The sequence below is a fragment of the Brevibacillus schisleri genome, from assembly GCF_055685845.1.
In genome coordinates this window covers 3,919,856-4,035,198 of sequence record NZ_JBVNDM010000001.1, presented here as the reverse complement: position 1 = coordinate 4,035,198, position 115,343 = coordinate 3,919,856, and the positions used below count along the sequence as shown (strand labels likewise).

114 protein-coding genes (2 of these 114 running past the window's edge) are annotated in these 115,343 nt (G+C 46.6%); 109 read left to right on the top strand and 5 right to left on the bottom strand.

Features of this window, described 5'->3' with window-relative positions; translation table 11 throughout:
• The 103 genes from dprA to ACUUHJ_RS18375 all read left to right on the top strand — a co-directional run.
• Nucleotides 1–87, top strand: partial view of a DNA-processing protein DprA gene (gene dprA, locus ACUUHJ_RS18885; RefSeq protein WP_472299614.1) — the end only. It extends 1,032 nt beyond the left edge of the window; only the last 87 of its 1,119 coding nucleotides appear in the window; its start codon lies beyond the left edge, outside the window; the stop codon is at nt 85–87.
• A 106-nt stretch (nt 88–193) separates the two neighbouring features.
• On the top strand, nt 194–2,272 hold the full coding sequence (topA, locus tag ACUUHJ_RS18880) for a type I DNA topoisomerase (protein WP_289673459.1): 2,079 nt from the start codon (nt 194–196) through the stop codon (nt 2,270–2,272).
• Between the two features lie 39 nt (nt 2,273–2,311).
• Nucleotides 2,312–3,625 carry an FADH(2)-oxidizing methylenetetrahydrofolate--tRNA-(uracil(54)-C(5))-methyltransferase TrmFO gene (gene trmFO / locus ACUUHJ_RS18875; protein WP_289673457.1) on the top strand — a complete coding sequence of 438 codons (1,314 nt, stop codon included), beginning with the start codon at nt 2,312–2,314 and terminating at the stop codon, nt 3,623–3,625.
• A 61-nt stretch (nt 3,626–3,686) separates the two neighbouring features.
• Complete coding sequence (xerC, locus tag ACUUHJ_RS18870; protein ID WP_172140486.1) at nt 3,687–4,631, top strand: tyrosine recombinase XerC; 945 nt, start codon at nt 3,687–3,689, stop codon at nt 4,629–4,631.
• Nucleotides 4,632–4,646: 15 nt separating this feature from the next.
• Nucleotides 4,647–5,189: an ATP-dependent protease subunit HslV gene (hslV, locus tag ACUUHJ_RS18865; RefSeq protein WP_015891764.1), complete on the top strand. Its 543-nt coding sequence runs from the start codon at nt 4,647–4,649 to the stop codon at nt 5,187–5,189.
• Nucleotides 5,190–5,209: 20 nt separating this feature from the next.
• Nucleotides 5,210–6,607 carry an ATP-dependent protease ATPase subunit HslU gene (hslU, locus tag ACUUHJ_RS18860; RefSeq protein WP_289673456.1) on the top strand — a complete coding sequence of 466 codons (1,398 nt, stop codon included), beginning with the start codon at nt 5,210–5,212 and terminating at the stop codon, nt 6,605–6,607.
• A gap of 40 nt (nt 6,608–6,647) precedes the next feature.
• The gene (gene codY / locus ACUUHJ_RS18855) at nt 6,648–7,427 is read left to right on the top strand and encodes a GTP-sensing pleiotropic transcriptional regulator CodY (RefSeq protein ID WP_016743316.1); all 780 of its coding nucleotides are present in this window, start codon (nt 6,648–6,650) and stop codon (nt 7,425–7,427) included.
• A gap of 372 nt (nt 7,428–7,799) precedes the next feature.
• On the top strand, nt 7,800–8,213 hold the full coding sequence (flgB, locus tag ACUUHJ_RS18850; RefSeq protein WP_289673455.1) for a flagellar basal body rod protein FlgB: 414 nt from the start codon (nt 7,800–7,802) through the stop codon (nt 8,211–8,213).
• 2 nt (nt 8,214–8,215) lie between these two features.
• Nucleotides 8,216–8,674, top strand: coding sequence for a flagellar basal body rod protein FlgC (gene flgC / locus ACUUHJ_RS18845; RefSeq protein ID WP_289673454.1), 459 nt, complete (start codon nt 8,216–8,218; stop codon nt 8,672–8,674).
• Nucleotides 8,675–8,692: 18 nt separating this feature from the next.
• On the top strand, nt 8,693–8,989 hold the full coding sequence (fliE, locus tag ACUUHJ_RS18840) for a flagellar hook-basal body complex protein FliE (RefSeq protein ID WP_472299613.1): 297 nt from the start codon (nt 8,693–8,695) through the stop codon (nt 8,987–8,989).
• 30 nt (nt 8,990–9,019) lie between these two features.
• On the top strand, nt 9,020–10,609 hold the full coding sequence (gene fliF / locus ACUUHJ_RS18835; RefSeq protein ID WP_289673452.1) for a flagellar basal-body MS-ring/collar protein FliF: 1,590 nt from the start codon (nt 9,020–9,022) through the stop codon (nt 10,607–10,609).
• Between the two features lie 12 nt (nt 10,610–10,621).
• Complete coding sequence (gene fliG / locus ACUUHJ_RS18830; protein ID WP_007719331.1) at nt 10,622–11,635, top strand: flagellar motor switch protein FliG; 1,014 nt, start codon at nt 10,622–10,624, stop codon at nt 11,633–11,635.
• Entirely contained in the window at nt 11,619–12,437 is an 819-nt protein-coding gene (gene fliH / locus ACUUHJ_RS18825; protein WP_289673451.1) for a flagellar assembly protein FliH, read from the top strand. Before fliG ends, fliH begins: the two co-directional genes overlap by 17 nt.
• Nucleotides 12,434–13,753, top strand: a complete 1,320-nt coding sequence (gene fliI / locus ACUUHJ_RS18820) for a flagellar protein export ATPase FliI (protein WP_016743320.1) — start codon at nt 12,434–12,436, stop codon at nt 13,751–13,753. The genes fliH and fliI overlap by 4 nt, the downstream gene beginning before the upstream one ends.
• A gap of 1 nt (nt 13,754) precedes the next feature.
• Entirely contained in the window at nt 13,755–14,201 is a 447-nt protein-coding gene (gene fliJ, locus ACUUHJ_RS18815) for a flagellar export protein FliJ (RefSeq protein ID WP_289673450.1), read from the top strand.
• Between the two features lie 12 nt (nt 14,202–14,213).
• On the top strand, nt 14,214–15,116 hold the full coding sequence (locus ACUUHJ_RS18810; protein ID WP_289673449.1) for a MotE family protein: 903 nt from the start codon (nt 14,214–14,216) through the stop codon (nt 15,114–15,116).
• A gap of 61 nt (nt 15,117–15,177) precedes the next feature.
• Nucleotides 15,178–16,401, top strand: coding sequence for a flagellar hook-length control protein FliK (locus ACUUHJ_RS18805; RefSeq protein WP_289673448.1), 1,224 nt, complete (start codon nt 15,178–15,180; stop codon nt 16,399–16,401).
• A gap of 23 nt (nt 16,402–16,424) precedes the next feature.
• Nucleotides 16,425–16,820 carry a TIGR02530 family flagellar biosynthesis protein gene (locus ACUUHJ_RS18800; protein ID WP_289673447.1) on the top strand — a complete coding sequence of 132 codons (396 nt, stop codon included), beginning with the start codon at nt 16,425–16,427 and terminating at the stop codon, nt 16,818–16,820.
• Between the two features lie 100 nt (nt 16,821–16,920).
• The gene (flgG, locus tag ACUUHJ_RS18795; protein WP_289673446.1) at nt 16,921–17,736 is read left to right on the top strand and encodes a flagellar basal body rod protein FlgG; all 816 of its coding nucleotides are present in this window, start codon (nt 16,921–16,923) and stop codon (nt 17,734–17,736) included.
• 69 nt (nt 17,737–17,805) lie between these two features.
• Nucleotides 17,806–18,027 carry a flagellar FlbD family protein gene (locus tag ACUUHJ_RS18790; protein ID WP_289673445.1) on the top strand — a complete coding sequence of 74 codons (222 nt, stop codon included), beginning with the start codon at nt 17,806–17,808 and terminating at the stop codon, nt 18,025–18,027.
• Nucleotides 18,028–18,042: 15 nt separating this feature from the next.
• A complete protein-coding gene (locus ACUUHJ_RS18785) occupies nt 18,043–18,498 on the top strand; it encodes a flagellar basal body-associated FliL family protein (RefSeq protein ID WP_289673444.1) in 456 nt (151 codons plus the stop codon).
• Between the two features lie 39 nt (nt 18,499–18,537).
• Nucleotides 18,538–19,533, top strand: a complete 996-nt coding sequence (gene fliM, locus ACUUHJ_RS18780) for a flagellar motor switch protein FliM (RefSeq protein WP_016743325.1) — start codon at nt 18,538–18,540, stop codon at nt 19,531–19,533.
• The gene (fliY, locus tag ACUUHJ_RS18775) at nt 19,526–20,866 is read left to right on the top strand and encodes a flagellar motor switch phosphatase FliY (RefSeq protein ID WP_289673443.1); all 1,341 of its coding nucleotides are present in this window, start codon (nt 19,526–19,528) and stop codon (nt 20,864–20,866) included. The genes fliM and fliY overlap by 8 nt, the downstream gene beginning before the upstream one ends.
• A 36-nt stretch (nt 20,867–20,902) precedes the next feature.
• Nucleotides 20,903–21,265, top strand: a complete 363-nt coding sequence (locus ACUUHJ_RS18770; RefSeq protein ID WP_007719294.1) for a response regulator — start codon at nt 20,903–20,905, stop codon at nt 21,263–21,265.
• A complete protein-coding gene (locus tag ACUUHJ_RS18765; RefSeq protein ID WP_289673442.1) occupies nt 21,265–21,945 on the top strand; it encodes a flagellar biosynthetic protein FliO in 681 nt (226 codons plus the stop codon). Before ACUUHJ_RS18770 ends, ACUUHJ_RS18765 begins: the two co-directional genes overlap by 1 nt.
• A complete protein-coding gene (gene fliP / locus ACUUHJ_RS18760) occupies nt 21,942–22,703 on the top strand; it encodes a flagellar type III secretion system pore protein FliP (protein ID WP_472299612.1) in 762 nt (253 codons plus the stop codon). The genes ACUUHJ_RS18765 and fliP overlap by 4 nt, the downstream gene beginning before the upstream one ends.
• A 30-nt stretch (nt 22,704–22,733) precedes the next feature.
• Nucleotides 22,734–23,003, top strand: a complete 270-nt coding sequence (gene fliQ, locus ACUUHJ_RS18755; protein WP_007719290.1) for a flagellar biosynthesis protein FliQ — start codon at nt 22,734–22,736, stop codon at nt 23,001–23,003.
• 3 nt (nt 23,004–23,006) lie between these two features.
• A complete protein-coding gene (fliR, locus tag ACUUHJ_RS18750) occupies nt 23,007–23,789 on the top strand; it encodes a flagellar biosynthetic protein FliR (protein WP_015891743.1) in 783 nt (260 codons plus the stop codon).
• Nucleotides 23,786–24,883, top strand: coding sequence for a flagellar biosynthesis protein FlhB (flhB, locus tag ACUUHJ_RS18745; protein WP_472299611.1), 1,098 nt, complete (start codon nt 23,786–23,788; stop codon nt 24,881–24,883). Before fliR ends, flhB begins: the two co-directional genes overlap by 4 nt.
• Before the next feature lie 18 nt (nt 24,884–24,901).
• The gene (gene flhA / locus ACUUHJ_RS18740) at nt 24,902–26,944 is read left to right on the top strand and encodes a flagellar biosynthesis protein FlhA (RefSeq protein WP_173624789.1); all 2,043 of its coding nucleotides are present in this window, start codon (nt 24,902–24,904) and stop codon (nt 26,942–26,944) included.
• The gene (gene flhF, locus ACUUHJ_RS18735) at nt 26,941–28,287 is read left to right on the top strand and encodes a flagellar biosynthesis protein FlhF (RefSeq protein WP_289673440.1); all 1,347 of its coding nucleotides are present in this window, start codon (nt 26,941–26,943) and stop codon (nt 28,285–28,287) included. The genes flhA and flhF overlap by 4 nt, the downstream gene beginning before the upstream one ends.
• 4 nt (nt 28,288–28,291) lie before the next feature.
• Nucleotides 28,292–29,155: a MinD/ParA family protein gene (locus ACUUHJ_RS18730; protein WP_015891739.1), complete on the top strand. Its 864-nt coding sequence runs from the start codon at nt 28,292–28,294 to the stop codon at nt 29,153–29,155.
• A gap of 31 nt (nt 29,156–29,186) precedes the next feature.
• Nucleotides 29,187–30,302 (top strand): protein-glutamate methylesterase/protein-glutamine glutaminase, encoded by a 1,116-nt coding sequence (locus tag ACUUHJ_RS18725; protein WP_472299610.1) that lies wholly within the window; start codon nt 29,187–29,189, stop codon nt 30,300–30,302.
• Nucleotides 30,303–30,323: 21 nt separating this feature from the next.
• Entirely contained in the window at nt 30,324–32,348 is a 2,025-nt protein-coding gene (locus tag ACUUHJ_RS18720; RefSeq protein WP_472299609.1) for a chemotaxis protein CheW, read from the top strand.
• Between the two features lie 16 nt (nt 32,349–32,364).
• The gene (locus tag ACUUHJ_RS18715; protein ID WP_015891736.1) at nt 32,365–32,841 is read left to right on the top strand and encodes a chemotaxis protein CheW; all 477 of its coding nucleotides are present in this window, start codon (nt 32,365–32,367) and stop codon (nt 32,839–32,841) included.
• Between the two features lie 5 nt (nt 32,842–32,846).
• Nucleotides 32,847–33,473: a chemotaxis protein CheC gene (locus ACUUHJ_RS18710; protein ID WP_015891735.1), complete on the top strand. Its 627-nt coding sequence runs from the start codon at nt 32,847–32,849 to the stop codon at nt 33,471–33,473.
• Complete coding sequence (locus ACUUHJ_RS18705) at nt 33,460–33,945, top strand: chemotaxis protein CheD (RefSeq protein ID WP_015891734.1); 486 nt, start codon at nt 33,460–33,462, stop codon at nt 33,943–33,945. The genes ACUUHJ_RS18710 and ACUUHJ_RS18705 overlap by 14 nt, the downstream gene beginning before the upstream one ends.
• Nucleotides 33,946–33,948: 3 nt before the next feature.
• Nucleotides 33,949–34,332 carry a hypothetical protein gene (locus ACUUHJ_RS18700; RefSeq protein ID WP_289673437.1) on the top strand — a complete coding sequence of 128 codons (384 nt, stop codon included), beginning with the start codon at nt 33,949–33,951 and terminating at the stop codon, nt 34,330–34,332.
• Between the two features lie 16 nt (nt 34,333–34,348).
• A complete protein-coding gene (locus ACUUHJ_RS18695; protein ID WP_173624780.1) occupies nt 34,349–35,137 on the top strand; it encodes a FliA/WhiG family RNA polymerase sigma factor in 789 nt (262 codons plus the stop codon).
• A gap of 31 nt (nt 35,138–35,168) precedes the next feature.
• The gene (locus ACUUHJ_RS18690; protein ID WP_289673436.1) at nt 35,169–36,587 is read left to right on the top strand and encodes a DUF342 domain-containing protein; all 1,419 of its coding nucleotides are present in this window, start codon (nt 35,169–35,171) and stop codon (nt 36,585–36,587) included.
• Between the two features lie 46 nt (nt 36,588–36,633).
• Entirely contained in the window at nt 36,634–36,972 is a 339-nt protein-coding gene (locus tag ACUUHJ_RS18685; RefSeq protein ID WP_015891730.1) for a hypothetical protein, read from the top strand.
• A gap of 32 nt (nt 36,973–37,004) precedes the next feature.
• The gene (locus ACUUHJ_RS18680; RefSeq protein WP_472299608.1) at nt 37,005–37,520 is read left to right on the top strand and encodes a DUF6115 domain-containing protein; all 516 of its coding nucleotides are present in this window, start codon (nt 37,005–37,007) and stop codon (nt 37,518–37,520) included.
• A complete protein-coding gene (locus ACUUHJ_RS18675) occupies nt 37,495–38,190 on the top strand; it encodes a DNA polymerase III subunit gamma/tau (protein ID WP_472299607.1) in 696 nt (231 codons plus the stop codon). Before ACUUHJ_RS18680 ends, ACUUHJ_RS18675 begins: the two co-directional genes overlap by 26 nt.
• Before the next feature lie 246 nt (nt 38,191–38,436).
• Complete coding sequence (rpsB, locus tag ACUUHJ_RS18670) at nt 38,437–39,147, top strand: 30S ribosomal protein S2 (protein WP_015891726.1); 711 nt, start codon at nt 38,437–38,439, stop codon at nt 39,145–39,147.
• Nucleotides 39,148–39,284: 137 nt separating this feature from the next.
• Complete coding sequence (gene tsf, locus ACUUHJ_RS18665) at nt 39,285–40,172, top strand: translation elongation factor Ts (protein ID WP_016743341.1); 888 nt, start codon at nt 39,285–39,287, stop codon at nt 40,170–40,172.
• A 160-nt stretch (nt 40,173–40,332) separates the two neighbouring features.
• On the top strand, nt 40,333–41,055 hold the full coding sequence (pyrH, locus tag ACUUHJ_RS18660) for a UMP kinase (RefSeq protein WP_007719254.1): 723 nt from the start codon (nt 40,333–40,335) through the stop codon (nt 41,053–41,055).
• A 2-nt stretch (nt 41,056–41,057) separates the two neighbouring features.
• Nucleotides 41,058–41,615, top strand: coding sequence for a ribosome recycling factor (gene frr, locus ACUUHJ_RS18655; protein WP_015891724.1), 558 nt, complete (start codon nt 41,058–41,060; stop codon nt 41,613–41,615).
• 66 nt (nt 41,616–41,681) lie between these two features.
• The gene (locus ACUUHJ_RS18650) at nt 41,682–42,452 is read left to right on the top strand and encodes an isoprenyl transferase (RefSeq protein ID WP_047067869.1); all 771 of its coding nucleotides are present in this window, start codon (nt 41,682–41,684) and stop codon (nt 42,450–42,452) included.
• Between the two features lie 17 nt (nt 42,453–42,469).
• Nucleotides 42,470–43,255 (top strand): phosphatidate cytidylyltransferase, encoded by a 786-nt coding sequence (locus ACUUHJ_RS18645; protein WP_472299606.1) that lies wholly within the window; start codon nt 42,470–42,472, stop codon nt 43,253–43,255.
• A gap of 40 nt (nt 43,256–43,295) precedes the next feature.
• Entirely contained in the window at nt 43,296–44,444 is a 1,149-nt protein-coding gene (locus tag ACUUHJ_RS18640; RefSeq protein ID WP_472299605.1) for a 1-deoxy-D-xylulose-5-phosphate reductoisomerase, read from the top strand.
• A gap of 43 nt (nt 44,445–44,487) precedes the next feature.
• The gene (gene rseP / locus ACUUHJ_RS18635; protein ID WP_472299604.1) at nt 44,488–45,753 is read left to right on the top strand and encodes an RIP metalloprotease RseP; all 1,266 of its coding nucleotides are present in this window, start codon (nt 44,488–44,490) and stop codon (nt 45,751–45,753) included.
• Nucleotides 45,754–45,808: 55 nt separating this feature from the next.
• A complete protein-coding gene (gene ispG / locus ACUUHJ_RS18630; RefSeq protein ID WP_015891719.1) occupies nt 45,809–46,891 on the top strand; it encodes a flavodoxin-dependent (E)-4-hydroxy-3-methylbut-2-enyl-diphosphate synthase in 1,083 nt (360 codons plus the stop codon).
• Between the two features lie 43 nt (nt 46,892–46,934).
• A complete protein-coding gene (locus ACUUHJ_RS18625; RefSeq protein ID WP_472301219.1) occupies nt 46,935–48,680 on the top strand; it encodes a proline--tRNA ligase in 1,746 nt (581 codons plus the stop codon).
• A gap of 116 nt (nt 48,681–48,796) precedes the next feature.
• On the top strand, nt 48,797–53,101 hold the full coding sequence (locus tag ACUUHJ_RS18620; protein WP_472299603.1) for a PolC-type DNA polymerase III: 4,305 nt from the start codon (nt 48,797–48,799) through the stop codon (nt 53,099–53,101).
• A gap of 167 nt (nt 53,102–53,268) precedes the next feature.
• Nucleotides 53,269–53,727 (top strand): ribosome maturation factor RimP, encoded by a 459-nt coding sequence (gene rimP, locus ACUUHJ_RS18615; RefSeq protein WP_015891716.1) that lies wholly within the window; start codon nt 53,269–53,271, stop codon nt 53,725–53,727.
• Between the two features lie 53 nt (nt 53,728–53,780).
• Nucleotides 53,781–54,872: a transcription termination factor NusA gene (nusA, locus tag ACUUHJ_RS18610; RefSeq protein ID WP_016743349.1), complete on the top strand. Its 1,092-nt coding sequence runs from the start codon at nt 53,781–53,783 to the stop codon at nt 54,870–54,872.
• Between the two features lie 2 nt (nt 54,873–54,874).
• Entirely contained in the window at nt 54,875–55,165 is a 291-nt protein-coding gene (gene rnpM / locus ACUUHJ_RS18605) for an RNase P modulator RnpM (RefSeq protein WP_015891714.1), read from the top strand.
• Nucleotides 55,162–55,461, top strand: a complete 300-nt coding sequence (locus tag ACUUHJ_RS18600; protein ID WP_289673430.1) for a YlxQ family RNA-binding protein — start codon at nt 55,162–55,164, stop codon at nt 55,459–55,461. The genes rnpM and ACUUHJ_RS18600 overlap by 4 nt, the downstream gene beginning before the upstream one ends.
• A gap of 21 nt (nt 55,462–55,482) precedes the next feature.
• Nucleotides 55,483–58,041 (top strand): translation initiation factor IF-2, encoded by a 2,559-nt coding sequence (infB, locus tag ACUUHJ_RS18595; protein WP_289673428.1) that lies wholly within the window; start codon nt 55,483–55,485, stop codon nt 58,039–58,041.
• On the top strand, nt 58,041–58,322 hold the full coding sequence (locus ACUUHJ_RS18590) for a DUF503 domain-containing protein (RefSeq protein ID WP_016743352.1): 282 nt from the start codon (nt 58,041–58,043) through the stop codon (nt 58,320–58,322). Before infB ends, ACUUHJ_RS18590 begins: the two co-directional genes overlap by 1 nt.
• Before the next feature lie 27 nt (nt 58,323–58,349).
• On the top strand, nt 58,350–58,715 hold the full coding sequence (rbfA, locus tag ACUUHJ_RS18585) for a 30S ribosome-binding factor RbfA (RefSeq protein WP_007719226.1): 366 nt from the start codon (nt 58,350–58,352) through the stop codon (nt 58,713–58,715).
• Nucleotides 58,705–59,700, top strand: a complete 996-nt coding sequence (locus ACUUHJ_RS18580) for a DHH family phosphoesterase (protein ID WP_289673427.1) — start codon at nt 58,705–58,707, stop codon at nt 59,698–59,700. Before rbfA ends, ACUUHJ_RS18580 begins: the two co-directional genes overlap by 11 nt.
• Nucleotides 59,693–60,619, top strand: coding sequence for a tRNA pseudouridine(55) synthase TruB (gene truB, locus ACUUHJ_RS18575; RefSeq protein ID WP_289673426.1), 927 nt, complete (start codon nt 59,693–59,695; stop codon nt 60,617–60,619). Before ACUUHJ_RS18580 ends, truB begins: the two co-directional genes overlap by 8 nt.
• A 3-nt stretch (nt 60,620–60,622) precedes the next feature.
• Nucleotides 60,623–61,564 (top strand): bifunctional riboflavin kinase/FAD synthetase, encoded by a 942-nt coding sequence (locus ACUUHJ_RS18570; RefSeq protein WP_472299602.1) that lies wholly within the window; start codon nt 60,623–60,625, stop codon nt 61,562–61,564.
• 133 nt (nt 61,565–61,697) lie between these two features.
• Entirely contained in the window at nt 61,698–61,967 is a 270-nt protein-coding gene (gene rpsO, locus ACUUHJ_RS18565; RefSeq protein WP_015891708.1) for a 30S ribosomal protein S15, read from the top strand.
• 266 nt (nt 61,968–62,233) lie between these two features.
• Entirely contained in the window at nt 62,234–64,381 is a 2,148-nt protein-coding gene (gene pnp, locus ACUUHJ_RS18560; protein ID WP_289673424.1) for a polyribonucleotide nucleotidyltransferase, read from the top strand.
• A gap of 159 nt (nt 64,382–64,540) precedes the next feature.
• The gene (locus ACUUHJ_RS18555; protein ID WP_472299601.1) at nt 64,541–65,518 is read left to right on the top strand and encodes a polysaccharide deacetylase family protein; all 978 of its coding nucleotides are present in this window, start codon (nt 64,541–64,543) and stop codon (nt 65,516–65,518) included.
• Nucleotides 65,519–65,630: 112 nt separating this feature from the next.
• The gene (locus ACUUHJ_RS18550) at nt 65,631–66,884 is read left to right on the top strand and encodes a M16 family metallopeptidase (protein ID WP_472299600.1); all 1,254 of its coding nucleotides are present in this window, start codon (nt 65,631–65,633) and stop codon (nt 66,882–66,884) included.
• A gap of 72 nt (nt 66,885–66,956) precedes the next feature.
• Nucleotides 66,957–67,217, top strand: coding sequence for a YlmC/YmxH family sporulation protein (locus ACUUHJ_RS18545; RefSeq protein ID WP_015891703.1), 261 nt, complete (start codon nt 66,957–66,959; stop codon nt 67,215–67,217).
• 137 nt (nt 67,218–67,354) lie between these two features.
• Nucleotides 67,355–68,257: a dipicolinate synthase subunit DpsA gene (gene dpsA / locus ACUUHJ_RS18540; RefSeq protein WP_289673421.1), complete on the top strand. Its 903-nt coding sequence runs from the start codon at nt 67,355–67,357 to the stop codon at nt 68,255–68,257.
• Complete coding sequence (locus ACUUHJ_RS18535) at nt 68,254–68,850, top strand: dipicolinate synthase subunit B (RefSeq protein WP_007719213.1); 597 nt, start codon at nt 68,254–68,256, stop codon at nt 68,848–68,850. Before dpsA ends, ACUUHJ_RS18535 begins: the two co-directional genes overlap by 4 nt.
• Before the next feature lie 57 nt (nt 68,851–68,907).
• Nucleotides 68,908–69,948 carry an aspartate-semialdehyde dehydrogenase gene (locus ACUUHJ_RS18530; protein ID WP_472299599.1) on the top strand — a complete coding sequence of 347 codons (1,041 nt, stop codon included), beginning with the start codon at nt 68,908–68,910 and terminating at the stop codon, nt 69,946–69,948.
• 11 nt (nt 69,949–69,959) lie between these two features.
• Nucleotides 69,960–71,186 (top strand): aspartate kinase, encoded by a 1,227-nt coding sequence (gene dapG / locus ACUUHJ_RS18525; protein ID WP_472299598.1) that lies wholly within the window; start codon nt 69,960–69,962, stop codon nt 71,184–71,186.
• Between the two features lie 56 nt (nt 71,187–71,242).
• A complete protein-coding gene (gene dapA / locus ACUUHJ_RS18520) occupies nt 71,243–72,109 on the top strand; it encodes a 4-hydroxy-tetrahydrodipicolinate synthase (protein WP_472299597.1) in 867 nt (288 codons plus the stop codon).
• Nucleotides 72,110–72,254: 145 nt separating this feature from the next.
• Nucleotides 72,255–73,931, top strand: coding sequence for a ribonuclease J (locus tag ACUUHJ_RS18515; protein WP_173605019.1), 1,677 nt, complete (start codon nt 72,255–72,257; stop codon nt 73,929–73,931).
• Between the two features lie 121 nt (nt 73,932–74,052).
• Nucleotides 74,053–74,877 (top strand): ClpP family protease, encoded by an 825-nt coding sequence (locus tag ACUUHJ_RS18510; RefSeq protein WP_472299596.1) that lies wholly within the window; start codon nt 74,053–74,055, stop codon nt 74,875–74,877.
• Nucleotides 74,874–75,104: a YlzJ-like family protein gene (locus ACUUHJ_RS18505; protein WP_173605020.1), complete on the top strand. Its 231-nt coding sequence runs from the start codon at nt 74,874–74,876 to the stop codon at nt 75,102–75,104. The genes ACUUHJ_RS18510 and ACUUHJ_RS18505 overlap by 4 nt, the downstream gene beginning before the upstream one ends.
• A gap of 109 nt (nt 75,105–75,213) precedes the next feature.
• Nucleotides 75,214–77,592, top strand: a complete 2,379-nt coding sequence (locus tag ACUUHJ_RS18500) for an FtsK/SpoIIIE family DNA translocase (protein ID WP_472299595.1) — start codon at nt 75,214–75,216, stop codon at nt 77,590–77,592.
• A 239-nt stretch (nt 77,593–77,831) separates the two neighbouring features.
• A complete protein-coding gene (locus ACUUHJ_RS18495) occupies nt 77,832–78,557 on the top strand; it encodes a GntR family transcriptional regulator (protein WP_472301218.1) in 726 nt (241 codons plus the stop codon).
• 57 nt (nt 78,558–78,614) lie between these two features.
• Nucleotides 78,615–79,661 carry a BMP family lipoprotein gene (locus tag ACUUHJ_RS18490; RefSeq protein ID WP_289673413.1) on the top strand — a complete coding sequence of 349 codons (1,047 nt, stop codon included), beginning with the start codon at nt 78,615–78,617 and terminating at the stop codon, nt 79,659–79,661.
• A 93-nt stretch (nt 79,662–79,754) separates the two neighbouring features.
• Nucleotides 79,755–81,296, top strand: coding sequence for an ABC transporter ATP-binding protein (locus tag ACUUHJ_RS18485; RefSeq protein ID WP_015891692.1), 1,542 nt, complete (start codon nt 79,755–79,757; stop codon nt 81,294–81,296).
• Nucleotides 81,289–82,362, top strand: coding sequence for an ABC transporter permease (locus tag ACUUHJ_RS18480; protein WP_015891691.1), 1,074 nt, complete (start codon nt 81,289–81,291; stop codon nt 82,360–82,362). Before ACUUHJ_RS18485 ends, ACUUHJ_RS18480 begins: the two co-directional genes overlap by 8 nt.
• The gene (locus ACUUHJ_RS18475; protein ID WP_289673412.1) at nt 82,362–83,321 is read left to right on the top strand and encodes an ABC transporter permease; all 960 of its coding nucleotides are present in this window, start codon (nt 82,362–82,364) and stop codon (nt 83,319–83,321) included. The genes ACUUHJ_RS18480 and ACUUHJ_RS18475 overlap by 1 nt, the downstream gene beginning before the upstream one ends.
• A gap of 128 nt (nt 83,322–83,449) precedes the next feature.
• On the top strand, nt 83,450–84,628 hold the full coding sequence (locus tag ACUUHJ_RS18470) for a stalk domain-containing protein (protein WP_472299594.1): 1,179 nt from the start codon (nt 83,450–83,452) through the stop codon (nt 84,626–84,628).
• Between the two features lie 53 nt (nt 84,629–84,681).
• Entirely contained in the window at nt 84,682–84,837 is a 156-nt protein-coding gene (locus tag ACUUHJ_RS18465; RefSeq protein ID WP_289673410.1) for a hypothetical protein, read from the top strand.
• A 212-nt stretch (nt 84,838–85,049) separates the two neighbouring features.
• Nucleotides 85,050–86,345, top strand: a complete 1,296-nt coding sequence (gene yfmF / locus ACUUHJ_RS18460; protein WP_472299593.1) for an EF-P 5-aminopentanol modification-associated protein YfmF — start codon at nt 85,050–85,052, stop codon at nt 86,343–86,345.
• A 1-nt stretch (nt 86,346) separates the two neighbouring features.
• The gene (gene yfmH, locus ACUUHJ_RS18455) at nt 86,347–87,639 is read left to right on the top strand and encodes an EF-P 5-aminopentanol modification-associated protein YfmH (protein ID WP_472299592.1); all 1,293 of its coding nucleotides are present in this window, start codon (nt 86,347–86,349) and stop codon (nt 87,637–87,639) included.
• 7 nt (nt 87,640–87,646) lie between these two features.
• Entirely contained in the window at nt 87,647–88,384 is a 738-nt protein-coding gene (gene ymfI, locus ACUUHJ_RS18450) for an elongation factor P 5-aminopentanone reductase (protein ID WP_087346722.1), read from the top strand.
• A 100-nt stretch (nt 88,385–88,484) separates the two neighbouring features.
• Entirely contained in the window at nt 88,485–88,754 is a 270-nt protein-coding gene (locus tag ACUUHJ_RS18445; protein ID WP_015891685.1) for a DUF3243 domain-containing protein, read from the top strand.
• 108 nt (nt 88,755–88,862) lie between these two features.
• The gene (locus tag ACUUHJ_RS18440; protein WP_016743377.1) at nt 88,863–89,642 is read left to right on the top strand and encodes a YmfK family protein; all 780 of its coding nucleotides are present in this window, start codon (nt 88,863–88,865) and stop codon (nt 89,640–89,642) included.
• Nucleotides 89,643–89,654: 12 nt separating this feature from the next.
• Nucleotides 89,655–90,554 (top strand): helix-turn-helix domain-containing protein, encoded by a 900-nt coding sequence (locus ACUUHJ_RS18435; RefSeq protein WP_015891683.1) that lies wholly within the window; start codon nt 89,655–89,657, stop codon nt 90,552–90,554.
• 111 nt (nt 90,555–90,665) lie between these two features.
• Nucleotides 90,666–92,012: a 30S ribosomal protein S12 methylthiotransferase RimO gene (gene rimO, locus ACUUHJ_RS18430; protein WP_472299591.1), complete on the top strand. Its 1,347-nt coding sequence runs from the start codon at nt 90,666–90,668 to the stop codon at nt 92,010–92,012.
• A complete protein-coding gene (gene pgsA / locus ACUUHJ_RS18425; protein ID WP_047067774.1) occupies nt 92,013–92,588 on the top strand; it encodes a CDP-diacylglycerol--glycerol-3-phosphate 3-phosphatidyltransferase in 576 nt (191 codons plus the stop codon).
• A gap of 107 nt (nt 92,589–92,695) precedes the next feature.
• The gene (locus ACUUHJ_RS18420) at nt 92,696–93,940 is read left to right on the top strand and encodes a competence/damage-inducible protein A (protein WP_472299590.1); all 1,245 of its coding nucleotides are present in this window, start codon (nt 92,696–92,698) and stop codon (nt 93,938–93,940) included.
• Nucleotides 93,941–93,948: 8 nt separating this feature from the next.
• Complete coding sequence (locus ACUUHJ_RS18415) at nt 93,949–95,538, top strand: DEAD/DEAH box helicase (RefSeq protein WP_289673407.1); 1,590 nt, start codon at nt 93,949–93,951, stop codon at nt 95,536–95,538.
• A gap of 165 nt (nt 95,539–95,703) precedes the next feature.
• The gene (gene recA, locus ACUUHJ_RS18410) at nt 95,704–96,762 is read left to right on the top strand and encodes a recombinase RecA (protein WP_016743382.1); all 1,059 of its coding nucleotides are present in this window, start codon (nt 95,704–95,706) and stop codon (nt 96,760–96,762) included.
• 69 nt (nt 96,763–96,831) lie between these two features.
• On the top strand, nt 96,832–97,473 hold the full coding sequence (locus ACUUHJ_RS18405) for a RecX family transcriptional regulator (protein ID WP_289673406.1): 642 nt from the start codon (nt 96,832–96,834) through the stop codon (nt 97,471–97,473).
• Nucleotides 97,474–97,745: 272 nt separating this feature from the next.
• Complete coding sequence (gene rny, locus ACUUHJ_RS18400; protein WP_007719154.1) at nt 97,746–99,287, top strand: ribonuclease Y; 1,542 nt, start codon at nt 97,746–97,748, stop codon at nt 99,285–99,287.
• A 109-nt stretch (nt 99,288–99,396) separates the two neighbouring features.
• Entirely contained in the window at nt 99,397–100,191 is a 795-nt protein-coding gene (locus tag ACUUHJ_RS18395) for a TIGR00282 family metallophosphoesterase (protein WP_172140580.1), read from the top strand.
• A gap of 118 nt (nt 100,192–100,309) precedes the next feature.
• On the top strand, nt 100,310–100,570 hold the full coding sequence (gene spoVS / locus ACUUHJ_RS18390; protein ID WP_003385776.1) for a stage V sporulation protein SpoVS: 261 nt from the start codon (nt 100,310–100,312) through the stop codon (nt 100,568–100,570).
• Nucleotides 100,571–100,678: 108 nt separating this feature from the next.
• The gene (locus ACUUHJ_RS18385; RefSeq protein WP_472299589.1) at nt 100,679–101,617 is read left to right on the top strand and encodes a dipeptidase; all 939 of its coding nucleotides are present in this window, start codon (nt 100,679–100,681) and stop codon (nt 101,615–101,617) included.
• A 192-nt stretch (nt 101,618–101,809) separates the two neighbouring features.
• On the top strand, nt 101,810–103,588 hold the full coding sequence (locus ACUUHJ_RS18380; RefSeq protein ID WP_173607958.1) for a 2-oxoacid:acceptor oxidoreductase subunit alpha: 1,779 nt from the start codon (nt 101,810–101,812) through the stop codon (nt 103,586–103,588).
• Nucleotides 103,560–104,426: a 2-oxoacid:ferredoxin oxidoreductase subunit beta gene (locus tag ACUUHJ_RS18375; protein WP_172140586.1), complete on the top strand. Its 867-nt coding sequence runs from the start codon at nt 103,560–103,562 to the stop codon at nt 104,424–104,426. Before ACUUHJ_RS18380 ends, ACUUHJ_RS18375 begins: the two co-directional genes overlap by 29 nt.
• Nucleotides 104,427–104,472: 46 nt before the next feature.
• Here ACUUHJ_RS18375 and ACUUHJ_RS18370 read toward each other — a convergent pair whose 3' ends face one another.
• On the bottom strand, nt 104,473–105,507 hold the full coding sequence (locus ACUUHJ_RS18370) for a YkvI family membrane protein (RefSeq protein WP_015891672.1): 1,035 nt from the start codon (nt 105,505–105,507) through the stop codon (nt 104,473–104,475).
• A gap of 53 nt (nt 105,508–105,560) precedes the next feature.
• Between ACUUHJ_RS18370 and ACUUHJ_RS18365 the strand changes: the two genes are divergently transcribed.
• The 3 genes from ACUUHJ_RS18365 (at nt 105,561) to ACUUHJ_RS18355 (ending at nt 108,169) form a co-directional block, all read left to right on the top strand.
• Nucleotides 105,561–106,310, top strand: coding sequence for an MBL fold metallo-hydrolase (locus ACUUHJ_RS18365; RefSeq protein ID WP_472299588.1), 750 nt, complete (start codon nt 105,561–105,563; stop codon nt 106,308–106,310).
• A 33-nt stretch (nt 106,311–106,343) separates the two neighbouring features.
• Nucleotides 106,344–106,904 carry a tRNA 5-(aminomethyl)-2-thiouridylate-methyltransferase MnmM gene (gene mnmM / locus ACUUHJ_RS18360; RefSeq protein ID WP_289673403.1) on the top strand — a complete coding sequence of 187 codons (561 nt, stop codon included), beginning with the start codon at nt 106,344–106,346 and terminating at the stop codon, nt 106,902–106,904.
• A gap of 164 nt (nt 106,905–107,068) precedes the next feature.
• Entirely contained in the window at nt 107,069–108,169 is a 1,101-nt protein-coding gene (locus tag ACUUHJ_RS18355; protein WP_472299587.1) for a YheC/YheD family endospore coat-associated protein, read from the top strand.
• A 68-nt stretch (nt 108,170–108,237) separates the two neighbouring features.
• Here the strand turns inward: ACUUHJ_RS18355 and cbpB are convergent, their stop codons facing one another.
• The 4 genes from cbpB to ACUUHJ_RS18335 all read right to left on the bottom strand — a co-directional run bounded on the left by cbpB (nt 108,238) and on the right by ACUUHJ_RS18335 (nt 112,425).
• Nucleotides 108,238–108,708, bottom strand: coding sequence for a cyclic-di-AMP-binding protein CbpB (gene cbpB / locus ACUUHJ_RS18350; RefSeq protein WP_015891668.1), 471 nt, complete (start codon nt 108,706–108,708; stop codon nt 108,238–108,240).
• A gap of 266 nt (nt 108,709–108,974) precedes the next feature.
• The gene (locus ACUUHJ_RS18345; RefSeq protein WP_289673401.1) at nt 108,975–110,114 is read right to left on the bottom strand and encodes an acyltransferase; all 1,140 of its coding nucleotides are present in this window, start codon (nt 110,112–110,114) and stop codon (nt 108,975–108,977) included.
• A gap of 58 nt (nt 110,115–110,172) precedes the next feature.
• Nucleotides 110,173–111,015, bottom strand: a complete 843-nt coding sequence (locus ACUUHJ_RS18340; protein ID WP_472299586.1) for a lipoate--protein ligase family protein — start codon at nt 111,013–111,015, stop codon at nt 110,173–110,175.
• A gap of 165 nt (nt 111,016–111,180) precedes the next feature.
• Nucleotides 111,181–112,425, bottom strand: coding sequence for an S-layer homology domain-containing protein (locus ACUUHJ_RS18335; RefSeq protein WP_472299585.1), 1,245 nt, complete (start codon nt 112,423–112,425; stop codon nt 111,181–111,183).
• A 335-nt stretch (nt 112,426–112,760) separates the two neighbouring features.
• Between ACUUHJ_RS18335 and miaB the strand changes: the two genes are divergently transcribed.
• The 3 genes from miaB to cotE form a co-directional block, all read left to right on the top strand.
• Nucleotides 112,761–114,272: a tRNA (N6-isopentenyl adenosine(37)-C2)-methylthiotransferase MiaB gene (miaB, locus tag ACUUHJ_RS18330; RefSeq protein WP_472301217.1), complete on the top strand. Its 1,512-nt coding sequence runs from the start codon at nt 112,761–112,763 to the stop codon at nt 114,270–114,272.
• Between the two features lie 6 nt (nt 114,273–114,278).
• Nucleotides 114,279–114,722 (top strand): YlbF/YmcA family competence regulator, encoded by a 444-nt coding sequence (locus ACUUHJ_RS18325; RefSeq protein WP_015891663.1) that lies wholly within the window; start codon nt 114,279–114,281, stop codon nt 114,720–114,722.
• A 136-nt stretch (nt 114,723–114,858) separates the two neighbouring features.
• Nucleotides 114,859–115,343, top strand: the 5' portion of a protein-coding gene (gene cotE / locus ACUUHJ_RS18320) for an outer spore coat protein CotE (RefSeq protein WP_015891662.1). Its footprint extends 76 nt past the window's final position; 485 of the gene's 561 nt are visible here — the first part of the coding sequence; its start codon is at nt 114,859–114,861; its stop codon lies off the right edge, out of view.

Below are 115,343 nucleotides of genomic sequence, written 5' to 3'. Positions count from 1 at the left end.
TGCAAGATGCTACATCAGCTGGTCATTCGTTTGGAAGCAAAAGGAGCCATTGTGGCACTTCCTGGCGGTTATTTTGCACGTAGATAGCATATCCGCTAGCTTTTTGGCAATGCCTAGAGGCACAAGTGTTTGACAAACCGGATGAGGGTATTTAATAATAGGGAAGATTCCTTACTAAAAGGGGAGGAAAAAAATGGCTGATACGCTAGTAATCGTAGAATCCCCTACGAAGGCCAAAACCATTGGAAAATACCTGGGTAGTAAATATATCGTGAAAGCGTCTATCGGACATGTACGCGATTTGCCGAAAAGTCAAATGGGTGTAGACGTTACACATAATTTTGAACCCAAATACATAACCATTCGCGGCAAAGGCGATGTATTGAAGGGCTTAAAAGATGCCGCTAAAAAAGTAAAAAAAGTGTATCTCGCAGCCGACCCGGATCGCGAAGGGGAGGCAATTGCTTGGCATTTGGCGCAATACTTGGGTCTCGATTTGAATCAGCCGCTTCGTGTGGTATTTAATGAGATTACCAAAGATGCCATCAAAGAAGCGTTCAAGCATCCACGACACATAAACATGGACTTGGTAAATGCTCAACAGGCACGTCGTATTCTCGACAGACTGGTTGGCTACAATATTAGTCCAATTCTATGGAAAAAGGTTCGAAAAGGCTTGAGTGCTGGACGTGTTCAGTCAGTTGCGGTAAAGCTTATCATGGATCGTGAGCGGGAGATCCAAGAGTTTATTCCGGAAGAGTATTGGACAATTGCAAGTACATTAATTAGCGGCGGAAAAGAAATTAACGCGAAGTTCTATGGTTATGGCGATGAAAAGGTGGAGCTTCATTCGGAAGATGATGTAGCAGCGGTATTGAAACGAATGAAGAACAAACCATATGTGGTACAAAAGGTAACCAAGCGTGAGCGCAAGCGCAATCCTGCACCTCCTTTTATCACGAGTTCTTTACAGCAAGAGGCAGCGCGTAAGCTGAACTTCCGCACTTCTAAGACCATGCGAATTGCTCAAGAGCTCTATGAGGGGATCGACGTTGGCAATAAAGAAGGCGCAGTTGGTTTGATTACCTATATGCGTACGGACTCTACTCGCCTATCTGTAACTGCACAGAACGAAGCAAGGGATTACATACTTGAGAAATACGGTCCAGACTATGTGTTATCAGAGCCACGCAATCAGGCGAAAAACGAAAATGCTCAAGATGCTCACGAAGCAATCCGTCCAACTGGTGTGATGCGTACACCGGATGAAATCAAGGAATACTTGTCAAGAGATCAGTTGCGTTTGTATCGATTAATCTGGGAGCGTTTCCTTGCCAGTCAAATGTCATCTGCTGTTCTTGATACGATGAGCGTAGATATTGACGCAGGTGGAGTTACCTTCAGAGCAACGGGATCAAAAGTGAAGTTCCCTGGATTTATGAAGGTATACATTGAAGGAAACGATGATGGCACAGAGGAAGAAAGCTTCCTTCCGCCCATTGAAGAAGGACAAATCCTCGATCAGAAAGAAATCGAGCCGAGTCAGCACTTTACACAGCCACCACCACGATTCTCCGAAGCGCGCATGCTTAAATCGATGGAAGAGATGGGGATTGGACGTCCATCTACCTATGCGCCTACTTTAGAAACCATTCAAAAGCGGGGCTACGTGGCATTAGAGGAGAAGCGATTTGTCCCAACCGAGTTGGGCGAGATTGTGATCACGCTTGTCGAGGAGTTCTTCCCGGAGATTCTCAACGTAGAATTCACTGCGCATATGGAATCGGGCTTGGATAACATCGAAGCAGGAACCACCAATTGGGTGCAGGTGCTGGACGATTTTTATCAAGACTTTGCGAAGCGCGTAGTTGTTGCAGAAGAAGAAATGAAGGAAGTAGAGCTGAAAGTCGAAGAATCGGATGAAACATGTGAGCTTTGTGGCAGTGTGATGGTTTATAAGCTTGGTCGATTTGGCAAGTTTTTAGCTTGTTCCGGATTCCCGGATTGTCGTAATACGAAGCCGATTGTAAAAGAAATCGGCGTAAAATGTCCGCAGTGTGAAACCGGAGAGATTATCGAACGTAAATCTAAAAAGAGTCGTATTTTTTACGGTTGCAATCAATATCCGGAATGCGATTTTGTATCGTGGGACAAACCGATTGCCAGACCTTGTCCAAAATGCTCCAGCATGCTCGTGGAGAAAAAGCGCAAGAAGCAAGGAGTTAGCATAGTTTGCACCAAGTGTGATTATCAAGAAGAGGCAGACTCCTAAGCAGCCTGATTCGATTTTGTAGTTTGGAGGATTAACAGCATGTCACAACCAACAATTACAGTAGTGGGCGCTGGTCTCGCTGGTAGTGAGGCAGCATGGCAAATCGCGCAGGCGGGTGTAAAAGTAAAGCTGTATGAAATGAGACCGAAGACACAAACGCCTGCACATCATACCGATAAATTTGCAGAGTTGGTTTGCAGTAATTCATTGCGTGCTAACACGTTGACGAATGCAGTGGGTGTATTAAAGGAAGAAATGCGTCGGCTGAACTCTGTCATTATCGATTCGGCAGATCGTTGCGCGGTTCCAGCTGGAGGCGCGCTTGCCGTAGACAGACACGAATTTGCGGCTCATGTTACAGATGCCGTTCGTAATCATCCCTTAGTTGAGGTGGTTTCGGAAGAGATTACCGAAATTCCTGATGGGATTGTCGTAATTGCGACCGGGCCACTTACTTCTCCAGCTTTGTCTACAAAGTTAAAAGAGCTGACGGGTGAAGAATATCTGTACTTCTATGATGCAGCGGCACCCATTATCGAGAAAGATTCGATCGATATGAACAAGGTATTCATTGCTTCCAGATATGATAAAGGTGAAGCAGCCTACCTGAACTGCCCGATGACAGAAGAGGAGTTCAATCGCTTCTATGATGCGTTGATTTCTGCGGAAACTGTTCCATTGAAGGAGTTTGAAAAGGAGATCTTCTTCGAAGGCTGCATGCCGATTGAAGTATTGGCAAAGCGTGGGCACAAAACCATGACATTTGGTCCCATGAAGCCTGTGGGTCTGGTTGATCCACGGACAGGTAAAAAGTCTTATGCGGTTGTTCAACTTCGTCAGGACAATAGTGCTGCGACATTGTATAACATCGTAGGCTTCCAGACCCACCTGAAATGGCCGGATCAAAAAAGAGTCTTTTCACTCATTCCTGGGTTGGAAAACTGCGAAATCGTTCGTTATGGTGTCATGCACCGAAACACCTTTATCAATTCGCCAAAGCTTTTGAAGCCTACGTATCAGTATAAAGATCGGGAAACACTTTTCTTTGCTGGTCAAATGACTGGTGTAGAAGGATATGTGGAGTCAGCAGCATCTGGCTTGCTTGCGGGGATAAATGCAGCACGACTCGCAAAAGGGGAAGAATTGATCGAGCTTCCGCCAGAAACAATTATGGGCAGTATGGCTCGTTATATTACAACGGCAGATCCGAAGCATTTCCAACCGATGAACGCAAACTTCGGGCTTGTACCAGAATGGCCAGAAAGAATCCGAGACAAGCGTTTGAAAAATGAAAAGCTCGCTGAGCGGGCGCTAGATACAATTCAGAATTTTACACAAGAACGACACAATTAACATTGATATCCGATTTTCGTCTGTGTTACTATATAGGTGCTTCGAGGAGGGTGCATCCCGTATGGACTTTTCGCAACAAAATTCTGCGGATATTGAGATGTTTACCCGCTATTTGCGAGTTGAAAAAAACGCCTCTCCTCATACGGTGAAGCAGTATGTGGCAGATATCAGCGAATTTGTCTCCTTTATGGAACAGCACCAAATCACCGTATTTGCTGCTGTTTCTTATTTGCATGGTCGCTCCTTTCTCGCGCAATTGGCTGGTAGGGGGCTTTCCCGGCGAAGTATTGCCCGCAAGCTATCTAGTTTGCGTAGCTTGTACCGATTTCTGTTGCGTGAAGGTCAACTGGAACAGAACCCATTTCAACTAGTCTCCACTCCCAAAATGGAGAAGAAACTTCCTTCCTTTTTATATCCGCAAGAAGTTCAAGCTTTTTTCGATCTGCCTGATACAACCACTCCATTAGGAATTCGTGATCGGCTGATTTTTGAACTGTTGTATGCAAGCGGCATGCGTGTTACGGAGCTCACCACTTTATCTGTGAGTGATGTGAATCCGAGCATGGGAGTCGCCTTGGTTTATGGAAAAGGAGCGAAAGAACGATATGTGCCGGTTGGAAGTTATGCCTGCGACGTTCTTCGGCAATACCTAGAACATGGAAGAGAAAAACTGTTGGCTGGAAAAGTAGAACACGGCAATTTGCTGGTTAACTATCGGGGAGAACCGTTATCCGACCGTAGTGTTCGGCGGATTGTAGACAAATACGTAGAAACGTACGCTCTTCAATTGCGGGTTTCACCTCATACCTTTCGTCATACGTTTGCGACCCATATGTTGAATGGCGGCGCGGATCTGCGTACCGTGCAAGAATTACTGGGGCACGTTAATGTTTCGACGACACAGGTGTACACGCATGTGACCAAAGAGCGACTTCGGCATGTATATGACACCGCTCACCCACGAGCAAACCCGGGCAATACAGGTTCCGCCAATCGGACGACATAACGGGAGGAATCAGTGATGGAACAGTTTCACGCAACAACCATATTTGCTGTACAGCACAATGGGTCTGTAGCGATGGCCGGAGATGGTCAGGTTACTTTTGGCAACAGCATGGTAATGAAGCACGGTGCCAAAAAAGTAAGACGTCTATATCGCGGCGAAGTTTTAGCAGGATTCGCTGGCTCTGTTGCTGATGCCATTACGCTTTTTGAGAAGTTTGAAGGAAAGCTGGAGGAGTATCACGGCAATCTGCAGCGAGCTGCTGTAGAGCTGGCGAAAGAGTGGCGCATGGATAAAATTTTGCGTCGTTTGGAAGCTATGATGATTGTTGCCAATAAGGAGCATTTGCTGCTTATTTCCGGAAATGGCGAAATCATTGAGCCTGATGATGGGATTCTTGCAATTGGTTCTGGCGGTAGCTTTGCCCTTGCAGCAGGTCGTGCATTGAAAACATATGCGCCACATCTCGGCGCACGTGAAATTGCGGAAGCATCGCTTCGTACCGCTGCTGAAATTTGCGTGTTCACAAATAACAATCTTGTTGTGGATGAGTTGAATTGAGCGAAAGGGAGGAACCTACTGTGCTGAATCTTGAGCAATTAACCCCGCGTACGATCGTAGAGCATTTGGATAAATACATTGTCGGGCAGGCACAAGCCAAGAAAGCCATTGCTGTTGCGCTTCGCAACCGCTACCGTCGCAGTCGTTTGCCAGAGCAAATGATTGACGAGGTTGTTCCAAAAAACATCTTGATGATCGGACCTACTGGTGTTGGAAAAACGGAAATTGCACGTCGGATTGCAAAATTGACAGGTGCTCCTTTTATTAAGGTAGAAGCAACGAAGTTTACGGAAGTCGGTTATGTAGGACGAGATGTGGAATCGATGGTCCGTGATCTGGTGGAAGCTTCTATCCGTACGGTCAAACAGGAAAAAGTAGAGTCGGTGAAAGAGAAAGCCGAAAAGCTTGCGAATGAAGCGATTGTGAACGTACTTGTTCCATCTCGCAAGCAGTCGAACTCATTCAAAAATCCGTTGGAGATGTTCTTCGGTGGACAGCAGCACCAGCAACAGGATACCACTGATCAAGAAGAAGTATCGATTGAGCAGCAACGCAGACAAGTCATGTGGCAATTGACGAATGGCCAGTTAGAAGAGCAAATGATTGAGATTGAAGTCGAAGATCAATCACCTTCGATGTTTGACATGTTCCAGGTTCCGGGTACAGAACAAATGGGGATGCAAATGCAAGATATGCTCGGTAGCCTGATGCCTAAGCGGATGAAGAAACGAAAATTGCGAATAAAAGATGCGCGAAAGGTATTAATTCAGCAGGAAGCGCAAAAACTGGTGGATATGGACGAAGTTACGCAGGAGTCAATTCGTCGAGCTGAACAACACGGGATTATCTTCATTGACGAAATTGACAAGATTGCGGGTAAGGATGGACGTGGCCCGGATGTATCCCGTGAAGGAGTCCAGCGTGATATTTTACCCATTGTGGAAGGCTCAACTGTCATGACCAAGTATGGTCCAGTCAAAACAGATTATGTTCTGTTTATTGCAGCTGGTGCTTTTCACATGGCAAAACCATCAGATTTGATTCCGGAATTGCAAGGTCGTTTTCCGATTCGGGTGGAGCTGACTAGCTTGCGTGTTGAAGATTTTGTCCGAATTTTGACAGAGCCTAAAAACGCGTTGCTTAAGCAGTACGTAGCCCTCTTGGAAACGGAAGGTGTGCAAGTTGAATTTACACCGGAAGCCATTCAGGAACTCGCTCGTCTCGCTGCTGAGGTCAATCAGAGCACAGATAACATTGGTGCTAGACGATTGCACACTATATTGGAGAAGCTGCTGGAGGATCTCTCTTTTGAAGCCCCAGAAATCCACCTGGAAGTTGTACAGATTACCCCCGATTATGTTAAACAGAAATTAGGAACAATCGCGGGGAACAAAGACTTGAGTCAATATATTTTATAAACATTGGATAGGCAGCACATATAATTAGGAGGAAATACAGATGGATCTACTGTCAAAAACAAGAAGAATTAACCGCATGTTGCAGAAATCCGCGGGTCATGCCGTGAACTTCAATGAAATGTCGCAAGTTTTGAGTGACGTTATTGAAGCAAATACTTATGTTGTAAGCCGCAAAGGAAAACTTCTCGGCTTTGCGATTCACCAAGAGATGGATAACAGCCGTATGCGCAAAATGCTGGAAGAGCGTCGTTTTCCAGAAGAGTACAGCATGGGGTTACTGAAAGTAGATGAAACATCTGCTAACCTGGATGTAGATAGCCCATACACGATTTTCCCTGTTGAAATGAAAGAAGTATTCCGCACAGGTTGGACCACGCTTGTTCCAATCATGGGTGGAGGAGATCGTCTCGGTACGCTGATTTTGGGTCGTATTAACGATCAATTTGTCGATGACGACCTGATTCTTGCAGAAGTAGGGGCAACGGTAGTAGGCATGGAAATCTTGCGTGAGCGTTCTGAAGCAATCGAAGAAGAAGCGCGTAGCAAAGCAGTTGTACAAATGGCGATTGGTTCCCTCTCTTATAGCGAGTTGGAAGCAGTTGAGCATATTTTTGAAGAGCTCGAAGGCAAAGAAGGCTTACTTGTTGCCTCCAAAATCGCGGATCGCGTAGGAATTACCCGCTCCGTCATTGTAAACGCACTGCGCAAGCTGGAGAGTGCGGGTGTTATCGAATCCCGTTCTTTGGGAATGAAAGGTACCTTCATTAAGGTACTGAATGAAAAGCTGTTGCCTGAGCTGGAGAAGCTCAAAACCTCGTAATATACCTTGCGAAAAGTTACAAGAAAGTAAACAAAAGGTGTAGCAACTCAGGTTGCTGCACCTTTTCTCATGGGACTATAGTCCTAACAAAAGTAAAAAACGACACATTATTACCATAAAATATGTATTGATTTTTAATGCATGCTTCGACAATTGCAATGGTTTGAATATGGTTTCCTTGTAAAATGCAGTAAAAAAACAGGAAGGATAAGGGATTTAGTCCCATTGAATCATTTTGAAAAACGTCATGAAAAGGGGCTTTTTTGTCCAAATTGATTTTGCTATGATTGAATCGTATTAGGGTGTCGAAAATACAGGAAATATAGGTGGTTTTAGGGAAAAGAATTGACTCATATTGGGGGAGAAGGAAAAATGCTGGATAGTTACCATCTGCAGGTCCTGGAGAGATCACTCGACGCTGCAACATTGCGACATAGAACAATCGCAAACAATCTTGCCAACATAGACACCCCTCAATTCAAAAGTCAGCAAGTCATCTTCGAGAGCTTTTTGCAAGATGAGTTGAACGCAAGAGCGGGGAATGGCAAGTTAGAAGCGTATCGGACTAACCAACGACACATTCCGTTTGGAAATGCAGGGGGCGTTGCAGTACCACAGGTTGTGTCCAATCCGAATAACTTCATTCAGAACAGTGGCAATGATGTTGACTTGGAAACAGAAACAACAGAATTGGCAAAAAACCAAATTTGGTACAGCGGTTTAACGCAATTGACAGCAGGACATTTTCAGAAACTACGCAGTGTAATTGAGGGTGGGGGTAAATAAAGATGAGCTTGTTTCAGGGAATTAACACAAGTGCTTCTGCCTTAACAGCTAACCGCTTGCGATTGGATACGATTGCTGCCAATATTGCGAATGCGGAAACCACTCGAGCAAACTTCGTAGATGGAGCCTGGCAGCCATATCGCAGGAAAATGGTGGAGTTATCACCTCAAACAAATGGAACATTCGATAACTTCCTGCAAGCAGCCGTGGGGACGGTCTCGGGAAGTCGGGGTGGACAAGGCGTAAAGGTCACAGCGATTCAAGAAGACGATACTCCGTTTAAGCGAGTATATGATCCATCTCATCCAGATGCAGATCAAGACGGATATCTGTTAATGCCGAATGTCGACCCAATGAAAGAGATGGTGGACATGATCTCCGCATCAAGGTCATACGAAGCCAACGTGACAGCACTGAACGCTTCCAAATCGATGATGCTAAAAGCATTGGAAATCAAGTAAAGCGGGTGACAGTAAGAAATGGAAATGAGTGCAATATCCCAACTAACGCCAATTCGTACACCGAGTGTGAACAAGCCAACCCCAGCTGAAGTTTCCCAAGGATTCTCATCGTTTCTGTCGGATGCCATGAGTCAAGTGAATCAGGCGCAAGTAGAATCGTCGAATCTTGCCGACAAGTTTGCAGCGGGAGAAATTACCGATTTGCATCAAGTGACTGTTGCAGGTCAAAAAGCTTCCGTGATGCTACAAATGACTATGCAGGTCAGGAACAAGATGATTGAGTCTTATCAAGAAATCATGCGCATGTCGATTTGATCGTTGTTGGTATCCTTTGAGAGGTGAAACATGAACGAACGCTTAGCAGTATACAAAGACCGGTTTACATCAAAATGGAACCAATTTTCCAAGAAACAAAAATGGATGATTCTCGGTATTTCGCTCTTCCTCTTGATTTCTCTAGGTTTATACATATACATCGCTTCTCAGCCGGTGTACAAATCACTTTACAACCAAAAATTGAGTGAACAAGAAATCGGGACGATCAAGCAAGAGTTGGAAGCTTCACAAATCCCATACCAGATCACAGGGAATGGTACAAGTATCGAGGTTCCAGAAAAAATGGCACAGGATGTTATTGTCGATTTGGCTGCACAAGGTATTCCGAGTCAAGCAGGAATTAATGCGGAAATTTTCTCCAGTACCCTTGGAGTGACGGATCGCCAATTTGATGTCATGAAGAAAGAGGCATTGCAACAAGAGCTACGCAAGATGCTAGAACGTGTAAAAGGTGTACGCTCCGCACAAGTGATGATTACGTTGCCGCAGGAAAGCGTTTGGGTAACGGAGACTCCGGATACAGCGACGGCTTCTGTTATCGTGGATGTTGAACCTGGAACAACGCTTGATCAAAAGCAAATTAACTCGCTTTATCTGCTAGTTTCCCGAAGCGTTCCGAAGTTGCCGATGGAAGCGATTGCGATTACAGACCAGTATTCGAATCCACTAGAACGTTCCGAAGGTAATGAAAACGAAGGAACATTGAGTAGCTTTAAGCAACAGGAAACAATCAAAGCAGATGTTGAAAAGAAAATTCAACAAAACCTGTACAATTTGTTGGGTACAATCATGGGACGCGATAAAGTCATCGTCCATACGTTCCTCAAAATGAACTTTGACAAAGAAAATCGCGTAGAGAACATCGTTGAGGCCCCTGACAAAGAGAATAACGAAGGACTTATCATTTCTTCTCAAAAATTATCAAAAGCCTTCTCTGGACAAGGTCAACCTCCAGGGGGAATTGCAGGAACCAATAACAATGCAGTTACGAACTACCCGGGAGCTACCCCACAAGGAAGTAACAGTCAGTACGAAGAGTTGAATGATACGATTAACCGTGAAGTAAATCGCATTACACGAAATGTTACATCAAGTCCTTACAAGATCGAAGACATCACAATCAACGTTGGCGTAGAACCGCCAGCTGGTGGAACGTTGGATGCTGCTACGCTCGAGAGCATTAAACAAGTGTTGCGCAATGTTGTTCGTGTCACTTTAAGTGATCAGGTTACTGATTTATCGGATGCTGAGTTGGACAAGCATATTTCTGTACTTCCTCGTCAGTTCTCAGGAAAAGCTGAAATTGAGGATTCCAGTGCGCTAAGTCCTGCTGTTCTTTGGACAGTTGGTGGTATTGCAGTCTTGGCACTTGCTGCTGTTGCCTTCCTCGTTTATCGCAGACGCAGTCAAGCGAAGCAGCGACAAGAAGAAGAGGAATTGCCAGATTTGCTGACACCGTTAAACGCGGGCGAAATACCAGACTTGATTTACCAAGAAGACGGAGACCAGGTAGTGGTCAGAAAGCAACTTGAAAAATTGGCGCGAAGCAAACCAGATGAGTTTGTTGTTCTGCTTCGTACATGGTTAGCAGAAGATTAAGGAGTGAATGGTATGGCTCGCGGCGCTAAAGAGTTGTCAGGACGACAAAAAGCAGCTATCCTCCTCATCTCACTCGGGCCGGAAGTTTCTGCCCAGGTGTTCAAGCATTTGCGTGAGGATGAGATCGAGCAACTGACATTAGAAATCGCCAATGTGCGAAAAGTGGATACGGATGAAAAAGATAAAATTTTATCTGAATTTCACCAGATTGCAGTTGCCAAAGAGGTAATTGCACAAGGCGGGATTACTTACGCCAAAGAAATCTTGCAAAAAGCTTTGGGTGAGACCAAAGCAATGGATATTATCAATCGCTTGACGGCAAACCTTCAAGTTCGACCGTTTGACTTTGCTAGAAAAGCTGACCCAGGTCAAATCCTCAACTTTATCCAAAATGAGCATCCGCAGACGATTGCATTGGTGCTTTCTTATCTGGAGGCTCAACAAGCAGCCATGATCCTGTCGGCTCTTCCGCAAGAACGTCAAGCAGAGGTTGCGAAACGAATTGCGACAATGGATAGTACTTCACCGGAAGTAATCGCTCAAGTAGAACAAGTATTGGAGCAAAAGCTCTCTGCCACTGTTACCCAAGATTACACACAGGCAGGCGGGATCGAAGCGATCGTTGCTGTACTCAACGGTGTCGATCGTGGAACCGAACGCACGATTCTGGATTCCCTCGAAATTCAAGATCCAGAGCTGGCAGAAGAAATCAAGAAGCGTATGTTCGTCTTCGAAGATATTGCTACACTCGACAATCGTTCGATTCAACGCGTTATCCGCGATGTGGAAAATGCCGATCTGCAACTTTCTCTCAAAGTATCCAGCGAAGAAGTTCGGGAAGTTATTTTCCGGAACATGTCCAAACGGATGGCGGATACCTTCAAAGAAGAAATGGAGTTTATGGGCCCAGTTCGCCTTCGCGACGTCGAAGAGGCACAATCTCGTATCGTTGCAATTATCCGTCGCTTAGAGGAGGCTGGTGAGATCATCATCGCCCGCGGTGGAGGAGATGATATCATTGTCTAGGATCATCAAAAGCGCCAATTATCGGCCTTCTGAGGAATCTTTTCTCCTCTCGGTAACGCCTGTACCACTTAAGACGGAAGAAGTTGCCGAAAGGTTGCAAGAAAATCAAGAAATTTTTAATCAAGCTGAGATCGAGGCAAAAACGATCATCTCAGATGCAGAAGAAACCGCGCAAAACATCTTGCAGCAAGCTGCGGAGCAAGCAGAGCAAGTAAGACAAAAGACGCTTGCTCAGATGGAAGAATGGTGGGAACAAAAGCGTCAGGAAGCTGCGCAACTGTTTCAGCAAGTGCAAGAGCAGGCAATGACGGAAGGGCAAGAGGCAGGTTTCGAAGCGGGTAAACGTGAGGCATACGAGGAGCAAACAGCTTCACTCGTCCAAGCGAAAACCATTCTGGAACAAGCATTTGCCGAGAAAAAACAAATTATCGCTGAGGCGGAGCCTTTTCTAGTGGAACTCAGCATAGAAATTGCGAAAAAAATCATTGGACAGGAAGTGCAACAGTATCCCGAGCAGGTCCTGGAAATGACCAAAAAAGCACTCCGCCGCTCACGTGTTCATGGCGAGATTACAGTGTGCGTCAACCATAAGTACTTCGATTATGTGCTCGAGCATCGTGCTGGTTTTCTTGAATTGTTAGATGGACAAGCAGAGTTATCCATTTATCCTGACTATACCGTACAAGATGGTGGATGTGTCATCCGTACTGCCTTGGGGAGTGTCGATGCCCGCATCGATACACAAATGGAGGAGATTAAGCAGGCGTTGCTTACGATTGCCAGAGGAAGTGAGGCTCCATGAGCATCCTAGATCTCTCGAAGTACAAGCACATGCTGCATGGATTAGATCCGATGCGCGTGAATGGCAAAGTGACACAGGTTGTTGGGCTCACTATCGAGTCGCAAGGGCCAGAAGTGAAATTAGGCGAGATATGCCATCTATATCCGGCTAACACAAAGGAACCGATCATCGCAGAAGTGGTTGGCTTTCGTGAAAACAAAGTGCTGCTAATGCCATTAGGCGAATTGACCGAAATTGGTCCAGGTTGTGACGTGGTCGCGACAGGACGTTCGCTAGATGTCAAAGTTGGACCTGAAATATTGGGTTCGATCCTCGATGGATTGGGTCGGCCCTATCAAGGCTCACTTCCATTTGGGCTGACGTCCTATCCTACCAACAATATGCCGCCAAATCCTATCCTCCGACCGCGCATTCAAGAACCATTGAGTGTGGGAGTGAGAGCGATAGACGGTCTCCTTACCATCGGGAAAGGTCAGCGGGTCGGCATCTTCGCTGGATCAGGGGTAGGAAAAAGTACATTGATGGGAATGATTGCCCGAAATACTACGGCAGATATCAATGTGATTGGTCTCATTGGAGAACGCGGTCGTGAAGTCATGGAGTTTATCGAGCGGGATCTTGGGGAAGAAGGACTAAAGCGGTCTGTTGTTGTCGTGGCTACTTCCGATCAACCTGCCATGATTCGAATTAAGGGAGCGATGATTGCGACTTCCATAGCGGAATATTTCCGCGATCGTGGAATGAATGTCATGCTCATGATGGATTCCGTCACGCGCTTTGCGATGGCACAACGTGAGGTGGGCTTGGCAATCGGAGAACCGCCGGCTACGCGTGGTTATACGCCATCGGTGTTTGCGATGCTGCCAAAGCTGATGGAGCGTGCCGGAACAGCGGATAAGGGAAGTATTACTGCCTTTTATACCGTATTAGTTGATTCTGACGACATGAATGATCCAATTGCGGATGCGGCGCGGGGGATTTTGGACGGTCACATCGTTCTTGACCGGAAAATCGCTCATAAAGGTCACTTTCCTGCCATTGATGTGATGGCGAGCGTAAGTCGTGTCATGAATGAAATCGTCGATAGTAACCATTTGGATGCTGCTCGTCAGCTGAAAAAACATTTGGCTACGTTTCGTGAAGCGGAGGACCTCATAAATATTGGGGCGTATAAGCCGGGTAGCAATCGGGAAATCGATGCAGCCATTCGCTATCGTGATATCATTTCTGGTTTTACGGCACAAGGAACACATGAACCGTCTACTTTGCAGGGCGCTATCCAAGCATTGACAGCTCATTTCGGAGGAGTGAACTAACGTGCGTGTATTTCAGTTTCATCTCCAAAAGGTTCTTGATTTAAAGGAAAAAGAAAAAGAACAAGCAGAGTGGGCTTTCGGAAAGTCGATCCAGCGTAAAAACGAAGAAGAGTGGAAGCTTTCTCAACTAACTGAGCATCATGACGAGATGACGTTGAAGCTCCAGGAAGTACAGATGCAAACATGCAGTGCTGCGCAGCTCATTTCCATTACGCAATATCAGCAAACTGTTGCGAGATCCATTCAGAATCAGCAACGTACCTTGCATGGTTGTGAACAGGATGTGGAACGCTGTCAATCACGATTGACGGAACGTATGAAAGAATCCCAACTATGGCAACGCCTTCGGGAAAAGTCGCTCCACCAATTTCTGGACGACCAGAAGCAGAGAGAGCAAAAAGAGTTGGATGAGATCGGTACGCAGCTCTATCTTCGCCGAAGCTACTGAGGGAGGTTCCAAATGGAAGAAATCCAAGAAGAACGGGAATACGGCAGGTGGGAATGGTTCTTTTATATGATTGTCATTCCTGCACTGTTTGCCAGCCTCCTTGGCGGTGTGCTCCTGAGTTTGCTCGGAGTAAACGTGTTAGGAAATGTTCTCCACTGGGCTAACTCCATACCGTACGTGGAAAAATTAGTCCCAGACGAATATGCGACAGCTCCCGACTCAGAAGAACAACCTAATATGGACAAGCAAGTGGCAACCCTACAGCAAGATCATGCAAAAAACCAGCAGCAGATTACCGCTTTAAAAGAAGAGTCAGCGAAGAAAGACGCGACCATTGCGGCACTGGAAAAGCAACTCGATGATGTAAACCAGGCAATGGAAGACAAGCGTGCGACTGAGGAAGAACGTCAAAAGCAATTTACAGACTTGGCAAAAGTGTATACAACCATGTCTCCAAAGAATGCGGCAGCCATCATTGAAAATCTAAAACTGGAGGAGTCAGTTACCGTCATGACAAAAATGAAGCCTGCACAACAGGCAGACATTTTGGCCAAGATGGAACCGAAGAAAGCAGCCGATATTTCGATCTTATTAAAAGATTCAGTAGTGAACAAAGATGATGACATTGCAGCTCTGCAACAACGTGTTGATGTGCTGACAAAGGCATTAAGCGATACGCGTGATGGTTCTGAATCTGCAGAGGATCTAAAAAAGACATTCGCACAAATGCCTCCAGCTGATGGAGCTGCTATCATTCGTTCACTGATGAAGACAAACCAAAGCCAAGCCATTGTCTTAATGAAAAATTTGCCTGTGGATAAACGGGCGCAAACTCTCTCTGCGATCGCCAATGATGACAAGAAAGAAGATGACAATCTGGCGGCTCGCATCACGACAGAGTTGCTTCGAAAATAGATGGAGTAATCATCTGTTTTCGTTTCTATAAGCAACAAATCAAAAAGAGGAGGTGAACGAGATGAATGTGGCCAATTTGACCCCTGCAGTAGGATCAGCAGGATCTGTAACAGCGACACCTGTAGCGAATGCGGAAGGAACTGGTTTAGGTCAATTGTTTTCCATGCAATTGATGCAAGTGATGGATCAGGTGGGGAACGCAGAAGAGACAACGGTTGCGTCCGAGGGTTTAAGTGAAGAGGATATGCAAGCATTAGCTGATCTCATGGCATTACTAGCCCAATTGCTTGGATCTGGTCAAGCTACGCAAGACGAATTACCGACTGATGCCCAGCAAAAATTTGCAGATGCGGTTGACCAGCTCTTGGGTAAAGCGCTAGGAGATGCTGGTCAAGTGAGTGAGGATTTAAAGCAGATTCTAGCTAACCTGAAAAAAGGGGAAGCAACTTCAGACGAACTGAATAAGCTGGCAGCTCTTCTCGAATCCCTGAAGAATCAAAAAGGAAATGCTGATGAGTCAAAAAGAAGTGCACTGAACCTGCGATCTGATGTGTTAGGAAACATGAACACAACCCAGCAGGACACGTTTAAGACGATTTCTTCACTCCGATTGAACCAAGGTCTCTCGGCTTACAAGCTGGAGGCAGGGATTCAGTCTCAAACTGTACAGCCTACCCTGCAAGCCGGCCTTTTGAATCAAGAGGGCGATGCTCAAGAGGGTCAGTTGAATGGAAATGGTCAGACACCAATTATTGCTACACCTAATACACAGACACAATCTGTCCAAACCTTTTCACAGCAGTCGGTTCCAACACATCATGTGAACGCCAATCAACTGACACAGCAAGTCACGCAACTTTTCGTGTCCAAAATGCAGTTGACGCAAAATAATGGCATACATGAGGCAAGGCTGATTCTCAATCCACAAGCCCTGGGCCAAGTAGATGTAACAATTACTTCCCAAAATGGTGTGATTACAGCACAGTTCCATGCCGAAACACAAGCTGGAAAAGAAATGCTGGACAATCAACTGCCACAGCTTCGAGCTGCCTTGGCACAACAAGGCTTGCAGGTTGATCGTTTAGAAGTAAACCAGCAGCAGGATACCACTTTTAACTTTCAACAGCAGCGTGAACAGGCACGACAACAACAAGAGAATCGACAACAGCAAGATAAAGACGAGCAAGAATTTGCTCTCGATGCCCTAGTTGACAGCAATGAATCAACAGAAGTGCTATGGAATCGATTGCGGGAAACGGCTCGCGGCATTGACGACATCGTCTAGGATTGGATAAAGGAGGAAGTGCCATGACCCATTTTCGTGTGGGGCAACCCTATTTTCCTCCGAAAACGAATCACGTCGCAAAAGCTACTACCCAAACTGCTTCGGGAAGCAACAAGTTATTTCAGCAGTATTTGACGGAATCGATTGGAGCTATAACCAAGGCGGAACCACTTAGCTTCAGTCAACATGCCGTCAATCGCTTGCAGGAGCGGGGCATTACACTAGAAAGACAGCAGATGGAGCGTTTGGAATCCGCTGTGCAAAAAGCAGCCGCCAAAGGCGCCAGAGAGTCTCTCATTATGATGGATAATGTGGCCTACGTCGTGAGCATCGTAAATCGGAAAATTATTACCGCCGTAGACGATGGCAGCATGAAGGACAACGTATTTACTAACATTGACAGTGCCATTTTCGTGTAGGTGGCTGTTTACGGGCTGGACCTTCTTTTGAGGAAGCCCATTCGGCTACTGACTGACAGAGGTAGCCGCTGTAATTGAGAAGGTAAAGGAGGAAATAACTATGCTTCGCTCTATGTACTCAGGTATTTCAGGCTTGCGTGGTTTTCAAACTAAGCTGGATGTTATCGGTAACAATATCGCGAACGTAAACACCGTGGGCTTCAAAAAGGGTCGTGTTATGTTCCAAGATATTTTGAGCCAAAACGTTCAAGGGGCTGGGGCTTCAACAGATGATAAGGGAGGAACAAACCCGCTTCAAATTGGTCTGGGTTCATCCATTGCCTCCGTTGATACTGTATTTTCAACTGGTAGCCCGATGACAACAAACTTGCCAACAGATCTCTCCATTGAGGGAGACGCCTTTTTTATGGTGAGAGCAAGTGATGATTCACCAATTTACTACACACGTGCGGGTAATTTTACACGTGACTCTCAGGGATTCTTGGTTAATCCACAGGGATACAAATTGCTAGATTCTGGTGGAACGCCAATTCAGATTGATCAGGAGGCTGGTGTCGTCTCCTATTCGATCGGGAAAAATGGTGTCATTACAACGGTAGACGATGCTGGGGAACTTACCTCAGATATTACGATTGGTGTCATGACTTTTAACAACCCTGGTGGATTAAAGAAAATCGGAAACTCTCTTTATGAGAACACAGTCAATGCAGGCGCGAGAGCAGGAGCCCCTGATACTCCTGTCACTCCAGGAGATGCAAGTGTAAACATCATCGCAGGGCAACTGGAAATGTCCAACGTTGACCTTTCGGAAGAATTTACAGAAATGATCGTGGCACAACGCGGTTTCCAAGCAAACTCACGGATCATCACGACATCTGACACAGTATTGGAAGAACTGGTGAACCTGAAACGATAATTTCGTTTAACGGAAAAGCCGGGGAAGTGTTCTAAGCCTTCCCCAGCTTGATCCGGAAAGGAGCAGCCAATGATTAAGTTAACGCGGTTTAACGGTTCTACTTTTTATCTGAACATCACTCACATTGAAACTGTTGAAGGAACTCCGGATAGCGTAATTACGCTGTTCAACGACAGAAAGTACATCGTGAAGGATTCGGTGGAATCCATCGCTGAACGTGTTCAGGCTTTTTATCATAATGTTCCTCCGGCAACTTCTATACCGAAAATGCCGGGTGATTCAAATGAATAGCGGGAGGCATTAGCGATGTTTCAAAATCGATTGTTTAACATGGCTCTAATCATTATCATCGCGATATCGCTACTGGGAGTGATCTCGTTTGTTCTCTGGCAAACCTATCTCTCTCCAGCTGCGCAAACAGCTTCGACGGAAGAGCAAGAAGTAAAGCCGCTCACGGCAGAGGAAATAAAAGAATTCTCCGTTGACACTGGCGAAATTACTACGAACTTGCTAACAAATAATTACATGATTGTACGCTTTAGCATTACGGCTGACAGTTCTGCTGCCAAAACAGAGTTGGAACAGCGTTTGCCGCAAGTCAATCAGGTGATTATTAAAACATTGGCGGGGTTGACACCAGAAGACATAAAAGGAACTGAAGGTGTGAACAAGCTGGAAGCAAAAATTATGAATGAAATCAGCTCCCTGATGCAAGAGGGTAAGATTGTTCAAGTAGTGACAACCAAACGCGTCTTGTCATAGGAAGCGATTATGGTATACATAGCAAGGAGGTGACGACATATGGCCGAGGTTCTCTCACAGAGTGAGATTGATGCGCTGTTGGCCGCCCTATCTTCGGGCGAAATGGATGCCAACGAGCTGAAAAAGGAAGAAACTGAGCGTAAAGTCAAAGTATATGATTTCAAACGCGCCCTGCGATTCTCGAAAGATCAGATCCGTGGGTTAACGCGAATCCATGAAAACTACGCGAGGCTGTTGACTACGTATTTTTCAGCTCAGCTCCGTACCTTCGTGCAAATTACGGTTGCCTCCGTCGATCAATTGCCGTATGACGAATTTATACGTTCTATTCCCAAGATGACCATCTTGAACATCTTTGAAGCTCCTCCGCTGGAAGGACGAATGGTTTTGGAAGTAAATCCAAACATCGCCTATACCATGTTGGATCGACTTCTGGGAGGACAGGGGGCGATTCCGGAAAAAATGGGCGCCCTTACGGAAATTGAAACAACGGTGATGGAACGCGTATTCGGCAAAGCGCTGGATACTTTCCACGAGGCATGGAAGCAAATCATTGAACTGGACCCGTATCAGGAAGGCTTGGAGATGAATCCGCAATTCATGCAGATCGTCTCACCTAATGAGATTGTCGTGGTAATCTCTTTTAGTACCAAAATCGGAGACACAACAGGAATGATCAATCTCTGTTTGCCTCACGTGGTACTGGAGCCAATCATGACAAAGTTGTCTGGACAATACTGGTTCTCCAAACAGAAGAAAACGCGGGATGAAGAAGAGCGCCTGCGTGTAGAAGAGCGAGTAAAAGTTGCAAAATTGCCGATTGTTGCTGAGATGGGAACAGCTACGATTACTGTAGGAGATTTCTTGCAGCTACAAAAAGGCGACGTCATTCAATTAGATCAATCGATCGACAACAAGTTGAAAATTAAAGTTGGCGACCACTTAAAGTTCTTGGGTCAGCCAGGAACACATAAAGGAAGAGTTGCCGTACAGATTGATGAAGTCATAGAGGAGGGGGAGGAACAAAATGAGTAGAGATATGCTTTCTCAAGACGAGATTGACGCGCTGTTACGTGCGAACAACTTGGTTGAGGACGAAGAGGAAGCTGTATCGGCAGTGACCCAGGATGTTGCCGATTTTCTGTCCCCGTTTGAACAGGATGCACTCGGAGAAATTGGCAATATCTCCTTTGGGAGCGCAGCTACTGCGTTATCTACTTTGTTAAGTCAAAAGGTAGATATTACAACCCCTACTGTTTCCGTAGTCAATGTCGATGAATTGGAAAGCGAATTTCCGATTCCTCACGTGGCTGTCCACGTGGAATATACAGATGGATTCAAAGGAATTAACCTGCTCGTCATTCGCATGGAAGATGCTGCTGTTATCGCGGATCTGATGATGGGCGGAGATGGTAGACCAGCGAGCACTGAAATGTCTGAGCTTCATATCAGCGCGGTTCAGGAAGCAATGAATCAGATGATGGGCTCCGCTGCTACGTCCATGTCGACGATTTTCAACCAGTTCATTAATATTACGCCACCAGGCATCGATGTAATGGATCTGGCGCAAGGCAAGGGTGGAGACAGTTTCTCTGATGATGACAGTCCTCTGGTGAAAGTATCTTTTCGCTTAAAGGTAGGAGAACAAGGAGAACTTATCGATTCAAATATCATGCAGCTTCTCCCGCTTTCCTTTGCGAAAAAGATGATTGATCGACTGGTTGGAGGTTCAGAGGATGAAGCAGCAGCAGCGGCCCTCATAGACGAGATAGAGATGCCTTCTCTGCCTGCTATGAGTCTGTCGGCTCCTTCTGCCCAACCAAGTGTGCAAGAACAACCACAGAGCCACGTGCCGCCTGTAGCGCCGCCGCCACAGCAACCGCCGATGTATCAGCAACCGCCGGGTTACGTACAGCCGTCGATGTATCCTGACGCGTATGGACAACCAATGATGCCACCAGGCTACGCTCCGTACCCAGGTATGTATCAGCAGCCTCCAATGGCTCCGTCAACACCACAGCATTTCGGAGGTCCAGCCGCTAGCCAGGCGAATGTAGTACCAGCACAATTTGCGCCACTTGGAGGTGCTCCTATGTATACAGGAGATATACAGAACTTGAACTTGCTTCACGATATTCCATTACAAGTAACAGTTGAGTTAGGACGTACGAAAAAGCTTATTAGAGAAATCCTTGACTTGTCCGCTGGATCGATTATACAGTTGGACAAGCTGGCAGGTGAGCATGTAGACATATTGGTGAACAACAAATTAATTGCCAAGGGCGAGGTTGTCGTCATTGATGAGAACTTTGGCGTTCGTGTTACAGACATCATCAGTCAGATAGATCGTGTTCAAAAATTACAATAAACCAATTAAGTGGGAAGCATTAGGGAGGAGCTATTCATGTCTAACAAAGTTTTAATCGTCGACGATGCAGCATTCATGCGTATGATGATCAAGGAAATTCTTTCGAAAAACGGGTACAGCGTCGTAGGGGAAGCAAGTGACGGTGCACAAGCAGTTGAAAAATACAAAGAGTTGGGACCTGATCTCGTAACCATGGATATTACCATGCCAGAGATGGATGGAATTTCTGCATTGAAAGAAATTAAAAAGTTGGATCCTAACGCGCGCGTGATCATGTGCTCTGCGATGGGACAACAAGCGATGGTAATCGATGCGATCCAGGCGGGCGCAAAAGACTTCATCGTAAAACCATTCCAAGCGGATCGCGTTTTGGAAGCGATCAAAAAGACAATGAGCTAATGATGATGATCCGGAATGCAGGGGCAAGACTCATTTTAGCCTTCAGTCTGATCCTGTTGCTTTTCGTCTCCTCCCTGCCGAGTACCGCTTTTGCGGAAGGTTCAGTAGCGGATGCGTACAACCAGGGAAAAGTGCCAACTAGCAATGCGCCCGCCGGCAGTGAACAGCCGGCGGCCATTCCGGGCAGCGGAACAGGAAGTATGATCGGGTATCTGGTTCAAGTCATCTTTTCGCTTGGCTTTATTGCGGTATTGATCTTTTTATTGCTCCGTTTTCTTGGTCGACGTCAAGGGGCTCAAAGTCATGGACCGATTAAAGTGATTAGCGCAACTGCGCTAGGTAATGGCAAAACACTGCAGGTTGTTATGATCGGTGAGTCATTGTACATCGTGGGAGTAGGAGAAAACGTTCAATTGCTTCGTAGAATCGAACCGGGTGAAGAGGTAGATTTGATTTTGGCTGACGCTGAGATCAAACCGATGAAAAGCCCATTCTCGCTAGAATGGCTTCCGTTCGGTAAGAAAAAGCAGGCAGAAGAAGAAATCTTGTTTTCTTCTGAAATGGACGGGAAAAGCTTTCAAGAACTGTTGCAAGGTCAATGGAACGACTTGAAAAATCGTCCAAACCAAACAGAACATTGGAAGAACGAGCAAGCTCAGGACAGAGGGGACCAAAAATGAAATGTTTTTTGCAGGTGCTGATGCTTGTCGCAGTGTTGCTATCCGTACCTGATATGGCCATGGCGGCGCCAGTGGGGACACCGCTTGTTCCAAGCATTGATTTGAAGATAGGCGGCGGAACAGGAACACCGCAGGAGACATCGACGGCCATTCAGCTGTTACTGATTTTGACAGTATTATCTGTAGCTCCAGCGATTTTGCTTTTAATGACTAGTTTTGCGCGAATTATTATTGTCTTGTCTTTTGTAAGAAATGCGTTGGCAACTCAGCAAATGCCACCGAATCAGGTATTGATTGCTCTTGCGTTATTTATGACATTTTTCATAATGGCCCCAACACTCGGTCAAGTAAACGAAACAGCCGTGCAGCCATTTATGCAAGGAAAGCTAACGCAACAGCAGGCATTTGACGCAGCGGTCATACCCTTTAAGCAATTTATGGCAAAACAGACGCGTGAAAAAGATTTAGCACTTTTTCTGGAATACACAAAAGCCGAACGACCAAAATCGATTCAAGATATTCCTTTGAATGCGCTGGTACCTGCTTATGCCATCAGCGAATTGAAGACGGCTTTTCAGATCGGCTTTATGATATTCATTCCTTTTCTCGTAATTGATATGATCGTCTCCAGTATTTTGATGGGGATGGGGATGATGATGTTACCGCCGGTTATGATTTCCTTGCCGTTTAAGATTTTATTGTTCATCATGGTGGACGGCTGGTATCTCATTGTGAAATCACTTTTGACCAGTTTTTAGCGACATTCCGAATGCCTCAGGAGGTAGAGCATGACACAAGAATTACTTATGCAGATTGCCCAAAGCTCTGTTTATACCATCCTGCTGATTTCGGCACCCGCACTTGGGGTCGCCTTGCTGGTCGGTTTGATGGTCAGTGTCTTTCAGGCAACGACACAAATTCAGGAGCAGACACTCGCTTTCATTCCGAAGATCGTGGCCGTATTTGTTGTGATCTTGGCTGCAGGTCCATGGATGCTTCGGGTACTGCTTGATTTTACGATGGGGATCTTCGGTAACCTTCATCGTTTTGTTGGGTAGCATATGAATCTTTTTCTGATGTATTTACCCATATTCATGCTTGTTTTTGTCCGAATGAGTGCTTTTTTTGTAACGGCTCCGTTCTTTTCCATTCGTGGAGTACCGAATCAGTTTAAAATCGCGCTCGCGTTTATCATTGCCGTCATCAGCTTTCAATCCTTGCCCGTACAAGGCGAGATTCCAATGGATTTGACATTTGTTATGTATGTCATAAAAGAAGCGCTTGTTGGTGTCATTCTTGGTTACATATGTGAAATGATGTTTATTGCCATTCAGGTTGCCGGCGGACTGATGGACATGCAGATGGGTCTTGCCATGGCAAACGTGATTGACCCGAAAACGGGTGCGTATATCCCGGTGACAGGTAACTTCAAAAACATTCTCGCTGTTCTGTACTTTTTTAGTATTGACGGGCATCACATGCTGATACGAGGTGTGATAAGCAGTTACCAGGTTATACCGGTGGACATCATGTGGGCGGCTTTCGGAAGTGAAAACGTCATGATGACAGCAGTAAAGACATTTCTAACGATGTTTACGAGTGCGTTTATGATTGCGGCACCGATCGTCGTTGCATTGTTTCTGGTTGATCTCTCTCTTGGTATTATCGCCAAATCTGTCCCGCAGTTTAATATCTTTGTGGTGGGTTTGCCCATTAAACTGCTTGCCGGCTTTTTACTACTTATCGTAGTGATGCCTGCGTTCTTGCTGACCCTGAACGGATTGTTTGGGAATATGTTCCGGGCACTTGCAGAAATGATGAAATCGCTCGGAGGATCACCATGAATCAATTGAGGCTTTCTTATCAAGTAGATCTTCAATTTTTTAATGGGGAAAAGACGGAAAAAGCTACGCCCAAGAAAAAACAAGACGCACGAAAAAAAGGGCAAGTTGCAAAAAGTCAGGATCTTTCCCCAGCCCTATCTTTGACAGCATTTTTCTTTCTGTTAATGATGCTTGGCTCTACCATGCTAGGCACCTTTCAAGATTTGATGCGGGAGTCATTGATTACATACACCACGTGGCAATTAAATGAAGAAAATTTAAAAGTCATGGTGATGCAACTCGTATTTGAAGCGATAAAAATTGTAGGACCTATCTTAGGCTTGAGTTTTCTTGTCGCGTTTGCGGTGAACTACATGCAAGTAGGCTGGCATATTAGTACAGAGCCCCTTCAAATGAAGTTGGAAAAGATCGATCCGATTAAAGGGGCAAAAAGAATTTTTTCCTTACGCTCACTCGTAGAGCTGCTGAAGTCTTTATTAAAAATAAGCGCAGGCATATACGTCGCATACGTCATTTTATGGAATGCAAAGGAACAAGTTGTTCAGCTTTCCTTATTGTCTCTCGGAGCGGTCCTATCGTTTACTGCCGAAGAGGTGTCAAAGCTGGGAATCTATCTCGGGTTATTGCTTTTCATTCTCGCGGTTCTGGACTATGCCTATCAGCGTTATGAGCATGAAAAGAATCTGCGGATGTCCAAGCAGGATCTCAAGGACGAGCATAAGCAAGCAGAAGGTGATCCGCTCATCAAAGGGAAGATTCGTGAACGGCAAAGAAGTATGGCCATTCGCCGTATGATGCAGGAGCTTCCCAAAGCGGATGTCATTATTACGAACCCGACTCACTTTGCCGTTGCCGTTCGTTATGACGCAAGTGCGATGAGTGCACCGACGGTAATCGCCAAAGGGCAAGACTATCTAGCATTAAAAATAAGGGAAGTAGCGAAAAAGCATCGTATCGTTACCATGGAAAACAAGCCCTTGGCCCGGGCTCTCTATAGTCAAGTTGAAGTTGGGCAACAAATTCCCGAAGAGATGTTTAAAGCGGTCGCGGAAGTTCTCGCGTACGTCTACAAGCTGCAAGGGAAAGTGAAATAAATGGAAGGAGGATAACCAGTGGGATTCAAATTTAAAGAAGTCGGTACGATCCTTTTTGTCATAAGCATTGTTGTCATGATGGTAATCCCACTTCCTTCAGCGCTTCTTGATTTGCTGTTGATTTTGAATATCTCCCTTGCATTGACCATCTTGCTTGTGTCGATGTATACAAAAGAGACTTTGGAATTCTCGATCTTTCCGACGGTTTTGCTTATTACAACACTTTTTCGACTAGCTCTAAACGTGTCGACGACGAGAAATATTCTCTCGCACGGTGAAGGCGGTAAAGTTATTGAAACGTTCGGTAGCTTTGTAGTAGGTGGTAATCAAGTCGTCGGTTTCGTCGTGTTTCTGATCTTGATAATCATTCAGTTTATCGTAATCACCAAAGGTTCTGAGCGTGTCGCTGAGGTAGCAGCACGTTTTACGTTGGATGCGATGCCTGGTAAACAGATGAGTATCGATGCGGATCTGAATGCAGGAATGATAACAGAAGCAGAAGCACGTGTCCGAAGAAAAAAGATTGAGAACGAAGCTGACTTTTATGGAGCAATGGATGGTGCCAGCAAATTCGTAAAAGGGGACGCCATCGCGGGTATTATCATTTTTATCGTAAATATTATCGGTGGTTTTATCATCGGGATGCTCATTCACGATATGAGTTTTGCTGAGTCTGCTTCTCGTTTCACTACCATGTCTGTCGGTGACGCATTGGTGAGCCAGATTCCAGCGCTTTTAATCTCGACTGCAGCGGGTATTATTGTCACGCGTTCCACTTCTGGTGATGGTCTGGGAGAAGACATTGTCAAGCAAATGTTCAGCTTTCCGCGTCTTCTCTATATCGTAGCAGGATGTATGCTACTACTGGGACTCTTTACACCGATTGGAATTCTACCTGTGCTTCCGGTAAGTGGGATAATGGCATTTGCAGCTTGGAAAATGGAAAAGAACCAAAAGATGCAGATACAAGAATCTGCCGATATGGTGGAAGAGCAACAAATGGAAGAAGTACGAAGTCCCGAAAGCGTGGTGAACCTGCTGCAGGTCGATCCGATCGAATTCGAATTCGGTTATGGCTTAATCCCGCTTGCTGATGTGAAGCAGGGTGGAGATCTGCTAGATCGAGTCATTATGATTCGAAGACAAATCGCACTCGAGATGGGGATCGTTGTACCGGTTATTCGTATACGTGACAACATCCAGCTTCGACCGAATGAATACATGATCAAAATAAAAGGCAATCAGGTCGCTAAAGGGGAAATCATGCTGGATCACTATCTAGCGATGAGCCCGGGGATTGAAGATGATTCCATTGTTGGGATAGAAACCGTAGAACCTGCGTTTGGATTACCCGCATTATGGGTAACAGAAGAGAATAAGGAGATTGCTGAGCTGTCTGGCTATACAGTTGTCGATCCGCCATCTGTTGTGGCTACACATCTGACAGAGGTCATCAAGCGACATGCCCACGAATTGTTAGGTCGCCAAGAGACAAGGGCCCTGATCGACAATGTTCGGGAGACAGCACCAGTTCTCGTAGACGAGCTGATTCCAAGTTTGCTCGCCATTGGGGACGTACAAAAAGTATTGCAAAAGCTGTTGCGTGAAAAAGTCTCTGTTCGAAATCTCCACGTCATTCTCGAGGCACTTGCGGATCATGCCTTGTATACAAAAGATCCGGATGTACTGACAGAATATGTGAGACAAGCGATGGCGAGACAGATCACACTCCAATTTACAGAGCCAGGACAACCACTTCGCGTGCTTACAGCTGGAGCAGGATTGGAAAAAGCAATCTCCGAACGTGTGGAACAGTCAGAGCAAGGAAGCTATCTGGCGATGGATCCGGAAACGTCTCAGCGAATTTTCCAAAACATGTCGACTGAAGTGAGCAAAATGATCAACTCGGGTCAACAGCCGATCATTCTATCATCACCAGCAGTTCGAATGTACTTGCGTCAATTAGTAGATCGCATGATGCCAGACGTTCCCGTTTTGTCGTACAGCGAGCTCGAACCACATGTTGAAGTGCAAAGCGTAGGGATGGTGAACATTTCGTGAGGGTAAAACGTTACATTGTCGATTCGATGCCAGAAGCAATGGAAAAAATCAGGACGGACTTAGGAATGGATGCAGTGATTCTGAATTCTAAGCCGATCAAAACAGGTGGATTGTTCGGTATGTTTGGCAAACAACGAATCGAAGTAATCGCTGCTGTCGATGAAAAGGCATCCGAGCGAGAAAATTCCACAGTAGCAGCTGAACATCGAACCAACAACGTTTTGCCCAAATCGCAGACGGGTACGTACACGGCTGCTCAAGCGTATCGAAGACCGACTGTGACCAAAACATCAGAGAATCAACAAGCTGAATCTACAGGTAGGGAACAGGTCGTAGCCGCGATGACACAAACCGCGGTTGCGACGCTTCCAAAGGAAGAGATCACAGATACGAGAGCTATGCCAAAGCAAGGCGAGCCAACTGAGCAGCATGCTCCTGTCACGACTTCCCAAGAAAGAGCTTTACCCGCAAGCAATCATGACGCGATTGCTACTGAAATGCGAGATATGCGTCAAATGTTTCAAAAGCTGTTGGTGCATGACTTAAGTGAACAACTTCCTCCAGTGGTACAGTCTATTCGTGCACAGTTATTGAAGCAAGAAGTGACTGAAGAGCTGACAGCGGAAATCATTCGCAAAATAATGGAAAAGTCGCAACCGGGTGAAAAGTGGACGGAGGAAGAGGCGTTTACGGTATGCCGAACAATCATCACTTCCATGATCGAGCCGTATACAGCATCTTCGCCAAGGCTGGGTAAGAACGTACGGTATGCTTTCTTTTTCGGTCCGACAGGGGTAGGAAAAACAACGACCATTGCCAAGCTTGCGGCGAACAGCATGTTGAAGGAAAAGCGAAAAATCGGCTTTATCACGGCGGATACGTATCGAATGGCGGCTGTAGAACAACTGAAGACGTATGCAAACATCCTGAATGTCCCGCTGGAGGTTGTCTTTTCTCCGAGAGAAATGGCGGCAGCGATGGAGCGCTTAAGTGATTGTGACCTCATTTTTGTAGATACGGCTGGACGGAATTTTCGCAACGATGAGTACGTTTTAGGCATTCGTGAATTGCTGGAGCATGGAAAAGACAGCGTGAACTACCTAGTACTTAGCTTAAGCTCCAAATTCAATGATATGAAAGCAATCGTCCAAAACTTTGCGGAAGTTCAAGTGAAGCAAGTCATTTTTACAAAAGCGGATGAAACGAACAGCTTTGGCACGATGTTGAATGTTTGTCAGGAGATGAATCTACAGCTCTCCTATGTAACGACAGGTCAAAATGTACCAGATGATATCGTTGTAGCTACACCCGAGCTGGTTTCAACGATGATTATGGGAGAGTAAACAGATGCGTGACCAAGCAGAGCAACTCCGTGAGAGGATGCTACAAAACAAGAAGACACGGCCGACTAGACTGGTGACAGTGACGAGTGGAAAAGGTGGTGTCGGCAAGTCCAATTTCAGCCTGAATTTTGGACTTGGTTTGATTGAGAAGGGTCATAAGGCGGTTTTGTTTGACTTGGACCTGGGTCTGGCAAATCTGGATGTATTAATGGGAATTACCCCAAAAAAGCATCTGTTTCATTTGTTAGAGCCAGATACGACTGTTTGGGACATTATTGAGCACGGGCCTGGAGGCTTAGAATTCATCGCGGGTGGTTCTGGCTTTACGCAGATCATGCAGTTAGATGATGAGAAGCTTGATCGCTTATTCTCACATCTGGACCCATTGCAGGGCTATGCTGACACTATCATTTTTGATACGGGAGCAGGTTTTTCCAAAGAATCCATGAGATTTATGCTCTCCTCAGACGAGGTCATCCTTGTTACCACTCCCGAACCACCAGCGATAACGGATGCATATGCAGTCATCAAGATGCTTCACTCACGCAACCCCGCAGTTTCCATTCGATTGGTGATAAACAGGGCGTCGTCGGAGAGAGAAGGGAAAATGACGGCAGACAAGCTTGCGATGGTTTCCAAACGTTTTTTGAATATGGATATTCAGTCGCTTGGATATGTTTCGGATGATCCTTATGTTTCTAAAGCTGTTAAATTGCAGCGTCCTTTTCTACTTACATATCCACAATCGCAAGCTGCGAGAAGCATACGAAATCTGGTAGAGCGGTACTTGGATCGTCCGGTTACTACAGACGATTCTATCAGCGGTCTCAAAGGTTTTCTTGCGAGGTTGAGGCACTTCATACGATGAGACACAAAAGTAGGAAGGGAGCGACATTCGAATGAGCAAAATCCGCGTTCTCGTCACGGACGATTCTGCATTCATGCGTAAAGTGATTTCGGACATTTTATCTACGGATCCTGAAATTGAAGTGATTGATCGAGCCAAGAATGGACTCGAATGCATTGAAAAATGTAAAGAACTGGCGCCGGATGTCCTCACACTTGACATTGAAATGCCAGTCATGAACGGTTTGGACGCTCTGGAAAAGCTGATGAATGAGTGCCCGGTTCCGATCGTCATGTTGAGCAGTCTGACGAAAGAAGGGGCCGAAGCTACGATTCATGCGTTGGAATTAGGTGCGTTTGACTTTGTAACGAAGCCTTCTGGTCCAATTTCTCTCGACATCCATAAAGTGGGCGATCGTCTTATCGAGCGCGTGAAGGCTGCGGCAGCATCGAAAGTACGTTTGAAAAAGCAGATGCCTCGCTTAGCCAAACCGGTATCTTCCGAATCAAAACCTGCACCTGTTACGCCGGCATCTCCAGTATTAAGTACGAAAATACCGAGCCCGCCTGCTGTGATGCGGTCACAAGTGGGTGGAAAGGCAAGACTGGTGGTTCTAGGTACTTCCACAGGTGGTCCTAAAGCATTGCAAAGTGTACTAACTGCAATTCCGGCGAATTTTCCGGCACCAATTGCCATCGTTCAGCATATGCCAGCAGGTTTCACAAAATCGTTAGCAAATCGACTAGACTCGCTATGCCAAATTCGAGTAACTGAAGTTGTCGATGGCGAGTATTTAGAAAATGGGACAGCGTACATCGCTCCAGGAGGCTTCCATTTCGAAGTTCGTCAAGTGAATGGGAGACTACAGGCCAATTTGCATCAAGAAGAGCCACGAGGCGGACACAGACCATCTGTCGATATCCTGTTTGAATCAGTCAGTCAATTGACAAATGTAGACAAATGGGCAATCATCATGACAGGCATGGGAAATGATGGGACTAAAGGGCTAAAGCGCATGAAGGAGCTTGGCCGTGTCACAAGTATTGTCGAAGATGAATCGAGTTGTGTCGTATACGGAATGCCGCGAGCAGCGATTCAAGCAGGCTTGGCAGACAACGTAGCCCCATTAGAAATGATTCCAGAGCTGTTGTGCAAGCTCTTGCACTGATTTTTGGGAGGTGGATCACCTATGGATATGAATCAGTATTTGGACATGTTTATTGAGGAGTCAAAGGAGCACCTACAGGCAATTAACGCGAACTTGTTACTTTTAGAAAGTGATCCGGGTAATATTGGCCACGTCAAAGAGATTTTTCGCTCCGCGCATACATTGAAGGGTATGTCGGCAACCATGGGCTTTGAAGACATGGCGAGTTTGACTCACGAAGCGGAAAATGTACTGGACCTGATTCGCAATCAGAAGTTAACGATCACGAGTGATATCATGGACGCTATTTTTCAGAGCGTAGATTTAATTGAAGGCATGGTCATCGATATCACAGAAGGTGGAGACGGTTCAGCGGATGTATCCTCAATTGTAAAGAAGCTGCGGGCGATTGTAGCTGGAGACTTTTCAGCTGAGCAGGAAGTAGCAGCTGCTACGATGGTAGTGGAAGCACCGGAAGAGGATAGTACACCAGCTGAAGATCATGAGCTGGATGATTATGCAATAATGGTTTTGAAGCAGTCGCAAGAGCTCGGCAACAACGTTTTGTGGATCAAAGTAACATTAAATGAAAACTGCTTGCTCAAGGCTGCTCGCTCTTACATGGTATTCGATCAATTGGAGTCTATGGGAGAAGTGATCAAAACGAAGCCAGCAGTTGAAGATATCGAGAATGAGCGATTTGAACAGTCGTTTGAAATCGCCTATGTGACGGAGCAATCGATTGAAAAAGTACGTACCACGATTCTTAACATTTCGGAAATCCAAGATGTGACAATCGAAACGATTCAAATGAAGAGTGAAGCTCCCCCTGCTCCCGTAGTGAAACAAACCCCTGCCCCAACCGAAAAAACAACAGTACATGCTCCTCAAGCATCTGTTAAGAAGGCGACGGCTGGTGGAAAAACTATTCGTGTGGATATAGAACGCTTGGATATCTTGATGAATCTGTTTAGTGAATTAGTCATTGATCGCGGTCGTCTGGAGCAGTTGGCACGCGAGATCGGAAAGAATGAACTGCAGGAAACCGTGGAGCACATGAGCCGGATTAGTGGCGATTTGCAAAACATCATTCTGACCATGCGCATGGTACCGGTAGAGCAAGTATTCAATCGTTTCCCACGTATGATTCGTGATCTGCAAAAAGATCTGAATAAAAAAGTGAATCTGGAGATTATCGGTGCGGAGACAGAATTGGACCGTACCGTCATCGACGAAATCGGGGACCCACTCAATCACTTGCTACGTAATTCGCTTGACCACGGAATTGAGTCTCCAGCAGATCGGAAAAAGGCGGGTAAGCCAGAAGAAGGAAAAATCGAGCTGCGCGCTTTCCACAGTGGGAACCATGTATTTATTGAAGTAAAAGATGACGGTGCTGGAATCAATAAAGATAAAGTTCTCAAAAAAGCGCTTGAGAGAGGAATTGTCAATCCTACTACTGCAGATAGCATGAGTGACAAGCAAATCCACGAATTGCTTTTTGCAGCAGGCTTTAGTACAGCGGAAGTTGTTTCTGATATTTCCGGTCGTGGTGTTGGACTGGATGTCGTGAAGTCCAAAATTGAATCGTTGGGCGGTAGTGTCGGCGTAGATTCCGTGCGCGGTCAGGGCACGACTTTCCTCATTCAATTGCCACTTACGCTCTCTATCATTTCCGCGATGTTGGTACAAGTGAAAGATGAGAAGTACGCTGTCCCGCTCAGCTCCATCATTGAGACGGCTGTATTTAAAAAAGATCAAATCATGATGGCTCACCGCCAAAAAGTGATCGACTTCCGGGGACGTGTAGTTCCGCTCGTTTCGCTGCAGGACATTTTCCAAGTGCCTGATAATGGGGAAACGACGGAAGATGAAGTGGCAGTCGTCATCGTACGTAAAGGTGAGAAAATGGCAGGCCTTGTCGTCGATTCATTTATCGGTCAACAAGAGATTGTTCTTAAATCTCTCGGCAAATATCTGGTTAATGTATTTGCCATTTCAGGTGCAACGATTCTGGGAGACGGTCAGGTCGCGCTCATCATAGATTGTAACTCGCTGATTAAGTAGAAGGAGGGGCAGCCACATGCTCGATCAAAAAGAAGTCATTAGCGAAGTCAAAGTGATTGTCTTTCGATTGAAGGACGAAGAGTATGGCGTAGAGGTTCATCAGGTCAAATCTATTGAAAAGCTGGAGCACATTACAAGAGTTCCTCGAACGCCTAGTTTCGTCAAAGGGGTTATTAATCTGCGCGGTGTTGTGACACCGATTATTGACCTGCGCAATCGTTTTAGTCTCGAAGAAAGCGTCTATTCCGAAACCACTCGAATCATTATCGTGGCCGTAGGTGAATTGGAAGTGGGTCTTATTGTAGACGCTGCAAACGATGTTATCGATATACCAGTTGATGCGATTGAACCGCCTCCAGAGGTTGTTGGTGGTGTGGAAGCTGCTTATTTGCGAGGCGTCGCTAAGCTGGATAAACGACTGTTAATCCTCTTAAACCTCGATAAAGTATTGAGTACTGAGGAAATCAAACAGTTGGACGCAATTGAGGGGTAAGTAAAATGGGCGATTTTACGAAGTTTGGGGATTTCCAATTTGACGTTTTACGGGAAATCGGGAACATCGGTGCTGGTCACGCTGCCACGGCTCTCTCCAAGCTCATACAAAAAGAAATCGATATGAAAGTTCCACAAGTCAAGATTATCTCCTTCGACGAAGTGGCTGATTTTGTAGGAGGAGCGGAAACTGTAGTAGTGACCGTCTTCCTCCGGGTTGAAGGCGATTGTCCAGGTAACATGTTTTTTATCCTTGATTTGGAGTCTGCCAAGCACCTGCTCGAACAAATTACAGGAATTAATAAAGATGTGTACGAGTGGGAAGAGTTGGAGATCTCGGCGCTGCATGAGATTGGCAACATCTTAACAGGTTCTTATTTATCATCGTTAGCTGATTTTACACGCTTAAATTTACAGCCGTCCGTACCTGCACTCGCTGTGGATATGGCTGGAGCTATTCTAAGTTACGGATTAATAGCGTTGGGTCAAGCGGGTGACTTTGCCCTCACGATTGACACCGCTTTTTTCGAAGGCAATGATCAAGTAAAAGGGAACTTTTTCTTAATTCCTGATCCTGAATCGCTCCCAATACTATTTCGTTCATTAGGGGTTCCGTTCGATGGAGATTATTAAGATAGGGATGGCTGATCTCGGTGTGGCAAAGCCGCCGAGCAAGCTACGTACTACCGGTTTAGGTTCTTGCGTAGGGGTAGTGCTCTACGATCATATCCATAAAATTGCAGGTATGGCACATGTTATGCTCCCTGAATCGTCTTTGGCTAAAGGCGGGGAGTTAACGATAGGCAAGTATGCGGATACAGCAATCCCTCATCTGATTCAGTTGATGGTGAAGGCTGGTGCGGAGACCAGACACACAGTTGCGAAATTGGCTGGTGGTGCACAAATGTTCGCATTTTTAGGGAATAATGACACCATGCGGATTGGGCCTCGGAATGTAGAGGCGTGCAAACTTGCATTGAAGGATGCTCATATAAAGATCGTGGCAGAAGATACAGGGGGAAACTGCGGTCGGACAATAGAGTTAGATGCCACAAACGGCATTCTTCAAATCAGGACCGTAAATCAAGGTGTGAAGGAAGTATAACAAATGTTAGGAACCATTTGGATTAATTTTGGATTAGGGATGCTCGCATTTCTTGTAACGCTGGGTACGGCTGTGGCTAGTAATGTCTGGCTCGTATCTCTGGAGAGGGCAGGTATTGCATTTGTCCTATTCTTCCTCGCTGCATTTCCAATTCGTTGGCTGATTTCAACATTTATACAGCAATCTACTCCACCAATGGTTACGGACGCGCTAGAGGGGACAAGCTCTCCTCTAGCTGAAGGTGGAGTCGTACTGGAAATTGGACAACAACTCGAACAGGAAGATCAAGAATTTGCACCACTCTCAATCAACAAGATGGATAGGATTCATCCAACTGAGGATCCAGCCACCGTTGCAGAGGTCGTTAGGCGCTTATCAGATGAGTAAAGGTTGGTGACTATTCGTGGCACGGCTAACCAGTCAAGAGAAAGCAAAAGAGTTCGATAAATGGGTCATGTGGAAACAAGAGGGGAGTCGCGAGGCGGAGGTTGACTTGATCACACGTTTTTTGCCACTAGTAGATAAGGTGGCAAATCGGTTGGCAATTAACCTGCCAGCCAATGTGGACAAGGATGACTTGATTAGTTATGGTCGTTTTGGCCTATTGGACGCTTTGGCTAAATTCGATCATACACGGGGTCTCCAGTTTGAGACGTATGCCATGTGGCGGATTCGTGGTGCGATGATCGATGGACTACGCGAGAACGACTGGATCCCTCGTACTGTTCGAGACAAGGCCAAAAAAATCGAAGAAGCGTACACCACCTTGGAACAGCAAATGCTGCGAATGCCAACCGATCAAGAAATATCTGATTATCTGGGAATAAGCAAAAAGGAGCTTCAACAGGTTTTCTTGGAAACCTCTCTTGCTAGCATGGTTTCTATTGATGAGGCAGTAGGGGATGAAGACGAACAAAAAACAGCAAGACATTCGTATATCATCGACGAGCTCACACCACGGCCTGATAACGTGGCGGAAGTATCCAGCTTAAAAGAGGTTCTTGTAACGGTCATTGACAAATTGCCTGAAAAGGAACGTTTGGTTGTCTCCTTGTTTTATTTTGAAGAAATGACCTTATCGGAAATTGCAGAAATCATGAGCTTGTCACCTTCAAGAATATCCCAGTTGCATTCAAAAGCTCTTTTCCGACTTCGTTCTGCATTGTCTAGATGGAAATCGCAATTGATGTAAAAAGAAATTACCCAAGCTTGAGAGGGGTAGAATGATGGAAGGGATCGGGAAATATAAAATAGAAGCGAAAATTTCAGCTGACAAATTGGAGGCTGAGGTACTTCTACGTGTGGACGAACATGATGTCGACGAAATTGTCGTCTTGGAAACAGATGTATATAAAGCATTACAAGCAAGCAATGTTAAGTATGGAATTCTCGATGATGTAATTCAGAACTTGTGTACCTTACCAGCAAAGTATGCAAACGCGAGAGTAAAAGTTGCTCAGGGGATTGCTCCTGTGGCTGGCACCGATGGGACTATCGAGTACTCTTATTTGGCGACTATTAATGAAGGCGAAGGTCCAAAAGAGCTAGAGGATGGCCGGGTTGATTTTTATAATGTGACGACGATTCCCAATGTGGCAAAAGGACAACTATTGGCACGTAAAATATCAGCAACCCAGGGACAACCAGGCACAGCAGTTACCGGAGAGCCCATCGCTCCCAAAGCAGGCAAGGAAATTAACATAAAGCCTGGGAAAAATGTTGTTCTCAACCAAGAGCGAACGATGCTGTACGCCGCTATTGACGGACAAGTCTCCTTTACGGAACAGGCAAAAATGAATGTCTTTCCCGTATTTGAAGTAAACGGCGATGTTGATTTTGGTGTTGGCAATATTGATTTTGTGGGAACGGTGGTCATTCGCGGGAACGTATTGAATGGCTTTCGCGTAAAGTCATCTGGAGATATCCGCGTACTTGGCAGTGTAGAAGGGGCCGAGTTGTATGCGGAAGGCTCCATTGAAATCAAAAGCGGGATTGTTGCTCAGGACAAAGGTAGAATTGTCGCAGGGAAAGATATCCGAACATCCTTTATCCAAAACGCCAATGTAACGGCAGGCAATCAAGTGATTGTTTCACAAAGCATTATGTTCTCAACCGTACGGGCCGGAAAGCAAATCATTTGCAAAGGTTCAAAAGGTTTCATTATTGGCGGCGTGCTGCAAGCTGGGGAAAAGATTGTGGCGCGAGTATTTGGGAACAGCAGCGCTACTCCGACGATACTCGAAGTGGGAGTAAAACCAGAATTAAGACAAGAGCTGGCAAATATTCATAAGGAATTACAAAATGTGTATGAAAATTTACGCAAAACTGACCAAGGATTAGGGGTTATTAACCAGATCCTCCAAGCCAGCAAAGAACTTCCAGCAGACAAACGTCTCATGCAAGTAAAGCTAACCAATACTCGTTTGGTTCTGGAAAAAGAAAGCAAGGAACTGGAAGCACGCAGAAATGATATTGAGCTTGAGTTGAAAGGGGAAGGCCCCGCAGCCATTGAGGCATATCATGTCATGTATCCAGGAATTAAAATGACGATTGGAAAGTTGATGCACTTTATCAAGCACGAGTATGCCAGAACGCGTTTTTTTGTGATGGATGGTGAAATTAGTACAGCAACTCTTATCTGATCCATGAAGCAAGCGTACTTAGTGTGAAAAAGGGAGTTGTGGCCATATGAGTTTGAAAGCGGTTGAATTGCAGGTGGCAATACCACGCACGTTAGAAGTCAGCCGAATTCAGGAGCATCAGCAACAACGAACCATGCATGAACAACAATCAATGATTGATCAGCGAAGAGACCTGGATGAACATATGCGCCAGCGCCCGAGCGATCTTGAGCAATCACAAAAGAACCAGATACGCGAACGAGAAAAAAAACAGGGACAGCAAGAGCATCAGGACAAAAAAGAATCCACTGGGAGCCAATTGTCCGAATCGAGCGAAGGTGTATCTACCAATGCTGACCTCATGAGAGATCCATTGCGTGGACGGATTATAGATATTTCTTTATAAATGAAGTCAAGCCAGAAATAAAGGTGGACAACATGGACGTAGTGTATCCCATCCTGATTGGAGCAGGAATGATCAGCATGCTTCTTGCTTTTGTTATTAATAAGAAGCACCCTGTTGACTCCTTTTCCTCATTACCGACACAACGCACGACGGACAAGGACGAGCTCGAAAAAAGCGTGCAGCGTCTTCAAAAACAGGTAAAGCAAGAAACCAATCTTCTTGCGGCAGAATGGCAGGAAATGAGAGCGGATCTTCTCGAGGATATCGCTGGTTTGCGCACACGCTTAGACAATATGGAAGAACAATGGCTAAAGAGTGCGAGTCACAAACCAGAAGCTCCAAAGGATACGAATAGGATAGAACCAGCGCCTCAAGTTGAAGAGGTGGATATGCTGGCCTTGCGAGAACGTTATCGCCGTGCCTTTGAACTAAGTAAAGAAGGTTTGTCTCGAGATGAGATCGCAAAACGACTCGGTGCCGGCAGAGGGGAAATCGATTTGATCTTTTCCTTGGCTGACAGGCATGAGCGAGGTCTTGCCGATGCGTAAACAAGAGCTATTATTTGGATTTGGAGCAGGACTAATTGTGGCTACCTCCATTATCGGACTGATAGCGCCTAAGCAGACTGCGCAAGTCCCAGCCATGTCTGTAGATCAAATGAAGGTAGCTGCACAAGAGCTGAAAATGGTCGTATTAACGGCAGAAGAATACAAACAGTGGCAGGAAGAAAAGAAAGTAAACGTACAGCCAGCTCCTGGAGTGCCTAAGGAGCCCGTTACGCCAAAGGTAGGTCAAACAGCGACGCCCGTGACAAAGCAACCACAAACGCCAACTGTACAGCCAACGACTCCTGGAGGTTCATCGGAACAAAAGGTGAATCCGCCAACAAATCCAGTGGGTAAGGACGGCCAGGCTATTTCAACCGTACCGAATACGCAGACACCAACGTCACCCAATACGGTGGCACCTAAAGCTCCGACAGTGGAAGCACCTGTAGCAGATAAAAAGGTTTCTTTCACCGTTCCTTACAAAGCAACTGCAGAGGATGTAGCGCAGATTCTCGTAAAGGAAGGAATCCTTCCTGCCGAAAATCAATTTGTGTCCCAGCTACGAGCGAGCGACAAGCTAAATCGTATTCGTGTTGGTACCTATGAGGTGTCGACCGCCGCTAAGGAAGCGGATATCGTCAAGTTGATAACAACGCCGCCTAAAAAATAGGCGGTTTTTTCAATGTAACCAAATGTGTCCATTTGTCGTCAGCCAAGAAGGGGCAAAACTTTTTTTACGAAATAAATGGAATTCGTTTGTTGCAATTGAAACTCTCATATGATATATTCATTTACGGTGTTGAAATCGCACGTCCACCAATTCCAGCAACGGTGCTGCCAATGGCAGAATTGCTTGGAACATGCGGTGAGGCGGAGGTACGCATCACAAAAACCATCTTTGAAGGAGGTGTGAAATATGGCAGTAATTTCGATGAAACAATTGCTCGAGGCTGGTGTACACTTCGGTCACCAAACTCGTCGTTGGAACCCGAAAATGGCTCGCTATATCTTCACCGAACGTAACGGAATCTACATTATCGACCTGCAAAAAACCGTTAAAAAAGTAGAGGAAGCGTACAACTTCGTACGTGAACTCGCTCAAGACGGCGGAAAAATTCTCTTCGTTGGTACGAAGAAACAAGCACAAGAATCCGTTAAAGAAGAAGCAGAACGCACAGGTCACTACTTCATCAACCAACGTTGGTTGGGTGGTACTCTGACAAACTTCACAACCATCAAAAAACGTACTGCTCGCTTGGCTGAGCTGAAGCGTATGGAAAACGATGGTACTTTTGCAGTATTGCCTAAGAAAGAAGTTATCGTTCTGCGCAAAGAAATGGATCGTCTGGAAAAATTCTTGGGCGGTATCGCTCACATGGATAAACTGCCTGACGCTCTGTTTGTCATCGATCCTCGTAAAGAGCGCATCGCTGTAGCAGAAGCTCGTAAATTGGGTATCCCAATCGTAGCGATCGTAGATACTAACTGCGATCCAGATGAAATCGATTATGTGATCCCAGGTAACGATGACGCAATTCGCGCTGTGAAATTGCTCACTGCTAAAATGGCAGACGCTCTCCTGGAAGGAAACCAAGGTACAGAGCAACAAGCAACAACAACTGCGTAAGCATGTGTGTTAAAGGGTGGACTGAGGGTGTCAGAACCCCCGTCCATCCTTTTTTGCTGAATAGCGTCGCCGAGGTTAACAGGTGACTTGCTTTTCGATTATAATAGGATCGTAACTTTTCGAGGAGGTTTCACTCAATGGCAATTAGTGCACAAGCGGTTAAAGAACTGCGCGAGCGTACAGGCGCAGGTATGATGGATTGCAAACGCGCGCTGGAAGAAACAGCAGGCGACATGGAAAAAGCAATTGACTTGCTCCGTGAGCGCGGTGTAGCGAAAGCAGCGAAAAAATCCGGACGTATTGCAGCTGAAGGTTTGACTGCGACAGCGGTAGCTGGAAACGTAGCAGCAGTTGTAGAAGTAAACTGCGAAACTGACTTCGTTGGTAAAAACCCTGAGTTCCAAACACTTGTGAAAGACATCGCTGAGCACGTTGTATCCCAACGTCCTGCATCTGTTGAAGAAGCTCTGGAGCAACCTTTCAAAGGTGCTGGCGAGACTTTGGGTCATGTAATCAACGAGAAAATCGCGACTATCGGAGAAAACATCTCCTTCCGTCGTTTTGCACTCTCCGAGAAAACAGACAACGGCGTTTTCGGTGCTTACCTGCACATGGGTGGCCGCATCGGCGTTCTGGTTACTTTGGAAGGTACACAAGACGAAACACTGGCTCGCGACCTGGGCATGCACGCAGCAGCGTCTAACCCTCGTTTTGCTAACCGTGATGAAGTTTCCGCTGATGAGATCGAGCGTGAGCGTGAAGTTCTGAAAAACCAAGCACTGGCTGAAGGCAAACCTGCTAACATCGTTGAGAAAATGGTAGAAGGCCGCCTCTCCAAATTCTTCGAAGAATACGTACTGGTTGAACAACCATTCGTAAAAGATACTGACAAGAAAGTAGCTGTACTTCTGAAAGAAGCAGGTGCTACCTTGAAAGAATTCGCTCGCTTCCAAGTTGGCGAAGGTATCGAGAAGAAACAAGAAGACTTCGCAGCTGAAGTAATGGCTCAAGTTAATAAGCAATAATAAAGGTTATAGGGAACACCTTCGTGTTCCCTATTTTCAAAGCGAGAGTTTCACTTTGTGTGAAACTTTCTGCATGTAAATAGCAAGTGTGTACCTGTTCCCGATGAGAAGGAATGAAGACTGGGCACAGAGAATGATTCATGAATGGAGGCCGTTTCACATGCCACTTCCTGCCTATAAACGGGTTGTGTTAAAGTTGAGTGGGGAAGCTTTGGCGGGGGACTTAGGGTATGGAATTGACCCAAAGGTAATCTTCTCCGTCGCTAACCAGATCAAGGAAATCGTAGAATTGGGTGTACAAGTCGCAGTAGTCGTCGGAGGAGGTAACATCTGGCGCGGACTTTCCGGCAGCTCAAAAGGAATGGATCGGGCAACAGCCGATTACATGGGGATGCTGGCCACAATTATGAACTCACTCGCCTTGCAGGATGGGTTAGAAAAAGTGAACGTCCCGACTCGTGTTCAAACCTCGATTGAGATGAGACAGGTAGCAGAACCATACATACGCCGTCGTGCCATTCGTCATTTGGAAAAAATGCGTGTGGTCATCTTCGCTGCCGGTACTGGTAACCCTTACTTTTCAACGGATACGACTGCTGCTCTGCGTGCAGCTGAGATCGAAGCTGAAGTGATCCTGATGGCGAAAAACAAGGTAGACGGTGTATACTCTGCAGACCCAAGCCTTGACCCGAACGCTAAGAAGTACGACCAGCTGACATTCCTGGAAGTGCTGAATAAAGGTTTAGGTGTCATGGATTCAACAGCGTCCAGCTTGTGCATGGATAACAGTATCCCGTTGATCGTCTTTAACATTTCTGAAGAAGGTAATATTCGTCGGGCAGTAATGGGCGACAAAATCGGTACTCTAGTGAAAGGGGAATAATTATGCCACAAACTGTGCTAAATGACATGGAAGATCGCATGAATAAAGCGATCAATGCTTTGAAAAGAGATCTGTCCAGCCTGCGTGCAGGTCGTGCGAACCCAGCGATGCTGGATCGTGTTACAGTAGACTACTACGGCACTCCAACGCCGATTAGCCAATTGGCAAACATCAGTGTACCAGAACCACGTATGCTGACAATCCAGCCTTGGGATAAAACGGCGCTTAAAGAAATTGACCGTGCGCTGCAACAATCGGATTTGGGAATTTCTCCATCCAACGATGGTGTGATTATCCGCCTAATCATTCCTCCCCTCACAGAAGAGCGTCGTAAAGAGCTCGTGAAACTGGCAGGAAAAGGTGGAGAAGAAGCAAAGGTAGCGATTCGTAACATCCGTCGTGATGCAAACGATGAAATCAAAAAGCTGGAAAAAGCTGCTACCATTTCTGAGGACGATTCCCGTCGTCATCAAGAAACCATTCAAAAAACGACGGATAAATTCATCGCCGAAGTTGACAAGATCGTTAAGGACAAAGAGAAAGACATTTTGGAAGTATAGGTAATGGTAATCCCCCTCGTTTGAGGGGGATGTACGTCTATATCTCTCATTACGGGGGAACACTTTATGTTAGAACATCTGGCGCGCAAATGGGGCCGCAAAGAAAAGCAATCGGAGCCAGCCGAGTTGGATCGTTCCGGTAAGATTCCGGAACATGTGGCGATTATTATGGATGGTAACGGTCGTTGGGCCAATAAGCGCAGTTTACCCCGGGTTGCCGGGCACCGTGCAGGAATGAAAGCAGTAAAAGAGGTCGTCAAGGCTGCTGACGAGATTGGCGTGCGTTATATGACGATGTACGCATTCTCTACCGAAAACTGGAAGCGTCCACGCGATGAAGTGGATTTTCTCATGAAACTTCCGCAGGAATTTTTGTCGACAGAATTGGATGAATTAATTGAACGAGGTGTCCGCATACGCATGCTAGGCAGTAAAAACGAGCTGCCTTCTCATACGTTGAAAGCGCTACTGGAAGCAGAAGAGAGAACGAAGGACAATAGCGGTTTGCAATTGAATTTTGCCCTGAATTACGGCGGGCGAGATGAACTTGCAAAAGCATTTTCAGTGATGGCAGCACAAGTAAAAGCAGGCGAGCTTCAACCAGAACAACTGACTGAGGAATTGATATCGAGCTACCTGTACACAAGCGAAATTCCCGATCCAGACCTCTTGATTCGTACAAGTGGAGAGATTCGCTTGAGTAACTTTATGCTGTGGCAATTAGCATATACAGAATTATGGTTTACGGACGTGCTATGGCCTGATTTTACCCGTGAACATTTTTATCAAGCAATCGTGGAATACCAAGGCCGAGCTCGTCGCTACGGGGCGGTATAGCCGAGAGGTGGAATCAGTTGAAGCAACGTATAATTACAGGCCTGATTGGTGGGGCTGCATTTCTATTATTGATGTATGCTGGTGGAGTTTGGTACTCACTATTGGTGTTTTTACTGGCTGTCATTGGCTATTTTGAATTTATGAGAATGGCTGGCATTCAGTCATTTTATTTGGCAGGATTGCTCGGATATGTATTGATGTTAAGCATTTTGTGGCCGTCTCTATTATTTTCGGATTGGCTCAGTATCAGCATGCCGGATCTGATGCTGCCCGTCATCCTGCTGTTGTTGATTTACTCCGTTTTACGGAAAAATCAGTTTCACATTGAACACGTCGCCCTTACGTTGGTGGGGGCGTTATACATAGGCTACGGTTTTACTTATATGGCCGCTACCCGAAACCTACCTGAGGGATTCATGCTTACGGTCATGGTCATTATGGGAATCTGGTCGACTGATTCGGGTGCCTATTTTGTCGGAAAAGCAATAGGTAAACGTAAACTGTGGCCAGAAATAAGTCCAAACAAGACGGTGGAAGGGGCCTTAGGCGGTCTCGTCGCTTCTGTCTTGATTATTCTTTCCATCAATGTAAGCTTTGGACATTTTGCGATTGATCAGGCTTTGACCATCGCACTTGTTGCGGGGATCGTCGGGCAATTAGGTGATTTGGTTGAGTCGGCTTTCAAGAGACATTTCCATGTAAAAGATTCGGGGCAGCTGATCCCAGGTCATGGGGGCGTTTTGGATCGCTTTGATAGTTTTTTGCTCGTCTTTCCGGTTCTACATCTATTAGGTATTGTCTAAAACCTTTTGCATATAGAAAGAGATATAGAGGGTGAAATCCGTGAAAAAAATAGCGCTCTTAGGTTCAACGGGGTCAGTTGGAACGAGCACACTTGAAGTCGTAGGCCAGCATCCTGAGGATTATTCGGTGGTGGCTATGGCTGCTGGAACAAACATCGATCTATTGACACTCCAGGTGGAAACATTCAAGCCCGAGCTCGTTTCTGTAGGAAATGAGAAGGCTGCCGTTGAACTGCGAGATAGATTGGCGGGCAAGTCTCAACCAGAAATCGTTTACGGGGCGGAAGGATTGGAACTGGTTGCCCGTCATGAAGCTGCCAATTTCGTTATGACCGCTGTTGTCGGCAGTGTAGGGGTCGCACCTACACTGGCGGCGATTGAGGCGGGAAAAACAATTGGACTGGCCAACAAAGAGACACTGGTGAGCGCTGGCCCTGTCGTCATGAAACGAGCGAAAGAAAAAGGCGTATCAATTATTCCAGTAGACAGCGAGCATTCAGCTGTCTACCAATGTCTGCAAGGCGAACGTATGGAAGATGTGGCAAAGATTATTTTGACCGCATCAGGCGGTTCCTTCCGTCACCTCTCACGCGAGGATCTAGAGCAAGTGACGGTAGAGCAGGCATTGGCTCATCCGAATTGGAGCATGGGTGCCAAAATTACCATCGATTCTGCTACCATGATGAACAAAGGTTTTGAAGTAATCGAGGCTCATTGGCTGTTTGATCTACCTTATGAGCAGATTGAATGCGTATTGCATTATGAAAGTATCATACACTCTATGGTAGAATACAAAGACAGAGCGGTCATGGCCCAACTGGGTACACCGGATATGAAGGTTCCGATTCAGTACGCCATGAGCTATCCCATCAGAAAAGAACTGCCTACGGAACCACTTGATTTGGTCAAGATCGCCACGCTTCATTTTGCAGCCATGGATTATGAGCGTTATCCTCTGTTAAAATTAGCGTATGAGTGCGGCATGGCAGGAGGTACGCATACTGCAGTACTGAATGCAGCCAATGAGGTCGCAGTTGATATGTTCTTGAAGGGAGCGATCCGTTTTTTAGACATCGAAAAGGTCGTCCGAAAAACATGCGAAGCTCACCCTGGTGTAGCGAGTCCAGAGCTTGCAGATATTTTTGCAGCGGATGAATGGGCACGCTCTTATGCGCTAGTCTCCATCTAAGGAATATGAGTGTTAGATACTTGACAGAAAGGTGGCTGTTCACTTGCCTTTGCCCAACCTGGATTCCGTTGAATCAATTCTCGCGATTGTCGTTGTATTTGGGGTACTTGTCTTTGTGCACGAACTAGGACACTTCCTTCTGGCCAAGAAGGCAGGAATCTTATGTCGTGAATTTGCACTGGGAATGGGGCCAAAAATTTTTCGCGTGAAGCGGGGAGAAACGGAATACACCTTACGCCTGTTACCCATCGGTGGTCTCGTTCGTATGGCGGGAGAAGACCCGGAGATGGATATGTTAAAACCGCACATGGAAGTTACCGTGGAGCGGGATGCGTTAGGAAAGGTCACACATATTTTGCTCGATGGGCCAAGTTCTGGTTCTGCTCGTGCGATTACTGGTACAGTGGTACAATTTGATTTGGAGCAAAATTTAAATATCGTACTGGAACTGGACGGAGAGCAGAAGACGTTTGCTGTTCATCCACAGGCTCAGCTAGTCAAGGATGGACAAGAAGTACAGATTGCCCCTCTGAACAGACAGTTCAAAGGCAAGACAGTTTCACAACGTTTTTGGGCGATTTTTGCAGGACCTGCAGCCAACTTTTTGCTGGCATTTGTCTTGTTTATCGTGATCGGCTTCTTGTACGGCGTGCCGAATGGCAGCATTCTGGGGAATGTGATCCCGGGTGGACCTGCTGCTCAAGCTGGACTATTGCCAGGTGATAAGGTGATCGCGATTCAAGGTCAGCCCGTATCCTCGTGGAAAGACGTTGTAGAGAAGATTAGCAAAGCGCCGGATCAACAATTAACATTTGAGTACGAGCGCAATGGCCAGCGTATGACTATGCCAGTTAAAGTAGGGAAAGACGAGAACAACGTGGGTAAAATCATGGTAACTAATGCAACCACGTTTGCTCCAGGGGAAGTTCTGAAATCCGGTGCAACCAACACTTACGATTTTACGGTAATGATCCTGAAAAGCTTGGGAATGCTCGTAACCGGGGAATACGGATTGAAGGACTTGAGCGGTCCAGTCGGTATTTTCAAGATGACTGGAGAGGTTGCGCAACAAGGTATGGCGATTCTGTTGAAATGGGCTGCTGTATTGAGCATTAACCTTGGGTTGTTCAATCTGTTGCCACTGCCAGCCTTGGATGGCGGACGTCTCGCATTCTTGGGAGTAGAGGCGCTGCGCGGTCGACCTGTTGACCCGCATAAAGAAGGAATGGTTCATTTCTTGGGCTTTGCTTTTTTGATGTTGCTGATTTTGGTAGTGACTTGGAATGATCTGCAACGATTGTTCTCCTAATCACGTACTAACACGATAGAAAGAAAAACAGACATACGTTAAAGGATGGTGCAAAATGTTCAAGCGCGAGGAGACGAAACCGGTTTTTGTAGGTGGAGTGCAAATCGGGGGCCAAAAAAGCGTAGTCATCCAGTCGATGACGACAGCAGACACACGTGATGTAGAAAAAACTCTGGCCGAAATTCAGAGACTCCACGATGTCGGTTGCCAAATTGTTCGCTTGGCCGTCATCAATGAAGATGCAGCACGTGCCATCAAAAAAATTAAAGAACGCTCCCCATTGCCGCTTGTTGCCGACATTCATTTCGACCACAAGCTGGCATTGATTGCACTGGAGAGCGGGATTGATAAAATTCGGATCAACCCAGGAAACATCGGTTCGAAAGAAAAAACACAACGCGTAGTGGAAGCATGCCGTGAGCGCAATGTTCCGATCCGTATCGGGGTCAACTCCGGTTCTGTCGAGAAAAGACTTTTGGATAAATACGGTTACCCTTCTCCGGAAGCAATCGTAGAAAGCGCGATGGACCACGTGCAAATTTTGGAAGACCTGAACTACGACAACATTGTTATTTCCTTGAAGTCTTCCGATGTTCCAACGATGATTCAAACCTATTCGTTGATGGCACAGAAACGCAACTATCCGCTGCACGTTGGTGTTACAGAAGCAGGTACACAGTTCTCTGGTAGCATTAAATCTTCAGTTGGAATCGGAACGGTATTGTCGATGGGCATCGGTGACACGATTCGCGTATCCCTGACGGCTGATCCTGTTGAAGAAATTAAAGTAGCGAAACAAATCCTTCGCAGCTTGGATATCGTGAACAACGATCCAGTGGTGATTGCATGCCCATCTTGCGGTCGATGCGCAATTGACCTGATCGGCTTGGCAACCAAAGTAGAGGATGCCGTTTCCACGCTGAAAGTACCGTTAAAAGTAGCGGTAATGGGCTGCGCGGTAAATGGCCCTGGTGAAGCTCGTGAAGCAGATGTAGGCGTTGCCGGCGGAAATGGCGAGGGCTTGATTTTCCGTAATGGTGAAATTGTTCGGAAAGTAAAAGAAACCGAGTTGTTTGAAGAACTGATGAAAGAAATTAACGAAATAGTAAACGAGCAAAAACCTACGACTGTAGGATAATGCACGTTGATTGCTGATAAGGCATAAGGAGGACACGCACGTGTTGAAGCAAAGTCAAATGTTGATCCCTACCCTGCGGGAAGTGCCATCCGACGCGGAGATTGCCAGCCACAAGCTGCTGCTTCGCGCTGGTATGGCCCGCCAACTGGCTTCCGGTATTTATACGTACCTGCCACTGGCGCTCCGTTCCCTGCACAAAATCCAAGCGATTGTGCGTGAAGAAATGAACAATGCTGGGGGACAAGAGCTGTTGATGCCAGCGATGCAACCAGCTGAGCTGTGGCATCAAACGGGTCGCTGGGATGTATACGGTCCCGAGCTCGTTCGCCTGCGTGATCGTCATGATCGTCCTTTTGCCTTGGGTCCAACCCACGAAGAAGTCATTACGAGTCTCGTGCGTGATGAGATTAACTCTTACAAGAAACTCCCGATCAACCTTTATCAAATTCAAACCAAGTTCCGTGATGAAGTGCGTCCACGCTTCGGTTTGATTCGTTGCCGCGAGTTTATCATGAAGGATGCTTACTCTTTTGATACGTCCCAAGAAGGCTTGGATCGCAACTTCCAGGCGATGTACGATGCGTACACAAACATCTTTACCCGTGTAGGCTTGAACTTCCGTGCAGTAGAAGCGGATGCAGGTGCAATCGGCGGAAAAGGCACTTACGAATTCATGGCGTTGTGCGACATTGGGGAAGACACGATTGCTTATTCGGAAGAAGGCGATTATGCGGCCAACTTGGAAAAGGCAGAAGTCGTGTACAAGCCATCTGCGAAGCCAGCAACAGAAGCGCCAGCTCGAGAAAAATTGCATACACCTGGCACTAAAACGATCGATCAATTGGTACAAGCACTGCAAATCGAAGCAAAACAAATCATTAAGAGCCTCATTTATCGCGTAGACGACAAACTGGTTATGGTACTGGTGCGCGGTGATCATGAGATCAATGAAGTGAAGCTGAAAAACTTGTATGATGCGACGATCGTTGGACTGGCTTCTGAAGCGGATATCGTTTCTGTAACAGGAGCATCTGCAGGATTTGTTGGACCAGTTGGCATTGATCCTGAAAAAGTGGAAATCATCGCGGACAATTTTGTTCAAGATGTTTATGATGGTGTTGTCGGTGCCAATGAAACAGACTATCATCTGACTCACGTAGTTGCTGGCCGTGATTTCACGGTTTCGAAGTACGCTGACTTGCGCAACATTACTGAAGGTGACGAGTGCCCTCGTACAGGTGGGGTTATCAAGTTTGCACGTGGTGTTGAAGTCGGTCACGTATTCAAGCTGGGTACGAAATACTCTACGGCGATGGGTGCTACGTACTTGGATGAAAACGGACGCAGTCAACCGATGATCATGGGTTGCTACGGAATCGGTGTATCTCGTACAATTGCGGCAGTGATCGAGCAGAACAATGATGAAAATGGTATCATTTGGCCAGTGTCTGTTGCCCCTTTCCATGTGCATGTGATTCCGGTCAATGTTAAAGTAGAAGAGCAACGTCAAGCTAGTGAACAAATTACCGAAGCACTGCGTAAGGCTGGCATCGAAGTATTGTTTGACGATCGTCCTGAGCGCGCTGGTGTGAAGTTTAAAGACGCCGATTTGATTGGATTGCCTCTGCGTATTACGGTTTCCGATAAAGCGGCACAAGAAGGAACAGTGGAAGTGCGTATCCGCAAAAACGGAGAAACACATGATGTAAAGCTGGGTCAATTGGTTGATGAAGTGAAAGGTCTCCTATCTCGTGTTGACCAAACCGGAGCTGCGTTGTTCGCAAACTAGTTGCATGCAGGAATAAGAAGGATTTTGTCGAATTTTTACGGGGTACTCCCCTAGATTAAAGGGGAGTGCCTCTTTTTCTTGTTTGAACGCTCACTTATGGGGAAGGTGGGAAAACCGTGGACCGTTTACAAGAGCAAAAACATCGCTTCTCCCTATTGGTCAAGCAAATGGAAGTTCCTGACGAATGGGTGGAGCGATTTTTTCTAGATGCGCAGATTGAAAAGCTAGAGTTGTATAAGCAAAACAAAGAATGGGTTTTTCACTTTGCGCTCCCGAGAATGATACCTGCGGATGTTTATGCTGCTTTTACCAAGCGATTGACGCATACATTTTCACATCTAGCCAAAGTGGATACTCGATTTCGCTATCACCAAAAGCCTTCTCTTGATCACGTAGTTGAAGAGTATTGGGATGTCTTGCTGGCTGGGCTGGAGCCAACGCTGAACTCCTTGGCAGTTACGATGCGTCAAGCGCGTAAGCAAGTCGACCAACAGGAAGTCAAGGTGTACTTGCCAACGGAGATGTCCGTTGAGGTTGCCAAGCGAAAACGGGCGGATAATGAGCTTTTGGCTGCTTTCCAGAAAGCTACCGATTGTTCGATGCGTTTTTCTTTCCATGGGGAAGAAAGCGATGACGCGTATAAAGCCTTCGAGGAGCAACGTAAAGAAGAAGAACGTGCTCTCGTCGAAGTTGTGATGACGGCTGTCCAACAAGAGAGCAAATCGTCTGATAAAGCTGAGGCTGTCACTACGCTCATGATGGGTTATGAAATCAAAGATGCGCCGATCCCGATTTGCGAGATTCAAGATGAGGAACGCCGTATTGTCATCCAAGGAACCGTGTTTAACGTAGAGGTAAAAGAGCTCCGTAGTGGGCGTCATTTGCTCACGTTCAACATTTCTGACTATACGGATTCTCTCACGGTGAAGATGTTCTCTCGCGATAAAGAAGATGTGAAAATGCTCGAATTGCTAAAAGACGGCATGTGGGTGAAAGTGCGGGGAAGTGTACAGCATGACACATTTGTACGCGATCTCGTTATGAATGCCAATGATTTGAACCAGATTGAGCAGGTTATTCGGAAAGATCAAGCGGAAGAGAAACGCGTCGAGCTCCATTGCCATACGCCGATGAGTGCGCTAGATGCTGTTGCATCTGTAAAATCACTGATCTCGACGGCAGCCAAGTGGGGTCATAAAGCCATTGCTGTTACAGACCATGGTGTCGTACAGGCTTTTCCAGAGGCGTATTCCATCGCCCAAAAAAACAACATCAAATGCATTCTCGGTATGGAAGCGTACGTAGTCGAGGATGGTATCGATATCGTTTACAACTTGCAAGCAGACAATAATATTTCCATTGATGAAAATACGGAGTACGTCGTGTTTGATACGGAGACGACGGGTTTAAACGCGTCCGAGCATACCATCATCGAGATCGCTGCTGTCAAAATGAAAGGCGCAGAAATTGTCGACCAATGGACGGAGCTGATTGACCCGCAATTGCAAATTGGGCCAAAGACAACCGAGATTACGGGGATTACCAACGAAATGCTCCGCGGGCAAGAGACACTAGATGTGGTGCTCCGCAAGTTCAAGGATTTTACTGGTGACGCCATTCTGGTCGCACATAATGCAGAGTTTGACAAAGCGTTTATTAACGCCTGCGCCAAACGGATTGGCATGGAGCCATGGACCAATCCATTTTTAGATACGCTGCCTTTGGCACGCTTGATGTACAAAGGCATGCGCAATTATCGATTGGGATCATTAGCAAAAAAGTTCAACGTCGAGCTCATCAATGCCCACCGTGCGTTGGACGATACCGTAGCCTTGGCTCACGTGTTCCAGCAAATGTTGAAGGACATAAAAGAAGCGGAAATCAAATCGCTTGCAGAGCTGAATGAAAAAAGTAACGAAGAGGCCGACTATAAAAGTGGACGCCCATTCCATGCGACCATTCTCGTGCAAAATAAAGAGGGCCTCAAAAACCTGTACAAGCTCGTAAGTCGCTCCCACGTGGAAACATTCTTCCGTTGGCCACGAATTCAGCGAAGCCAGCTGACCAAATACCGCGAAGGCTTGTTAATTGGTACGGCCTGCAAAGACGGAGAACTCATGCAATCGATTCTCCGTGGTAAGTCACCTGAAGAATTGAAGGAAGTTGCGGCTTTTTACGACTTTATAGAAGTACAGCCGATCGCTCATTACTCACCACTGTTGCGGAATGAAGAAATTCCTTCGCTGGAGACGATGAAAGGCTACCATGAAAAGATCGTCCAAATGGGAAAAGAGCTCGGTAAGCTGGTCGTAGCTACAGGGGATGTGCACTTCCTGAATCCCCAGGATGAGATCTTCCGCGATGTTTTCTTACTGTCAAAAGGGGATCCAACCGCTGGCAACCAGCCGCCGCTGTACTTTCATACAACGGATGAGATGCTGGAGGCGTTCTCCTTTTTGGGAGAAGAGACCGCAAAAGAAATTGTCGTGACAAACACAAATGCCATCGCAGATATGATTGAAGATATCAGTCCGATTCCAGACAAGCTGTACACGCCGATCATTGAAGGGGCAGACGATGAGCTGCGTCAAATGTGTTATGACAAAGCAAGGTCGTTGTATGGTGACCCATTGCCCGAACTGGTCGAGCATCGCTTGGAAAAAGAATTGAACAGTATCATCAAGCACGGTTTCGGTGTGATTTATTTGATTTCGCAGCGTTTGGTAACGAAATCGTTGAATGATGGTTATCTGGTAGGTTCACGTGGATCTGTAGGCTCGTCTTTTGTTGCAACGATGTCTGAGATTACAGAGGTAAACCCATTGCCTCCTCATTATCGCTGCCCAAATTGCAAGCACAGCGAGTTTATTACAGATGGTTCAATCGCCTCTGGCTTTGACTTGGAGGATAAAGCATGTACACAATGTGGAACCATGTATGCCAAGGATGGACAGGACATCCCGTTCGAGACGTTCCTCGGATTTAAAGGAGACAAGGTACCGGATATTGACTTGAACTTCTCTGGTGATTATCAGCCGCGTGCACACAAGTACACACAAGAGCTGTTCGGAGCCGACTACGTATATCGTGCAGGAACGATTGGTACGGTTGCGGAAAAAACAGCGTATGGCTATGTGCGCAAGTATGCCGATGAACGAGGCATGACGTTGCGCAATGCGGAGATATCCCGAATTGTCAACGGCTGCACAGGTGTAAAAAGGACGACAGGGCAGCATCCGGGCGGTATTATCGTAGTTCCTGACTACATGGAAATCGAGGACTTTTGTCCGATTCAGTTCCCGGCTGATGATAATGAGTCTGAATGGCGCACAACCCATTTTGATTTCCACTCCATCCATGATAACTTGCTAAAACTCGATATTCTGGGACACGACGATCCAACCGTCATTCGTATGCTGCAAGACTTGACGGGAATGGACCCGAAGACGATTCCACTGGATGATAAAAAGACAATGTCCATCTTCAGTTCGACGGAAGCCTTGGGGGTTTCACCGGAGCAAATCGGTACGAACATGGGAACATTGGGAATTCCAGAGTTCGGAACCAAATTCGTACGACAGATGCTAGAGGACACCAAACCGACTACGTTTGCCGAGCTCGTCCAGATTTCTGGACTCTCTCACGGTACGGACGTTTGGTTGAACAACGCGCAGGACTTGATCCGCAATGGTACTTGCAAGCTGCCTGACGTAATTGGTTGTCGTGACGATATCATGGTGTATTTGATCTATAAAGGGCTAGAGCCATCTCGTGCCTTTAAGATCATGGAGTCCGTGCGTAAAGGTAAAGGGGTTCCTGAGGACGATCAGGAAGAAATGCGCAATAACAATGTGCCGGAATGGTATATACAGTCGTGCCAGCGGATCAAGTACATGTTCCCGAAGGCGCATGCGACTGCCTACGTCATGATGGCTGTACGGATCGCTTATTTCAAGGTCCATCGACCACTGGAGTTTTACGCGACATACTTCACTGTTCGCGCAGATGACTTTGACATTCCGCTGATGGTCAAAGGCTCAGCGGCAATCAAGCAAAAGATTGAAGAGATCGAGGGCAAGGGACATGATGCACAGCCAAAAGAAAAGGCATTGCTGACTGTTTTGGAGATGGCGTTGGAAATGATAGAGCGGGGCTTCCGCTTTGCCAATGTTGATTTGTACAAATCGGACGCTACTCGCTTCTTGATCGAAGGTGACTCCCTCATCGCTCCATTCAACGCCCTGCCTGGTTTAGGGACGAACGCAGCGATCAGCATCGTGCAAGCGAGAGAGCAAGGGGAGTTTTTGTCCAAGGAGGACCTCCTATCCCGATCCCGCATCTCCAAGACTATTTTGGAGTTCTTGGACGAGCAAGGTGCGTTGCAAGGATTGCCAGAATCCAACCAGCTATCCTTGTTCTAAGGCGTGCAGTCAAGGCTCACAGTCATCCAAAGGTTGTCAGCGAAGGGCTGTTATGCTATAATTTTTTTGGAAATACTGGTTTTATACGCATGGCTGATCGAGAGTGGGGAAACCCACTCTTTCTTTCTGGCTACACCTCATGGTTCAAATGAGAAGGAGGTACTTGCTTGAGCAAGGTAACAGGCATCGTCACTGAACTCATCACGCCCATTGTTGAAGAAGTGGGCCTGGAGCTAGTTGACATCGAGTACAAAAAGGAAGGCAGCAACTGGTTTCTGCGCGTGTTTATCGACAATGAAACTGGCAACATCGACATTGATGACTGCCGCCTTGTCAGCGAGAAGCTGAGCGAAAAACTAGACGAAGTTGATCCCATCCCTACGGCATACTTTTTAGAAGTATCTTCGCCGGGTGCTGAGCGCCCATTACGCAAGGATAAGGATTTCACGAAAGCTGTCGGCAGAAATGTGCACATCACAACAAAAGAGCCAATAGAAGGTGCAACCACATTCGAAGGCGAACTGGTATCCTATGAGGATGGCAAGCTGACAGTAAAAGAAGCAAAGAAAACGTATGTAATTTCCCAAGAGCAAATTGACACGGCTAGAATGGCAATTATTTTTTAGTTGTCGCGGTCTGTGTTAGCCCGTGGTTAGTAAAGGAGGAGGCAACGAAAGTCATGAACGGCGATTTTATCGAGGCTTTAGAAGCCATTGAGAGAGAGAAAGGCATCACCAAAGACGTACTGATTGAGGCCATCGAAGCGGCTCTTATCTCTGGATACAAACGTAACTTCAACTCGGCCCAAAATGTGCGGGTGGATGTAAATCGTCATTCAGGTATGGTGCGTGTGTTTGCGCGGAAGAGCGTAGTCGAAGAGGTTTTAGATCCGCGCCTCGAGATCTCTCAAGAAGCAGCACAAGAAATCGATCCTAACTTCCGTCTGGAGGACATCGTCGAAATCGAGGTAACGCCTCGTGATTTCGGGCGTATTGCTGCTCAGACAGCGAAGCAAGTGGTTACACAGCGCATTCGCGAAGCGGAGCGCGGTTTGATCTACAGCGAGTTTATTGAGCGTGAAGACGATATCGTAACAGGGGTCGTTCAGCGTATGGACGCTCGCAATTATTACATTGATCTGGGTAAGGCGGAAGCCGTTATGCCGATCACCGAAAAAATGCCATCCGAAGATTTTAAATCACAAGATCGTGTGAAGGCATACATCATCAAAGTAGAGAAAACCACTAAAGGACCGCAAATCGTCGTTTCCCGTACTCACCCGGGGCTTTTGAAGCGTCTCTTCGAATTAGAAGTGCCAGAAATATATGACGGTGTGGTTGAAATCAAATCTGTTGCACGTGAAGCGGGTGATCGCTCGAAGATCGCTGTGCATTCCATCAACGCAGATGTTGATCCAGTAGGGGCTTGTGTCGGTCCAAAGGGCATGCGCGTCCAAACGATCGTTACAGAACTGAAAGGCGAAAAGATCGACATTGTTCGTTGGTCTGAAGATCCGGCCGAGTACGTAGCCAATGCACTCAGTCCTGCAAAAGTGCTGCATGTAGAGGTTAACGTAGCAGAGAAGGTTACACGTGTGATCGTTCCTGATTATCAATTGTCTCTGGCGATTGGTAAGCGCGGTCAAAACGCACGCCTGGCAGCCAAGCTGACTGGCTGGAAGATCGATATCAAGAGCGAGTCACAAGCCGACCAAGAAGGCATCGCTTATCCAAAAGAAGTAGAGAGCGATGAAGGGACGGACAACGAATAATCATGAAGCAAAAAAAGATCCCGTTGCGTAAGTGCATTGTTTGCCAAGGAATGTTTCCGAAAAAGGAATTAATCCGCGTTGTCCGGACGCCAGAAGAAGAGATCGTCATTGATCTTACTGGAAGGGCGGCGGGACGCGGTACCTATGTGTGTCGGCAGGAAAGCTGTCTGAAGCCGGATGCGTTCGCATCGGGAAAATGGAAAAAAGTGCTGGAACGTGCCCTCAATATGTCCATCTCCCAAGAAAAGTATGATGCTTTCCGTGAGAAATGGCTGGAGATGGTGGGAAAATGACCCCAAAAGCAGCACAATTACTCGGATTAGCGATGCGTGCGAGAAAGATCGTTACTGGGGAAGGGCTGGTCATTACTGCTGTTCGTAATGGGCAGGCTCGCCTGGTATTGCTCGCATCAGATGCATCAGACAACACCGCCAAGAAAGTAAAGGATAAATGTTCCTATTACGGTGTCTCATGTGTAACCACTGGCGACCGACATTCATTGGGACACGCAATCGGAAAAGATGGGCGCGTTACCGTGGCGGTAACCGATGGGAAATTGGCCGAAAGCATTCAGCGTCTGCTCACCTAACTTAGAAAGGGTGAAGTATATTTGAAGACACGTGTGTATGAGTATGCCAAACAGCACAACATGAGCAGTAAGGAAATCCTCAATTTGCTAAAACGATTGAATATAGAAGTAGCAAATCATATGAGTATCATGGAAGAAGGGACGATCAAAAGGATCGAGGATCACATGGCCAAATTGCGTTCTGGTGCCAAACCGGAAACGCGTAGTACACCTAGTGATGCAAGACCCAAACAAACGGACGATCAACGACGCCCCAACGACTCCAGAGGACAACAGATCAAGCCCCAGCAGCAATCGGGGCAAGTTCAACCGGTTAGAAATGAAAGACCAAACAGCGATCGCGGACCAAAAAACACAAGCACGAATCGTCCAGGAAATAGCAGTGCAAGTGGCAATCCCGATCAGCATAGTCCTCAGCATGGAAAAAATCAGGGGAAGAATCAGGAGAGAAAACCAAACAATATGAGAAGTCAACCTGCAAAGCCGTCTGACCGTAAGCCGCAGAATCAACAACGACCACAAAACCAGCAAAACCAACAGCGTCCTCAAAATCAGCAACGACCACAAAACCAGCAGCGTCCTGCACAGCAGAACCAAACGGAAGGTCGTACAGGGGAAGATTTTGAAGATAAAGTGAACCTTCCATCCAACGTTGGTACGGAAAAGCGTGAGAAAATCAAAAAAGCCCCTCAAACCCAAAAGACCTTCGAAGATAACAAGAAGAGTCAACCATTCCGGGGTGGAAACAACCGTAATAATCAAAACAACCGCCGTGGAGGAAATAACCACCGTGGTGGAGGACAAAAGCCACAACGTCCGGTTCTTGAACCACCTACAAAGATTACATTCACAGAGTCTTTGACGGTAAATGAGCTGGCAGTGAAACTGCGTAAGGAACCAGCTGAAGTCATCAAAAAGCTGTTCGGCTTGGGCATCATGGCGACGATCAACCAGTACCTCGACCGTGAAGCGATTGAACTCATTTGCGCAGACTACAACGTAGAAGTCGAAGAAAAAATCATCATCGATGAAACGAACTTCGAAACGCTGGAAGAAGTAGATGCACCAGAAAGCATGTTGGAGCGCCCGCCAGTTGTTACCATCATGGGTCACGTTGACCACGGGAAAACAACTTTGCTGGATGCGATTCGCTCTACAAACGTAGTAGCGGGAGAAGCAGGCGGAATTACACAGCATATCGGTGCATACCAAGTGGAGATCAAAGGAAAGAAAATTACTTTCCTCGATACACCTGGTCACGCGGCGTTCACAACGATGCGTGCACGCGGTGCGCAAATCACAGATATCACCATTCTGGTTGTTGCAGCAGATGATGGTGTCATGCCACAAACCGTTGAGGCGATCAGCCATGCGAAAGCGGCAAATGTACCAATCATCGTTGCTGTCAACAAGGTTGACAAACCAGAAGCAAATATTGACCGTATCAAGCAAGAGCTGACCGAGTATGAACTGGTTGCCGAAGAGTGGGGTGGCGATACGATCTTCTCCCCATTGTCCGCGAAACAGCGTACAGGTATCGAAGAACTGCTTGAGTACATCTTGCTCGTATCCGAAGTACAAGAACTGAAAGCAAACCCAGACAAGCGCGCTCGCGGTACTGTAGTAGAAGCTGAGCTTGACAAGGGACGCGGTCCAGTTGCAACCATTCTGGTTCAACAAGGTACCCTACGCGTTGGTGACCCAATTGTAGTAGGTTCCGCTTTCGGACGTGTACGTGCAATGGTGAACGACAAAGGACGCCGTCTGAAGGAAGCTGGTCCATCTACGCCAGTTGAAATCACTGGTCTGAATGATGTACCACAAGCAGGTGACCAATTCCGTGTCTTTGAAGACGAGAAAAAGGCACGCGCAATCGGGGAAGCTCGTGCATCCAAGCAGCGTGAATCCGAGCGTCGTGAGAGCTCCCGCGTTTCTTTGGATGACTTGTTCCAGCATATCCAAGAAGGCGATATTAAAGAGCTGAACCTGATCGTAAAAGGTGACGTACAAGGTTCTGTAGAAGCTCTGCGTGGCGCTTTGGAGAAAATTGATGTCAACGGTACACGTGTCAAAATCATCCATACAGGTGCTGGTGCGATTACGGAGTCCGATGTTACATTGGCAAATGCATCGAATGCGATCATCATTGGCTTCAACGTGCGTCCTGAACCGAATGCACGCAGCATGGCTGAACAAGAGAAGATCGACATTCGCCTGCACCGTGTCATCTACACTGTAATCGAAGAGATCGAGTCTGCTCTCAAAGGGATGCTTGATCCAGTCTTCAAAGAAAATATTATCGGCCAAGCTGAGATTCGTGAAGTGTTCAAAGTATCCAAAGTCGGAAACATTGCAGGTTGTTATGTGACTGAAGGTAAATTGAGCCGCGATGCTGGTGCACGTTTGATCCGTGAAGGCATTGTGATTTATGAAGGTAAGCTCGATACTCTCAAGCGCTTCAAAGATGATGCGAAAGACGTTGCAGCAGGCTATGAGTGTGGTCTTACTTTGGAACGCTTCAATGACCTCAAAATTGGCGACGTAATCGAAGCATTCGTCATGGTTGAAGTGAAACAATAATGATAGCAGGTGTGCAGATTGAACTGTTTCTGCCCGCTAGCCAAAACCTGAAAGAAAAACGAGCCATCGTCAAAAGTCTGATCGGCAAGCTGCGGAGCCGATTTCATGTCTCCGCGGCAGAGGTGGCTTATCTCGAGCAATGGCAGCGTACCGTTTTGGGTATCGCTGCCGTTGCTAATGAGATCTCTTTTTTACAACAAGAAATGCAGGCTGTTATTCGATTCGTGGAAAACCATCCAGAGGTAGAGTTGATTCGCGTGGATACGGAATACTACGACTAAAGAGCAGCCAGCGGAGGTGAAAATCGAATGAATAAAACACGAATCAGCCGTGTAGGCGAAGAAATTAAAAAAGAATTGAGCCTCGTATTGCAACGTGGACTCAAAGATCCTCGTGTCGGTTTCGTAACGGTAACAGATGTAGAGGTAAGTAGTGACCTGCAATTGGCAAAGGTTTTTGTCAGCATTTTTGGCAGTGAGGAAGAGCGTAAAGCTTCTCTTGCAGGTTTGACAAAAGCAAAAGGTTATTTGCGTACAGAGATCGGGAAACGCGTAAAGCTGCGTCACATTCCTGATTTTGTATTCAAGCTGGATGAGTCCATTGACTACGGCAGCAAAATTGAATCAATCCTGCGGGAAATCTCCACAGAGGGAGAGAAACAGGATGAATCCTAATCAAGTAGCAGTACAGGAAGCGGCGCGGTTTATGCAGGAGCACGACCGCTTCCTGGTTCTTTCTCATGTAAGTCCTGACGGAGATGCTACAGGATCTGCTTTGGGAGTCGTGCTCATGCTGGAGCAATTGGGAAAAGAGTATGTGGTTGTAAACGAAGGGGAAACACCGATCAAGTTTAACTTCTTGCCGCGGTTTGACCGTCTTTATAACCTGCGCAAACAACCACTGAACGAGACGTTCGGGGCCGTAATCGCTGTAGACTGCGCGGATGAGTCGCGGATGGGCGATGTACGGTCTTTATTTGCATCTGGCGCTGCTTTGCTGAATATCGATCACCACCCGACCAACGATCATTTTGGAACGGTCAATCTGATTCGTCCGGATGCAGCCGCAACAGCAGAAATTTTGTTTGATGTTGCAGAAGCAGCAGGGGTTTCTTTCGACGAAGAGCTTGCGCTGTGCATCTATACCGGCCTTCTGACAGATACAGGTGGATTCCGCTATTCCAATACATCACCGCGCGTCATGGAAATCGCTGCTCAATTACTTGGTTACGGTGTGAAGCCAGGAGAGGTAGCAGAACGGTGTCTGGAGGAAATTACTTTTGCCCATGTGAAAGTACTGCGACGCGCTCTGCAAACCTTGCAACTGTCCCATCAAAATCTGGTCGCCTCTATCACTGTTTCAGCAGCAGATTTTGCCGAAGTGGGTGCAGAGCGGGAAGATGCTGGTGGATTGGTGAATTACTGCCGCAACATTGAGGGAGTCGAGGTCGGCGTTTCTTTTGTGGAAGCAGAACTGGGAGTAGTCAAGGTGAGCATGCGGGCTCGCGATCGGGTTGACGTAGCTGTCATTGCGAAGCAGCTCGGTGGCGGTGGACACGCAAAAGCAGCAGGATGTACGATCAAAGGACCACTTTCAGAAGTACAGAGAAAAGTATGGACTGTGCTGGACGATGCAGTAGGAGTGAAATTCGATGAGTAACGTGAACGGCGTGCTGGTTATCGACAAGCCAGCTGGAATGACTTCCCATGATTGTGTAGCACGTATTCGTCGATTGTATGGAACGAAAAAAGTGGGGCATACGGGTACACTTGATCCAGATGTGACGGGTGTACTCCCCATTTGTGTGGGACACGCAACGAGGCTGGTTGAATATTTGCAAGAGCTGCCTAAGCGTTATGATGTAGTCATGCGCCTAGGCTCTACGACCACAACGGAAGATGCTTCTGGAGAAGTGGTGGAGCAAGCTGGAGTAGATGTAGCATCGATTACGACGGAGCGTATTCAAGCGCTGTTCGAGTCCTTTTTGGGTGAAATGGAGCAGGTACCCCCGATGTTCTCTGCGGTAAAGGTAAACGGCAAGCGGCTGTACGACCTGGCTCGCGAAGGCACGGTAATCGAACGGCAGGCACGGAAAGTAACGCTCTATGAGCTGACGCTTCATAAGATTAGCGTGGATGGGGACACTGTCGATGTGGCATTTACGTGCACGTGCTCCAAAGGCACATACATGCGCACCTTATGTGTTGACCTCGGACGCGCTCTGGGTTATCCTGCCCATATGAAGCTGTTGCGGCGAATTAAAAGTGGCCCGTTCCAGGAGCAAGAGGCAATCCCCCTCCAGCAAATCGAGGAACAGGCAGCAAGCGGGGAAGATATTTCCCGTCACTTGGTCTCCATCCCCCAGGCAATCTCATTCTTACCATCGTTTCAGGTCAAGCCAGAACGGATCAAAGCAGTACGTAATGGACTTGCGACTGCACTTCCGGGCGTTACTGCGGAGGAAGGAAGTTTGATTTGCTTGTTTGCGGGGGAAGATTTACTTGGCATTCATCGTGTATGCCTTGGAGACAAAGGACTTTTCGCCAAACCAGAAAAAGTCTTTCCAGCCGAGGTGTAATCCGTGAAAACGATCTACCTAACATACCCGTTTCCGTCTGACCTGCAAGCGAATCCTTGTGCGATTGCACTGGGGTACTTTGATGGTGTACATATTGGGCATCGCCGTGTAATCCAAAAGGCGATTGATACAGCGAAAGCAAACGGATGGCAAAGTACGGTAGTGACCTTTGATCCGCATCCACGAGAAGTATTGGGGCAAAGCGGTTATACCCGCTATTTGACACCACTTGCAGACAAGCTCGAGCAGTTCGAAAAGATGGGCGTAGACACTACATATGTGATGAAGTTCGACATTAGCTTTGCCGCTATTTATCCAGAAGATTTCATCACAGAGTGCCTTCTTCCATTGGAATGCCGCCATATTGTCGTTGGTTTCGACTACACCTTTGGTTATCGCGGGATGGGGACTGCCCATACCTTGCAAGAAATGAGCAAAGGTCGCTATGGGCTCGACATCGTGGGTCCGGTAAATCGCTTGGGTGAAAAAGTGAGCAGTACAATCATTCGTGAATACCTCCATCATGGGGATGTCGAGCAGGTTCGCCATTTGCTAGGCCGCTCCTACAAAGTGCGCGGAACAGTCGTGCATGGTGACAAACGCGGTCGAACCATTGGCTTTCCTACAGCGAACGTCCAAGTGAATCAGCCGTACTTGATCGGAAAGAATGGGGTCTACGGCGTTCGCTTTACCGTGGATGAACAAAGCTACTATGGCGTCATGAACGTTGGGATCAAGCCAACATTCGAACTGGAGAAAAAAGAAAAGTCACTAGAAGTGCACATTTTTGAGTTCTCTGGTGAAATCTATGACAAAGAAGTAGAAGTGGAGTTCTTGTTCTACATCCGGGAAGAACAGAAATTTGCCGGAGTCAATGCACTCATCGCACAAATAGGACAAGATGTTCAAACGGCGAAGCAAAAATTCGCAGAGGGAATCTCGTAAAGGATTCTCTTTGCTTTTCACAAAATGGTATGTTATAATTCAAAACGTTGTACAGATAACCGTAGCTTGGCTGTCCGATTCTCACCGACGGCAGACTCGGCGAACGGTATAAAAAATGAGGAGGTGAGTCATGATGGCATTGACTCAAGAACGTAAAACTCAACTGATTCAAGAGTTCCGTACTCATGAGAACGACACCGGTTCACCGGAAGTGCAAATCGCTATCTTGACCGAAAACATTAACAATCTGAACGGACACTTGCGTACGCACAAGAAAGATCACCACAGCCGTCGTGGTCTCTTGAAAATGGTTGGTCAACGTCGTAACCTGTTGACATACCTGCGTGAAGCAGATGTTCAACGCTATCGTTCGGTTGTAGACCGCCTGGGTCTGCGCCGCTAATCAGCGTCTTGTAAAAAGCGGGTTCTACCCGCTTTTTCTATCGTGTAGGAGGGCTTAGCGTAGCAATGCGCTAAGCCCATCCGAAACGAGTAAAAGGCTTGTGTCCTATCTGGTAGGTTCAATTAGCTTCAAAAGAAGCTTTTTTTATTATCTAGAAAGACTGCCAAAGGTAGCCATTTAATTTTTATCATGGCAGGAAATAATACATATAGGTAGAAAACAAAGTGTGTAAACGCACATTGTTGTGAAGGAGGACTGCTAGCATCATGGAGCAACAATACCGTACATATGACTTCGAACTGGCAGGCCGAAAACTGACCCTGGAATTTGGCAAAATGGCTAAACAGGCGCATGGTTCGGTCTTGGTTCGTTACGGCGATACAGCAATCCTGTCCGCAGTTACAGTCTCGAAGGAACCAAAACCACTTGATTTCTTTCCATTGACTGTCAACTATGAGGAGCGTCTCTACGCGGTTGGGAAAATTCCTGGCGGCTTTATTAAAAGAGAAGGACGTCCAAGCGAAAAGGCAATTTTGGCTAGCCGCTTGATTGACCGCCCAGTCCGCCCTCTTTTTGCAGAAGGATTCCGTAACGATGTACAAATCGTAAATACTGTTCTGTCTGTGGATCAAGACTGCTCACCTGAAATCGCTGCGATGATCGGTACTTCCGCAGCGCTATGCGTCTCGGAGATTCCTTTTGAAGGCCCGATTGCAGGAGTGATCGTAGGACGAATTGACGGCGAGTTCGTCATTAATCCTACGGTAGCTCAAGCAGAGAAAAGCGATATTCACCTGACTGTCGCAGGTACGCATAAAGCGATTAACATGGTGGAAGCAGCTGCGAACCAAGTACCGGAAGCAGTTATGCTCGAAGCGATCATGGCTGGTCATGACGTGATTAAGCAACTGGTAGAATTCCAGAACATGATCGTGTCCGAAATTGGCAAGCAAAAGATGGAAGTCATCTTGCATGAGGTTGATCCTGAAATCGATCAAGCTGTACGTGCATATGCGGAAGCTCGCTTGAAGGAAGCTGTTCGCATCGAAGAAAAACAAGCACGCTACGATGCAATTGACGATATCAAGGCAGAAACCAAAGAGCATTTTGCAGCCAAGGATGCTGAGGCATATCCAGAGCAGGAAAAGATGATTAGCGAAGTACTTGGCAATATCGTCAAGGACGAGGTTCGCCGTCTGATTACTGAAGAGAAAGTTCGCCCTGATGGACGAGCTCTGAACGAAATCCGTCCGCTGTCCAGTGAGACAACCATTCTTTCTCGTACACATGGCTCTGCTATGTTTACCCGCGGTCAGACGCAAGCACTGAGCGTTTGTACATTGGGCGCGCTGGGAGATGTTCAAATTCTCGATGGACTCGGTCTGGAAGAATCGAAGCGCTTTATGCACCACTACAACTTCCCGCCGTATAGCGTGGGTGAAGCACGTCCGTTGCGTCCTCCGGGTCGTCGTGAAATCGGACATGGTGCGTTGGGTGAGCGTGCAATCGAGCCGATCATTCCATCTGAGGTTGAGTTCCCTTACACCATTCGTCTCGTATCAGAAGTAATTGAATCTAACGGTTCTACATCCCAAGCATCGATTTGCGCGAGCGTACTCGCTTTGATGGATGCAGGTGTACCGATCAAAGCACCGGTAGCAGGTATTGCGATGGGCTTGATCATGAGCAAAGATGAGAAATCTTTCTCGATCCTGACTGATATTCAAGGTATGGAAGATCATTTGGGAGATATGGATTTCAAAGTAGCGGGTACAGAGGCTGGTGTAACAGCTATCCAAATGGACATCAAAATTTCCGGTATCAACCGTGAGATTTTAGAGTTGGCCTTGGAACAAGCGCGTATAGGTCGTTTGCACATTCTAAACCATATGATGAGCACGATTTCCGAACCACGTAAAGAACTGTCTCCTTATGCACCAAAAATCATGACCATGACGATCAATCCGGAGAAAATTCGCGATGTAATCGGTCCACAAGGTCGTGTCATTAATAAGATTATCGAAGAAACCGGCGTAAAAATCGACATTGAACAAGATGGACGTGTCTTCATCGCATCGATCAACCACGAAGCGAATCTGCGCGCGAAACAAATCATTGAAGATCTGGTTCGTGAAGTAGCTGTTGGTCAGGTGTACCTGGGAACAGTAAAACGCGTAGAGAAGTACGGGGCGTTCATCGAGTTGTTCGCAGGTAAAGAGGGCTTGTGCCACATCTCTCAACTGGCTGAAGAGCGTGTAGCCAAAACAGAAGATGTTGTCGCAGTTGGTGATAAAGTGCAAGTGAAAGTGACCGAGATCGACGACCAAGGTCGTGTGAATCTCTCTCGCAAAGCAGTTTTGAAAGAACAAGCTGCTGCGGAACAAGCTGCTGAAACACCAACAAAAGCAGAATAAAGAAAAACAAAAGGCTTCGTCACTCGAAGAAATTCGTGTACGGAAGCTTTTTTCTTTTCTATGCCAGAATGCTCTCGTTTCGTATGTCTAAGTCGTCCCATCCTCTCATACATTGGACAAGAGAGACTCGTACGATCGATAGAGGAGGGCGACGCCCTAATGACGAATAGGACCAGGAGACTTTTGTTCATATTTATATATGGAGCAGCGCTGATTGTTCTCTTGAATTATCAGCCTATTCATCATTACATTAGCACGATCAAAAATGTCCACGTAGTGACTGGAGATCGAAATGAAAATGAAAAAGCGCGTTTACGGGCGCAGATAGAAAAGTGGCGAGAGGGCAGAGAGGAAGAGCCGATCGATGCCGTTGTTGATCAGACGTGGAAGGCGATTCCCGGCTATAATGGACGTGTAGTCGATGTAGAAGAATCGCTCAATAAAATGCTGGCTGCGGGTGTATCCAGCCCGGATTTGCTCGTATACAAGGAAGTACCCCCAGCGGTTTCGCTTGAGCAATTGGGAGCACAACCCATCTATCGAGGAAATCCAAATAAACCAGCGATTTCTTTCATGATCAACGTGGCTTGGGGAAATGAGTATCTCGACTCGATGCTCAATACTCTCGATAAACATAAGGTAAAGACGACGTTCTTTCTGGATGGCTCTTGGGTAAAACGTTACCCCGAAGAAGCAAAAAAGATCTTGGCACGTGGCCATGAGATTGGTAATCATGCGTATTCCCATCCCGATATGAACACACTGGGAACACAGAGGATTCATCAAGAGATAAGTCGTACGCAAGATGTTATTTTTAAAACGCTGGAAGTGAAGCCTACCCTGTTTGCTCCGCCATCTGGTGCTTTTAACCAACGCGTTGTACAAATCGCGGATTCGTCTTTTCAAATGAAGACGATTCTATGGACGGCAGATACAATTGACTGGCAGAAACCATCGCCTGCATATGTGATCAATAAAATAAGCCGGAAAATGGAGAACGGTGTCCTCGTGCTCATGCATCCTACGTCCACCTCCGAGGCCAGTTTAGATCAACTTCTGACCATCGCCAAAAAGAAGGGGCTACAGCCGACGACTGTTTCGGAGGTTATATCGAGTCGTAGACTCCCGTCACCGTAAATACATGTTCATTTATTGTGGAGACAAAGGAAGTTTGCTATAGTTAGACGTGTTTACAAGAAATTCCCCGAGGTTTCGGGTAGAGACAGATGAACAACCGAGGAGGATTTACGTGATACAACGTCATACGTGTGATAACGGTCTTCGAATCGTGACGGAACGGATTCCGTCCGTTCGCTCCGTTGCCTTAGGCATCTGGGTAGGGACTGGTTCGAAATATGAAAATGAGAAAAACAACGGGATTTCCCATTTTCTCGAGCATATGTTTTTTAAAGGCACAAAAACCCGTTCTGCAAAGGAAATTGCGGAAATCTTTGATGAGATTGGCGGGAACGTGAACGCCTTTACTTCGAAGGAGTATACCTGCTATTACGCAAGGGTGCTCGACCAACATGCTCCGATCGCTCTCGATGTTCTTTCCGATATGTATTTCAACTCGGTATTTGATGCAGATGAGCTGGAAAAGGAAAAGAACGTCGTCATTGAAGAGATTGGTATGTATGAAGACACGCCGGATGATTTAGTGCATGATTTAATTGCACGCGCTTCATACAGCACACACCCGCTAGGCTATTCGATTTTAGGTACGGAAGATGTCCTGCGCAGCTTGAAGCGTGACGATTTGCTCGCTTATATTGATCAGCACTATCTGCCAACGAATACGGTGATTACGGTAGCGGGTAATTTTGAAGACAGTTTGATTGAAGATATCCAAAAGCGCTTTCAAGCTTTCTCGCGTCCAGGCATTATACCGACCTTGTCTACCCCAGATTTTGCGGGAAATGTGATCGCGCATCATAAGGCAACAGAGCAAGCGCATTTGTGCCTGTCTTTACCTGGGTTTAAGGTAGGACATCCTGAGGTATACTCCTTGATTTTACTGAACAACGTGCTGGGTGGTAGCATGAGCTCGCGTCTATTCCAAGAAATTCGAGAAGAACGCGGCTTGGCATACTCTGTTTATTCTTATCACTCTTCTTATAAAGAAGCGGGTACGTTCCACGTGTATACAGGAACGGCACCAGAGCAAGTAGGGCAGGTATTTGACATTGTCTCGCGTGTCCTGCGCGATGTCGCTGATCATGGGATTACGGATAAAGAGCTGAACAAAGGAAAAGAGCAGCTGAAAGGCAGCCTGATGCTCAGCTTGGAAAGTACCAATAGTCGTATGAGTCGCCTTGGCAAAAATGAACTCTTGCTGGGCCGTCACCTTAGTCTAGATGAGATCATCGCCAAAATTGACCGCGTTTCCCATGAATCTGTTCTGGCTGTGGCGCAGCAGCTGTTCCGTTCCAAAATGTCTATGGCGATGGTGAGTCCACTCGATGGCTTCCCTGAAAATGTGAAGAACGATATTTTGTTGTAGGGAAAAATCCGGCATAGCCCGGATTTTTTTGCGTATATCAACAGTAAATGAAAGGACAAAGGGGGCTTCTCCATGCGCTTAAGCGAGTTGGGTGGGAAGGAGATTATCGGACTGGACAATGGGGAGAAAATGGGGGTTATCAGTGATTCCGATTTAGTCATCCATCCCGAAAACGGTACGATTCAATCCATCATCTTGCCAGGAGGTAGTTTCTTTGGGTTCGGTAAGAAGCGAGAGGACCTCGTGATCCCATGGAGTTCCATCGTAAAAATTGGGCCAGATATGGTCATCATCCAGCTTAAAGCGCCTGAGGCACAAGCTTCTCAAAAGTAGGCGCTACTGTCACCGAAGTAGCAGGAGCGGAATAGGATGGGGGTAGACCGCATGGATTTCCGTCAACTTTTCCAAAAGGAAAACCTTTGCGTTCCGATCATTTAATGCAGTAAAATGTGTGGAAAGGGGAACGCAGCATGCTAACGGGCATACATGTTGCCTTCATCGGCGGAGACGCTCGCCAGTTGGAAGTCATTAAGCGATGCATACAACTGGATGCTAGCGTCACGTTAGTTGGCTTCGACAACCTGGAAAGTAATTTTACAGGGGCAACGAAGAAACCATTAACATGCGATGTGTTGAAAGACGTGGACGCCCTCATCCTACCCATCGTAGGGACCGATGATCAAGGTTACGTGGAAAGTATTTTCTGCTCCAAACAACTGCAGTTGCTAGATGAACATGTGGCAAGTCTGCCGAGTCATTGCGTGGTTTACACGGGAATGGCAAAGCCTTATCTGAAAAAACTATTGGCTTCCACACGGCTTCCTCTCGTGGAGCTCTTGGATCGTGATGACGTAGCTATCTATAACTCTATCCCTACTGTAGAGGGAGCGTTAATGATGGCGATTCAGCATACGGATATTACGATTCATGGATCACAGTCAATTGTTTTGGGATTGGGCCGAACAGGTTTGTCCATGGCTCGAGCATTGCATGCGTTAGGGGCCCGCGTAAGAGTTGGGGCCAGACGTCAAGAACACTTGGCACGCATTTATGAGATGGGATTGACTCCCTTCCATATAAGCGAAGTAAGGAAACAGGTTACGAATGCTGATTTCATTTTTAATACCATCCCGCAATTATTACTCACGGCAGAAGTGATTGCTCAAATGCCTCAATCGGCGTTTATTCTTGATCTTGCCTCCAAGCCAGGAGGAACAGATTTTCGTTACGCTGAAAGACGAGGGATCAAAGCTCTTCTTGCTCCCGGATTGCCTGGAATCGTTGCGCCTAAAACCGCTGGACAAATTTTGGCCCAAACATTGTCTCGTCTGATTGCGGATCAAAGGAAAGCGCCAGGAGGGGATGCAACATGAGTAAGCTTCAGGGAAAGACCATTGGATTTGGTTTGTCTGGATCGCATTGCACCTTTGAGGAAACGATGCCGCAAATTAAACGATTTGTGGATGCTGGAGCAAGGGTGGTTCCGATTGTATCGAATACGATTATGACCACGGATACACGCTTCGGTACTTCGCAAAGCTGGCAGCAACAAATCAAGGAACTGACAGGGGAGGAACTTATTTCGACGATTCCTCAGGCTGAGCCGTTGGGACCTTCCAAGTTGTTGGATGTCATGCTGATTGCGCCTTGCACAGGCAGTACGACGAGTCGACTAGCGAATGCCATTACGGATAGTGCCGTACTGATGGCAGCTAAAGCGACCATGCGTAATTTGCGACCTATTGTGATTGCCATATCCACCAATGATGGTCTGGGATTAAATGCAGCCAATATTGCCAAGCTGTTGGCTGCGAAGAATATGTATTTCGTGCCATTCGGGCAGGATGCCCCGGATAAAAAACCGAATTCGCTTGTAGCTCGTATGGATCTCCTATTGGAAACATGCGAAGCAGCTTTGGAAGGTCGACAATTGCAACCCTTGCTCATCGAGAGATTTAACTACTAATAAGACTACAGAAAAACCAATAAACCTGCTTTTTCGCGATTAGGAGGAGAGTAAGAGATGGCAAACCAACTGACTTTCAATGTTGCTGTAGTCGGTGCGACTGGTGCAGTCGGACAGCAGATGATTCAACTATTAGAAAAGCGCAACTTCCCAATCAAACAGCTTAAGCTGCTTGCTTCTGGACGTTCTGCAGGAAAAACAGTTACCTTCAAGGGGCAAGAAATTGTACTGGAAGAGGCGACTCCAGACAGTTTTGCAGGGGTTGATTTTGCCCTGTTTAGTGCTGGTGGATCTGTCAGCAAGGAACTGGCTCATCACGCAGTGCGTCATGGAGCAGTTGTCATTGACAATACCAGCGCATTCCGGATGGACCCAGATGTTCCTCTCGTTGTGCCAGAAGTAAACATGGATGCTGCGCTCGCTCATAATGGAATCATTGCGAATCCGAATTGCTCTACGATTCAGATGGTTGCCGCTCTAAAACCCATGTATGATCGTTTTGGTATAGACAGAATTATCGTTTCTACTTACCAGGCAGTATCTGGTGCAGGTCAATCTGCGATCAATGAATTGCTCGACCAGAGTCGAGACATTTTGGATGGTAAAGAACCGCAGTGTAACGTACTTCCCGTAGGCAAATTGCCTGTACATCATCAGATTGCGTACAACGCGATTCCGCAGATTGATGTGTTCACCGACAATGGTTTTACTTATGAAGAAATGAAAATGGTTAATGAAACCAAAAAAATCTTCGGTGATGACACTGTACTTGTTTCAGCTACTTGCGTACGTATTCCAGTGGTCTACGGCCACAGCGAGTCGGTATATGTAGAGCTGAAACAGGATTACGATCTGGCAGAAGTAAAGGCCCTGCTGAAAGACGCTCCGGGTATCGTGTTAGTAGATGCGCCGGAGGAACAGCAGTATCCACTCGCTACTGATGCAACAGGCAAACTAGAAGTATTTGTGGGCCGGGTGCGTCGTGATCTCCATCATCCTCGTGGACTGCATATGTGGATCGTTTCTGACAATCTTCTCAAGGGTGCAGCATGGAATACAGTACAAATCGCTGAAGAACTCATAAAAGCAAGAGTATAGGGGAGAGGTTAGTGAAGATTCTCGTCCAGAAGTTCGGTGGTTCTTCCTTGACGACGGAGGATTGCCGGATGCGGGCAATCTACCATATGGAAAAAGCAATTGATGAGGGTTATGCCCTCGTCGTTGTCGTATCGGCGATGGGGCGCAAGGGCGATCCATATGCGACCGATACACTTTTGCAGTTGGTTCGTGTGAATGGGAACCATCTGCCGAGTAGAGAAATGGATATGCTGATGCATACCGGAGAAATCATCTCTGCTACAGTCATGTGCAGCATGCTAAATGCACGGGGAATTAAAGCAACAATTTTGACAGGCGGTCAGGCAAATATAGTGACGAGCGACGACTTTACGAATGCACAAATTATGTCGATCGATCCAGCTCGCATTTTGCAGGACTTGCAGGAAAGTCAAGTTGTGATCGTCCCAGGATTTCAGGGACGTACAGCCGAGTGGGAAATTACGACACTGGGACGGGGCGGAAGCGATACAACTGCAACCGCTCTCGGTGTCGCCTTGAAGGCTGAAACGGTGGATATTTTCACCGACGTGGAAGGCATCATGACCGCAGACCCGCGGATCGTTGAGGAAGCGCAGCGGCTCGGTATGGTGACCTACACGGAAATTTGCAACATGGCTCACCTGGGTGCAAAAGTTATTCATCCTAGAGCGGTGGAGATCGCGATGCACGCAAACGTGCCGATTCGTGTTCGCTCTACGTTTTCGGACGACCCCGGTACACTTGTTACGACTATGCTGGAGATTGGGAAAATGGGCTACACAGTAAACGACAGAGTCGTTATGGGAATTGCTCATGTACCGAACATTACTCAAATTAAGGTCGCGAACAAAGAAGGGTCTTACGATACACAGCTACAAGTCTTCAAAACGATGGCAACCAATAACATCAGTGTAGATTTCATCAATGTGAACCCAATGGGTGTCGCTTACACTGTCCATGATGAAATGGGAGAAAAAGCTGCTCGTTTGTTAACGGAAATGGGATACGAGCCGCAGCTTTTGCCGCATTGCGCGAAAGTGTCCGTGATTGGTGCAGGGATGACGGGCGTGCCCGGCGTGATGGCGAGAATCGTGGAGGCACTTACACAAGAAGATATTCAAATTCTTCAATCGGCAGACTCTCATACAACCATCTGGGTACTCGTGCATGAAATGGATATGGTGAAGGCGGTTCGCGCACTTCATCAGCAGTTCAACCTGCATGTTCAACATAAGTAAGAGCATATCCTGACTTTAAATACCTACTGATCACGATAAGAGGAGTTGGAGAGGTAGTGGCACGTTTTGGTCGACTGGTTACCGCAATGGTAACGCCTTTTAATGAGCAGCTACAAGTCGATTACGATAAAACAGAGCGACTGATTGACCATTTGATTGCAAATGGAACAACTGGAATCGTATTGAGTGGTACCACGGGTGAATCACCGACTTTATCCCGTACGGAGAAACTCGATCTTTTCCGCCATGTGGTTTCCTACGCAAAAGGAAGATGCCACATCATTGCAGGAACAGGCAGCAATGATACAACCTCAAGTATTGAGTTCACCCAAGCTATACAATCGATTGGCGTAGACGCTGTCATGGTCGTTGCTCCTTATTACAGCAAGCCATCGCAGGAAGGGCTTTACGCACACTTCAAGGCATTATCGGAAGCGACTGAGTTGCCCGTGATGCTATATAATGTGCCAGGAAGATCCGTGGTAAATATGACTGCCGAAACGACACTTCGTTTGGCAGAACTGCCTAATGTGGTATGCATCAAGGAAGCCTCCGGGAATTTGTCGCAAATGGCGCAAATTATTGAGCATGCCCCGGAAGGCTTTGAGCTGTACAGTGGTGATGATGGCTTAACCTTGCCGATCTTGTCTATCGGAGGAGTGGGCATTGTCAGTGTGGCGAGTCACGTAGTTGGCCGCCCAATGACAGATATGATGGACGCTTATTTTGCCGGTAACTATACAGAGGCAGCAAGACTCCATCGCAAGCTGTTGCCGATTTTTGAAGGCCTCTTTGCGTACCCGAGCCCTGGACCGACCAAGGTCGCTTTAGAAAAGCTCGGCGTTCAAGTAGGAGGCGTTCGGCTACCTTTAGTCGAGCTGAACGAACAAGAAAAAGATTTCGTGCATTCTCTGCTTGTTTAACTCCATAGAAGTTCAAGAGCCATTCCTTCGAGGGATGGCTCTTTTTCCTTGTGTTCATGATTTCACTTCGGGTATAATAAGAACAAGTGATTTGGGGCGGTTTTTTTGAGTGGACATGACAACTAAATATAGGAGGTTACACGTTTTGGCAAAGACGAATCACTCTGTTCTCGTTTTCGCCCTGGGCGGAGTCGGCGAAATTGGGAAGAATATGTACGTGGTACAAAGCGGTGATGACATCGTGGTGATTGATGCCGGATTGAAGTTCCCAGAAGAGGAAATGCTGGGGATTGATATGGTTATTCCGGATATCACCTACTTGGAGGAACATCGCGACAAGGTTCGGGGTATTATTATTACGCATGGACATGAAGACCACATCGGCGGCCTCAGCTATGTGCTGAAGCATTTGAAAGTCCCGGTTTATGCGACAAAACTTACCCTTGGTTTAATTGATGCAAAGTTAAAAGAAGCGGGCATCCTAAACGAAACAAAACGCGTATTGATCAACAGCGACTCGGAAGTCGTTCTCGGTAAGATGAAGGCGACCTTCTTCCGTGTAAACCACAGCATCCCGGATTGTGTAGGGGTATGCTTGGATACGCCGGAAGGTTACATCGTTCATACAGGAGACTTCAAGTTCGATCAAACACCGGTTAACAATCAGGTAGCTGATCTGGCAAAAATGGCGATGATCGGTGATAGAGGCGTTTTGTGCTTGCTCTCTGACAGTACGAATGCAGAACGGCCTGGATTTACCGGATCGGAACGCTCAGTAGGAAAAGCACTCATGGATGTGTTCAGCAAAGCATCTGGACGTATTGTTGTTTCTACGTTTGCATCAAATGTTCACCGCATTCAACAAGTGGTGGACGCTGCAGCACAGTTCAACCGTAAATTGACGGTTGTCGGCCGGAGCATGCAAAATGTTATTAATATCAGCAGAGACTTAGGGTACTTATTGGTCCCAGAGGGCTTGATTGTTGAGATCGATGAAATCAACAAATTGCCTGCTGAACAAGTCGTTATTTTATCAACTGGAAGCCAAGGAGAGCCTATGTCCGCGCTCACTCGGATGGCCCGATCCGCCCATCGGAAAATTGACATCCTTCCAGGGGATACCGTTATTATTGCAGCCACTCCCATTCCAGGGAATGAAAAATATGTGGCTCGTACGATCGATCAATTATCGCGTATTGGTGCAGATGTCATCTATGGCGGCCATGGACCTAACGGAACCGTCCACGTCTCCGGTCATGGTAGCCAAGAGGAATTGCGCCTGATGCTTAACCTAATGAAGCCGAAGTACTTTATTCCCGTTCACGGTGAATATCGCATGCTGAAAACACATGCCTTACTTGCTGACCAGGTTGGCATTCCTGAAGAAAACACATTCTTGCTGGATAACGGCGATACAGTTGAATTCTCAGGGGGCAAAGCCCGTTACGGTGGAAAAGTCCATGCTGGCAACGTTTTGATTGACGGCTTGGGTGTTGGTGATGTAGGAAACATCGTCCTTAGAGATCGCAAATTACTGTCACAAGATGGCATACTGGTAGTTGTCGTTACACTCAGCAAACAAAATGGCACGATTTTGTCAGGTCCAGACATCATTTCTCGCGGTTTCGTCTACGTGCGTGAATCCGAAGAGCTGCTGGATGAGGCAAATCGCATAGTGACCCAAACACTTGTCAAATGCATGGAAGAAAATGTGAATGAATGGTCTTCACTGAAAAATAACGTAAAAGAGTCATTAGGACGTTATCTGTACGAGCAAACGCGCAGACGTCCGATGATCTTGCCGATTATTATGGAAGTGTAGGATCTCAATAAAAAGCTGGAAATCCTTTGGAAAAAGGGTTTCTGGCTTTTTTTGCCTTTGTGGGCGCATGATTTTTCCTCCCCTTATCCATACTACAAAGGAAAGTGAGGGAGGATCATCCATGTCGAATCAACAATTTAGCGATTTTTTAAATAAGCCGCCGTTTGCAACCACAGCGGTAACGAGTAAGGAATCCCAGCCACAATCACCAACTGATGATCAGGAGCCTGCTGCCTCGCCGCCATCAGAAGCACCTGGGCAAGAAGATCCGAAGAAAAAACTGCTCGATTCGATTAATCAACTGGGTCAGACAAACGTCCCACAACTCGAAAGCAATATTTATTGTATGACCATCATCGGACAAGTAGAAGGGCATATTCAGTTGCCCCCACAAAATAAGACAACCAAATACGAGCACCTCATTCCTCAATTGGTTGCGGCAGAACAAAACAATAAAATAGAGGGCGTTCTCGTTATTTTGAATACAGTTGGCGGGGACGTGGAAGCGGGCTTGGCAATTGCGGAGATGGTAGCGTCCTTGTCCAAACCGGTAGTCACACTTGTACTCGGCGGTGGCCATAGCATTGGTGTGCCAATTGCCGTTGCTGGTTCGTACTCGTTTATTGCAGAAACAGCCACGATGACGATTCACCCGATCCGTTTGACTGGTCTTGTAATTGGTGTGCCCCAAACGTTTGAGTACTTGGACAAAATGCAGGATCGTGTAGTAAGCTTTATTGCCCGTCACTCCAAGGTTTCAGAAGAAAAGTTCCGTGAGCTCATGACCCGAACCGGTGAATTGACACGAGATATTGGAACCAATGTGATTGGCGTAGATGCGGTGAAATATGGATTGATAGATGAAGTTGGCGGTCTTGGTAGCGCGCTGAAAAAACTGAACGAACTGATCAAAGCGCAAAAAGGCGAGGAGAGTGTACTCCAATGATCTTATACTCCATCATTCCGATGGAAACGGTTTTTGAGAACATGGAGCAAGTGGAGAAGCAAGAGCTGAAAGAGATAACGATGGGTCATGCCACGATGCTCATTGAGCAAACCGGACCGTTTGAAGGAAAAATCGTCAGGCTGATTAGTCCTGATCCGCAAGACTACCTGAAGGAGCAATACGCACCCGGACAAAAAATTCAGTTTCAACCTGAGTGGCTCGCCTAAGAAGTCCTGTATTTCTATGAATTTCCTGTGTTATACTAGAGAAGTACGAACAGCAGCCGAACACGCGACGGCTGCCTTTTTTCCATTAGGAACATATCGAGGAGGAGGCATGCCATTGAGTAGGAGAAAAAAAGAGCGTTCACAAGCGGCATTGGCCTCAGTTGTCAAAATAGAGCTGCTGGGACTTCTCATCATCGTGCTGTCCTTGATCGGGCTATTGGAGAGTGGATGGCTGGGCAAAAATGTACTGGCACTTCTATTTCGGTTTATTGCGGGCTCATGGGATTTTATCATTCCTGTTCTGCTAATCGGTATGGCCATACATATGATGTTTACGAGAAAGTCACCGAAGCTTACTTACCGCGTCTTAGGGATAGCGCTCATTGGTGTAGCGATTTTGACCTGGGATCACATGATTTTGTACAAACAAATTACCGCAGATGGAAAATTTGCAGAGCAAAGCATTATTAAGGTTACATGGGACAGGATTTGGCTCGATCATGGTCAGAAAGTGTCCACCACCGGGGTAGGCGGAGGAATGATCGGTGCTCTGTTTTTTGCGGTGACAAATGGTCTTGTTGGAACAATTGGTACTGGTCTGGTGATTGTGTTTCTTTTCCTCGTGGGACTGATGTTTCTGTTCAATCTTTCTTATGTAAACATTTTGATGTTTGCAAAGGACAAGCTCGCTTTGTTTTACGGAAAGGCCAAGCATACAGTGAAGGACTCCGTACAGCTTTTGCAGGAAGAGAGCGAGAAGAGAAAGAAAGAAGCAAAGGAAGCCGAAGAGGCTCGCAAGCAAAAGCAATCGGCAGAAGAGAACGAGGCCATTGCTGTCACGGCGTTGAAAGAGCAAAAACCTCATTCACAGCCCGCTACTCAGCAGGAAGAAGTCCAGCAACCGAATGCCCCATTAATTCGTGATTTTACGGATCGCATTGCGCTGGAAGAGGATGAAGAACCGAGTAATCCTGGTCATCAAGCGAGAGCTGCACAACCGAAACCGAATCAGGAAATTACGTTTGCACTTGAGGGAGAAGCAGAAATCTTCGGTACAATAGATACCGGAGAAGAAAAGAATACCATACCGTATGAGCTGCCAAGTCTGCAAATGCTCGCAAGGCCCAAAGCGAGTGCAACAGGTAAAGACGTCGATCATACCTCAAATGCGGCAAAATTAGTGCAGACACTGAAAAGCTTTGGCGTCAATGCAACTGTTTCCGAGGTACATCGAGGACCGGCTGTTACACGTTACGAAGTTCAGCCTGCTACAGGGGTAAAAGTAAGCAGGATTGTCAGCTTGACAGATGATCTTGCATTGGCATTGGCAGCAAAAGATATCCGTATTGAGGCACCAATCCCTGGGAAATCAGCCATCGGTATCGAGGTTCCGAACTCGGAGGTAGCGGTCGTATCACTACGAGAAGTGTTGGAAGCTCCCGAGTATCAAGATGCAGCAGGGAAGCTTACCGTTGCTCTTGGTCGGGATATTTCCGGAGAGCCGATTGTAGCCGATTTGACCAAAATGCCCCATTTGCTCGTAGCGGGTGCGACTGGAAGCGGTAAATCAGTCTGTATTAACGGATTAATCATGAGTATTTTGTTCAAGGCCAAACCAGAAGAAGTCAAGCTGATGATGGTTGACCCGAAAATGGTGGAACTAAATGTGTACAACGGAATTCCACATTTGTTGGCTCCAGTTGTTACTGACCCGAGAAGGGCTTCTGTTGCATTGAAAAAAGTCGTGGCAGAGATGGAACGGCGCTATAATTTGTTTGCCAAAACAGGTAGCCGCAATATTGAAATGTACAATGCACAAGTGGAAGGCACCCCACTTCCCTATATCGTCGTCATCGTCGATGAGCTTGCGGACTTGATGATGGTAGCTCCAGGAGAAGTGGAGGACGCGATTTGTCGACTCGCGCAAATGGCTCGTGCTTCCGGAATTCATCTCATCATCGCGACCCAACGTCCTTCCGTAGATGTCATTACGGGTGTGATCAAGGCAAATATCCCATCCCGCATTGCCTTTGGCGTATCTTCCATGGCTGACTCTAGAACGATTCTCGATATGGGTGGAGCAGAAAAGCTTCTCGGTAGAGGGGACATGCTATCACTGCCGATGGGGGCATCCAAGCCGATCCGTGTTCAAGGAGCTTTTGTATCTGACAAGGAAGTAGAAGAGGTCGTTCGTTTTGTAAAAGAACAGCAAGAGGTTCGCTACAATGAAGAGATGATCCCGGGTGACGTGCAGGAGGAGCAACAGCCAGTCGTGGATGATGAGCTGTACGATCAAGCCGTCCAAATCGTTTCAGAAGCCCAAACGGCATCGGCATCCTTGTTGCAGCGTCGTCTCCGTGTCGGTTATACGCGGGCGGCACGTTTGATTGATATGATGGAAGCGCAAGGAGTAGTTGGTCCTTATGAGGGAAGCAAGCCTCGTGAGGTTCGTCTTCCACGCCCGTCCATAGAAAGTAATATTTCATAAAGAGAGACCTTGCCAACATTTGTACTGGCAGGGTCTTTTTTCCTATTTTAGGAGAAAAATCTCTGTCGAAATTAATCATTTTGCATTATTATTCATAAATATTTGGCTTGCATGATACTCGCCCCTCATGTAAAATTTCTAAGAGATTGACGGAAATTGTTGTTATTAAGTCTCATACGAATCAGAGGTCTGACGTCCTACCTGTTGGGATGGCTTGCGGACAGCAGGAGTGAATGATGATGAGCATCAAAGGGAATGTTCGATCACTGTTTCTCTTGGTAATGGACAAGATCAAGAGTGATATCGAAACCGGACTTCTTCGTCCTGGTGAACGCCTCCCATCTGAAGCCGAACTATCCAAACAGCTTGGTGTAAGCAGGGCGACGCTTCGCGAGGCACTCCGACTTCTTGAGGAAGAGAAGATTGTCATTCGTAGACACGGTGTAGGTACCTTTATTAATTCAAAGCCTGTTTTTTCAGGTGGGATTGGGGAACTCTTTAGTGTGACGGATGCAATCGAGCGTCAAGGATATACGGCAGGAACATTGATCCTGAAAACATCCTTTGGCGAATCTGCTGAAGAAGAGAGGAAGCGGCTGGCCTTAAATCCGGGTGAAGGCGTTCTCATAGTAGAGCGAATTCGAACGGCTGATGGTGAGCCTGTGGTTTATTGTGTGGACCGCATTCCTGCACATCTGGTGCCTGAGGGCTATGCGGCAAGTGGAGAGTCTATCTTCAAATGGCTGGAGAGCGTAACAGGGGTAAGGATCGCATACGCTGTAGCAGATATTGAACCCGTGGGCAACAATGAAAAGGTTTCCAACCTGCTGCATTGCGATAAATCTGCTCCCATGCTCTTGCTCAAACAGATTCATTACGACGAAAGTGAAAAGCCAGTGCTATACTCCCATAATTACTTCAGAGCTGACAAAATTCACTTTCATGTCGTACGGAGACGGTTGTAACAGTGGGGGCAACCTCACTCAACAATTTCATCAACTAAAAACAGGGGGTAATCTCAGATGAAGAAAGTTCTATCCGTGCTTTCTGTGGCAACACTCAGCCTGTCGCTCGTTCTCGCTGGCTGCGGAAGCAAACAAGAAGCACAGCCTCAAGGCCAAACTGGTAGCAATGGAGGCGCTCCAACCGCTAATGCTATCAAAGTAGGTATGGTTACAGACGTTGGAGGTGTAAACGACAACTCCTTTAACCAGAGTGCTTGGGAAGGGCTGCAAAAACTCCAAACCGAAATGAATCTCCCGAAAGAAAACGTAAACTATCTGCAATCAAAATCAGATGCTGACTATGTACCAAACCTGACTCAATTCGTAAAAGACGGTTGGGATCTGACTTGGGGTATCGGCTTCTTGATGGGTGACCACCTGAAAAAAGTAGCAGAAGAAAACAAAAACGCAAAATTGGCGATTATCGACGCTGAAGTAGATGCTCCTAACGTAGCATCTGTACTCTTTAAAGAGCATGAAGGCTCCTTCCTTGCTGGGGTAGTTGCAGCGAAGATGACCAAAACGAAAAAGGTTGGATTCGTGGGTGGCGTTGACATCCCGGTAATCAAACGTTTTGACCTTGGTTTCGAAGCGGGCGTAAAAGCTGTAGATCCAAGTATTCAAGTAGTGAAAGTTTACACGGGTGCTTTTGACAAACCAGACATGGGTAAATCTACTGCTTCCTCCATGTACGGTCAAGGTGTGGACATCATCTTCCACGCTTCCGGCGGTACAGGTGACGGTGTGTTCAACGAAGCAAAAGACCGTAAAGCTAAAGGCGAGAACGTATGGGTAATCGGTGTTGACAAAGACCAATCCCTGACTTTCGGCGACGAAGTTACATTGACTTCCATGGTAAAACGTGTTGACGAAGCAGTTATTCGTGTATCGAAAGATCTTTCTGAGGGTAAATTCAAAGGCGGAGTACAATGGCTCGGACTGGCTGAAAACGGTGTAGGTCTGGCTGACACTTCTACGAAGAATGTTCCTGAAGACGTACTGAAGCTGGTTGAAGAATACAAGCAAAAAATCGTTAAAGGCGAAATCACAGTTCCTGATAAGTAAAAACCAAGGAAGCTGCAAATGGACAAGGCTGGTTTGAGCTACTGGCCTTGTCCTTTACCTTCACACTAGACCCGAAAAATGGGGTGAGCATGCATGAACTCGGTAAAAAAAGTGGTTGAAATGAGAGGGATCACAAAACGGTTCCCAGGCATTGTTGCGAATGACAGTATTACACTGTCTGTAGGTAAAGGTGAAATTCATGCGCTGCTCGGAGAGAATGGCGCGGGCAAGTCCACACTCATGAATATCTTGTTTGGTCTATATCAGCCGGATGAAGGCGAAATTCTGATTAACGAAAAAGTTGTACAGATCACAAGTCCAAGGATTGCAAACGAACTTGGTATCGGAATGGTTCACCAACATTTTATGCTCGTAGAAACATTTACAGTCACGGAAAACATTGTGCTAGGAAATGAACCGAAAAACGGGTTGAAGATAGATATTCAAAGCGCTGAGAAAGCGGTAGAAAAACTGTCGAATCAATACGGGCTCAAAGTTGATCCGAGAGCAAAAATTCAGGATATCTCAGTTGGGATGCAGCAGCGTGTAGAGATTTTGAAAACGCTTTATCGCGGTGCCGACATCTTGATTTTTGATGAGCCTACGGCTGTATTGACGCCGCAGGAAATCCATGAACTTATCGAGATCATGCATAACTTGGTAAAAGAAGGTAAGACGATTATCCTGATCACACACAAGCTGAAAGAAATTATGGCTGTATGTGACGCGGTTACGATTATTCGTCGAGGAAAGGTCATTGACTCCGTATTAGTAAAAAATACGAATCCAGACGATTTGGCTGCGAAAATGGTTGGTCGTGAAGTGAACTTCCGCGTCGATAAAACGGAAGCAAAACCAAAAGAAACGATCTTGGCCGTAGAGAATGTGACTGCAATGGGTAACCGTGGTGTGAATGCGCTGAACAATCTCAGCTTAGAGGTTCGCGCTGGAGAAATCCTCGGAATTGCTGGAGTCGACGGCAATGGCCAAAGTGAACTGATTGAAGTATTAACTGGCTTGCGTAAGGCAACAAGTGGGCGTGTCCTTCTTAATGGCAAAGAAATTACGAATCAAAATCCGCGCAACATCTCAGAATCAGGATTGTCGCACATTCCTGAAGACCGACATAAACGAGGATTGGTTCTTGATTTCACCATGAGTGAAAATATGGTATTGGAAACGTACTTCCATCCAACGTTTTGCAAAAACGGTTTTCTTGATTATGGCGCTATTGACAAGCATGCGGCTAAGCTTATCGAAGAATTCGACGTTCGGACTCCGAGTATTTACACGCCAGCACGAGCGCTTTCGGGAGGAAACCAACAGAAGGCGATTATTGCCCGCGAAGTGGACAAGAACCCGGATTTGCTGATTGCGGCTCAACCTACTCGTGGCTTGGACGTAGGCGCTATCGAATTTATTCATCGCAGGCTAATTGATCAACGCGATCAAGGAAAAGCGGTTCTCTTGCTTTCCTTGGAGCTAGATGAGGTTATCAATGTGTCCGACCGGATTGCGGTTATATATGAGGGAGCTATTGTGGGGATTGTCGATGCAAAATCAACAACGGAGCAAGAGCTCGGTTTGATGATGTCCGGCGGAAAAGTAATGCAAGGAGGGGGAAACGATGAATAAAGTTATTGCGGTCTTCACGAAAGAATCGTTTCTCGTTCCTGCCGTTGCGATCATTCTTGGTCTTTTGACCGGAGCAATCGCAATGCTGGCAGGTGGATTTGATCCAATCGCTGCCTATACGGCTTTGATTAAAAAAGTATTTGGAAGCGCGTATAACTTTGGTGAAACGATTCGCCAAATTACCCCTTTGATCTTTACAGGTTTGGCTGTAGCTTTTGCTTTCCGTACTGGTCTTTTTAACATCGGGGCAGAAGGTCAATTTATCGTAGGGATGATTGCTTCTACTGTTGTAGGTGTTTCTTTTGACCTTCCAGCTATCATTCATGCTCCACTTGCTATCCTTGCAGGTGCTTTAGCAGGTGGTTTGTGGGGTGCCATTGCCGGTTATTTGAAAGCAGCACGTGGTGTCAATGAGGTTATTACCAGCATCATGTTGAACTGGGTAGCGCTGTACTTTGCAAACTGGATCATGAATGCTTTCTTTATTCCAGCAGGCAAGCAAACATCTGAAGAGGTAAAGGATTCTGCGATCATTACCATTGGATGGCTCGCTGAAATGTTTGACAATGCTCGTTTGCACTGGGGTACACTGATTGCTGTACTTGCAGCTATTTTCTTCTATATCATCCTTTGGAAAACAAAGTCTGGTTTTGAATTGCGTTCCGTTGGTTTGAACCCGCATGCTTCTGAGTATGCTGGTATGAACGTGAATCGTAATGTTGTAAAGGCCATGTTCATTGGTGGTATGTTTGCAGGAATTGGTGGAGCTACTGAGATTTTGGGCGTTTTCCACTATCAAGCGATTATGACGCAGCATACGGGCTATGGATTCGATGGAATCGCGGTAGCATTGATTGGCGGAAATACTCCGTTCGGGGTTATCCTTGCTGCCATCTTGTTTGGGGTTCTCACATTCGGTGCGAGCGGCATGCAGTTTAGTGCGGGTGTACCGTTTGAGTTAATTCGCGTCGTGATTGCATCTGTTATTTTCTTTGTTGCGGCACATGGCATCGTGAAAATTTTCGTTAAGCCGATCTTGATGAAGAAAAAGGAAGGTGGAAACTGATGGATTGGGGATTAATTCTTAGCAACCTCGTTCATGATACCATCGTGTTTTCCACTGCCTTGATTTTTGCCGCATTGGGTGGATTGTACTCGGAGCGTTCTGGTGTTGTGAACATTGCGCTAGAAGGTATGATGATTATTGGTGCGTTTACTGGTGCCGTAATGACCTATGCTTTCCAAGATTCATTTGGAGCTTGGGCACCGTGGGTCGGATTTATTGCGGCTGGGATTGCCGGTGCTATTTTTGCCCTACCGCATGCCGTTGCTTCGGTTACATTTAAAGCGGACCAGACTGTCAGTGGTGTGGCCCTGAACTTCTTGGCAGCGGGGCTTTCCATTTACCTGACCAAAATTATTTTCAACGGAGCAGGTCAAACAACAACATTGACCTCTGTATTTAACAAATTCAGTATTCCTGGATTGAGTGAAATTCCTTATATCGGACATGCCATTTTTGAGGCGTATCCGACTAGCTATTTGGCTTTCATTGCTGTATTCGTTACTTGGTATGTTATTTTTAAGACACCATTCGGATTGCGCTTGCGTTCCGTTGGTGAGCATCCGCGTGCGGCTGATACAGTCGGGATCAATGTGAAGAGAATGCGCTACACGGCTGTTATGATCAGTGGGATGTTGGCTGCATTGGGTGGAGCTACGATTTCCTTGACGACAACCAGTAACTTCTCCCATAACACAGTTTCTGGACAAGGTTTCATCGCAATTGCGGCCTTGATCTTCGGTAAATGGCATCCAATGGGTGCGATGGGAGCAGCATTGTTCTTTGGTGTCGCTCAAGCGATCAAGTCTTTGGTGCAAATCTTCGGATTGACCAATTACATTCCTACTGAATTTATCTTCATGCTTCCGTACGTGCTGACGATTCTCGTGATGGCTGGTCTGGTAGGACGATCCAGTGCTCCAGCGGCTCTCGGCAAACCTTACGATACGGGATCGCGTTAATCATTCGTTGACAAAATTTAGCGTCTAGAACCTGTCACTTCCCCTGTGCGATAATTTTTGTGACTGCTTGCGGTCCGCAAAAAACGGTCTTATCCGTTTTAGCAAATTGTCTGTGGGGAGGGAAAAAGATGAACCGCTGTCTACGTGAGTACAGCAGTTATCGATGGAACAGGATTCTAGGCGCTTTTGTTTTTTTCCTGATGATAGCCGTACCGGGTGGAATGGTTTTTGCAAAAGAGCCAGGACCTGTTATTTCTGTTATTGTCGATGGAATGGGTGTCCAATCTGATGTAGCGCCCATTCATCGAAATGGACGAATGCTCGTTCCGATACGAGTAGTTGCCGAGGGAACAGGCTCAGAAGTAAGCTACGAGGCCACCACTCAAAAAGTATTACTCAACAAAAAAAGCAAGCATATATCCCTTACGATTGGCAACCAGACAGCGTATGTAGATGGAAAGCGTTTGAAGTTGGATGTCTCTCCAATCATTGTGAATAAGCGGACGCTTGTGCCAATCCGATTTATCTCCGAGGCATTTGGCTATCAAGTCCAATGGGATGAGACTGCGGCAGTTGCATACATACAATCCAAACCAGTGGAAGACAAGACAACGAGTGTCAAATACTCGTTGAATCCTTATGTCGTTCAACAGGATGATACCTTATCAAAAATAGCAGCTAGCCACGACACGGACATGAGTGCCATTCAGAAAAATAACCATCTCTACTCTGATGAGTTACTGGTGGGCCAAATTTTATTTTTGCCAGAAGGGGCGCAAAGAGCTGAGCACCCTATTGCCACAAAAGTTGCGGATGATCAATTAATTGGGAAACCATTTCGGTTTCCTTTCCACGATAATAGTTGGTATGAGCCATATGGGGATAGCTTCGGATCTGATCGAGAGTGGACGGAGACGAATAGCGGCAGTGTCCGAAGTCACGAGGGCATCGACATTATGGCACCGAAAGGAACGCCGATTTACTCGGTATCCGATGGGACGATCAACAAAGTGGGCTGGAATACGTATGGTGGCTGGAGAGTAAACATTACGGATGAGAATGGCCAATATCGGATGTATTACGCTCATTTGCAGGCGTATTCACCAGGATTGTATGTTGGGAAAACGATAAAAGCTGGACAGCTGATCGGTTTTGTTGGAGATACAGGCTACGGCGGCACGGGGACAGTGGGAATGTTTGAACCTCACCTACATTTTGGCCTCTATCGTAACAGCACGGGGAAGGCCATCGATCCATATGATTACTTGCGGGTTTGGGAGCAAAACAAAGTGGAAAGTCCCCTTTAAAATTGGGACAAACTACTACGGAGTACCTTCACGAATAAAAGGAGGCCCTTCGTATGTGGACTTGTCCGTACTGTGGGGGAAGCCACGGCTTACCCTTTCACGATGAGCAACTGGATGGCATGCTCTGTCTCTCGTCTGATTGCGGTCGATTTGTTGAAGAGCATAGGACATCGGATGATCCCGGGGACTGGGATGCAATGGATATGTAAGGAAAAGAGTGAACGCCCTTTGATAAAAAGGCGCCGTTCGCTCTTTTTTTATTCAATGGAAGCGCTGTGATTTACGTATTACGGGACTTGCGTGAGCGCATAGGATGAAGCACTGGGGATATATAATGGAAGATTCTGATGCTTGATGCCCTGACAATTGGTTACAATAGAGAAGAATATGAAGTAAGCTGATGGAGAAGGGAGATTGAACTATGACTGCTACTACAACCGAAATTGCATTTCAAAGCTCCCAAATTAATGGGATGAACGTACATATCCTTCCAACCAAAAAGTTCAAGACCACGACGATCGTGACGATGATTGAACAGACGCTATCGGAGGAGCACGTAACGAAAACAGCATTGCTTGCGATGGTCATGAAACGTGCCAGCGCTCGTTTTCCGGAAACGAAGCTATTGCGAGCACATTTGGATTTCCTGTACGGTGCCATTTTTGATGTCGATGTGATGAAAAAGGGCGAGCGGCAAATCCTGCAAATTTACATGGAAGTACCGAATGAAAAATATTTGTCCAATGAAGCCTCACTTTTGGAGCAGGCCATTGAATTCGTAGGAGATATGCTCGTCAGACCATATGTACAAAACAACGCTTTTTCAGAAAAGTACATGGCACAGGAAAAAGAGACGCTTCGTAAACGGATAGAGAGCTTGATCGACGACAAAATGAAGTATGCGAACCAACGCGTGACAGAAGAAATGTGTAAAGGGGAACCGTTCTCTCTTCTCGTCCAAGGTCGTGTGGCGGATTTGCCGAAGATCACTGGTCAGGAGCTGTATCAATATTTTAAAGAAATAACGACGACGAATCCAATCAATATGTTCGTGGTGGGCGATGTCGAGCAGCAGGAAGTGAGCGAGGCTATTTCCAGACACATTCCCTTGGAACGCTCTCAGGTAGGAGAACTACAGATCGAATCGACCGCGAAGGACGTATCTGCTGAAAGCGAAGTGATCGATCGACTCGATGTCAACCAAGCAAAGCTCAATATCGGCTGCCGTACGCAGATCACTTATAAGGATGAGGACTACCCGACACTGTTGCTATATAACGGGATTTTAGGCGGTTTTCCTCACTCCAAGTTGTTTGTCAATGTCCGTGAAAAAGAGAGTCTCGCTTACTATGCTGTTTCCAGGCTAGAGAGCCACAAAGGGATTCTCATGATTATGTCCGGGATTGATGTAAGCAAATATCAGCGTGCGGTTGAGATTATTAAGCAGCAGCTTGATTTGATGCGACAAGGAACCATATCGGAAGAGGAAATGAGCCAGACGCGTGCGACATTGTCTAACCAGTTCCGCGAGCTTTTGGACAGCGCCCGCGGCATGATTGAATTTACGTACAACGGTGTGATTAGCGGACGTCCTCGGAAAATCGAAGAGCTTTTGGCGGGGATCAACCAAGCGACCATTGAGGATATCAAGAAGGTAGCAAGCAAGGTGACGATCGATACGATTTATCTGCTACGGGACAAGAAGGGAGAGGCATAAGATGCAGACCACTGATTTTGAACAAGTAAATGAAACGGTATATCATGAAGCTCTCCAAAATGGATTGCAAGTCTATTTGGTTCCTAAACAGGGCTTCAGCAAAACATACGCTGTGTTCACAACGCGCTACGGCTCCATTGATAGCCATTTCCGCACCCGAAGCGGGGAAGAAATTAATGTTCCCGACGGCATTGCGCATTTTCTAGAGCACAAAATGTTTGAGAAAAAAGATCGGGATGTCATGCACGAATTCAGTAAAAACGGGGCGAGCTGCAATGCGTTCACGAGCTTCAATCGTACGGCTTATTTGTTCTCATGCACAGATAAGTTAGATGACAATCTGAATCTGCTGCTTGATTATGTACAGGACCCGTATTTCACAGATGCCAGTGTGGAAAAGGAAAAAGGAATCATCGGCCAGGAAATCACCATGTACGATGACAATCCGGACTGGAAGGTGTACATGAACCTTCTAAAGGCCATGTACCAGAAGTATCCGATTAACATTGAAATTGCGGGTACGATCGAGACGATCTCTCATATTACAAAAGAAAATTTGTATCAGTGCTATGAAACGTTTTATCATCCTGCCAATATGCTTTTGTTGGTCGTGGGCTCCTTTGAACCAGAAGCGATTATGAAGCTCATTCGTGAAAATCAGGGAGCAAAGGAGTTTCCTCCTGCGCCACAAATCACGCGCGTTTTTCCAGAAGAGCCATCAGAGCCAGCGGAAGCGAAAGTAGAAGCGTTTCTAACAGTGGGTCTGCCCAAATGCATGATTGGAATCAAGGAAAAGGAAAATGGTCTAACCAAGGAGGCCTTGTTAAAACGCGAGTTGACTACTAAACTGGTATTGGACATCGCGTTCGGCACTAGCTCCGCTGTCTATGAGCGCTTGTATGACAGCGAGCTGATTACGGAAAGCTTTGATTTTGACTACAGCAGTGAGCAGGATTATGCGTATACGATCATCGGTGGAGATACACCTGATCCAGAGCGTTTGGTGGAAACGATCAAAGCAGAAATCGAACAGTTGAAGCAAACTGGTATAGCCCAGGAAGATTTTGAACGTGCGAAGCGTAAAAAAATCGGAAACTTCCTGCGTTCTCTAAACTCCGTGGAGTTTATCGCTAACCAGTTTACCAGCTTCAAATTTAACGGGAACGATCTGTTTTCCGTAGTGCCGACCTTGGAGTCGATCACACGCGAAGATGTGGAAAAACGTTTGAAGGAGCATTTTTTAACTGAGCAGATGGCTGTTTCCATCGTTCGTTCCGCTTCGCCACAGGAGTAATGTATTCATGTTCAAGCAAGAGACGCCATGGGCGTTAATTACGGGAGCTTCCGGAGAGATCGGGCAGGCGATTGGTGCCTACCTGATTGATGCGGGGGTTCCCCTTTATCTGCATTACAATCGAAATAAAGAAAAATTAGAGCCGTTGGTGCAAAAATGCCAGGAGCGGGGCGTTCCCTTTGGCATCCTCCAAGCTGATCTGCGGGATCCACAGCAAATTGCGGCGATGTTTGCTCAGATGCAGGCGGCACCACTATTGATCGTAAACAACGCCTCAGTGGACGATGTCGGATTATTTACGGATGTGACTGTCGAGAAATTCGATGAACTCCTTGCCCTCAATGTTCGATCCGCTTTTTTGGTCTGCCAAGCTGCTGTTCCGGCCATGCTACGTGCAAGGTATGGGCGCATCGTCAACATTTCTTCCATATGGGGGCTTACTGGCGGTTCGTGTGAAGTACTGTACTCCATGACCAAAGGAGCAATCAACACGTTCACCAAAGCCTTGGCAAAGGAAATGGCACCAAACGGAATCACGGTAAATGCAGTCGCTCCAGGAGCGATTGCTGGTGGAATGATGGAGCGCTTTGCTCCAGATGAAATGGAAATGATTGCGGAAGAAATACCTGCCAACCGTCTTGGACAACCATATGAGGTAGCCGCAGTCGTGCGTTTCTTGCTTTCGGCGGATTCCAGTTATGTGACAGGGCAAGTGATTAGTCCAAACGGTGGATGGTACACCTAGAAGAAAAGTATGCATGAATAAAATACGAGAAATGATGGAATTCTACCTTTTGTGTGGGCAGCAAATCTGTTCGCAACGTACAAAAGGAGGGAATTTCCCTATGTCGATTCTTGACAATTTCAGCGACTGGAAAGCGTTTCTCGGAGATCGGGTAGAACAAGCGAAACAAGCCGGGATGGAAAGCGAAACGCTTCAAAATGTAGCTTATCAAATCGGTAGCTATCTGTCTGAGCAAGTAGACCCGAAAAACGATCAGGAGCGTCTGTTGAAACAGCTGTGGGACGCAGGTGATCAACAGCAGCAACAAGCTTTGGCAACACTCATGGTGAAGCTTGTTCAGAATCGCAATGACGCGAACGCTGGCAGCTAGCCATTCAAATCCCCTACTTTTGGGGATTTTTCTTTTCGCGATTGTCGAATGAAACGAACGTGATATACTACATAAGAAGAGAATTCTGGTTGGCGGAGAGGATTGCATATGGAAGCGAAGAAAGAATGGTACATGGAGTATGAGATTGCCCGTAACCGTCCCGGTCTCTTAGGGGACGTATCTTCTATTCTGGGGATGTTGAACATCAATATCGTGACGATCAATGGTGTGGATACCATGCGCCGAGGTATGCTGCTTTTGACCGATGATGATGAGAAAATGGAGGTTTTGCGCAACGTTGTGCAAAAAATGGACAACATAACCATAACGAGGTTACGTCCCCCGACAATGCTGGATCGTTTGGCTGTTCGCCACGGTCGCTATATTGAACGGGATAGCGAGGACAAAAAAACGTTTCGCTTTGTTCGTGAAGAGCTGGGCTTGCTGGTCGATTTCATGGCAGAGATCCTGAAGAAGGAAGGTCATCAGCTCATCGGGATTCGTGGAATGCCTCGCGTAGGGAAGACTGAATCAATGATTGCTGCCAGCGTATCCGCCAATAAACGTTGGACATTTATTTCCTCCACTTTGTTGCGCCAGACGGTGCGTAGTTCCTTAGCCATTGATGAAATGTCTACTGATCATGTATATTTGATAGATGGAATTGTCTCAACGCTGCGATCGACAGAAAAGCACTTCACCTTGCTTCGGGAGATTATGAACTTTCCTGCCGCAAAAATCATTGAGCATCCGGATATATTCGTAAGGGAATCAGAGTATCAACTTGATGATTTCCATTACATAATTGAGCTCCGTCATCATCCGGATGAAGAGATTACCTATGAGCTTATCAACAATCGCGGCTTTGATAATTTCGAAATGAATTAAGGAGGGGCAGCTGTGTCTGAGCTAGGTCAAGTCCTGCAAAGGGCCCGCGAAGAAAAAGGAATCACGCTCGACGACATCCAACGTATCACCAAGATACAGCGGCGATATTTGGAAGCAATTGAAAGGGGTCATTTTCACGTACTTCCTGGCCACTTTTACGCGCGTGCATTTATAAAGAGTTATGCGGAAGCTGTCGGTCTAGACCCGAACCACATCCTGAATCACTTTCAGTCCGATTTGCCGGCCCAGCCACCTACAGAGCAAGTAGAGAGACTGCGTCGCAGACGAGTTGCTTCAGCGAACAATCCATTACAAGCGGGGCGATGGGTGACCAAAACCTTGCTCGTATTGTTTATTGCCTTGATTATCGGGGTTATTTATTTCGCTGTCGTCAACAACAACGGAGGTCAGTTTACTCAACCAGTGCCAGGGGGAACTGTTAACCCTGGAGCGGAAATTGTCACGCCTGGCAATGGTGGTGGAGCGGCAACATCCCCGATTGCTCAACAACCGAAGCCTCCTTCTATTACCACACCGAACCCTCAAACAGGAACAAACCCACCTGAGACCGTTACGGAAACTCCTCAGGCAACCATCACGTTTGAATCGCAGCAAGGATCCATGTATAACTATTCCTTGCAGGGTGGAGAAAAAATCACGGTTTATCTGAAGGTGAAAGAAGAAACAAGCTGGTTTGGTATATCGGAAGGAAAAGGAAAAAAGTATGTTGAGCAGGGCACGCTCAAGAAAGATCAGGAAAAAACGATTGAGCTTGGGAAATCCGCTTATATTCGTTTGGGCAAACCGACTGTATTGGAATTAAAGGTGAACGGAGTCTTGGTAGACACGTCTAAAATGAAGTCAATGCCGTCCAATATTACGATGAAAGTAAAAGAGGCGGTCACCCAGTAGGCAAGCATATGCTTGCCTTTTGTTCTTTTCTCTTTTTTGACACTTCCTTTAGGCTTATATTATACTGGTTAGGTGTAATATGGGTTGGTGTGACCAATTGGAGGAAAAAAGATGACAGAGAAGGTAGGCACGCGTGAAAAAGTAGCGATTGTTACGCTGGGCTGTGAAAAAAATCTCGTTGATTCGGACATGATGGCCCATCTGATAGATGAAAAAGGTTATGAACTGGTTGATAACCCAGAAGAAGCAACTGTGGTTATCGTCAATACCTGCGGTTTCATCGATGCAGCCAAGGAAGAATCCGTAAATAAGATTCTGGAAATGGGTGAATTGAAGGAATCCGGCAAACTGAAATCGCTTGTGGTGGCAGGCTGTCTCACACAACGTTACAAAGAGGATATCTTGAATGAGATTCCTGAGGTGGATGGCATTGTCGGAACAGGCGATTTTATGTCGATTACAGGTATTATCGAAGAATCTCTAGAGGGCAAGCGACCAATCTTTGTAGGAAACCCCATTTTTACGTACGAAGATGTAGTGAAGCGAAAAGTAAAGCAAGGCACGTACACCGCATATATTAAAATTGCCGAGGGCTGCGACAACGCCTGTACGTTTTGCTCGATTCCTTTGATGCGTGGAGGATTCCGCAGTCGTACAATCGAATCCATCGTGGAAGAAGCTCGTCATTTGGCGGCACAAGGGGTCGTAGAAGTAAGTCTGATCGCACAAGATTCTACGAACTACGGAACAGATATTTACGATGGAAAATTGATGCTTCCTGAACTTTTAAACCGTCTGGCAGAAGTCGAGGGCATCGAGTGGATTCGTCTTCACTATGCATACCCTGGATATTTCACGGATGAACTGATCCACACCTTTGCTACCAATCCAAAAGTATGCAAATACGTAGACATGCCTTTGCAGCATTCAGAAGACCATATTCTGAAAAGAATGCGTCGCCCAGGAAGACAGACGGATATTCGTGCGCTGGTAGCAAAAATTCGCGCACAGGTCCCAGATGTTGCACTGCGTACCTCTTTGATCGTAGGGTTCCCTGGGGAAACAGAGGAAGACTTCGAGCGTCTGAGCGAGTTTGTCAAGGATATCCGCTTTGATCGACTGGGTGTGTTTACTTACTCCAACGAGGATGACACTCCAGCTTCCCGTCTGCCTGACCACGTAGACGAAGAGGTTAAGGAAAAACGTGCGAACATGCTGATGGAAATTCAGCGTGAAGTAGCCGGAGATCGCAATGGACGCTTTGTTGGTCAAGTTTTGGATGTTTTGATTGAACGTTACGAAGGACGTAACGATATTTATGTAGGTCGAACACAGTATGACGCTCCGGAAATCGATGGTGAAGTATTCGTCACTGGTTTTAAAGGCGAACTGGGCACCATTGTAAAAGTAAAAATAACACACTCCTATGAATACGATTTAGCCGGGGAGGTAGTCTAGGTGAATCTCGCCAACCGCATCACCCTCGCCAGGATTTTTCTGGTGCCGGTAGTTATGTTTTTTCTGCTGGTGCGTTACAACATCGGGACATTTTCGATTGGTAGCCTGACGATGACGTATAATGAGCTGATTGCGGCTTTGGTTTTTATCCTAGCAGCCAGTACGGACGGACTCGACGGTTATATTGCACGGAAGAAAAAAATCGTGACGAACTTGGGGAAGTTTCTGGATCCGCTTGCTGATAAGCTGTTGGTTTCTGCCGCACTCATTTCACTGGTAGAGATGCAGCGTTTGGAAGCGTGGATTGCGATTGTTATTATCAGCCGAGAGTTTGCGGTAACGGGTCTACGACTAGTTGCTGCGGCAGAAGGACAGGTAATTGCTGCGAGTGCATTGGGTAAACTGAAAACATGGGTGCAGATCGTAGCGATTACGGCTGTCATGATTCGAAACTTCCCATTTGGTTTCTTCGGCATTCCGTTCGACGAAGTAGCTACTTGGGCGATGGTGATCATCACGATTTACTCCGGGTACGACTACTTTGCGAAAAATCGTAACGTGATCCAATACTCGTAATGCGGGTATTGGTCTCTTTTTTCACAAGACTCTTCTCTTGAGCGTTTGCAAGTGATAAACTGTTAGTTTAGAGGCTTTTCTACTCTCAAAGAGAATGGATGAGGAAGATGAGAGCGGAGATTATCGCGGTAGGTACCGAACTTTTGTTAGGCCAGATCGCTAACACCAACGCACAGTTTCTTTCTCAGAAGCTGGCGGAAATTGGCGTGGGAGTTTACTTTCATACGGTTGTGGGAGACAACACGGAGCGATTGCTACAAGTGATTCGATTGGCATCAGGACGATCTGATCTCGTCATTTTCACGGGTGGGCTAGGGCCGACTCAAGATGATTTGACGAAAGAAACCGTGGCGGGGCATGTAGGCATTGGATTGGAAACGAATTCAGAGGCCATGGAGAGAATTGAAAAATTCTTTTCGCAACGTGGGATTGTCATGACGGAGAACAATCGTAAGCAGGCGCTGGTGCTTTCTGGCAGCCATGTATTCTCCAACGATTTCGGGATGGCGCCGGGGATGGCGATCCGTCATGACAGTAGTACGTTCGTGCTATTGCCTGGACCACCTAGTGAGATGTATCCAATGGTGGAGAATTACGTGATGCCGTACTTGACCGATTTGCTCCCCGATAAACAAGTGTTTCATTCTCATGTACTCCGGTTCTACGGAATAGGCGAATCCGCTTTGGAGGAAAAACTGCTTGATCTGATCGAAAAGCAGGACAATCCAACGATCGCTCCATACGCCAAAGAATTCGAAGTAACGCTGCGAATTACGGCAAGAGCTGCGACAGTCGAAGAAGGAGAAACCTTGATTTTACCTGTAGAAAAAGAAATTCTCAGCCGTGTTGGTCAGTACATGTACGGGTTGGGCGAGAACTCGTCACTGCATGATGTGCTAGTTTCTGAGTTGAAAAAGAGAAATGAGACAATTGCTTGTGCAGAAAGCTGTACAGGTGGAGCGATTGCCTCGTTGATTACCGCTGTGCCAGGAAGCTCACAAGTGTTTCGTGGCGGGGTAGTCTGCTACACCAATGAAGTGAAAAATCAGCTGCTCGAAGTACCTGATTCCATTTTGCAAACAGATGGGGCAGTCAGTGAGAAAACAGCTCAATTGCTGGCTGAACATGTACGAGAAAAGCTGGGAGCTACTTACGGGATTTCTGTTACGGGAGTGGCTGGACCCGATCCTTCCGAGGGCAAGCCTGTTGGCCTTGTTTACGTAGGGATCGCGGCAGAAGGAATGCCCACAGTTGTAAAAGAGCTGCGCCTTGCCGGAAGAAGGCATGCAATCGTTGGGCGTGCCGCTAAATACGCGTTGTTTTATGCGTTGCAAATGCAAAAAGAAAGGTGATTTTTTTCATGACGATTTTTTCCGATTTTCCTTTACATAAATCTATTCTGCAAGCGATTCACGATATGGGCTTCGAGGAGCCATCGCCGATTCAGGCAGCTTGCATTCCAAAAGTTCTGGATGGCGGAGACCTGATTGGTCAAGCACAGACAGGTACTGGTAAGACTGCTGCCTTCGGGATTCCACTTGTAGAAAAGATTACGCCTGCCAATCGTGTACAAGCGATCGTGTTGACTCCGACTCGTGAGTTGGCTATTCAGGTAGCAGGAGAGCTCTTGCGTATCTCCAAATACAACAAGGTTCGTACGCTGCCAATCTATGGCGGACAATCGATCGGACATCAAATTCGTGCACTGCGCCAAGGTGTACAAATCGTTGTAGGTACTCCTGGCCGTGTCATGGACCACTTGCGTCGCAAAACATTGAAGCTGGATCACGTACATACACTCGTTTTGGATGAAGCGGATGAAATGCTGGACATGGGCTTCATCGAAGATATCGAAACGATCATCACACATATGCCGGAAGAGCGTCAAACCTTGCTGTTCTCTGCGACGATGCCGCCAGAAATCAAGCGCTTGGCTACCCGTTACATGAAACAGCCGCAAACGATCGCGGTGAGCCGTGAAGAAGTAACGGCACCATTGATCGAACAGGTATACTACAAAGTGTTTGACCGTAACAAAGTAGAGAGCCTCTGCCGTATTCTGGACAGTGAGGATGTAGAGTTGGGAATCATTTTCTGCCGTACCAAGCGTGGTGTAGATGAGTTGTCCGAAGTGCTGCAATCCCGCGGATACCTTGCGGACGGCTTGCATGGCGACTTGTCACAGGCACAACGTGACAAGGTCATGAATGCGTTCCGTGAGGGCTCGATTGAATTCCTGATCGCGACAGATGTAGCAGCACGTGGTATCGACGTAGGAAACGTCTCTCACGTAATCAACTACGATATTCCACAAGACTCTGAGAGCTACGTACACCGTATTGGTCGTACTGGTCGCGCAGGTCGCAAAGGAATTGCGATGACGTTGGTTACGCCTCGTGAAGTAAGACAAATGATGTTTATCCAAAAGCAGACAAAAGCACAAGTGCTCTCTCGCAATGTTCCTTCCCTGGAGGAAGTGGCTGAGCGTAAACAAGAGCAGTTGCGTGAACAGTTGACTAGCCTTTTGGAAAGCGATGCTATCGCGGATATGTATCAAAAAGTAGCGGATGCTCTCGTAGGTCAATACCCGGCTGAAAAAGTAGCAGCTGCTGCATTGCACCTGGCATTCCACACCGAAGCAGGACAAGGGCAGGAAGTAGAAGCGTACAACTTTGGTGAGACGGGTGCAGCAAAAGGCATGGTCCGCTTCTTCCTGAACGTAGGCCGCAATGCGAACATGAAGCCACAGGATCTGGTACGAGAGATCTCTGAATCTGTGGGTATCCCAGGAAAATCAGTAGGTCGTATCGACATTTTCGAGAGCTTCACGTTTGTTGAGGTTCCAGAAGAGGTAGCGGCATTCGTATATGAGTCACTGCGTCAAACGCGCATCAACGGAAAACGAATCAATCTGGAGCCTGCAAAGCCTCGCGGAGCGAAGCGTTCCTAATTTGCGAGTATTCCAAAGCAGCCATTTCACTGGGTATAACCAGGAAATGGCTGCTTTTTACAATGCGAATATTTGTTCGTAAAAAATACTTGGCAAACACTTCTGTCTCGAGGTATGATGAAGACAAGCAAAACAGATGCGAAAAATTGAAAGGGTGTGTACCATTTGTCAGATCGTCGCGCAGCTTTGGAGAGTGCATTGCGTCAAATAGAAAAGCAATTCGGTAAAGGTTCCATTATGAAGTTGGGGGAAGTATCCAACGTTCAGATTTCTACTGTATCGAGCGGAGCGCTTGCTCTTGATATCGCACTTGGTGTGGGCGGATTCCCACGTGGACGGATTATTGAGATTTACGGACCAGAGTCTTCTGGTAAAACAACCGTAGCACTTCATGCAATCGCAGAAGTGCAAAGACAAGGCGGACAGGCTGCGTTTATCGATGCTGAGCATGCTTTGGATCCGGTTTACGCTGCAAAGCTGGGTGTAAACATCGACGAATTGCTGTTGTCCCAACCAGATACGGGTGAGCAAGCTTTGGAGATCGCGGAAGCACTGGTACGTTCTGGTGCAGTAGACATTATCGTAGTTGACTCCGTTGCGGCTCTCGTGCCAAAAGCAGAGATCGAGGGCGAGATGGGAGATTCCCACGTAGGTTTGCAAGCACGCTTGATGTCCCAAGCACTCCGCAAGCTGTCTGGTGCCATCAATAAGTCCAAAACGATTGCGATCTTCATCAATCAGCTTCGCGAAAAAGTGGGAGTTATGTTCGGTAACCCGGAAACAACGCCAGGTGGACGCGCTTTGAAGTTCTACGCGAGTGTTCGTTTGGATGTTCGTAAAGCGGAATCTATCAAAGTCGGAAACGACATTTTGGGTAGCAAGACGAAGATCAAAGTTGTCAAAAATAAAGTGGCTCCACCATTTAAGGTTGCTGAAGTGGACATCATGTACGGTGAAGGTATTTCCAGAGAAGGTAGCATCCTCGACATCGGTTCTGAGATTGATGTCGTGCAAAAGAGTGGTGCTTGGTATTCCTTCAACGAAGAGCGTCTCGGCCAAGGTAGAGAAAATTCGAAGGTCTTCCTGAAGGAAAATCCGCATATTGCCTCTCAGATTGAAACAAAAGTGCGCGAATACTTCAGTCTGAACCCTGGCTCTGTTCCAGAAATTGAGCCAGAAAATGACCCAGAGCAAGATGAAGAGCCTACATTTGATCTGGAGTAATGAAGAGTGGAAGAGCAGCCTGTCGATGAGACAGGCTGTTATTTTAGCTTTGCGAAGGAGTGACTCATCATGAAGAGCGGCCTGATCACTGCCGTTCATCGAGATATCAAACAAAAGCAACGCTACCATATCGATGTAGAAGGCGAGTATGCCATTACCGTACATGAAGACATACTGGTAAAGTACAACCTATTTAAGGGAACAGAATTAGACGAAGCTTTTTGCCGAGAAGTGCTAATAGCAGAAGAAAAGCATAAAGCGTATTTAGGAGCTTTGCGATACCTCGGCATACGCCCACGGACAAGCAGTCAGCTGCATTCATATTTGGTAGAGAAGGGATTTTCTACGCAGATTGCCGAAGAGATATGTCAGCGCTGCAAGGATCATGGCTACATCGATGATGAAGCATTTGCGAAGCAATGGGTAGACGAGCGATTGCGTTTGAAGCCGAGAAGCCCGTATATGCTGCGTATGGAGCTTACCCAGCGTGGAGTAGACAGAGGGATTGTAGAGGACGCAGTACGTGGCGTGTCTAGGCAGGCTGAACTAGATGCTGCTCGCGCATTGATAGAGAAGAAGGTGCGACGCATAGAAGGTGCACCGAGCCCCGATGAAGAACGCAAGCTGCTGTCCATGCTGATGCGCAAGGGATTCTCCCATGCGATCATTCAACAAATGCGTGAAGAATTGCGTCGTAGAAGCGATAGTTAGGGTCAACTCTATTTGCATGATCTTGACAATTCTTGTTCACAAATAATAAAATAGGTTTGTATTTACTTGGTGTATCATAACTTTTTGTGATTTGCTCACTCGATGCCTATGAAACAACTGAAAAACCGTGCGAAAGTAGTACGGATTCAGCGGACCGAGTAAAATCGGTCTTGTTTTATAGCCGAATGTTCAAATGTGAGAGCACTCCATGAAAAACAAATGCTTGGAAAGCGGGGAGATGTCTTACAATAAGGAGGTGAAACGAAAAGCCTATGGATCCTATAATTACTGTTGTCATTGTGCTCGTTGCCCTGCTGATCGGCTTGGGTGCTGGCTACTTCACTCGTAAATCGATTGCGGAAGCGAAGATCTCCAGTGCAGAAGAAGCTGCACGACAGATCGTGGAGGAAGCCAAACGGGACGCCGAAGCCGTTAAGAAGGAGAAGGTGCTGGAGGCAAAGGATGAAGTGTTCAAGCTTCGATCCGAAGCGGAAACCGAATTGCGTGAGAGACGCAATGAGATCCAGCGTCAGGAACGACGAATTCTACAAAAAGAAGAATCGTTGGACCGTAAGATGGAACAGTTGGAGCGCAAAGAAGAAGAATTGTCTGAGCGTGACCGTGCCATCGCAGAACTGCAAAGCAAGGTAGAGCACTTATATAAAGAACAAGTATCAGAGCTAGAACGAATCTCCGGCTTGACGCAGGATGAGGCGAAGACGATTATTCTCACTGATGTGGAGAATACCGTCCGTCACGAAATGGCTGTGATGATCAAGGAGATTGAGACTCAGGCCAAAGAAGAAGCGGACAAGCGTGCTCGTGAGATCATTACAACCTCCATTCAACGTTGTGCAGCGGACCACGTAGCAGAAACAACCGTTTCTGTGGTTACACTGCCAAATGATGAGATGAAGGGACGTATTATCGGACGCGAAGGACGTAACATTCGTGCCCTGGAAACGTTGACTGGTATTGATCTGATTATTGACGATACTCCAGAAGCAGTCATCCTGTCTGGCTTCGACCCGATTCGTCGGGAGATCGCCAAGACAGCGTTGGATAAACTGGTCGCAGACGGTCGCATTCACCCAGCTCGCATCGAGGAAATGGTGGAAAAAGCGCGTCGCGAAGTAGACGAGCGAATCCGTGAATACGGTGAGCAAGCAACGTTCGAAACAGGCGTTCACGGCTTGCACCCAGATCTGATCAAGATTCTCGGACGCTTGCGTTATCGTACAAGCTACGGTCAAAACGTACTGAAGCACTCTATGGAAGTGGCACATCTGGCCGGTTTAATGGCGGCGGAATTGAAAGAAGATGTGAAGCTGGCCAAACGTGCAGGTTTGCTGCATGATATCGGAAAAGCGATTGACCATGAAGTAGAAGGTTCACACGTTGAAATCGGTGTAGAACTGGCTAAGAAGTACAATGAGCATCACGTTGTAGTGAACAGTATTGCGTCTCATCACGGTGATACCGAACCAACTTCCGTCATTGCTATGCTCGTGGGAGCCGCTGACGCTCTGTCTGCCGCACGCCCAGGTGCACGCCGTGAGACATTGGAAACATATATCAGACGTTTGGAGAAACTGGAAGAAATCTCTGAGTCGTTCGATGGCGTAGAAAAGTCTTATGCGATTCAAGCAGGACGCGAAATTCGCGTGATGGTTCAACCTGATAAGATTGACGATGCGGAAGCTACCCGTCTGGCACGGGATATCACGAAACGAATTGAAAATGAACTTGACTACCCAGGTCATATTAAAGTAACGGTTATCCGTGAAACACGGGCAGTTGAGTATGCAAAGTAAAGTGGCTGCGTGCCACTTTACTTTTTTTGTCGCACACCAAATGCGTGACGAAGTCAAGTTTTCTAATGAGCAGAGGAATTGTGTATACTAGCAATGAGGTGATTTGGTAATGAAGTTGTTATTCATTGGAGATATTATGGGCTCGCCTGGCAGAGAGATCGTGAAAACGTATCTGCCGTTACTGAAACGAAAATACAACCCTACCTTTATCGTAGCGAATGGGGAGAACGCTGCGCATGGTCGCGGGATCACAGAGAAAATTACCAAGGAGCTTTTTGAGTGGGGGGTTCACGCAATTACGCTCGGGAATCATACGTGGGATCAAAGAGAGATTTTCGATTTTATTGATGATGAGCCGCGGATGATTAGACCCGCGAACTTCCCAGAAGGGGCACCTGGAAAAGGGATTACATATATCAAACAACCTGAAGGGGAACTAGCCGTCATTAATTTGATGGGGCGTACGTTCTTGCCACCGCTGGACTGCCCGTTCCAAATGGCTGACAAGCTAGTAGAGCAAGCTCGGAAGCGCACGAAGCTCATTTTTGTAGACTTTCATGCCGAAGCCACATCGGAGAAGCAAGCAATGTCATGGTACCTCGATGGAAAGGTAACGGCGGTCGTGGGGACACATACCCATGTGCAAACCGCTGATGAACGTATTTTGCCTCAAGGAACCGGTTTTTTGTGTGATGTAGGTATGTGTGGTCCAAGTAACGGCATTTTGGGGATGGAACGCGAAGCTGTCATTAAGAAGTTTTTGACGCAGCTCCCTGTTCGATTTGAGGTAGCACCAGATCCTGCGCAGTTGAATGCGGTGTTGATTACCCTAGATAAAACGAATGGGCATGCGAAAAAAATGGAACGAATCAGAATTGACTCTGACCATCCGTTTATGGAATAATGGGAATAAGATTAGAATTTTTCGAATCTTTCATGCAAGTTAGCAGGAATTTTTAGGGGTTATGCGAATATCATTCTAATGATGACAGGATTCCTATCAGACGGGAGGTTCAAAAAGGATGGAAGTATTAAAAGTTTCAGCAAAGTCTAACCCCAATTCCGTTGCTGGTGCCCTTGCCGGAGTTCTTCGTGAACGAGGTGCGGCTGAGATCCAAGCCATTGGCGCTGGGGCGCTTAATCAAGCTGTGAAAGCAGTAGCAATCGCACGAGGGTTCGTAGCGCCGAGTGGAGTTGACCTCATTTGTATTCCAGCCTTTACCGACATCGTGATTGATGGAGAAGAGCGAACTGCAATCAAATTAATCGTAGAACCCAGATGATACAACTGCAAATGCTTCACCTGCCTGTTTGTTCGAAGAATGAACAGGTTTTTTCGTTTGTCCAGAAGTATGAACTTCGACGTTATCGAAGAGAAGGAGCGTTTCCATATGAAAATCTTTGATGCGCATAGCGATGTACTATGCAAGCTGTGGCAGAATCCCGAGCTGGACTTTTATAAAGAAGACAAGCTCCTGCAAGCTGGTTTTACCGCCCTTGAAAAAGGGAATGTAGACATACAAGTACTTGCCTGCTTCGTTCCTTCTCAGGTCCCGTTCGGACGACGTTTTCATACGGTACTAGAAATGATCGATATTTTTTATCAAAAGGTGGCGAGTGAACAATTCCGTCCTATTTTCACAAAGGCAGATTTGGCTGAATGCGTATTAAAGGGACAGAAAGGGGCTATTCTGTTTGTAGAAGGCGCGCATGCATTAGAAGAGAGCCTCGTTCAGCTACGTACGTGGTTCCGGCTTGGTGTACGAGGAATGACACTGACCTGGAATCATGGCAATGCCCTAGCAAGTGGAAACGGGGAGCCGAATCCAGGTGGACTTACTTCATTTGGACGAGAAGTCATAGAAGAAATGAATCGGCTGGGGATGATCATTGATGTTTCGCATCTGGCCGATCCAGGATTCTGGGATGTACTAGAATACTCGAAAACACCAGTGATCGCTTCGCACTCGAACGTGAGAAGCCTATGCCATCACTCTCGCAATTTGACGGACGAGCAAATTCGAGCGTTAATCGCCAAAGATGGAGCGATCGGCTTGACGTTTGTAGACTTCTTTACCGTATCGGAGAAGCGCACAGTTTGGATCGATGACTTGCTGCGCCACTTGGATCACATCTGCGCATTGGGTGGTGTAGACCACGTAGGTTTTGGTTCCGATTTCGATGGGATTACCGAGACGTTTGGAGACATGGCATCCGCGGCTGATTACTCCCAGTTACTAGAAGCTTTGTTAAAACGTTATAAAGAGGCGGAAGTATTGAAATTTGTGCAAGGAAATTGGTTGCGTGTTTTCGGAAACGTGCTACAATAAAGTATGAGGATATTAATGTACCAAGTTCAACATTAAAATTCAGGTCAAAAGTAAGTTGAGTAAAAGCACTTGCAATTTGACATGGACAGGACTACAATTGTTACTGTCTATGCACAGAAACATCACATCTTACGGTCTTTTCAAGGTGTGATAGGCAGCTTTTCTCACAGTCACTGAAAGGGTGGAATCTGAATGATTAGTCAACTTTCCTGGAAAGTTGGAGGACAGCAAGGGGAGGGCATCGAGAGTACTGGTGAGATTTTCTCGATGGCGATGAACCGGATGGGGTACCATCTGTATAGCTACCGTCACTTCTCCTCCCGTATTAAGGGTGGACACACGAACAATAAAATTCGCGTGAGTACAACGCCTATGCGTGCGATCTCTGACGATCTGGACATTCTCGTAGCGTTTGACCAAGAAACGATCGATTTCAATGCGCATGAGCTTCGTGAAGGCGGTATCATTATCGCGGATGCGAAATTTAATCCAAAGTTGCCGGACGGCTTGAAGCCAGTTCGCTTCTTCACTGTACCACTGACTGAAATCGCTGATGAGCTGGGAACTTCCCTGATGAAAAACATGGTGTCGATTGGTGCGTCCAGTGCCATCCTCGGCATTGCAGTGGAAAGCTTCCGTCCCATCGTTGAAGATATGTTCCTCCGCAAGGGCGAAAAAGTGGTTGAAAAGAACATGGATGCCATTCGCCGCGGTTTTGATTTTGTAAATGAATTGACTGGTGGTCAACTGCCTGAGTTCCAAATGGAAAAGGCTGATCCACAAAAACAACTGTTCCTCATCGGTAACGATGCGATCGCTCTGGGTGCTGTAGCTGCAGGCTGCCGTTTCATGCCAGCTTACCCGATCACACCTGCTTCCGAAGTAATGGAATACTTGATTAAAAAGCTGCCTAAATTGGGCGGTACGGTTATCCAAACAGAAGACGAGATTGCTGCTATTACAATGGCAATCGGTGCTAACTTCGCGGGTGCTCGTTCCTTGACTGCTTCTGCAGGTCCTGGTCTGTCCCTGATGATGGAAGCAATTGGTCTGGCGGGTATCACGGAACAACCAGTTGTAATCGTGAACACACAGCGTGGTGGCCCATCTACCGGTATGCCTACCAAAATCGAGCAATCCGATGTGAATGCTATGATCTACGGTACACATGGTGATATTCCAAAAGTAGTTATCGCGCCAAGCACAGTAGAAGAGTGCTTCTATGATGCAGTTGAAGCGTTTAACATTGCGGAAGAATACCAACTGCCAGTTATCCTGATGACAGACTTGACGCTGTCCTTGGGTAAACAAACCGTTGTTCCATTTGACTACAGCAAAGTAGAAATCCGTCGCGGAAAACTGCTTGCTGGACAAGAATTGCCAGAAAAAGAGCAAAACGACCTGTTTAAACGTTATGAAGTAACAGAAGACGGCGTTTCTCCTCGTGTTATTCCTGGTCAAAAATACGGTCTGCACCACGTAACTGGTGTTGAGCATGATCAAACGGGTCGTCCATCTGAGAATGCTGCAAACCGTATTCAACAAATGGATAAACGTATGCGCAAAATGGAAGGCGTCCTGAAAAACTTCAAAGGCGCTGTAACAGCAGATGCTCCTCACGCTGATGCGGATGTTCTGGTTGTGGGTATCAACTCTACAATTGGTACGATTCAAGAAGCAAAAGGCCGTCTGGAACAAGAGGGAATCAAAGTAAACCATGCACAAATCCGTTTGTTGCATCCGTTCCCAACTGAAGAAATCAAAGCACTCGTAGATAAAGCGAAGAAAGTTGTTGTTGTTGAGCATAACGCTCAAGCACAAGTAACAAGCTTGCTCAAACAACACGTTGGAAACGCTGAAAAAATCGAATCCGTGCTTAAATATGACGGTAACCCATTCCTGCCGAAGGAAATCTATGCTGAAGTGAAGGAGCTGGTAAAACATGGCGACTATGAAAGAGTTTCGAAATAACGTTAAGCCAAACTGGTGCCCAGGCTGTGGAGACTTCTCCATCCAAGCGGCTATTCAACGCGCCGCAGCAAACGTAGGCCTGGAACCTGAAAATCTGGCGGTTGTTTCCGGTATCGGTTGCTCTGGTCGTATTTCCGGCTACATCAACTGCTATGGTTTCCACGGTATTCACGGACGTTCCCTGCCAATCGCACAAGGTGTGAAAATGGCGAACCGCGAGCTGACAGTTATCGCAGCTGGTGGTGACGGAGATGGTTTCGCGATCGGTATGGGTCATACTGTACATGCTATCCGTCGTAACATGAACGTTACGTACATCGTAATGGATAACCAAATCTACGGTCTGACAAAAGGTCAAACCTCTCCGCGTTCCGCGACTGGTTTCGTGACCAAGTCTACACCGGCAGGTTCCATCGAGTCCTCCATTTCCCCAGTTGAACTGGCGCTGTCTGTAGGTGCGACTTTTGTTGCTCAATCCTTCTCCAGCGATCTGAAGGGCTTGACTGAACTGATCGAAAAAGGTATCCAACACGAAGGCTTCTCCTTGATCAACGTATTCAGCCCTTGTGTAACCTACAACAAGGTAAATACGTACGACTGGTTCAAAGAGAACATCGTACCAGTAGACACGATCGAAGGATACGATCCACATGACCGTATCAAAGCAATGTCTACCTCTATGCAACACAAAGGCCTGATTACAGGTCTGATCTACCAAAATACTGAGCAAAAACCTTATGAAGCTCTCGTAAATGGCTTCAAAGAAGAAGGTTTGGTTAACCAAGACATTCGTTTGTCTGAAGAAGACTTCGAAAAACTGGTTAAAGAATTTGCTTAAGTTTGATAGAGTGAAAAACCTCTCCTTAACGGGAGAGGTTTTTTTGTTACACGCGATCGCGCCACTGCCTGTACACGAGCATCACAAGGAAAAAGACGACCAGTTGACCAAAGAGTGGATACAGGTAACGGAGAAGTGAGCTAAACCCGATAAAACTGATCAAATAGCAAATGAGCAAAATCCCGAGTAAAATTGTCGGACCTCGAAGGGGGATAACTTGTCTAATCTGTTGGGCTAGACCAAATACGTTTGCAACAAGGGTGGAGAAAATTTCGGCATATACCAATAGGGAGAACAAAAAGGGAATCGTTGGTCCTAAGCCTTGCAGCACAGCGATCATGGGCATTTCCGCGTGATGGATTCCCGGCATTTTTACAGATAGGGAAGCGTAAGCGAGCAAGAGCAGAAGGCCTATTCCCAACCCTCCTATGATTCCCCCTAGGAGAAGAGGTTTCTCGCTGGGACTCTGTCTGCCCATCGGAATCAAAACCGCTTGTGTTAGTGTGACATTTAAGGCAACATAATAAAAGGGAGAACTAAGCCACGCCCAAGGCCGTAACGATTCAACGACGACACTCGTATCTAACCATGGCTTCGTATAAAAAAAGACAAGTACAGTAAAACCAATGAGCATCGGAACAAAAATACTGTTCACGTGATGGATGGCAAATAGCCCTTTTTTCGTCACGAAAAAAATCAAGATCATGCTAAACCAAATACCGATTTGGGGAGATAATCGAAACGACTCCCAAAAAATTGCACCGGTAGCAGCGAGCATGACGGAGGTAGTGCCTAGCAATACGGTTAGAAGCAAGGTATTAAATACAGTGCCAAACGGATGCCCAAATAAATAGGTGCTGACTTCTTGATAGGAATCGGCCTGAATCCGATAGGCAATCAGCATGACGCGGATACCTGCCCAAATAAACAGCATCGTCGCCAGAATGATGCCAACTAAGCCTTGTGTTCCATATTGAACAAAGAACTCTACAATTTCTTTGCCTGAGGCAAAACCAGCTCCTACGACTGTCCCAATATACGTAAAAGCGATCTGCCATGCGGCTCTCCATGTTCCTTGCATCTCAGACCTCCTGTCCCACCTTATTCCATCCTATGAGAGGGAGTGAACCGAATATGCGCGTTACTGTGTTAGGCTATCAATCTCCTTATCCTGGCCCAGGGGGTGCTACTCCGGGTTACCTGATTGAGACAGACCATGTCAAAATTCTTCTAGACTGCGGCAGCGGTGTTCTTGCGCAGTTAGGAAAGCATTTACCTATTTTTGAGCTGGATGCCATGCTCTTATCTCACTATCATCATGATCATGTTGCGGATGTAGGAGTGATGCAGTACGGTTTGATGGTTCATCAGTTATTTGGCCAAAGACCTGCTGACAGTCCGCTTCCCATCTACGCTCCTGCGCTGCCTGTGGCCAATGCCGAGACATTGGTGTATCGAAAGGCGACCACATTTACCCCAATCACCGAAGAAACGTCTGTTACCATTGGGGACGTTGCAATCACTTTTTTACGGACAGACCACGGTGACGGAGATCCTTGCTACGCCATGCGTTTGGAAGCCAAAGGACGTGTCCTTGTATACGGAGCGGACAGTGGACCAGGTACAGCCTGGGAGGGCTTTGCAAGTCAAGCGGATTTGTTTATTTGCGAGGGGACCTATCTGGATTACAATGTACCAGCGAAGCCAAATGGTCACCTTTCTGTTCGCCAAGCGGCGGAATTGGCGCAATCCCTATCCTGCCGTTCTTTATTAGTCACACATTTGTTTTACGGCTATGAGGAGTCCCAAGTAATTGCGGAGGCCAATGCCTTTGTCGCAGGTCCAGTTTACGCGGCGCGCATTGGTCTGCAAATCGATTTATAAAGTTGTTTGTGTACATAGAGAGGAGAGCTGACTGTGTTTCCAAATGTATTAGAAGTCGCACGCAAATTAATCCGGGAACGGGTACAAGTAGGGGAAACGGTTGTAGACGCTACCATGGGGAATGGAAATGACACCTTATTTCTTGCCCAATTGGTTCAAGAAGAGGGGAAGGTAATCGCCTTCGATATTCAGCCACAGGCAATCGAGAAAACGCGTGAGAGACTCGAGAGAGAAGGTCTGGCGAACAGGGTAGAAATGAAGCTCGCCAGTCATGAGGAAATTGACAAGCTGGAGATTCGTGCCGCGGCCATCATGTTTAATTTGGGCTATTTGCCGGGTGGAGACAAGGAAATTACAACTCAAGCGAGCAGTACCATTCAGGCGATTCAATCAGGATTGAGGGTGCTCAGACCAGGTGGAATCATGACAGTCATGATTTATTGGGGGCATTCGGCGGGAGAGACGGAAAAAGAGGCAGTGGAAGCATTTTGCCACGAGCTAAGTCAATTGGATTATTTGGTTTTAAAATACCAATATATCAATCAGCAAAACCAAGCCCCATTTTTACTGGCCATCGAGCGCAGGGGACAATAAAAAAACGAAACGCGATCCTTTCCCGGGCAAGCGCAGCATCCGACATCATTCTTATGAGAAAGCAATGATTTTGTCAGGTTGCGAAAGAGGTGTACAAAAATAGGCACGCTCTTGGCCTTTCTGGCACATACCCTATGTAGAGCAATGTGGCAAGGGGGATCTGCGTGGACAGAATCGGAATAATGTTGGATTGGGCCCTTATGGTGAAAGGAATTCAAGGCATCAAGACATATGAGCGTCTGCCTTATTATGTCGAAATCGGTAAAGAGCTTGGATTGGAGCCAGTTTTTTTTCATCCGCGGCATGTGAAGCCAGGAGATGAAAGAGTCAAAGGATATTTTTGGAACGGAAACCGACTCGTCTCACAAATGGTTTCAGTCCCGCGAGTCATCCACAATCGTGTTTTGACAGGGGATGCAAAAGCGCGCAATGTGATTCGAAGATTGAGCCAAAAGAAAACGGTGTTCAATGGCTTGGTTGTACGGGATAAGCGGAAAGTACACCAGATGCTCTGGAAAAACGAACAAATTCGCAGCTATCTGCCGCATACAGTGCCTTTTTCCATGGAGCAGTTGCGTCAGTTTTTAAATAAGTACCAGGTGGTGTACGTCAAGCCTTCGATTGGATCAGTCGGAATTGGGGTAGCACGTATTGAACGGCATGGAGGCAATTATCACTTCATTGCATCGAAAAAACGGCAGATCTTATCTCATTCGCAGTTATTCTCCACGGTGAGACGGTGGGTTGGTAACAAAAGATTTTTGATCCAGCGAGGAATTCCTTTGGCCCGCTATGGAGGCAAAACGTTTGATATCCGTGTTTCGGTGCAGAAAAACAAAGAGAAACAGTGGACTGTGAGCGGGATGGTTGCCAAGGTCGCCAATACGAAAAACAAGCTGAGTAATCTCTCTCGAGGAGGGACAGCAGTACCGTTTTCGGAAGCTTTGGTACCCATCTTTCCTGAGGTGAAACAACAACGAGCTGTCATTGAAAGAGTTGGCATAGCGGCTGTGGAAATTGCGGAGCAGTACGGTCGGCATTTTTCATCATTAGCAGACTTAGGGATGGATATGGGGATTGACGAGCGAGGTAATCCGTATTTAATTGAAGTCAATGTGCGTGACCAACGCTATTCATTTTTCAAAGCAGGAGAGAAAGAGATGTTTAAACAAACGTACCGTCATCCACTGGAATATGCGCAGGCATTGCTCACGGAAAAAAAGAAACGGAAACATCTACTCCTAGCGCCGAGCCAATTGGTCTAAAGAAGGTAGGCAGAAGAATGTGAAAAAGACGGCGGCATTTATTGCCCCGTCTTTTCGTATGCCTTGACCTACGATTCTGCCGGCTGTTGTTGGTCAGCCAATGGAAAGGGCAGATTGCGAAAGTGACGATATACCAAAGCCAAAATCGATTTTCGAGTCAAGATTCCTTGGAAATAGTGCTCCTCGTCTTCAATACAGACGAAAGGGTGATTAATGGACACTTCTAATGCTTTCAAAAATTCATCGGTGTCACGCAATCGAGGGACCTTCGCATCCATCACATCATCTACAATATGTTCGGACATACGCTCAGTCTCGAAGCGCTCCAAACCAAGAGTCTTATTCATGATCATATTCGTGCTGATTAACCCATGCAAACGATACTGATGATCCAGTACAGGAACGGCTGAATAGCCGGACTTGATTAGGACTAGCAGGGCGTGCTCAAGCGAATTACCTAGCTGCACATGTGCGACCTTTGTGGACGCGATTATGAGATCTTTGATCGGAATATGTAACAAAGGGATCTCTTGATTCATTCAGATCCACCACCTTTTCTTTCTGTCGTCTATAGCAGTAAGAACTGCATGTGGTCCCCTTCTATGATACCGTAAGAGAGGTACAAACGGTAGGGCTACATTTAGAAAACTTGGCGTCGCCAAGGGTTTTGTCGGGGCTAAAGACGAAAAAAGCCCGGCAGTTACGCCAGGCAAGTAATCGAGGTGTGGAACAATCGTCCCTAGCTCTAGTATGCGAGCTCAAATTGTTTTTTACATTAGGAGTTTAGAGGAAACCAGTTCCTCCCTTACGCTTTATACGTTTGATTTTTGAAAATGGGGTTGGCTTCCACCCGTTTTTTCCGATTGAACCAAAAGGACATCGTCGTCAACTCGTAAAGGAAAATGCAAAGTGGCGGTGTAATCACGAACATGCCGAGAACCATTGACGGCGTCGACCAGCCTAGTCGATGAATGACGTAGCTCTGCATCAAGAACAAGATCAACGGATGAACCAAATAGATGGCCATATTTTGTTTGGCCAACCGGGAAAGCCACGGACCGAGTTTAGGCAGCTTGCCGAAATAACTGGATGCAGGGTAAAAGCTGACGATTACACAGAGTGTGTATAACAAGTAAAGCGGCTCGAAAATGTTCATACTCTCGTAATAGCTTTTGGAGCCAGAAAGATAGCTGTAAGCCATCCAAACGCCTGCACTTGCCATCACAACGATAGAAGGTATTTGAAGACGGTTCACCCATGTCCGCCATTTATCCACATTCATCCCGGCATAAGCGCCAAGTGCAAAAGTAAACACGTACATGAAAACATAATGCTGTCCGTAAACATACGTGTGCTTCACGATGGACAGGAATGGGTTTGCAGCCCAGTCAATGGCCCATAACGGTGTAATGAACAAATAGTGGTAGAGAAGGTACAGACCAGCTTGTCCAATAAATAGGACGATGATCCAACCGAAATTCAAGTACCGTTCCATCCACGGTTTAATCAGGCAAAACAATAAGCACAATTGTAAGTAAAGCGGAATGTAGTACAGGTGGTAGAAAGAGCTACCGGTAAACAGACTATCGAAAAACGGTCCTACCAGCACGGCTGGGTCAAAGGTTTGATACTTAAAATAGGTGAAGATAGCCGTCCAAATTACGTAAGGCAATATAACAGCGCGCCAGCGTTTTTTCCAGAAAGCACGCCAAACCAATTGTCGATTTTGATACCAGTAAAACAGCAGCATTCCAGTTGCAAATATAAACAAAGAGCGACCGAATTTTAATAAGATAATTAGAACGGCTTGCAAATCACTATTCCACGGGTACGTCTTCTCATTGGCCAGGAAAAAACTGAGGATGTGAATCAACAAGACAGTAAGAGCCCCAAAAACAAAAAGGGCATTCAGATCCTGAAACGTCCCCTTTCGATTGCTATTCATAATTCCTCCAGAATTTTACCGGCAGCACCTGGAGAATCAAAAACAAGAACAATGCCCGTTATTCGGGTAAGTGCCAGTCAGGTGCGGCCAGTTCTTTTGCAGTATAAGAAAATAAGTGTAATCGCTGCGACAAATGATGCCTCGACTCTGTCACTAACTCATTTTGCACATAAAAGGGGGTAGGTGATACAGCCCACTCAGAACGGATTGTCTCCAATAGACGTGCTTTTACATCATCCATAGTGGCCAATTTTCCAGTCAAACTCGCAATGCTGCCAACGGTAGAAGCGTCGATGGAAGGAATTGGCTTATGGCTTTGCATTTCATCCAAGCCGGCGAGACGGTAAAAGTGCTCCATCCATTCGCCTCGTGGACGATCGTCGACGTTAATGCATAATTGCAAAATAGAGCCGTGTCGCGTGCGTCTTTGTGCCATACCTCCGATTTTTTTACCGTGAATGGAAAAATCGTATTCCCCTGCACAGTAGGAACCCGTCACTTCTCCAAATTCCAGCCTTCCGTAATCGCGCAGGCCCACATCAAGAAGCTGGGCAACAAACGAGAAGAAGGAGTCAATGGAAATCGAAGTGTCAGGCAATAAACAAGCCATATTGAGTACGCCAGCATCAAGCGGAACACAAGCTCCTCCAGACGAGCGAAGAACACAACCAAAGCCATCTTGACCGAACTTATGCAAGGCTTGCTGGAGATGTGGAAGCTTGGCGTCTCTGCGGCCGAGATACAGCGCCTGATCGTACACCCAGAGATGAATGAATGGTGTTGCTGATTCAGATTGCATACTGGCTGCCAACGCTTCATCACGAATTAAAGGCTCAAGTGGACTATCCTGGTAGGTACCGGAGTCCATCCAGCGAAACGGTTGATTAACAGAAAAAGACATAGGAAGGCTCCTTCACAGGACAAGAATAGCTACCATTATAACATCTGAAATGCGTTTAATTCTACGTTTTCGCTATCTTTTTTCCATTTGGTAGAACATGCATGTCGTGTGGAGTGAAAAAATACCCGACAGGCCAAGATAGCTTGTCGGGTGGAATATGGGTCTTTATTTCGTCTCTTTAAAGGTGAAATTGTCCAGGTAAGTCGTTTTGCGAGGAGCGTCTTTTGTCGCTTCTTCTTGCAGATACAGACCGAGTTTTTTGCCTTCTTGTTTCACATATTGTTGACCGAACAAATATTGATCGTTCAAGTAAATGGAAACGGTATTGTCAGTGACAGCTACCTTCAAGCGATTGCTTGATTTCAGCTTGTAGGTGCTGGATGAGATGATGTCGATATCGTCGTCTTCCACATCATTTACTTTTCCTAAAACAACGCGATCTTTTTGGATGAAGACGACATTGGCTTTTCCATCCTTGCCGTTGAAGTACAGACCGCCTAAACCTTCACTGCCAACCACATTCACATCGACGCTCAATTCATAATTCTTGACGTTGTCAGATTCATTCCAGCGAAGTGGCAGAAGGTAATGATCCAGATCATCATCATCGGATTCAGCAGTCACTTGTTTGCTAGCGACCTCCCAGTTACCGATCGCTTTGTCAGTATCCCAGTTTTTCAATTTGGTATCAGAGAAGGAATCGCTGATATTGATTTTCTCTGGTTCTGGCTGAGGCTGCGGTTGACCAGGGTTAGGGAAAACAATTTTGCTTTCATCATCGCCACGATCCAAAATAGCACGATAGAGCAGGGAAGCAGCTTCCGCACGAGTAATCGGATCTTGTGGACGGAAATTGCCATTGTATCCTTTCATCAGATCGGTTTGGATCGCAATCGCAATATACGGACGCAGAGCGGACGAAATATCGTCGTAATCACGGAACTTTTTCAATTGATTCAAGTCGGCTTTGTACTTTTGATCGTAGCCCAACAGGCGTACCAATGCGACAGCAATGTCTTCACGTACTGCCGCTTTATCTGGCTTATACGTGTAGGTAGAGCCGGATTTGTAACCAGTCAAGTAAGGCTTGGCGTGCTCCACATACAAAAATGCCCAGTGATGACGAGGGACATCTTTAAAGGTTTGCTCGACGTAGCGTTTGTTTATATCTACATCTGCTGCTGCGATCATAATTTTGGCAAATTCGGCGCGGGTTACCTCATTGTTCGGTCTAAATGTTCGATTGTCGTACCCTTTGATGATCCCTTTTGCCGCCATCTCCGTAATTTCCTTGTATGCCCAATGGCTACGCGGAACGTCTGAGAACGAAGGGGTGGAAGCGGCACCGACGACCGGGATAATCGTTAAGAACATCAACACCGACAAAAATACGGCTAGTGCTCTTTTCATATTAACCTCCTCAAAATGGCAATGTAGTTTTTGTTGACTGCTATTCAGACGGCGAGTGGGCTTGTATTGTTGCAGGGGAAAAAAATATTATGGTGAAAATAGGAAAAAAGGAGGAGTTCCAAAAAAATTGGCAGGTAAGGAGGAGTATGTACCAATGGTAAGGGCATGCAGGACCAACATGGGTATGTTTGGAAAGACGTTGTCTATCAGACTTTCGCCGTTTCGTACATATTTTGCCTCATAATGGTTATTATGCATTGGCTTTTGTATCACCCAAAATGATATAATTCTTTATTGGTTACTTATGTAGATGATTATAGCTGAGGTGATATATGATGAAGGAAACGAAAGAGGCGACTGTGGACTTAAAATCCGTTAAGTCTCCAAAGAAGACGGAAGACTATGCGAAATACTTCCAGGCCCCCTCTCTGAAAGATGCGAAAACGCGCGGTAAGGAAGAGATTTTAGTCCATTACGATTTTCATATCCCAGAAGACATGCAGAACATCGGAAAAGGAAAGCGCTATCACGTTCGTACGTATGGCTGCCAAATGAACGAGCATGATTCGGAGACGATTTCTGGTATTTTGCAGGCAATGGGTTATACCTCCTCTGATTCTGTCGAAGATGCGGATGTTATTCTATTTAACACCTGTGCAATCCGCGAAAATGCAGAGGATAAAGTATTTGGGGAGCTTGGCCACATGAAGCGGCTCAAGAATAACAATCCAAATCTGATCCTCGGTGTTTGCGGCTGTATGTCCCAAGAAGAGAAAGTCGTCAAGAAAATCCTGAAAAGCTACCAGCAGGTCGACTTGATTTTTGGAACGCACAATATTCACCGATTGCCAGAACTGTTGCGCGATGCGATGTTCAGCAAAGAAATGGTGATTGAGGTTTGGTCCAAAGAAGGCGATATCGTCGAAAATATGCCGAAGCTTCGCGAAGGAAACACCAAGGGCTGGGTTAACATCATGTACGGCTGTGACAAGTTCTGTACGTACTGTATCGTGCCGTATACCCGCGGAAAAGAACGCAGTCGACGCCCGGAAGATGTCATCGCAGAAGTGCGTGATCTCGCTCGCCAAGGCTTTAAAGAAATCATGCTTCTTGGACAAAACGTCAATGCGTACGGGAAAGATTTTGAGGATATCAAGTACGGTTTTGGAGACCTGATGGACGAGATCCGCAAGATTGATATCCCGCGTGTTCGTTTCACGACAAGTCACCCGCGTGATTTTGATGACCACTTGATCGAGGTGCTGGCAAAGGGCGGCAACCTGGTGGAGCAAATCCACTTGCCAGTCCAATCCGGATCGACAGAAGTACTCAAGCGGATGGCACGTAAATACTCACGTGAGCATTATCTCGAGCTCGTTCGCAAAATCAAGGACGCGATCCCGAATGTCTCGCTTTCTACCGATATTATTGTTGGCTTCCCAGGCGAGACCGATGAGCAGTTTGAAGATACGATTTCGATGGTGGAAGAGGTCAAGTATGATTTTGCCTATACCTTCATTTACTCCCCACGTGAAGGTACACCGGCTGCTGTCATGGAAGACAACGTTCCGATGGAAGTGAAAAAAGCACGCTTGTATCGACTCAATGAAGTGCTGGCTGGCATCGCTCTGGAGCAGAACAAAAAACTGCAGGATCAGGTTGTCGAGGTACTCGTGGAAGGCGAATCGAGGACGAATACGGAAGTGCTTGCGGGACGTACGCGTACGAACAAGCTTGTCCATTTCACCGGCGACAAATCCTTGATCGGACAGTATGTGCACATAAAAATTACGGATGCGAAAACGTGGACACTCCACGGTGAACTCGTATCCAAAGTTGAGGTGTAGGTCATTATGGAACAAACAAACGTTTTTACACAGAAGGAAATTCTCGATAAAGCTCGCGAGCTTGCCGCTATGATCGCGCGTACGAATGAAGTTGATTTCTTCAAACGTGCTGAACTGCAGATCAAACACAATGAACGTGTGCAAGATTTGATTGATACATTGAAGCAGAAACAAAAGCAAATGGTGATGTTTGAATCCATCAACAAGCCGGAACTGGTGAAAAAAGTGGAAGACGAGTACAACCAATTGCACGAAGAGCTGGATGCCATTCCAATCGTTACGGAATTCAAGCAATCGCAGGTTGATGTGAACGATCTTTTGCAAATGGTCACGAACGTGATCACGAACACCGTTTCAGAGCGTATTATTTTGGATACAGGCGGAAACCCATTGACTGGAAAGACTGGTGGCGGGCCTGAAAAGAAAAAATCTGACGGCTGCTGCTCCTAATTCTTGATAGAAAGCCTTCCCGGCGCTGTTTTGATCAATACCCAACAACTTTCCCAAATATAAGGTGGTTGTTTGCACGCTAGTCGAATGCCCTGCATACAAATGTACAGAAACGTTGTATGGAGGAGGTAACGAAATGTCGGGTATAGACAAAGATCTACAGTGCCGGGAACTTATCGCGAAAGCAGTCTGCGGCAAAGGCCATAAATTTTCTATTACCACCCACACCATCATACCGTCGCAAACTCCTTCGACGATCCTCGGATGCTGGGTTATAAACACGAACTTCCAAGCAGAGAAAGTCGGAGATGCCGTTGAAGTATCTGGTACGTATGACGTCAACCTGTGGTTTTCGTTTGCTAATAACACGCAAACCGAAGTCAAGCGGGAAACGGTTCATTTCTCCGTTCTCGTACCGCTTACGTTCTTCGACAAGAACTGCAGAGGCGATCTGGAAATCGTTGCACGTGCCGTGGAGCAACCGAAGTGCATAAAAGCGGAGTTAAGTGGTGGTGGCACAATCACGGTCAGAGTTGAAAGCGAATATGCAGTAGAGGTCATTGGAGAAACAAAGGTGTGCGTTGTTGTCTGCAATAGTTGTGATGACAAAGAATTCCATCT

Excerpts from the sequence above, each read along its gene's own strand:
- nusA (WP_016743349.1), top strand. The coding sequence starts at position 53,781 with ATGAACGGCGATTTTATCGAGGCTTTAGAAGCCATTGAGAGAGAGAAA.
- ACUUHJ_RS18395 (WP_172140580.1), top strand. The coding sequence starts at position 99,397 with ATGAAGTTGTTATTCATTGGAGATATTATGGGCTCGCCTGGCAGAGAG.
- fliR (WP_015891743.1), top strand. The coding sequence starts at position 23,007 with ATGAATCTTTTTCTGATGTATTTACCCATATTCATGCTTGTTTTTGTC.
- ACUUHJ_RS18380 (WP_173607958.1), top strand. The coding sequence starts at position 101,810 with ATGATTAGTCAACTTTCCTGGAAAGTTGGAGGACAGCAAGGGGAGGGC.
- rnpM (WP_015891714.1), top strand. The coding sequence starts at position 54,875 with ATGAAGCAAAAAAAGATCCCGTTGCGTAAGTGCATTGTTTGCCAAGGA.
- fliH (WP_289673451.1), top strand. The coding sequence starts at position 11,619 with ATGATATCATTGTCTAGGATCATCAAAAGCGCCAATTATCGGCCTTCT.
- ACUUHJ_RS18810 (WP_289673449.1), top strand. The coding sequence starts at position 14,214 with ATGGAAGAAATCCAAGAAGAACGGGAATACGGCAGGTGGGAATGGTTC.
- rny (WP_007719154.1), top strand. The coding sequence starts at position 97,746 with ATGGATCCTATAATTACTGTTGTCATTGTGCTCGTTGCCCTGCTGATC.
- ACUUHJ_RS18770 (WP_007719294.1), top strand. The coding sequence starts at position 20,903 with ATGTCTAACAAAGTTTTAATCGTCGACGATGCAGCATTCATGCGTATG.
- ACUUHJ_RS18415 (WP_289673407.1), top strand. The coding sequence starts at position 93,949 with ATGACGATTTTTTCCGATTTTCCTTTACATAAATCTATTCTGCAAGCG.
- ACUUHJ_RS18545 (WP_015891703.1), top strand. The coding sequence starts at position 66,957 with ATGCGCTTAAGCGAGTTGGGTGGGAAGGAGATTATCGGACTGGACAAT.
- ACUUHJ_RS18530 (WP_472299599.1), top strand. The coding sequence starts at position 68,908 with ATGGCAAACCAACTGACTTTCAATGTTGCTGTAGTCGGTGCGACTGGT.
- rpsO (WP_015891708.1), top strand. The coding sequence starts at position 61,698 with ATGGCATTGACTCAAGAACGTAAAACTCAACTGATTCAAGAGTTCCGT.
- ACUUHJ_RS18465 (WP_289673410.1), top strand. The coding sequence starts at position 84,682 with ATGTGGACTTGTCCGTACTGTGGGGGAAGCCACGGCTTACCCTTTCAC.
- rbfA (WP_007719226.1), top strand. The coding sequence starts at position 58,350 with ATGAATAAAACACGAATCAGCCGTGTAGGCGAAGAAATTAAAAAAGAA.
- ACUUHJ_RS18325 (WP_015891663.1), top strand. The coding sequence starts at position 114,279 with ATGGAACAAACAAACGTTTTTACACAGAAGGAAATTCTCGATAAAGCT.
- ACUUHJ_RS18440 (WP_016743377.1), top strand. The coding sequence starts at position 88,863 with ATGGAAGCGAAGAAAGAATGGTACATGGAGTATGAGATTGCCCGTAAC.
- ACUUHJ_RS18505 (WP_173605020.1), top strand. The coding sequence starts at position 74,874 with ATGATCTTATACTCCATCATTCCGATGGAAACGGTTTTTGAGAACATG.
- ACUUHJ_RS18405 (WP_289673406.1), top strand. The coding sequence starts at position 96,832 with ATGAAGAGCGGCCTGATCACTGCCGTTCATCGAGATATCAAACAAAAG.
- frr (WP_015891724.1), top strand. The coding sequence starts at position 41,058 with ATGCCACAAACTGTGCTAAATGACATGGAAGATCGCATGAATAAAGCG.
- ACUUHJ_RS18725 (WP_472299610.1), top strand. The coding sequence starts at position 29,187 with ATGAGCAAAATCCGCGTTCTCGTCACGGACGATTCTGCATTCATGCGT.
- flgG (WP_289673446.1), top strand. The coding sequence starts at position 16,921 with ATGCTTCGCTCTATGTACTCAGGTATTTCAGGCTTGCGTGGTTTTCAA.
- ACUUHJ_RS18785 (WP_289673444.1), top strand. The coding sequence starts at position 18,043 with ATGTTTCAAAATCGATTGTTTAACATGGCTCTAATCATTATCATCGCG.
- yfmF (WP_472299593.1), top strand. The coding sequence starts at position 85,050 with ATGACTGCTACTACAACCGAAATTGCATTTCAAAGCTCCCAAATTAAT.
- fliY (WP_289673443.1), top strand. The coding sequence starts at position 19,526 with ATGAGTAGAGATATGCTTTCTCAAGACGAGATTGACGCGCTGTTACGT.
- ACUUHJ_RS18730 (WP_015891739.1), top strand. The coding sequence starts at position 28,292 with ATGCGTGACCAAGCAGAGCAACTCCGTGAGAGGATGCTACAAAACAAG.
- ACUUHJ_RS18495 (WP_472301218.1), top strand. The coding sequence starts at position 77,832 with ATGAGCATCAAAGGGAATGTTCGATCACTGTTTCTCTTGGTAATGGAC.
- ACUUHJ_RS18650 (WP_047067869.1), top strand. The coding sequence starts at position 41,682 with ATGTTAGAACATCTGGCGCGCAAATGGGGCCGCAAAGAAAAGCAATCG.
- cbpB (WP_015891668.1), bottom strand. The coding sequence starts at position 108,708 with ATGAATCAAGAGATCCCTTTGTTACATATTCCGATCAAAGATCTCATA.
- rpsB (WP_015891726.1), top strand. The coding sequence starts at position 38,437 with ATGGCAGTAATTTCGATGAAACAATTGCTCGAGGCTGGTGTACACTTC.
- ACUUHJ_RS18445 (WP_015891685.1), top strand. The coding sequence starts at position 88,485 with ATGTCGATTCTTGACAATTTCAGCGACTGGAAAGCGTTTCTCGGAGAT.
- ACUUHJ_RS18700 (WP_289673437.1), top strand. The coding sequence starts at position 33,949 with ATGTTAGGAACCATTTGGATTAATTTTGGATTAGGGATGCTCGCATTT.
- ACUUHJ_RS18675 (WP_472299607.1), top strand. The coding sequence starts at position 37,495 with ATGAGCGAGGTCTTGCCGATGCGTAAACAAGAGCTATTATTTGGATTT.
- ACUUHJ_RS18420 (WP_472299590.1), top strand. The coding sequence starts at position 92,696 with ATGAGAGCGGAGATTATCGCGGTAGGTACCGAACTTTTGTTAGGCCAG.
- xerC (WP_172140486.1), top strand. The coding sequence starts at position 3,687 with ATGGACTTTTCGCAACAAAATTCTGCGGATATTGAGATGTTTACCCGC.
- ACUUHJ_RS18480 (WP_015891691.1), top strand. The coding sequence starts at position 81,289 with ATGAATAAAGTTATTGCGGTCTTCACGAAAGAATCGTTTCTCGTTCCT.
- fliM (WP_016743325.1), top strand. The coding sequence starts at position 18,538 with ATGGCCGAGGTTCTCTCACAGAGTGAGATTGATGCGCTGTTGGCCGCC.
- ACUUHJ_RS18710 (WP_015891735.1), top strand. The coding sequence starts at position 32,847 with ATGGGCGATTTTACGAAGTTTGGGGATTTCCAATTTGACGTTTTACGG.
- ACUUHJ_RS18345 (WP_289673401.1), bottom strand. The coding sequence starts at position 110,114 with ATGAATAGCAATCGAAAGGGGACGTTTCAGGATCTGAATGCCCTTTTT.
- ACUUHJ_RS18705 (WP_015891734.1), top strand. The coding sequence starts at position 33,460 with ATGGAGATTATTAAGATAGGGATGGCTGATCTCGGTGTGGCAAAGCCG.
- ACUUHJ_RS18590 (WP_016743352.1), top strand. The coding sequence starts at position 58,041 with ATGATAGCAGGTGTGCAGATTGAACTGTTTCTGCCCGCTAGCCAAAAC.
- ACUUHJ_RS18720 (WP_472299609.1), top strand. The coding sequence starts at position 30,324 with ATGGATATGAATCAGTATTTGGACATGTTTATTGAGGAGTCAAAGGAG.
- hslV (WP_015891764.1), top strand. The coding sequence starts at position 4,647 with ATGGAACAGTTTCACGCAACAACCATATTTGCTGTACAGCACAATGGG.
- fliF (WP_289673452.1), top strand. The coding sequence starts at position 9,020 with ATGAACGAACGCTTAGCAGTATACAAAGACCGGTTTACATCAAAATGG.
- ispG (WP_015891719.1), top strand. The coding sequence starts at position 45,809 with ATGTTCAAGCGCGAGGAGACGAAACCGGTTTTTGTAGGTGGAGTGCAA.
- fliG (WP_007719331.1), top strand. The coding sequence starts at position 10,622 with ATGGCTCGCGGCGCTAAAGAGTTGTCAGGACGACAAAAAGCAGCTATC.
- ACUUHJ_RS18385 (WP_472299589.1), top strand. The coding sequence starts at position 100,679 with ATGAAAATCTTTGATGCGCATAGCGATGTACTATGCAAGCTGTGGCAG.
- ACUUHJ_RS18375 (WP_172140586.1), top strand. The coding sequence starts at position 103,560 with ATGGCGACTATGAAAGAGTTTCGAAATAACGTTAAGCCAAACTGGTGC.
- ACUUHJ_RS18335 (WP_472299585.1), bottom strand. The coding sequence starts at position 112,425 with ATGAAAAGAGCACTAGCCGTATTTTTGTCGGTGTTGATGTTCTTAACG.
- fliI (WP_016743320.1), top strand. The coding sequence starts at position 12,434 with ATGAGCATCCTAGATCTCTCGAAGTACAAGCACATGCTGCATGGATTA.
- ACUUHJ_RS18715 (WP_015891736.1), top strand. The coding sequence starts at position 32,365 with ATGCTCGATCAAAAAGAAGTCATTAGCGAAGTCAAAGTGATTGTCTTT.
- ACUUHJ_RS18510 (WP_472299596.1), top strand. The coding sequence starts at position 74,053 with ATGTCGAATCAACAATTTAGCGATTTTTTAAATAAGCCGCCGTTTGCA.
- spoVS (WP_003385776.1), top strand. The coding sequence starts at position 100,310 with ATGGAAGTATTAAAAGTTTCAGCAAAGTCTAACCCCAATTCCGTTGCT.
- ACUUHJ_RS18470 (WP_472299594.1), top strand. The coding sequence starts at position 83,450 with ATGAACCGCTGTCTACGTGAGTACAGCAGTTATCGATGGAACAGGATT.
- fliP (WP_472299612.1), top strand. The coding sequence starts at position 21,942 with ATGAAATGTTTTTTGCAGGTGCTGATGCTTGTCGCAGTGTTGCTATCC.
- ACUUHJ_RS18580 (WP_289673427.1), top strand. The coding sequence starts at position 58,705 with ATGAATCCTAATCAAGTAGCAGTACAGGAAGCGGCGCGGTTTATGCAG.
- ACUUHJ_RS18485 (WP_015891692.1), top strand. The coding sequence starts at position 79,755 with ATGAACTCGGTAAAAAAAGTGGTTGAAATGAGAGGGATCACAAAACGG.
- ACUUHJ_RS18535 (WP_007719213.1), top strand. The coding sequence starts at position 68,254 with ATGAGTAAGCTTCAGGGAAAGACCATTGGATTTGGTTTGTCTGGATCG.
- flhB (WP_472299611.1), top strand. The coding sequence starts at position 23,786 with ATGAATCAATTGAGGCTTTCTTATCAAGTAGATCTTCAATTTTTTAAT.
- ACUUHJ_RS18555 (WP_472299601.1), top strand. The coding sequence starts at position 64,541 with ATGACGAATAGGACCAGGAGACTTTTGTTCATATTTATATATGGAGCA.
- pyrH (WP_007719254.1), top strand. The coding sequence starts at position 40,333 with ATGCCACTTCCTGCCTATAAACGGGTTGTGTTAAAGTTGAGTGGGGAA.
- dpsA (WP_289673421.1), top strand. The coding sequence starts at position 67,355 with ATGCTAACGGGCATACATGTTGCCTTCATCGGCGGAGACGCTCGCCAG.
- fliQ (WP_007719290.1), top strand. The coding sequence starts at position 22,734 with ATGACACAAGAATTACTTATGCAGATTGCCCAAAGCTCTGTTTATACC.
- ACUUHJ_RS18370 (WP_015891672.1), bottom strand. The coding sequence starts at position 105,507 with ATGCAAGGAACATGGAGAGCCGCATGGCAGATCGCTTTTACGTATATT.
- miaB (WP_472301217.1), top strand. The coding sequence starts at position 112,761 with ATGAAGGAAACGAAAGAGGCGACTGTGGACTTAAAATCCGTTAAGTCT.
- ACUUHJ_RS18690 (WP_289673436.1), top strand. The coding sequence starts at position 35,169 with ATGATGGAAGGGATCGGGAAATATAAAATAGAAGCGAAAATTTCAGCT.
- flgB (WP_289673455.1), top strand. The coding sequence starts at position 7,800 with ATGCTGGATAGTTACCATCTGCAGGTCCTGGAGAGATCACTCGACGCT.
- ACUUHJ_RS18765 (WP_289673442.1), top strand. The coding sequence starts at position 21,265 with ATGATGATGATCCGGAATGCAGGGGCAAGACTCATTTTAGCCTTCAGT.
- ACUUHJ_RS18365 (WP_472299588.1), top strand. The coding sequence starts at position 105,561 with ATGCGCGTTACTGTGTTAGGCTATCAATCTCCTTATCCTGGCCCAGGG.
- codY (WP_016743316.1), top strand. The coding sequence starts at position 6,648 with ATGGATCTACTGTCAAAAACAAGAAGAATTAACCGCATGTTGCAGAAA.
- truB (WP_289673426.1), top strand. The coding sequence starts at position 59,693 with ATGAGTAACGTGAACGGCGTGCTGGTTATCGACAAGCCAGCTGGAATG.
- ACUUHJ_RS18600 (WP_289673430.1), top strand. The coding sequence starts at position 55,162 with ATGACCCCAAAAGCAGCACAATTACTCGGATTAGCGATGCGTGCGAGA.
- tsf (WP_016743341.1), top strand. The coding sequence starts at position 39,285 with ATGGCAATTAGTGCACAAGCGGTTAAAGAACTGCGCGAGCGTACAGGC.
- ymfI (WP_087346722.1), top strand. The coding sequence starts at position 87,647 with ATGTTCAAGCAAGAGACGCCATGGGCGTTAATTACGGGAGCTTCCGGA.
- ACUUHJ_RS18805 (WP_289673448.1), top strand. The coding sequence starts at position 15,178 with ATGAATGTGGCCAATTTGACCCCTGCAGTAGGATCAGCAGGATCTGTA.
- trmFO (WP_289673457.1), top strand. The coding sequence starts at position 2,312 with ATGTCACAACCAACAATTACAGTAGTGGGCGCTGGTCTCGCTGGTAGT.
- ACUUHJ_RS18475 (WP_289673412.1), top strand. The coding sequence starts at position 82,362 with ATGGATTGGGGATTAATTCTTAGCAACCTCGTTCATGATACCATCGTG.
- ACUUHJ_RS18680 (WP_472299608.1), top strand. The coding sequence starts at position 37,005 with ATGGACGTAGTGTATCCCATCCTGATTGGAGCAGGAATGATCAGCATG.
- ACUUHJ_RS18790 (WP_289673445.1), top strand. The coding sequence starts at position 17,806 with ATGATTAAGTTAACGCGGTTTAACGGTTCTACTTTTTATCTGAACATC.
- ACUUHJ_RS18500 (WP_472299595.1), top strand. The coding sequence starts at position 75,214 with ATGCCATTGAGTAGGAGAAAAAAAGAGCGTTCACAAGCGGCATTGGCC.
- ACUUHJ_RS18800 (WP_289673447.1), top strand. The coding sequence starts at position 16,425 with ATGACCCATTTTCGTGTGGGGCAACCCTATTTTCCTCCGAAAACGAAT.
- topA (WP_289673459.1), top strand. The coding sequence starts at position 194 with ATGGCTGATACGCTAGTAATCGTAGAATCCCCTACGAAGGCCAAAACC.
- flgC (WP_289673454.1), top strand. The coding sequence starts at position 8,216 with ATGAGCTTGTTTCAGGGAATTAACACAAGTGCTTCTGCCTTAACAGCT.
- yfmH (WP_472299592.1), top strand. The coding sequence starts at position 86,347 with ATGCAGACCACTGATTTTGAACAAGTAAATGAAACGGTATATCATGAA.
- ACUUHJ_RS18685 (WP_015891730.1), top strand. The coding sequence starts at position 36,634 with ATGAGTTTGAAAGCGGTTGAATTGCAGGTGGCAATACCACGCACGTTA.
- ACUUHJ_RS18340 (WP_472299586.1), bottom strand. The coding sequence starts at position 111,015 with ATGTCTTTTTCTGTTAATCAACCGTTTCGCTGGATGGACTCCGGTACC.
- rimO (WP_472299591.1), top strand. The coding sequence starts at position 90,666 with ATGACAGAGAAGGTAGGCACGCGTGAAAAAGTAGCGATTGTTACGCTG.
- pnp (WP_289673424.1), top strand. The coding sequence starts at position 62,234 with ATGGAGCAACAATACCGTACATATGACTTCGAACTGGCAGGCCGAAAA.
- fliE (WP_472299613.1), top strand. The coding sequence starts at position 8,693 with ATGGAAATGAGTGCAATATCCCAACTAACGCCAATTCGTACACCGAGT.
- ACUUHJ_RS18490 (WP_289673413.1), top strand. The coding sequence starts at position 78,615 with ATGAAGAAAGTTCTATCCGTGCTTTCTGTGGCAACACTCAGCCTGTCG.